Raw genomic sequence first — 115,343 nt, 5'->3', positions numbered from 1 at the left:
ATGAAGAGTTGGTAGACGATAGTATAACTTCAAGAAGAGCTAGGCAGTAGCCAAAGTCGAGCGGCGTAGCGTACATGAGTAACGGAGCAGCTTCGATCTTTGGTCGCGGGAACGCCAATTCTTGAAGTTCTACCTGAGTATACTGCTATGATTTCAAGAGATAAAGCAGCTTACTAGAATACTCCCGTTTGATATATTTGAAAAAACTACTACTAGTCTTGAATGGCTCACCCTAGTGGATGATTTTAGAACCAAAAGTGACATAAGAATTGTTATAAACCAATCCATATCATACATTTGTATAGATGTATACTGCTCGTAAATGAAGAGTTGAAGGAAGAGAAGAAAGAAGCTAGAATATGATAATGGGAAATATTTTAACATCTGAACAAAGAACGGTACTGAAGTCAGGTCATGGTAATGAACGAGATAGGAGAGTATGTGACCGAATTAAGGCAGTTTTGCTGTATGATAAAGGTTGGAGCTATGGAGAAATAGCAGAAGCATTGCTGTTAAGTGAAGAAGCTATAAGAAAGCATGTAAGAGATTATCAAAAATTTAATAAATTAGAGACAGCTACCGGTGTTAGTGCAAGTAAGCTAAGTGAGCTAGAAGAGAAAGAGTTAATAGAGCATTTAGAAATATGTAATTATGTTTATGCCAAAGATATCAGCAATTACATAGAAGAAAAATACGGTGTTACCTATACAATAGCAGGAGTAACAAAACTATTAATCAGATTAGGCTTTGTATATAAGAAGCCAAAGATCGTACCCGGCAAGCTTGATATAGATAAGCAAGAACTATTTAAGCTAGAATATAGTTTGTTAAAAGGTACTCTCAAGGCTAAAGAAGCTATATATTTTATGGATAGCGTTCATCCTCAGTATCAAACAAAAGCCCGTTATGGTTGGATCAGAAAGAATCAAAATAAAACTTTACCAACATTTAGTGGCTGGAAAAGGAAGCATTTAATAGGAGCAATTAATTTATCTGATTTGCAATTAGTTAGCACAGATAATCCTAAAGTAAACGGTGATTATATAATCAATTTTCTACAAAAATTAGAAGCAGAAAATCCTAATAAAGAGAAGATATATTTGATTTGTTATAATGCTGGGTATCATAAGTCAAAGAAAGTAAAGGAGTATCTAGTAAATAGCAAAATAGAATTAGTATTTTTACCTTCCTATAGCCCTAATCTTAATCCGATTGAACGATTATGGAAATTTATGCATAGAATTGTAACAAATAATAAATTTTACCATAATTTTGCTCAATTCTCAGAAGCTATAGATAGATTTTTTGCTAATATTGATAAATACAAAGGTAATTTGATTACTCTTATAACTGACCAATTTCAGACTATAACTTTTAATCATTTTGCCAACTCTTCAGGTTAATTGAGTATACCAGCTCTACCTTTGATTCGTCTATAAAAATCCTGCTAGTGCTGATTTACCTCTACCTAGGTTAAGAGCAGCCATCCTAAATGCCATACTGGCTTTATTTTTTACCTTCTTTGTTCTAGTATCAAATACTTTACCACCAGTAATTTTATTAGCAGGACTTAAACCAAGCCAAGATGTAAAATGTTTCTCTGTACTCCATTTGTCCATATCTAATCCCACTTCCGATACTATCGTTTGCACGCTTAATTCACTAAGACCTGGGATTTGGGTAAAATCTACTCCTGCGACATTATATAATGATTGTTGTAAATCGAACTTGGGGGAATTTTTGTTCTTGCGTTGCTTATTTGTTACATCACCATCACCACGTTTATCAAATTCTTTGTAGCATGATTCTATAGCTTCGTCACATTCTCTGATTTGTTTTAGGTAAAATTCATAAATCTCTAATTCTTGCTTTAATACTACAAGATGCTCTTTGCGATAATCTCCCTCGAGTGCTTTGATAATGGTTTTAACATCACTTTTTATACGATAGTCTCTAAATGCTGCTAATGTGTTTGCATCCCTCTCGCCCTCTATAATTGCTTTTATTATATTCATTCCTGTTACCCCTGTTATATCACTAATTACATGATGTAGCTGGATATTCATTTCATTAAGTGCTTTCTGCATACGATTTACATGGGTTGTAGCACTTTTTGTTAACCTGTCTCTTTGTCTAGTAAGAACTCTTAATTCACATATTTGATCTTTTGGACGGAATGAACCTCTTAACAACCCATAGCTATGAAGTTGTTGTAACCACTGACAGTCAGCTACATCCGTTTTACGTCCAGGTACATTTTTTACATGCCTAGCATTCACTAATATAACTTCGAAGCCACTAGTCTCTAAAATCTGAAATACCGGTAACCAATATACCCCCGTTGATTCCATAGCTATCGTCTTTACCCCACATTTTTTTAACCAAACGACCATTTCTCTTAAATCACTGGTAAAAGCAGCAAATTTTTGCACATTCTTTGCATCCCTATCAACTGGTACGCAAACGTAATGCTCTTTCGACCCAATATCGATACCTGCTGTATCAGGATTAATTACAGATAATTTTTGTTTATTATCTTTATTTGTCATATAAATCTCCTCCTATAGTTAGACCGAGCTAATTTTAAGTTGGAGTATTAAATGAAAAAATTAATCTCCTAAACGAGGTCTCTTATGTATTATAAACACATAATGCCATCAATGATATTACCAATAGCTCCAAAACCATGCTTGTCAACGGGCTATTTATACCGCACCATTGAGACTGCCGGTTATAGCTCTTTAACCAACTCGGCTAACTGCAACTTTAACACAGAATGATTCCAAACACTATACCTTGAGGTTAATAGCTCATTACCCACAGTTTGTTTATGTTTTTACATAATGCTATTGCATTTTGTTTGGTGCTTGCCTTGCCTAAAAATAGCTCAAAATATAATTAATTAGTTATCTCCGACAGACTCCTAGCAGTTACTTCATCAAATGCAACTTGCATGTTTGCAAGCTGTACTTTAGTATTTTTTATTTGTAATGTATGCATAACAATTGTATCTCTTACTTCAGCTATCGCTTCAAAAGTATTACAACTAGTATATGCTTAGAGTCAAGTTTAATATCTATTCACGACTCCGACCAAAATTTAACTATAGGATAATGTCATATAAGTTTTTTAAATTTAAGATTGTGGTTTTTGCGTCTTTAGGGTGAGTTTTTGAATATAAAATAGACTAATGATTAAATTTTGACCGGTGTCGTGAATGGATACCAAGTTTAAGGAAGCACACGTTTTGTCACGGTTAAAGAAGTTTATAATCACTCCCTTCTTACTTTTCAAATACTTTTTCTTACGTCGAACTAAGGTAATTTAATAATTAAAAAACTTGATTATTAAATAAAAATGATATATTTGATTTATAAAGTTAATTGCTAAATGAAATTGAAGATATAAATTAATGAATACTCAGGATATAGTTTGCATAGCTCTTTTTGCTGCAATTACAGCTGCGTTAGGTATCATACCTGGTATCGTAATTTCTGTTATTGGTGTTCCTATAAGTGTACAATCTCTAGGAGCTATGCTTTCTGGCAGTATTTTAGGAGCTAAAAGAGGTGCTTTATCTCAAATTCTTTTTCTAGTAATAGTATCACTTGGTCTTCCAGTTCTTGCTGGTGGGTATGGAGGCTTAGGATCAATCTTAGGCCCTAGTGGTGGATTTCTTTTAGGATGGCCGATTGCAGCGTTTGTTATTGGTTTTTTATTTAAAAAAAATTGGTCTAATTTAACTAATATTAGTGCTTTTATATATATAATAATTGGAGGCATACTAATTATGTATATTATAGGTATTTTATGGCTTAATATAATTACTAATATTCCTATAAATCAAGCTCTTATTGGAAGCATGATATTCATCCCAGGAGATGTTATTAAAGCAATTATTGCTACTACTATAACAATGGTAGTAAAACGTTCTTACCCTATAATACAAGATTAAGTTTTTATTTTATAATTTTAATATTAGTGAAAGTAAAGCTATAAAGTCTATATGATAAAAATTGAAAATGTTAGTTACAGTGTTAATAATTATGACATTTTATCAAATATAAGTTTAATATTAGGTGAAAGAAAGATTGGTATAGTCGGAGCAAATGGTAGTGGAAAAAGTACATTTGCAAGACTTCTTAATGGCATTAAACTACCTACTACTGGACTTGTAACAATTGATGGTTTAGATACACGTAAATTTGGTAAAGAAATAAGACGGAAAGTTGGATTTGTATTTCAGAATCCAGACAATCAAATTGTTTTTCCAATAGTTTAAGAAGACCTTGCTTTTGGTTTAAAGAATCTTGGTTACAATAAAGATAAGATTGAGCAAAGTATAAATTCAATCTTATCCTTATATAATATACATAATTTGCGTAAATCTCCATCTCATCTTCTTAGTGGCGGACAAAAGCAGTTATTAGCTATTGCCGGGGTATTAGTTATGAAACCTGATTACATAGTATTTGATGAGCCTACGACGCTTTTAGATTTAAGAAATAAAAAAAATATTTTCCAAGTAATAGAAGATTTAAAGCAAGTTGTTATTATGATTTCTCATGACCTTGAATTATTATCAAACTTTGATCGTGTAATTGTTTTTGATCAAGGGCGAATAGTTGGGGATGATCATCCTTCTATTACTATACCTTTATATAAAAATATGATGATATGAATTTAGATACTTATTATCAATATAACTCTCCTATCCATCGCTTATCCCCAAGGATTAAGCTATATTCTCTAGTCGTTTTTTCAAGCGGATTATTTTTAGTATCTAATTTATTTTTGCTTAGTATAAGCTTATTTTTTACATTTTTTTTATATTTTATAGCTAAAATACCACTACAAAAATTATTTATTCAATTACGCCAGATTATTATTATATTATTAATTATTCTACTTGTTCATATATTTACCAATAATTGGATAATAGGAGTACAAGTCATCATTCGATTCGCAACATTATTACTTTTCGCTTCATTGATAACACTTACAACACGTATATCTGAAATGATTGATAGCCTTAATGAAATTTTAATTTTATTATCTTATGTTGGGATTAATCATAAGAAAATAAGTCTATCCCTATCTCTTGCCATACGATTTATTCCTGTGATTGTTAGTATCTTTCAGGAAATAAGTGTAGCTCAGCGTACCCGTGGTTTAGAACGTAATTTTATTGCAACTATAATTCCTACAATTATAAAAATTCTAAAAACGGCAGAAAATATTGCTGAAGCTATTGAATCACGTTCTTGGTAATTAACTAATTATATTTATAGAATGAAGAAGAATATCATATATTTATATAATGATTTAGGAGTGTCTATCGAATCTATTAAGCACACTATGTATACACTAAAGCAAATTGTTTTACCCAACTATAAAATACATTTCATTAGTGCCTCAGAAATTATAGAAAACAAATGGTCAAATCAAGCTGCTCTATTAATAATACCCGGCGGGAGGGATATATATTATGCTAAACAACTTAATGGTAAAGGAAATAAAGCTATAAAAGATTATGTAGAAATTGGAGGTAATTATTTAGGTATTTGTGCCGGGGCGTATTACGGTTCAGGATTTGTAGAATTTGATAAAGATGGTTCTTTAGAAGTTTTAGGAGAAAGAGAATTAGCATTTTTTCCCAACAAAACTATCGGCCCTGTCCTTGCAAAATACAATTATGACGATAATAGTGGTGTACGTGCAGCATTAATTAAGTTAGCTATAGACGATAATTCTTTATCTAAAAAAATTATGATTTATTATAATGGAGGTTCTTATTTTGTAGATACTCAATTATATAAAAATATAAACACTCTTGCATACTATCAATTTCTAGACCAGTCAGTTTTACCAGCAGTTTTAAAAATCAAATATAATAAGGGAAATGTGATTTTATCTGCCGTACACTTTGAGTATTCTACAAAGTTATTAAATATGAATGATAAATTTCATGCTCAAATTGTATCTGAATTAGAACAAAGTGAATTTGATAAAATTAAATTCGCGGGTGTTATTTTTAAATATTTAGGGCTTAGTACACGACATAAGGTTCATTTGTAAATCGTGGTTTAGCAAAAGTCGTAAAACCTCAGATTTTGGACATTATTGCCATGAGCATAACAAAATTCTCAAAAGTAAAAAAATTATTATTAGCTCCAGTAATTTGTCTTTTTTGAATTATATGAATATTTTCTATACCAGTGATAGTATACTGCTTGTAAATGAAAAGTTGATAGACGATAGAATCAAAATCATGATAGTAGCAGGCATTACCAAATCGAGGTACTAGGCGTACACATATAGTCATATCTTTACCCACATCTTTTAAAAGTGGCATACTTATTAGGCTTTAAAAATACATTTTTGATATTTAAACCGGATATGTATAACCTATTTAAAAAGATGTGGGTAAAGATATGACATATTAGTACGTGAGCATGCGAATCCATGATATTTTCAAAAAACAATTCGTAGAAGCAAAAGAGTATAATAGCAGCAGAACGAAAACTTTTAAAACCAAGCATTGGTTTAGTTCATTTCTTGATAAACCGCTGATCTTGTTCGACTATATTATTCAGATATTTATTTTGCAAAATTTGAATCTGTTGGTCGTTTGGTACGTCTTTATTAATGCTGTTCAACGCTGAGATATTACTACCACTTTTATCAATTACTACTTTATCAGGACGACCATTATATTGAAATACTTTACGAAAAAATGCTTTGGCTGCTGCTTTATCTCGGTATTTACATAGTAAAAAGTCTATAGTAGCTCCTAATGAATCAACTGCTCTATAAAGGTATATCCATTCACCATTTACTTTAATGTATGTTTCATCCATCCGCCAGCTATTACTAATAGGTTTCTTGTATTTTCTAACTTGCATGTCTATTAATTTTACAAACTTGATTACCCACCTTTGTAGAGTAGCATGCTCTATTTTCTCACCCCTGATAATTGCTTCATGTACACAATAACATAATTATTTTTGGTGAAGAACAAAATTCTTTAAAATATTTTAGCAACTCTGAAGCACCAAACAAAATGCTAAGCATTATGTAATAACATAAACAAACTGTTGGTAGTGAACTATGGTAAAAATAAAACCTTCTTTAAACCAGTTTGTTAAAGCAATATGAAATGGCATAGATATATCTTTTATTTAACCTACTTTTCTACCATTTAAAACAGATGCGAACCAGTAATTGCGTATAAGTTTATTGTATATTTGCCACTAAACTTAATATCTACGTTATTTTTTATAAGAAAATACTTTGCAAATTAAAAAATATACCTTACTTTATATAAAGTAAAATAAAGAGGTTTCTTAATTTTACCATTCATATATCAACATCCTTAAGATCAGTTGATTTATAATTTGTATGATTATAAATCAACCTAATTAAAAATAGATAATTTTATGAAAAATCAAGCAGGGCTACTCCAAGAGAAAAGCATAACACAAAATACTATGATTACATATAGTCAATCAGAAACTGTATTAAATTCTAGAACCAAACTTATAAATTATCATTATGACTTAATTCCTTCTACTCAACTTTTAGCTCGCGAGCAAGTTAACAATCTTATTCCTGTTCCTGATCAGTGGTACTTATATACATCAAATGGACAATCTGGTGGAATAGGACAGCACGATAGAAAATGGGAATCACCATATGGTCTTAATGTATATGCTACTTATTGCTTTTTTTTAAAACAAGAAGTTAGCACGATAGTTTTATATATACCCCCAATCGTAGGATTATCAGTTACTCAAGTTTTAGAAAGTTATGATATCAAATGCAGTTTAAAGTGGACAAATGATATCCTAATAAATCAAAAAAAAGTAAGCGGAATTTTAAGCGAATGCACAAATGAAGATAGAGGAGGCTTTGTATCTGTATTAACTGGTATAGGGATTAATGTAAATTCTGAGTACAAACATTTATCTAATATATTACAACCTGCTACTTCTATGAAAATAGAAACAGGAAGAAATTATGACTTAAAAGAAGTTATTTACAAACTGTCCAATATTTTTGAAACAAATATTAATTCTTTAATTATCAACAACTTTAAGATATTTAAAGTACCTATCGAACAACACTTAGAAAAATTTGATAATTTACCTATAATTTTTGATACCACATCTGACTCACCCGATCGGTATATTGTAGGATTTATAAAAGGTATAGGAAATGAAGGAGAATTATTACTAACTATTAAAAATACGGAAAAAGAAAAAAGTTTTTTTAATGGTAGAATTTTACGGGGCAAAGAAATAGAACAAGCTCTTTCAAATACATCCGTATTAGAAAAATTAATAAGTAAAATACACTTTGACACTATAGATTCAACACAGGTCTATGCTAAAAATCATCTTAATTTAATACAAAATGATTGGAAGGTAGTAGTTGCAGATTATCAAAACGAAGGTATAGGTCTTTCTGGTGATGGGATTTCTCCAAGAAAGCAAAGTATTTTAGCTACTTTTTTATTACCCCATCCAAATAAACTCAATGATTTACAATTAGACCAAATTGCGGCTTTAAGTGTATTAAATACACTTAAAGAATGTGGTGTAACTCAAGAAATAAAAATTAAGTGGCAAAATGATGTACAAGTGCAAGGAAAAAAAGTATCAGGAATTTTAACCGAAATTTTAGATTATAATAACCATAAAATATGTCTTATCGGAATAGGAATTAATATTAATCAGGATGAAGAATCTTTAAAGGAGGTAAATCAACCTATTACTTCTTTAAAAATAGCAGTTAATTCTGAGTCTAACCTTTCTGTAGAAGAAATATTTTTACTCTTAGAAAAAAACTTATATTTAAATATTACTACTGCTAGTCAATATGGATATGAATATAGTAAGGCTGATATAGAAAGTAATTTAGCATTTTTAAATACTGTAGTTAAAGTATTTGATGAAGATACAAAAACTAACTTAATAGGTAAATTAATTGGATTAGGCGATGTAGGAAGTTTATTGATTGATTCTGATTCAATTCATGAAGTAATTAATGGTAAAATAAGTATTGATTACAACGATTCAATATATATGTAGTCTAGTAATATAATCTGTAAAGGATTATGTGAACTTCTGAGCTAAAAATGTTTACCGACAATATATAATTATCTACAAGTTCTATAGGAAGCAAACTCTTGATAGAAGGTTTGTTATCTAATAACTGATAGCTGATTAGGTAGGGTAACATATGACTATTAAAGTAGTTGAGATTTAGTCTCAATAATAATCTGTTTTATCTTATAAATTTTACAGGGCTAAACTATGTTAAATCACTTTGATAACAAGGATTTTAAATTGCAAAATCACCATGTTGAACACTTTAAACAACATGGTTTTGTTAAGTTAAGCAAATTTTTAAACGATAATGCTATATCATTTCTACAAGAAAGAGCAGAATCTGAAATGCAGGATAGCCATTTCAAAGATTTTGTCAGTAGAATGAGATACGAGAGAATGAGATACGAGCTAACACAGCAGCAAGATAAGATGTATCAATTAATATCTCAACCATTCTTCCAAGAAACTCTATTAACGATTACAGGAATGCAGGAATTGTTTTTTGCTTTTGATATGGCTATTGAGATTGAAAAAAATAAGAGTTCGGGTTTTCCTTGGCATGTAGGAATACAAACGTTTGCCATACAAAAATTAGAAAACTTTGGTTGCACTATATGGATACCACTTAACTCAATTTACGTAGAAAAACAAGCTGGAGGAATGGCTTATGTATCACAAAGTATTATTTGCGGAAAAGTTATTTATGAAAAGATTGAACCTGCAATCGTATCGACCCTTGAAAAGAAGGAAGAAAAGGGAGTAAAAACAAGCTTAGAAGATTATTATGCCCTTAGACATGGTTTTTTAAATTCTTCCGCTATATTGGACATTTTAGAAACTCATAAGATTGAAGAGGATTATGAAGTGGGAGATGTACTCTTGTTCAATAAAAATGTAATTCATAGAAGCTCTCGTCTTAAAGATGGGCCTTTGGCAAAAAGAGCCGCTTTTATTTTACGCTTTATGGGAGTTGATTCCCGTTTTAATAAACAGCAGGCCTTAAATATTGACTATCCTGCAAGAAAATATGGCGCTACTTTGTTCGCACAAACTCATAAACAAATGAACTTAGAGGACGGACAGCTTTTTATTGAAAGTAGCTATTTTGATAACATTGATAAGCGTATGATTAAGAAAATTCATAACCTTAATTAAACTAATAATAGCCTTAAAACATGTAATTTATCAGTTTATATAATAACAATTCCTCTAGCTGATACTGGACTGAAAAATCAAGACAAAAAAAATAATAATTTTGTTTCCCATTTTTGCATTTTTCAAGCTGCAATTTGTTCATAATTTTGCATAGAATTTAGATAGACATTCATGGGCTTTTTGTAACCAATACTTGAATGAAATCTTCTATAATTATAGTGATTGATGTAATCATCAATACCACGCTCTAGCTCTTTAACATCTTTAAAATCATTAATAAATATACAATTATATTTTAAAGTTCGGAAAAACCTCTCCATAATTATATTATCAATACTTCTTCCTTTACCATTCATCGAAACTTTAATGTTATGCTCTTGTAAAATTTCAATGTGTTCATGACTAGTATATTGACTGCCCTGATCACTATTAAATATCTGCGGTGCAGGATATTTGTTAAGTGCATCCCGCAATACTTCAGTTACCAAACTTACATCCATACTATTTGACAATTTATAACTCAACACAGCTCTACTATGCCAATCTATAATTGCCGCCATGTACATAAATCCCGAATTAGTTCGAACATAAGGGTGAGTAGACTGAAGCATTGCAGCTTCAGCCCCTCTCAGAACGGTGCGTGAACCTCTCAGCTCACACCGCTCCCACCATTTTAGCCTTTGGATATATTCCTAATTTCCAATGTATAAAAGCTTCAGGATTAAGATTTGCTAATCTATTTAGATATTCTCTTGCACGTCTTTTATGCCATGCAAGTTTCTTATATTTTCTTCTAACCCACCGCTCCAAATACCAATTCAGGTGCTTCCATATGTTGTGCATTGCCGATGGATAAAACTGCCCATAATAGTTATACCAACCTCTTAACTCAGCTTTAAACATTTCCGAAAGTTCAGATAAGGACTTGTCATTCTTAAGCTGAATGTGCCAACTCCTTATGGTTTGTATGATTGCTTTCTTAGAGTTATTACTTATCGCAGGTAAGAAATTTGGATGAACCATGCCTTGTTTGTTTACACATCTTCTTGGTCTAAAACTATATCCGAGAAAGTCAAAGCTGATTCGTTCATATTCATCACGACGATTATTGTCCTTACAATATATAATACCCGACTTATCAGGATGTATCGTAAGGCCACATTCCTGGAATCGTTGTCTAATAACTTGTAACACATATTCTGCCTGTTCTTGACTCTGACAATGGAGTAAACCATCATCAGCATAACGACAAAATGCTACACTTGGCATTTCTCTTCTTACCCATGCATCAAATACATAATGTAAAAATAAATTTGCTAATATTGGACTTATCACTCCTCCTTGAGGTGTTCCCTTATCGCGCATAATAATATTTCCATCTTTATCTTGCAATGGTGCTTTAAGCCACCTTTGTACGTAAAGTAGTACCCATTTGCACTTACAATGTTTCTCCAATGCTTTCATTAATAGTTTGTGATCGATATTATCAAACAAACCTTTGATATCAAATTCAACAACAAAGTCATATTTCCAGCATCTTGCTCTTGTAACTGCTATGGCATCATGTGCAGATTTCTTTGGGCGATAACCATATGAATCTTCGTCAAATATGGACTCAACTAATGGCTCAAGTACCATCTTCACTACAGTTTGTGCTATTCTATCCGAAATAGTTGGAATCCCAAGGATTCGTTCTCCACCTGATTTCTTTGGAATAGGCACAGCTTTTACTGCAGGAGGAAAATAGCTGCCTGAGGACATACGATTCCATATCTTATACAAATTATCTTTTAGGTTTCGCTCAAATTCTTCCATAGTTTGTTGTTCAACTCCTGCTGCACCTTTATTATTCTTAACACATTGGTATGCTTGCCATACATATTGCTTAGAAATTTCAAAAGGCTTTACTGTCTTCATAAGCTCCTCCTAAATAAATTTAGTTGACACTGTGATGAACAGCTAAAATGGTCAGACACCTTCACTCCATTGCCATTACAGCAACTTCATCATTACTACATGTCTGTCCGCCCCTGTGTATACGCATCAGTACTATCAGCCTCACGGTTTTATTTCCGCTTGTACCTTTCCTTTAACATCGTTGCACAGGTTCCCGTGTTCAGCTTGAAAGCCTTGACTTAAGCTCACGCCACCTCTATGCCGGATGCCACCTAGCCAGTAAACAGGTTCCCGCTAAATTTATCCCAAAGCAACATCACCTCCTTGGTTTTGACATCATCTGAAGCACTTTCGACACTTGAACGGTGGTTCACTGTTGTTCGTCTTCTTAAGTCTATACCTGACACCTCAAGGATGCCTTTTCTGCATCGCTCACGACAATGCCCTTAAACAATTGCCGCATGCAGTGGTTTGCAGCCTATTCCTGTAAATCGACTGCGAAGGACCTACCTTCATCTCTCAAGCCTCTTGGCACGGCACACTGATATCTCCGCTCCAAACCTCGTTAGCGTTAGGTACGTGTACAGTCCTAGTTGTACCTAGATTAGTCCAATATTTATCAAGCAAATAACTATAAATTTTATGCTGTTTATCTTTTCCAAATGTTAACTTTTTCCTCTTTGGATAAATAGCCTCTATGCCAATCATATTCATATATTTTAGAACCCGATCCTTACCAATAAACAAGCCATCTTCTAATAATTGTCTATGGATATAACGATAACCAAATTCAGGATTATCAGTATATATTTCATCTATTTTATTTAAAATATTTAAGTTATACCCACTAAATGGTTTTGCTTTATAGTACATTGAAGAACGATTAATCTTTAATAATTCATATTGCCTTGTCTTTGGTAACATTGCTAGCTTGAAATCGACAAGTTCTTTTCTATTTGATAAGTCCAAGCTTTGTAGCTTTCCCACAGCCCAATCTCTCTCTACTATTGTTTTTCCAAGCGTTTTCGCTAATTCATCATTTTGTTCTTTCAGCATATTAATTTGTTCCTGATATTTACTTACCAGTTTTGCTGGTTCAAAAGCCAATGCTGCATTTGATATAAATTGTTTCTTCCAATTACTAATTGTCTTGGAGTTTATCTCATATTTTGATGCTATCACTGATAATGGACTCTCTTCTTTCAGCACTTCTAATACTATCCTAGTTTTTTCTTCAGCACTAAAAACTCTTGCTTTTTCTTTTGTCATTTTTCCTCCTAATTTTTTCTTATTATTTTATCTTAATTAGGAAACTTTTTACTCTATTTTCTTGTCCATTTTCTTCAGTCCATTATACTATTTTACTTGCTCGCGTTTCAACAAAAGAACAAGAAGATGGCTACTCTATTGAAGCACAAAAATACCGATTGCAAGAATATTGTATGCGTAAAGGTTTAGCAATTCTAAAGATATTTGAATTCTCGGAATCGTCAACAGTAGGTAATCGTAAAAAGTTTCAGGAAGCTATAGACTTTGCTAAAAAACAAAAAGAAGTTATAGCAGTAGTAGCAGATAAGGTAGATCGGTTACAACGTAGTTATAAAGAAACACCTCTACTAAATGATCTAATTGAAAGAGCAAAAATCGAACTACATTTTTACACGGAAAATTGTATTATCCATAAGCATTCTACTTCGCAAGATAGGATGATATGGAATATGTTTGTAATGATGGCTCAAAATTACGTTGACAGCCTTAAAGATAACGTAAACCGCAGTATAGCCCAAAAACTACGTCAAGGAGAGTGGATAAGCACTGCTCCCATTGGTTACTTGCATGTAAAAAGTGGTAATAGTAACGATCGAGGTAAGGGGAAAATAATAGTTGATCATGAACGCTCACATTTAATAAAAAAAATATTTGAAACATATGCTACAGGTAGTCATACTCTTCCCGAAATACTAAAGAAAACCAAAGAATGGGGGCTGCGTAATTCTAGAGGTCATCAAGGTTATTTGTGTCATTCTAATCTTCATTCTATTATTACCAATCCATTTTATTATGGAGTAATGCGAGTCCTAAAAACTAAAAAAGAATACCCGCATATTTATCCACCAATCATTAGTAAGGAGTTATTTGATGCTTGTCAATCAGTACGCCTTGGTTGGAATAAAAAACCGTTTAAATATGGAGAAAAAGAGTATATATTTAGGGGGTTAATAAAATGTGCTACTACTGGTCGTGTGATCACTGCTGATACTAAGAAAAAGACTTATACTAATGGTAGTACAGCAGAGTGGATATATTTACTAGGATGGCATCCTGATAGCCCTAATAAAAGGATATACGTGAAAGAAGAAATAATACTACAAGAAGTTGAGCAAGTACTAGCAACACTCCATTTAGAGCCTGAATTGTTAGCTGAAGTAATTGGTTGTATTAAAAACTCAGCAAAAATAGAGCAAGGTTTTTATAAAATGCGTATAGGAGAGCTACATACTGAGCATACTAAGATTAAAACTCGTATGGATAGGTTAACTGATTTATTTTTAGATGGTGATATTAGCAAGGAAGATCATGAAAGAAAACGTCAGCAATTAATACAAAAACGTGAAGATATCGTGAGAGAAATAGAAAGCCATGATTATGCTGATGATAAATTTTCAGAATGCTTGGTTAACCTAGTAGAACTGGCTTCCGGAGCGTTAGAAACCTTTAAAGGTTCGAACATTGAGAAAAAACGCAAATTGTTAAATCTTGTATTTTCGAACCTAGAATTGAATAGCTGTAAGCTAGACTATACCTTGCGTCCACCGTTTGACGCATTCGTAAAATGTACTAAAATCGAAGAATGGCTCCCCGGGCCGGACTCGAACCAGCGACCGAACGGTTAACAGCCGTTTGCTCTACCACTGAGCTACCGAGGAACATTTGCCTTTATATAGACTAGGTTTCTTATAACAAATCTTTTGACTATGGTCTAGTATTTTCTTGTTTTATCTATAAAAAATCAATAGGCCTCTTACAGAATTCGTTTATGCTGAGGAATTTAAAGGGAACTTGAAACCTCGACCCGCAGTATATTATGCAAGAGGTCTATTTAAGAAACATTACTATGCTGGTGTACCTGAGCATTCATTATTAATCCAAAACCAATAAGCATTGATACCATCATTGTACCGCCGTAAGATATAAAAGGTAAAGGCACACCTACCACTGGCAATAATCCCATTACCATAGCTATATTTATAAATACATGACTAAATAGGATTGATGTTATGCCTATTACCATCAGTTTACTAAATATAGCTCTACAATTCACAGCAATCATTAATGAAATTATTATAATTGCAGAATAAAGGATTAACAGAAACAAACTACCAACAAAACCAAATTCTTCAGCAAAAGTAGCAAAGATAAAATCGGTCTGATGCTCTGGTAAAAAATCTAGATGGCTTTGGCTACCTTTAGCTAGCCCCTTGCCCCACAACCCACCAGAACCAATAGCGATTTTTGATTGAATAATGTTATATCCAGCTCCAAGAGGATCTTTTTCAGGATCAAAAAAAACCATGATTCGTTTTCTTTGGTAATCATGCATCACTTGCCATATAACTGGTATGCAAGTAAGGACTATAATACCAATTATCACAAAATTTCTTACTCTAAAACCAGCAGCAAAAAAAATAATACTAGCAATAATGACATTAATTACTCCAGTACCTAGATCCGGTTCTTTTATTATCAGTATAACTGGTACTATCACACCTATTATAGGCAATAATATCTTGTAAAATTTGGCAAAATCCTCAGTTTTTAGTTGATGAAAATACCTAGCTAACATTAACACTAATGCTAGTTTTGTTGGTTCAGAAGGCTGCACACGGATAACTCCTAAATCTATCCAACGCTTTGCTCCCATAGAAATAGATCCAAAAAGCTCAACACTAACTAATAAGATAATAATAGCAATGTAAAATATATATGAAAACTTAAATATATATTTTATATCAATGGTTGCAATAATAATCACAACTGGTAAAAACAGGAAAAAATGCATCATCTGCTTATACGCCCAAGGGTGAATATTACTATCTGAAGCGGAATATAGTACAACAAAACCAATGCTACAAATCACACTAATAAGAATAATTAAAGTAATCGGTAGTTTCTTTAGTTTTTCAAAATAATTTCTTTGAATTGACATTCTAGGTAGATATCCATAAAAATTAGTTGTAAAATGACATTATTGATTATGATTAAAAAACATGAAATTATTATTACATAACACACTTACTCACAAGAAAGAAGTTTTCGTACCGCTAGATAGTAATTTAATAAAAATGTATGTTTGCGGACCAACTGTCTACGATCATCCCCATATTGGTAACGCTAGGTCCGTAGTAGTATACGATATTTTATACCGCTCACTAAGCAAAATATTTGGTCAAAATCATATAAAATATGTGCGTAATATTACCGATGTTGATGATAAGATAATAAATAGAGCCAAAGAACTCAAAATAACGATTTCTGACTTAACAGTTAGAATCACCGAAGAATTTCATGCTAATATGCAATATCTAGGTTGCAGAACGCCAAATATCGAGCCAAAAGCCACCATGCATATTGATGACATGATTGTGATTATTCAAAAATTACTTGACCTAAATCACGCTTATATCGCAGATAATCACGTTTATTTCGATATTTCTACCGCCCCAAATTATACAAAATTATCAAATCGTAATCTTGATGAAATGCTAGAGGGAGTGCGTATTGAAAATAATCCATCAAAAAAGCAATCACATGATTTTGTATTATGGAAGCCAGCTGGTAAAGATGAAGAAATATTGGCAAATTTCAATAGTCCTTGGGGAAGAGGTAGACCAGGCTGGCATATAGAATGTTCAGCGATGAGCTATAAATATCTCGGAGAAAATTTTGACATTCATGGTGGAGGGGCAGACTTAATTTTTCCTCATCATACTAATGAGATAGCACAAAGTACATGTGCTTTCCCGAGCTCTCATTTTGCTAAATATTGGGTGCATAATGGATTTCTAACCTGTAATGGTGAGAAAATGAGTAAATCGCTCAATAATTTTATTACGGTAAAAGACTTAATAGACCAAAAAATCCCTGGTAGCGTAGTTAGATTACTGTTACTGAGTAGTCACTACCGTAAACCATTAGATTACAACAATAAAGCTCTAGAAGATGCTACAAAAACAATGAATTATTGGTATAGAGCGATAGAGAATTTGGACATTAACAAACTTAACGTGCAGAACATTCCAGAAGAATTTTTATCTCACTTATTCGATGATATGAATACACCTCTAGCCATTAAAGTAATAAACGATTATGCTAAACTGATCTTTGCAAGTAACAAAGAAGATGATAAGTACTTATATGCCTCTTACTTACTTTCATGCAGCAATTTTATAGGTCTAATGACCCAACCAGCGAGTAAGTGGTTTTACTGTGAAATAAATGATGAACCGATTCTCCAACATATTGAGCAACGTAGGCAAGCCAAATTACAAAAAAATTGGTTATTAGCCGACCAAATTCGTCAAAATTTATCAAAAGATGGCATAATTCTAGAAGACAAGCTAGATGGATCAACTAGTTGGAGAAAAGTTTAATTAAGAATATTACGTTCAACATAACCCTTGCAAATATGTTGATCAAATATATAATAAGCTTTGCTTATTAATATTAAAGCAAAATTCACACGTAAGAGCCTAGTTGTTAGTCCAATTTCTTTGGTATCAACTCTTGCGGAGGAGTACCTATAATATGTAGGTACATAACTAACATTTTAAGGAGATTTAATAATGTCTAAACTAAAAGCTGTTAATGTCAGAGATTTACTTGATGCTGGGGTGCATTTTGGTCATAAAACCTCACGTTGGAATCCAAAAATGGCATCTTACATTTATGGTGTAAGAGATGATATTCACGTAATTGACTTACAACAAACTGCTGCTCTAATGCAGGTAGCTTTGGGTGTAATTTATGAAACTGTCAAGAAAAACGGTAAAATATTATTTGTCAGTACTAAAGTTCAAGCCAGTGATATAGTAGCTGAGTATGCAGAGAAATGTGGGCAATATTACGTTAACCACAGATGGCTTGGTGGTATGTTAACTAATTGGGGGACAATTTCTGGCTCAATAAAAAAGCTGGATAATCTTGAGAAAGTTTTGGGGAATGAAGAGGAATATTCCGGTTATACTAAGAAAGAAATACTGGAAATGACCCGTAAAAAGGATAAATTACTTAAATCCTTAGGGGGTATTAGACATATTGGGACAAGACCCAATTTGCTTGTGGTAATTGATACTAATAAGGAGCATTTAGCAATCCAAGAAGCAGTAAAGTTAGGTATTCCAATAATTGCTATTGTTGACACTAATTCCAATCCAGATAATATAGACCACCCTGTTCCCGGTAATGATGATGCAATAAGATCTATAAGACTCTATTGCACCTTGTTTGCTGATGCCGTACTTGCCGGTATAGAAGAGGCTTTAGCTGCATCTGGCGTTGATTTAGGAAGCATAGCTACTCATGAAGAAAAAGGTACAAATATAAAAGGTGTTACTAAGTTAAAATCAACCAAGAAATTTTCTAAAACTTTAAATCTAAATAATCAAGAAGCACTAGAGTCAGAGTTTGAGACAGCTTTAGAGCTTGCAGAAGTTGCTGCAACAACAAAATAACTAGTACTTATGGGGGTATTAACTTAATTAAGTAGCCTCGATGTTATTCCTGTTAGGGTTGATGCTATCTCTGATTCCCCTTCGATGTCATTCCTACTTCAGTGCGGAATCTAAAGAAACAGACAGGAATGGTGCTTTAGACATTTTATATCCTAGGCTGGGATGACATTGAAGGTGTAGGGATGCTAGGTCGCAGGAACACCAATTCTTGAAGTTATACTTGAGTATATACTGCTCGTAAATGAAGAGTTGGTAGACGAAGGTCAACTTCAAGAAGAGCTAGGAGTGTTAAAGTCGAGCAGCGGAGCGTACATTAGTACGTGAGCAGCGGAGATCTTTAGACACGACAACGCCAATTCTTGAAGTTCACCGAGTATACTACTCCTCAATCCAATAAAAATAACTATAAACCTTAAATAAGGAGAGTAAAATGATAAATGCTGGACTTGTAAAACAATTAAGAGAGAAAACTGCTGCAGGAATGATGGACTGCAAGAAGGCCTTGCTTGAAGCAAAGGGAGATTTTGAAGCAGCTATTGATTGGTTAAGAAAAAAAGGATTATCAGCTGCAGCAAAAAAAGCAGATAGAATTGCTGCTGAAGGACTAACAGCAATAAGCATTAAAGATAATGTTGGGGCTATTATAGAAGTAAATTCGGAAACAGATTTTGTTGCAAGAAACGATAAGTTTCAGCAATTGGTTAGGAATATTGCTGAACTAGCTTTGAAACAAGATAATTTACCATCACTAAAATTAGCAAAAACATCAACAGGTAGATCAGTTGAAGAAGAAATATTAGACAATATTGCTACAATTGGTGAAAATTTAAATCTACGTCGTATGGATGTTTTACGGGTATCAGAAGGTGTAGTTGCATCTTATGTACATAATACTGTTGCTGATGGTCTAGGTAAGATTTCTGTCATTGTTGGTTTACAATCAACTACTAAAGATAAAGCTAAGCTTCTAGAATTAGGACAGAAAATTGCTACCCATATAGCGGCAAGTAATCCTTATAGTCTTGATGCATCAAGTTTGGATCAAACATTAATTGAACGTGAAAGAAATATATTTTTTGAACAATCAAAAGCTTCCGGTAAACCGGACAATATCATTGAAAAAATGGTTGAAGGTAGAATACGTAAGTTCCTAGCAGAAGTTGTTCTGCTTGAACAAAACTTTTTATTTGATGATAAATTAACAGTTTCTGAAGTTATGGATAACGCTGCAAAAGAATTAGGAACTTCGATTAAAATTACACAATTTATAAGATATGAACTAGGTGCAGGCATAAAGCAAGAAGATAAAAATTTTGCGGACGAAGTTGCAGCTGTCATGCAAAGTTAGGAAAAACTGATTATATTTGAGAAAATAATGATTTGGTCAGCAAAAGACTTAACTAGTGCGTTGAATATTGAAGTACATCCTGATATTCAGGGGAGGCAGATTCAGTTTAATTCCAATTCCGTTACAAACGGCGATCTGTTCATTGCTCTGCAAGGTAATAATGATGGACATAATTATGCCTTACATGCTCTGCAGCGAGGGGCAAATGCAGTAATTATTAGTAAGGAAATAAAAGGATTATCTGATAATAAAGTAATTATGGTTTCTGATACCTTAACTGCTCTACACCACATGGCTGAGTATAAACGTAAAAAATCTAAAGCAAGGTTTATTGGTGTTACCGGTAGTATTGGTAAAACGGGTACTAAGGAAGCAATCAAAACTATATTAAGTTATTTTGGACCTACTTTTGCTAGCAGAGGAAATTTTAACAATCACCTTGGCGTGCCTATAAATCTTGCTTCGATGCCTGATGATATAGAATATGCTGTTTTTGAAATGGGTATGAATCATTCAGGAGAAATAAGAGAGCTGACAAAAATGGTACGACCTAACATATCAGTAATCACCACAATAGCGGAAGCCCATCTTGAATTTTTTGAATCTATGCTTAGTTTGGTTGATACCAAATGTGAAATTTTTGAAGGAATGCCAAAAAATGGCATAGCTGTTGTAAATTCAGACCATCAATATTATGACAGAATTTTACAGAATCTTAAACAATTATCGATTAATAATATATATAGTTTTGGTAAATCTGAAGGCACAGATTCTAGATTAACATCATATGAGCATTTTGGACAAGAAGTACGTCTACATTATTCTATCTGTAACACTAAAATAGATACTAAAATTCCTTTTGTACCGGAACATTATGCTAGAAATTATACTGCCGCTCTTCAGGTGGCAAAAATACTGAACTTAGATATTAATGCTGCAGCAACACAATTAAACAAAATATCATTAACTGAAGGACGTGGTAAATTAGTCAACGCTAAATATAATGGTCAAAACTATCAAATCATCTGTGATTATTATAATGCTAATCCAGTATCAGTAAAAGCTGCTTTATTATATCTAAAACAGCTTAGTGGACAGAAAAAAGTTGCTATACTAGGTGATATGCTAGAATTGGGAGAAAATTCCATAAAATTCCATAAAGACTTAATACCAGCAATTATTGACTCCGGTACTAAGAGGGTTTTTTTAGTAGGTAATCTTACCAAACATATATACGATTCTTTGCCAAATGACATAGAAAAAATGCATTTTTATAATGTTGATTTGTTGATAGAAAACTTAAATAAATTACTTAAAGGCGATGAATTACTCTTACTAAAAGGATCTAACAGTATCCAACTTAGTAAAATTATACAATCTTTTGAATTGCTACAATGATATACAACCTTCTTGCCCCCTATATACATAAATTACATATAGCAAATTTATTCCACTATGTTACTTTTCGTATTGGACTTGCCATATTATTTAGTTTGACCCTTTCTTTTTTAATAGGACCTAGATTAATTAGATTTTTACAAAATTTACAAAAATATGGTCAACCAATTCGTGACGACGGACCAGAAACGCACAAAGCAAAAGTAGGAACACCAACTATGGGGGGGATAATGATTCTCTTCACCGTTTGTCTTTCCACTCTATTATTCTCTGACCTTACTAATAAATATATATGGATAGTGTTATTTGTCTTTGTTAGTTTTGGTGTACTTGGTTTTATGGATGATTATGCTAAAGTAACAAAAAACCACCATAAAGGCGTTAGCGGAAAGAAGAAATTATTATTTCAGTTCACTGTTTGTCTAATTGCCTGTTTACTATTAAGAGACTCCAATAGTCAGGGAAACAATCTGCTCACTATTCCATTTTTTAAAAATTTATTGATTGATTTAGGTTTGTTTTATATACCATTTAGCATGTTTGTGATAGTTGGTGCATCAAATGCGGTAAATCTAACAGATGGTCTTGATGGTCTTGCCATAGTGCCTATTGCTATTACTGCAGGTTCTTTTACCTTAATTATTTACTTGGTCGGTAATAGTTTCTATGCAAATTATCTACAAATTATGTATATACCAAATATTTCTGAATTAACTATCTTCTGTGCTTCAATTGTTGGTGCTAGCCTAGGATTCTTATGGTTTAATGCCCAGCCAGCAGAAATTTTTATGGGAGATACTGGAAGCCTAAGTCTAGGTGGCGTTCTTGGTGTTATTAGCGTTATAACCAAACATGAAATTGTACTAGCAATTATTGGCGGATTATTTGTTATTGAAACTTTATCAGTAATTATTCAAGTATATTATTTTAAAGCTACTAATGGTAAAAGAATTTTCAAAATGGCCCCGCTGCACCATCATTTTGAGAAACATGGCTGGCCGGAATCAAAAGTTGTGATACGTTTTTGGATTATAGCCATAATATTTGCTCTAATTGGTTTATCCTCGCTAAAACTGCGGTAAAAAAGCTATAGTCAATTCAGGAGGATGGATAACCTCAGTTTTGGATTAAAGTCTTTAATTTTAATGCAAAACTGGCTAGAATATCAGAAAGATGCATTCGTACCAGTCGCTTCAAGAATGCATTTTTCATTATAAGAAGCCAATTCGATATAAGAATTACTAATTCTTATATCGAATGAGGTTACAAGACCAAAAACGATGTCATCCCCCACGGAGAATATTGTCTAGGTTTTTTACTAATCAAGAATAGGAGTTATGGATAAGAATTTTAAACAAACCAGCTTTTTATTTGGTAGTAATGCTGTCTTTATAGAAGAATTATATCAGCTATACTTATCAGATCATACAGCAGTTGATAAAAGTTGGCAAAATTATTTCCAAAATATTGGAAATAATAATAGCCCTCAGAACACAAAAAGTATTGCTCATGTTATTACTTCACCTCAAGAAAAACCTCTACCGTATGTTACGGAATTTTCTGCTGCAACTAACAAGCTCAGAGCAAAAGCAATGATTGCCAGCTACCGTAATTATGGACATTATTTAGTCAAGCTAGATCCCTTAAATCTTGAGGTTCTTAAGACTAAAAATGACTTGAGACTTAATATAGAAGATTTTGGTTTTACCAAAGATCAGTTGAATAATATTATAGAAATTGATGATGAATTTTTTGGAATAAAAGCATGTTCACTTAAGGAATTAGTTGATTTACTTGATCAAACTTATACTAAAGATATTGCCGTAGAACTTGCTCATGTGACCAATGAAGATGAGAAAATTTGGTTTTTTGAGCAGATAGAAAATAACCAGAGTCTATTAGAATTAGAACAAGACAAGAAGAATATATTACAAGACTTAGTAGAAATTGAAGGATTTGAACAATATCTACATACCAAATTTCCTGGAGCAAAACGCTTCTCAGTGGAAGGTGGAGAGGCAAGTGTAGTGGCTATAGATAAAGCTATAGATATGTCTATTATCCATGGAATAGAAGATGTAGTAATAGGTATGGCTCATCGAGGAAGACTTAGCACACTGGCTAAGGTAATGACTAAACCTTATAAAGCTATTTTGTCCGGATTTATAACAGGTAGTATATTGCCAACCGATTTAGGTGTTTCAGGTGATGTGAAGTATCATATTGGCTATTCATCAGATCAGATAAGAGAGGGGCTTAAGGTACATCTTTCTATGGCAGATAATCCATCGCATTTAGAAGCGGTGAATCCGGTAGTAGCTGGTAAAGTACGAGCAAAACAGGATAGCATCCAAGATACTAATCGTAAAAAAGTAATGGGTATTTTGGTTCATGGTGATAGTGCTTTTTGTGGTCAGGGTGTAGTAGCTGAGAGTTTATTTATGTCGGATCTAAAGCCTTATAATGTTGGCGGGATTATTCACTTTGTCATTAATAATCAGCTTGGATTTACAGCGAATAGTTATGACACTAGACCAGGTAGATATTCTACTGAGTTTGCTAAGATAATTAATAGTCCAATTCTACATGTAAATGGTGATGATATTGAGTCAGTGATCAAGGCTACCAATATTGCAGTGAATTATCGGTATAAATTTGCTAGAGACATAGTCGTTGAGATCATTTGTTATCGTAAATATGGTCATAATGAAGGTGATGAACCTATGTATACTCAAGCTGTTATGTATAATGTAATAAAAAATAAGCAATCCCCGGCAACTATTTTTGCAAATAACCTAATAGCAGGCGGAATAATTGACAAAAATTATTTTCCTGCATTGAAAGAACAATTTAAACTAAAATTAGATCAAGAATATGAACAAGCCAAAAATTATCAACCGCAAGCTCAGTTTTTAGAAGGTTTATGGTCTAGTTATACTAGATCAAATGCTCAAATGCTCCCTACTGGTGTTAACAAAAATACCTTAAAAGAACTTGGTATAAAGCTTTGTCAGATACCAAAAGATTTTCCTTTAAATCCCAAACTTGCAAAATTATTTGAATTAAGAGAAAATACCTTAAAGCAAGATAGACCTATTGATTGGGCAACTGCAGAACAGTTAGCCTTTGCTAGTTTATTAAATTCAGGCACTAGAATACGTTTTACTGGTCAAGATTGTGGGCGTGGCACTTTCTCTCACCGTCATTCAGTGCTACATAGTCAGGTGGATGATAGAACTTATACACCATTAAATAATTTATCGCAAAACCAAGAAAATTTTGGGCAAGCAAATTTTGAAATTGCTGACAGTAATTTATCTGAATATGCAGTTTTAGGTTTTGAGTATGGTTATTCATTAGTTAATCCAAAAGATTTAGTAATTTGGGAAGCTCAATTTGGCGATTTTTCTAACGGAGCTCAAATAATTTTCGACCAATTCATTTCCAGTAGCGAAAGCAAATGGCTGAGGATGAGCGGTATAGTAGTACTACTACCACATGGACTTGAAGGACAAGGTCCAGAGCATAGCTCTGCAAGACTCGAGAGGTTCTTGCAGCTTGCTGCTGAAAATAATATGCAAGTTACATATCCTACGACGCCATCTTCATTTTTTCATTTATTACGTCGTCAAATATACAGTAATATTCGTAAACCACTAATAGTAATGTCACCAAAATCTTTATTAAGACATAAAATGGTTGTATCACCTCTCTCCCAGCTTGATGAGAATACGAGATTTATACCTGTACTAGACGAAATTAATTATGCTATAAATGCCAAGGAAGTGAAACGAATTATATTATGTAGTGGTAAAGTCTACTATGATTTATTAGAAAAAAGAGAAGAAAAGAATATTTTAGATATTGTGATTATTAGACTTGAACAGCTATATCCGTTTGAAACGGATTTTATCGTTAAAATATTAGGTAAATATCATAAAGCTAAAGAGTTTATTTGGTGTCAAGAAGAACCTAAAAATATGGGGGCATGGAATTTTGTTAAAGATCACTTAAATGATATCCTAAAAAATGCATCTATTAATAATCAATTTGTATATGTTGGTAGGAATGAGTCTGCTTCACCATCAGTTGGCTCACCGATCATACATAATGAGCAACAGAAAAAATTGCTTGAAGAAGCCTTGATAATTAAGGGATAGAGTTAAGTTAGAAACGTTAGCATAATTATTTAGTTATACAAATCTAATGCACCTAAAGCCAAGATTAAACCAACGTAATTATTATTTTTAAACCTAGTAAGACAATTTTGTGGGTCTGAGATTTCTAATGTTACTACCTGCCAAGTTAGCATTATATAAGCACAGAGAATAGCTATATAGTTAGGTCGATGGGTTGCTATAATGTTAGAAAGTATGAATAATAATATGAAGATGGTATAATAAACATATAAATGCAGTTTATAATTTTTCTTTTCTAACAATATAGGCATTGATTTGACATTAATCTTTTTATCGTCCTTTATATCCATAAAGCCATAAATAATGTCATAACCGATAGTCCAAAAACAGCAGGCAATATACATTATAATAGCTTCTAGTGATATTTTATCAATTACCGCACTATTACCAATTAAAACTCCATTAAATGTTAATCCTAGAAATATTTGTGGAAAGAAAGTAATTCTCTTCATTAGCGGATATAAAACGATCAAGATAAAGGAAAAGAACCCTAAGCAAATTGCTGTTTTATTTAATGACAATAAAATGGTCAGGGAAATAATTGATAATATAGTTAATAAAATCATCGCGTCACTTACATTCAATGATCCATTCGCCAAAGGTCTGTTTTTTGTTCGTAAAACATGTTTATCAAAATCTTTGTCAAAAATATCGTTAAGAACACTACCAGCTCCCCTAGTAACGATACTTCCGATAAAGAATAATAATAATAATTTTAGCAAACTATATATTGTAATATTGGTAAGAAGAACCCCAAAGCAGGCTGAGAAAAATACCAACAGATAGCCAGTAGGATTGTATAGTCTCATTAAACTAAGACTTAGGAAAAATTTATTTGGCATCACTATTAATTATAATATATCTTGGTTAAAAAAATAAGCAATATACTCAAATGATTTGAAGAATTGGATTTGAAAATGAATGGTGAGCAAGCGGAGCGTACTATAGTACGTGAGCATGCGAATCCATGATATTTTCAAAAAACAATTTTTCAAAGCAGAAGAGTATCCCACAAAAATAATGATAATTGCTATTAGTGGAACATAAAAATCTGCTATATTCACAAATATAACCGAATTTGGCATAACTCGTTATAGCTAACCCGATTAGTATACTGCTCGTAAATGAAGAGTTGGTAGACGAAGGTCAACTTCAAGAAGAGCTAGGAGTGTCAAAGTCGAGCAGCGGAGCGTACATTAGTACGTGAGCAGCGGAGATCTTTAGACACGACAACGCCAATTCTTGAAGTTCACCGAGTATATTATACCAAACTCGAAAACGTCTATTAGCGAGGAATCGCTTTAGTGGCAACGAAGCAATCCACAAAAAATAATCAAAAATGGATTGCTTCGTCGACCTTTGGTCTCCCCTCGTAATGACGGCGTAATACTAGTCAGAGTTAGCTATATATCGAATTCAGGTTAGTTAGCAACACCCCCTATATAATTAGGATATTATTATGATAGCATTTCTAAAAGATTATAGCTTTAGTGAAAGCGAAAGAAAATGGCAAAAATTTTGGCAAGAACAAAAAATTTATCTTTGGGATAAAAATGAAACAAGAGAAAATAGTTTTGTAGTAGATACTCCGCCACCAACAGTCTCAGGACAACTGCATATAGGACATGTTTATAGTTATACCCAGGCGGATTTTATCGTCCGTTTTAAACGGATGCTAGGTAAAAATATTTTTTATCCAATCGGTTTTGATGATAATGGTTTGCCTACCGAACGTTTAGTTGAAAAACAAAAGCAGCTAAAAGCAGCCAGTATGGCAAGAGAGCAATTTATTGAAATATGTAAAGAAGTCGTTATTTCTGAAGAAGAAAAGTTTCGTTCATTATTTAATCAAATGGCTTTATCGGTTGATTGGACCTTAGAGTATCAAACAATTAATCCGTTATCACAAAAAATATCACAAATGTCATTTTTAGACTTAGTCGATAAAGGAGAAATTTACCGCAATAATCAACCAATATTGTGGGATACAGTTGATCAAACGGCTTTGGCTCAGGCTGATATCGAAGATCAAGAAAAAACCTCAATGATGAATGACATAATTTTCCAGACCAATAAGGGTGAGAAGATTATTATTGCTACCACTAGACCAGAATTGTTAGCAGCGTGCGTTGCGGTATTTTATAACCCAAATGATGATAGATACAAACATTTGCAAGGACAATTTGCCATAACACCGCTATTTGATGTTAAAGTACCTATTTTAGCAGATGATTTAGTGCAAATAGATAAAGGAACTGGGCTTGTTATGTGCTGTACTTTTGGTGACGTAACCGACATAACTTGGTGGAGAACACATAATTTACCTATGAAGATTATTATAGATAAAAAAGGTATGATAGATTTCCCAGCCGAATTATCAAATTCATCTTCTTATAATCAGATAAATGGCTTAAAAATAAAAGATGCTAGAGGTAAAATTATTGAAATCTTAAAAGAGAAAAATTTATTAATTAAACAAGTAGAAATTACTCAAACAGTAAAATGTGCTGAACGTTCGGGAGCACCACTAGAAATATTTACAACACCTCAATGGTTTGTTCGTACGATAAAACATAAAGACATTTTAATGCAACGAGCAAATGAGATTAATTGGTATCCCCAAAATATGAAAATTAGGCTTGAGAACTGGATAAATAGCCTATCATGGGATTGGTGTATAAGTCGTCAGCGCTATTTTGGCGTGCCATTCCCTGTTTGGTATTCTAAAAGAATTGGTGAAGTAGGCAAAGCTATATTTCCAGATATAACCCAACTACCAGTAGACCCAACCCAAGATTTACCAATTGGCTATTCACGAGAAGAGGTAGAGCCAGATTATGACGTTATGGATACTTGGGCTACTAGTGCCATCTCGCCGCAATTAAGTAGTCACGGTATATCTGAAAAGTTTAATATAGATGCTGAGCGTCACCATAAATTATTTCCAGCTGATTTACGCCCGCAAGCTCATGAAATTATTAGGACATGGGCTTTTTACACAATACTTAAAGCCCAATTGCATGAAAATACCCTACCTTGGAAAAACATCATGATTAGTGGATGGTGTCTTGCATTCGATCGTAGCAAAATGTCAAAATCTAAAGGGAATATTATTGTACCACAAAAATTACTAGAGCAATACGGTGCTGATGTAACGCGTTATTGGACTTCTAAATCTAGACTTGGGGCAGACACTGTTTACTCTGAAGACGTAATGAAAAATGGTAAGAGGCTTGTTAATAAATTATGGAATGCTTGTAAATTTGCGGCTATTCATTTTGATAAATTAGATACACTAGATAAAAACGCCCAGATTTCTGATATAGAAAGCAAAATTTGTCATAAATTTGACCAATGGTTAATAGTAAAACTAGTTGAGCTAGTAAACAAAGTTGAATCAGATATGCAAAATTATGAATATACCGATGCTATGGATTCGATAGAAAAGTTTTTTTGGTCAGTATTTTGTGATAATTACCTTGAAATTACCAAAACCCGGGCTTATAACATGGATGGCTCAGATAATAAGGGGCAGTATAGTGCTGTGATAACCCTGTATCATTCTATAAGAATTTTGCTAAAATTATTAGCTCCTTTCCTGCCACATATAACGGAAGAAATTTGGCAAATTTTATATAGTAAACAATCTATACATACACGGGGTAATTGGTCTCAAATCAAAAATTTATCTTTTTCGGTAGATCAAACTCAGCCTGATAGACTTGTTAGAATACTAGACTTGGTTAGAAAAGCTAAAGCGGAAAAGAATTTATCAGTCAAAGCTGATATTAAGCTACTAGAAATTATAGGAGAAAAACTTTCTGATGAGTTAATAATAGATCTCAAAAACGTTACATCTTCTCATAAAATAGAATTTGTCGAGGATTTTTCATTAACAAATCAGGTTTTAAAGAATGGCGATGTTGTAATTAATGTAATATATACTCAAATGCTTTGAAAAATTAATAAATCAATGTCTAAGTTTTTAGAGTTTAACATAAATAAAATTAGTATAGTTAGCTTTTAGTGAGATTAAACAAAATGACTACCGTTATCTACCTAATAGGTAAACCAGGGACTGGCAAGTATACTATAGCAAAGGAAATAGCAAAAGCTGGCTACAGCATATGTGACAACCAGCATATCAATAATCCTATTTTCTCACTTCTAAATTATGATGGGTTGACTCCTATTCCAGAATTTGCTTGGGATACAATTAAACATATACGAGATGGTATTTTTAATTTTCTAAGCCAAGAAACTTATAATAACTATGTTCTTACTAATTGTCTCTATGAGATTGATGGTGATCATAAGATTTTTAATCAAGTACAACAGCTAGCATCGAACCGTAAGTCAACATTTATTCCTGTAAAATTATTGATTTCAGAAGAAGAAAATATTATGAGAATTCAACAACTAGATAGGCTGCTTCGTTACAAATCAATCGATATACAAGATGTTTATCCAAAATATCCTTTGATTCAAATTTCTCATCCTAATTTATTTGAGCTTGATGTTACACTCCTTCCTGCTAGTGAGGCTGCAAAGAAAATTTTGCAGCATGTTAGGTTATATACTCAAATGCTTTGAAAAATTAATAAATCAATTTACAAATTTGCTGTGTAATATTTTAGGGTTTCCTATGATACTATATAATTTACTCCTTGCCTTTATTTATTATGATAACCTAAATTAAATATCATAAAACTTTAAAAGGTTACGGAGGCACAGTTTATGACTACAAATCAAACAGGACAAAATAAAGTTCTTTGCCTTTCAGGTGGTGGGGTAAAAGGAATAGCTGAGTTAGTTATACTAGCGAGAATAGAAGAAATAACCCAGCAACCTATATCTAAATTATTTAATATTATTTCTGGCACTAGTGTTGGTGCGTTAATTGCAGCCTTATTGACAACTCCTAAAGAAGAAGGATCGACAGAACCTTATTCAGCTAGAGAAGTTTTGGAATTATTTGAAAACGCTGCTCCTAAAATCTTCCCTCAAAGCTGGTTTAACTTGGGAATAATAAAACACAAATATAGTCAAGAACCTTTGAAGGAAATGCTAGAAAAGCATTTAGGGGATAATAGATTAGATGATAGTCTATGCCGTCTTATTATACCAGTTGCTGATTTGAGTGAAGGAAAGAATAGGATGAAGATCTTTGACAGTCATGATAAACATAGTCCACATGTTAGAATAAAGGATGTGCTTCTTGCAACTGTAGCAGCCCCAACTTATTTTGAAGTTGTTATTAATGAAGAAGCTGTAAGAGATTATGATTATGCTGCAGGTAAGCCTTATGCTTTTGCCGATGGTGGTCTTGGTGCTAATCGTCCAGCTGCTACAGTGCTACAGGTGCTTAAAGAAGGGCTTAGTTATCATGAACAAGCAGACATTATGGAACACATTATGATTTGTTCTATCAATTTTGGGAAAGGTGAGCAAACAAAAGCCCGAATACCATCACCTAATTTTGATGGAGCATTAGGGTGGTTAATTAATGGCTTAATTGATACACTTATGGAAAATGACGAAGAAGCTGATGTAAATGAGGTTAGGTTAGATCTAACAAGTAAAGGACAAAATACAGAGATATGGGTTCCTATTCCAAAAGAATGTAGCAAATTAGACAATTCTAGCAAAAATAATATAGCAAAGTTAAAAATAGTTGCTGAGCAATATTTGGAAAATAATTCCAAGTTAGTACAAGATCTGTGTGATAGGTTAAAAGTTGATTGGAAAGATAATATTGAGGAATCTAAAGTCTCAAATATAATGGTAAGTAATGGAGCTAATGATGAAGATTATGAAAGTGATAGAAAATCAGACTATTCTGATATAGTGGTGGCTACTGCAGAACCTGAAGTCTTAAATGCAATGGTAAGTAGTGAATTAGAATCTAGCAATACTGTAGTGACTAATGAAAAAATAGATACTACTGTAATTAGTAAGAAATTTACAACAACACTTCAGTGGATTAAAGAGTTATATGCAAAGGATTCCAAATGTGCATTAGAATATTTAGAATATGTTAATAATGTATCTCCTGAAGAGTTAGATCTTACTACAATTGCATCACTACCTGAAGAAGTACAGAAAACCGTTAAATGGATTGTAGGGTTAGATACAGAGAGTCGTTCAGAGCTATTAGAAAATATTAAGTCATTAATAATTAGTACCTCTCATGATGATAAGTATAATATTTCTTGTGTTCAAGAAGTGACTAAACTTGAGGGACAGGATACACTATACGAGCATGCTAACGACTTAGTTGACTGTTATTAGAAAGTAAAAAATGCATTACTTTGCCAGTCGACCGACTTTTAAATTTCTCTGATTGCAGACTTTAAGCTTTTGTTGTATGTTACATAAAAAACCCTAAAGAACAATGGCAATATCTATTAAAGAACTTGAAGAAATTATACGTTATAGTTTTCCAAATGCCAAAATAAAAATTGTTGATTTAGCTGGAGATCAGGATCATTATTCCTTAGAAATACAAGATGATGCTTTTCTTGGAATTAGTCTAATTAATCAGCACAAGATGGTAAAAAAAGCTTTAGCAGAAATACTGAATAATAATAAATTACATGCTATCACCATAAAAACTACCAGTTCTCCATTAAATATAGTCAAATAATCATACACCTGCATTCCCAACATTGGGGTAGTTATTGTTCTATACTACTATCATAAGCAAAAGTTAGTGTTACAGTTGTACCTATACCTATTTTACTTTGTAGATCAAATTTACCTCTCATTAGTTCAACCAACTTTCGAGTGAGTGGTAAACCAAGACCAGTCCCTTGATATTTTCTGCCAACGGCACTATCAATTTGACCAAATGTTGAGAGTACTTTTGGAATATCTTTCTCATCAATTCCTATACCAGTATCTATAACTTGCACATAAACCAGTCCTTGAGATTCATTTTTTTCAGCATGAATTGTTATAGAACCTAATGCGTTGGTGAATTTTATAGAATTAGATAAAAGGTTAAAAAATACTTGTTTAAGCCTTTTGGGATCTGCTTTTATAATAATATGATCTTTTGGTAGTTTTTCAATTAATGCTACATTCGCTTGGTCAGCTCTTGGTTTCATTATCCTTATAGTAGAAGTAATTAATTTATTTAGGTCTAACTCTACAAAATCAACTAATAGCTTGTCAGCAGATGCTTTTGACAAGTCTAATATATCGGTTATTATACCTAGTAAATGCTTGCCTGCGTTATGAATATCTTTTACATAAACATCATGTTCCTTATTGTAAGGTGTAGACATCATAATTTCTGAAAAACCTATAATAGCATTTAGAGGGGTACGCAGCTCATGACTAACATTGGCAAAAAATTTAGTATGAGCAGAACTTTCATTTCTAACCTTAGTTACTGCTTCCTCTAATGCTTTATTAGCCTCAAATTGCCGGTCTATAATTTTTTGTGCATAATTTGTGTTGCTCATAACTATAACTAAAAATATTACCAAAATGATAATAAAAGTTAATAATACTTTTCTTTCAAGCTCTATAATACTTGCCCATAAACTAGTAATATTGGTATGTATCTCTAATACACCATCAACAGGATAGTTCAATGGATCACGGTTTATTATTGGGATATAACTTGTTATACAAGATGCTTTCTTTACCTCCCCTGATATATGTAACATGGCTCTAGGAATTAATAGATGAGTTGTTATCCCTTTAAAAGCTTTGTTAAAGGCTTGTTCTATACTCAATTCTTTTAAAAAATATCTATCAATTTTGGTAAGAATTTTTTGATACAGAGTATCTTCAGGAAAATTCAGGTGACTTGTTACTTGAATTGGCGAACTAGTTATAATTTTATTACCTTGTAGATCATATAAAGAAATATAGGCATTAAGATTAACAAAAATATCAACTGAAGTAGTTGCAAACCTAATAAAATCTGTATCTTGTAATAAATTTATATAACCAAATTCATGTATCTTATCTACAGCAGTTCTATTCCTATCCCAAACATTTTTTGTATAAACATCAGCTATTTTAATATTTGTTTCTCCGACTTGCTTTAAAATCATTTCTTCAATAATGAAGTAACGATAGTAAATCATATTTACAATAATGTTTATAAATAAGCCAATGGATGACAGTCTAACAATATATTTATTTTGAATCATTAGGTTTGCACATATATTACTTACACATATAGACACAGGACAATATTAAAGTCATAACTAATAGCTGATATTTCCTTTGTAACCTTATCATTCCTAATCACACGAATTCGCATAGGCGTCAACTTAAGAATCTAGCATGTCATTGCCAGGAGACCATAAGGTCGACGAAGCAATTGTAAGTTAAAAGTATGATATAATAGATGTTGAAGTCAATATAAATAATGATTTATACTGACTTATAAGGGGGTATTACAGCGATAGTCATTAATAATACTAAATGACTATCGCTGTGCAGGCGTGAGCGACCGTGAAGCAATTGGTCTTAAGATCGTATGGATCTTGGTACTCTAGCCCAAATCCCCGAGACGTTTGAATAGTTGATTGGGATGCCTTTGCACTCCCGCTTACAATCGTAAACATTAAAAGTCTTCGAGGTATTATGCCATTATATAATAATTTTATTGGTCTTGATATAGGAAAATTCAATTTTGTTGTTGCTATTCATGGAAAAAAAGAAACTAAAGAATATAATAACAACTCTAATGGAATAGCTGATTTTATCAAGGATTACAAAAAAGAGGTTAGTTCTGCATTGTGTGTTTTAGAAACCACAGGTGGATATGAAATGGAACTATTACTAACGCTTTGCAATCAGGGTTTTGCTGTACATAGAGCCAATACTCGCAAAGTTAAAAACTTTATTAGGTCTTTTGGGAATGCAGCTAAAACTGATAGTCTTGATGCTAAAGCTCTAGCACTTTATGGTTTTGAACGGTCAGAAAGATTAGAACTATTTAAAGTACAATCTAAGCAAGCTTTAAACTTGTATGAATTAGTCGGACGTAGGAACGACCTCAAACAAATGTTGATTGCAGAAAAAAATAGGTTTCAGTCCCCGAGAGCTGATTTAATCAAGTCTAGTTGTGTTAAAATAATCGAAGTACTAGAAGAACAAATTGCATCTATTACTAAAAAAATAGATGACTTAATAGCAAAAGATAAACTCTTGCAGGCTAAGAAAGAGACACTGCAAACTATTAGTGGTATAGGCACAGTAGTATCTAATGAGCTTATAGCTTTGTTACCTGAACTTGGTACATTGAACCGCAAACAAATAGCATCATTAGTAGGTGTTGCACCAATATCTAATGATAGCGGTAGATATAGCGGATATAGACATACAGGTCATGGTAGAAGTTTTGTTAGACCTATGTTGTTTGTAGCTGCTATGGCTGCTAGAAATTCTAACTCTGAACTGAAGGTATTTTATGAAAAATTGATCAATAGAGGAAAAAAGAAAATGGTGGCGATGGTAGCATTAATGCGGAAAATCATTGTGATTGCAAACGCTAAGTTACGTGATTTAACTAGCTCTGCAGAAGCAATAAAAATTTAAACCAAATTTATTTAAATTTTTATTGCGAACATAGTTGATCTATATGACAAGTTTCATGGATTGCCAGCCTCACGTACGTTCGCTCGCTAATAGACGGTTTAAGCCTTACAACAACGCTTCGCTAATAGACGATTTTTTAACTTTCAACAGTTATGCCCAATTACCCTACCCATTGTATACTATTCGTAAATGAAGAGTTGGTAGACGATAGTATAACTTCAAGAAGAGCTAGCAGTAGTAAAATCGAGCAGCGTAGCGTACATGAGTAACGGAGCAGCTTCGATCTTTGGTCGCGGGAACGCCAGTTCTTGAAGTTCTACCTGAGTATACCCTTTATTTTTTCAATTCATTGCTACTTTTATTAGTCAAGATTAATCCCATAATTAAATCATAAGCTCTAGCAAATTGATAATCTTTTTTATAAAGATCAGATAATTGTTCTAGAGTATTTTTTGGTTTGGTATTTTTTGTAGTATCATCTGTTTTCTTAATAAGTTCTTTATTCTTATCTGTAGTATCTACTTTTTTATCATCATTTTTATTATTATCGTTTTTTAGATAATTCTTTAGAGAAGATTCAGAAAATCTCTTATCTATTGATTTTGTTTCGGGATACTTAACTTCTGCCATCTCAACCACTATGTCAGGTTCAATACCCTCTGCTTGAATTGAACGACCACTAGGAGTGTAATATTTAGCTGTTGTAAGCTTTATAGCAGCTCTAGGACTAATTGTAGCAAAGCTTTGCACGGACCCTTTACCAAAAGATTTTGTTCCAAGTATTACTGCTTTTTTATGATCTTGCAATGCACCAGCTACGATTTCTGCAGCTGAAGCAGATCCAACATTAATAAGAGTAACAATCGGGACAGATGGTGCTTTTTCTGCAAATTTATTGCTAGTCAATACCGAGTTACTATTTTTGCTTCTGCCTTTGGTAGTAACGATTACCCCAGAATCAATAAAATATTCGCTAACCGCAACAGCCTGATCTAACAAACCACCACCATTATTACGTAGGTCTAAGATAATACCTTTTAGACCATTTTTACTTTCATTTTTTAAAGTTTTTATAGATTTTTTTAATTCTGCAATAGTATGTTCATTAAAACTCCCTATCCTTACGTAAGCGATATTATTTCTTTCTAAATGGGCTTTTACTGGTGTAATTGTAACTATTTCTCTAGTAAGTTCAAGTTCCTTTGGCTTGCTTTCACCTTCCGTGATTACCAATAATTTTACCTTTGCCCCTGGTTCTCCACGCATCTCTCTGACCGCTTTATTAAATCCCAAATTTGATACCAACTCATCATTAACCCCCACAATATAGTCTCCAGCTTTTATACCTGCCTTATAAGCTGGTAAATCATCAATAGGGGAAATGACTTTGATAGCACCATTGTCATACTGCACTTCAACACCAATACCTCCAAATTCTCCTTTAGTGTGGTCAAGAAAATATTCTAGATCCTCATCAGTAATGTAGTTAGAATGAGGATCTAGCGAAGTTAACATGCCTTCTATAGCTGCATCAGTCATTTTTTGTTTTTCAGGATCTTGGACATAGTCTCTATTAACACGTTCAAAGATATCTTGGAATTGTTTTAAATAAGCTGAATTTGGTAATTCTTTCTTCTTTACTTCTTCAGCAAATGTTATATTAGAAAAAATGATAGAACTTGATAATAATATTGTAATTAAACGTAAGAACATAGTACTCCTGTAATTTATAAGTAGTTGGTAGATGACACAATTTTAAATATCTAGATTGTTTATAATAGTATCCATTTTAATTAAAGCCTGATCATAAATAAACTGGAAACGTTTTTCTGGTTTCTTGCCCATAAGATTGTCTACCATCTTAGCAATATTATCAAAATCATCTATAGTAACTTTTAAAAGTGACCTATTTTTTGGATTCATTGTTGTTTCTTTTAACTGAGCTGGCATCATTTCCCCCAGTCCCTTAAATCTACCAATGTCTATTTTAGCTTTACTATTTTTTAATAATCTAGCAGTTAAATCAGTCTTTTGTTGATCATTTATTGCATAGTAAGTTTTATTAGACTGTGTTAGTCGATAAAGTGGTGGTTTTGCAATATATAAATGACCCGATGATACTAGCTTTGGCATACGAAGGTAAAAAAACGTCATTAACAGTGAGGCGATGTGAGCTCCGTCAACATCAGCATCTGTCATAATTATTATTTTTTCATAACGTAAATTTTCTTCTCGGTAATTTTTAAGGCTACCGCATGCTAGTGCCACTTCTAGATCTTGAATTTCTTGATTATTAGTAATCTTTTCTAGAGTCGCATTGGCAACATTTAGGATTTTGCCCCGAAGAGGCAAAATAGCTTGTGTTTCTCGATCTCTTGCCTGCTTAGCTGATCCTCCAGCTGAATCTCCCTCAACCAAAAATAGCTCCGTCCCATTAGGAGACGTTCTTGTACAATCGGCTAATTTACCTGGTAGTCGCAATTTTTGTGTAGCAGTTTTACGTAAGGTATTTTTTTCATTACGCTTATTTATTCGGAATTCAGCAATATTGACTATATGCTCAACTAATTGGTTTGCGGCTACTTTATTACTGCTCAACCAATGATCGAAATGGTCCTTAATAATGTTTTCTACTATTTTATTAACCCCTAGTGAAACCAATTTTTCTTTTGTTTGTCCTTGAAATATTGGATCTTGGATAAAGATAGAGAGAACAATAGAAGAAGTTTCAAGAATATCTTCAATAGTAAGTAGAGTTGTTTTTTTATTACCTATCATCTCGCCGTATATTTTTAAGCCGCGAAGTAATGCATTACGCAAACCTTGTTCATGAGTTCCACCAAGGGGGGTGGGAATAGTGTTACAATATGATTGTATGAAGGGTTGGTATTCATTTTTATTCCAAGCAATTGCCCATTCCACTTTTACGTGATCTTGGTCCCAGTCAATATTACCACAAAAAATCTCTCCACTAACTAAATCGTCATGATTTATTTTTGATATTAAATAATCCTTCAAACCATCTGGAAAATGGATCAGGGCTGTTGTCGGTACATCACTTTTAGTCTCAATCTCACATTGCCACTCTATCATTACTCCCCTGTACAAATAGGCTTTTGATTTAGCTAATTCGTATATTTTTTTAGGAGAAAAACACGATTTTTCACCAAAAATTTCTAGGTCAGGATGAAAGTGTATAGATGTTCCCTTTAATTTTTTTGCAACATCTTCGCTTTCTAAATCATTCAATTTATGCCCTTTAGAATAAGATTGCTTAAATAATTTACCCTGCTTGTACACTTTAACTTCTAAATAGTCAGATAAAGCATTAACAACAGAAATACCAACTCCGTGTAATCCACCTGCTGTTTGGTATACATTATTCGCAAATTTACCTCCCGAGTGGAGCTGAGTTAGAATCACCTCCAAAGCAGATTTTTCAGGAAATTTGGGGTGATTATCGACAGGAATTCCTCTACCATTATCAGAAATAGTTATACTGTTATTCACATGCATTCTTATGGTTATAATGTTAGCAAAACCAGCAACAGCTTCATCCATAGCATTATCCAGTACTTCCGAAACAAGATGATGCATAGCATTTTCGTCTGTTCCGCCAATATACATACCAGGACGCTTGCGTACAGGTTCAAGCCCTTCTAATACTTCAATATCTTTTGCAGTATATGAATTATTAATTTTAGGCTTTTTATCATTAAAACTAAATAGATCAGACATATTATGGCATTAACTTACAAGTTTTTGGGTAAAATTTGTGCAAAAGGTGAAAGCCACTACTATAGAGCCTTTTGCACTATTTTGAAAGATAGAGAAAAGCAAGCAAACATACAGCAACTGCCTGAAATATAACCCGTAGTGACATTAATTTTGAGCTAAATTTTTTATCAAATTTCCCACCAATAGCCATAGAGACAATCCCTATCACTAAGACTAATGTAGTCAAGCTTAAAGCAATTAACGTATATATCATTAAAATTCCTCGAAAGAGTTATTATAACCTATTCATAAATAATATAAAATCCGAAAATTAATTATCTTTCGTTCAAGAGATTTATTGCATCTATACAGGCAAATGTGGCAATTTTTGTTATCTCACTTGCTGACGCTCCCATTTGTACTATTTGTACCGGATATTCAAAACCATTAATTATTGGTCCTATAAAAACACCTCCAGCTAATTCTTGCAACAATTGTGTTGATATTGCAGCCGAATGTAGACCGGGCATAATTAATACATTAGCAGGACCTGATAGCCTACAAAACTTATATGAATTACGATTAGGGTTCAGAGCAACATTAGCTGACATTTCGCCATCATATTCAAAATCTAGACTCATACTATCTAAAATTCTAACAGCTTCCCGTACTCTATTTGCCTTTTCTCTCATTGGATTACCAAAAGTTGAGAAGGAAAGTAGTGCAACCTTTGGTGTCATTCCCATATTTTTTGCTATATTAGCAGTCTGCAAGGTTATTTCTACAAGATCTTGCTCATTTGGCAGTTCAGCCACACTATTATCAGCAATAATTATATTATGCTCCTTGGCAATCAGAATGGAATAACCTAAAATTCTGTTATTTTCTTTGGCTTCCATTACCTTCATAATATCCTCTAAGCTACTATAATAGCTCTTTGTTACACCAGTAACCATACAATCAGCATCGCCACAAGCTACCATGATAGCTGAGAATATATTTTTATCACTTTTAACTAGTCTAGCACAGTCACGGTATAAGTAACCTTTACGCTGTAACCGGCTATAAAGAGTATCTATATATTTATCAAGATTTTGGTTAATAGCAGCATTCATTATGGTAATACCATCTAAATCATAATTCATACCTATTCTATTTAAAACAGCAGATATTTTATCAGATCTACCAACTAGGATAGGATGAGCATACGAAGCATCCCGCATACTCATAGCAGCTATAATTACCTCTTCCTCCTCACCTTCAGCAAAAACTATTCTTTGAGGTGTTGATTGTTGAATTCTCTCAAATAATAGATTCATGTAATGAGAGGTAGGATTTAACCTACTTTCCAGCTCCTTTGCATAATTCTTAACATCAAATTCGGTAATTTTAGCAACCCCACTATCTATGGCAGCTTTAGCTACCGCTACCGGAACAGTGGTAATTAATCTTGGATCAAATGGTACAGGAATTATGTAATTTGGACCAAAAACCATTTTCTTACCAGGATATGCTTTATAAACTTCATTCGGAACAGCTTGTCTTGCTAATTCAGCTAAAGAAGTTGCTGCCGCTATTTTCATTTCCTGATTAATAGTAGTAGCTCTAACATCTAAAGCTCCACGGAAAATATATGGAAATCCCATAACATTATTAATCTGATTATTATAATCAGAGCGTCCAGTAGCAATAATTGCATCGCTTCTAACTAGCTGTATATCCTCCGGAGTAATCTCTGGGTCTGGATTAGCCATGGCAAAAATGATAGGATTTGCAGCCATGCTAGCTACCATTTCTTTAGATACTGTTCCTTTAACAGATAAACCAAGGAATACATCAGCTAACTTCATAGCATCACTCAGAGTTCTAAGATCGGTCTCGACTGCATATAATTCTTTCCATTTGTTCATGCCTTCTTGCCGACCTTGGTAAACTACCCCCATTTTATCACATAGTATAACATTTTTTTTGTCTACACTAAGAGCAATTAATAATTCAATGCAAGCAATTGCCGCTGCCCCTGCACCACTTACGACAATTTTTAGACTATCAAATGAACGATTGGTAAGATAAGCTGCATTAATTAAACCTGCAGCAACAATAATAGCTGTGCCATGCTGATCATCATGAAAAACAGGTATCTGCATACAGCTTTTTAATTTTTCTTCAATTATAAAACATTCTGGAGATTTAATATCTTCTAAATTAATGCCTCCAAAACTGTAATTAAGATATTTTACTGCATTAACAAACTCATCAGGGTCAGTCGTATCTATTTCAAGATCAATAGAATCAATATCCGCAAAGTTCTTGAATAAAACGGCTTTTCCTTCCATTACGGGTTTCGACGCAGCTGCCCCTATACTACCAAGACCAAGAACTGCCGTACCGTTAGTTATTACAGCAACTAAGTTGCCTCTAGCAGTATATTTATAAATATCATCTATATTTTTCGCAATTTCAAGACACGGAGCTGCTACCCCTGGCGAATAAGCCAAAGCCAAGTCATGTGCAGTATCCAAAGGCTTAGTTGTCACAATAGCAATTTTGCCTGGCTTACCTTTTTGATGATATTCTAAGGCTTTGAGATAATTTATTTTATTCATTTCACCCATGATGTTATTCCTTCTTAATTACTTCAAGTGTTTATTAACCTCAGTTTTGGATTAGAATTTTTAATTTTAATCCAAAACTGGTTAAAATATCAGAAAAATGCATTCTTGAAACGGTTCTACGAATGCATTTTAATCTATTATTGCTAATAATCTTATTTTTATTGGTATAAAAATAAGATTATTAGCAAATGAAATATTTAACAATCAGGCGTCAAACCGCTTTAAGCCTGGTTGTTTACATTCTCATTCCAATTTCGGATTAATGAAATTAATCCGAAATTGAGTTTATTAGTTATATCATCCACATAAGAACTGACAATGATACTATTGAGAAAAGTGTTGTGAACGTAATGATTGATGCCATAGATTCTGGATCACCACCAAGTTGGCGTGATAGAACGTAAGCAGTGCTAGCACACGGCAGACAGCTATACAGGACACCAACTGATTTAGCAGTACCAGTTATTGACATTAGTGACAACACAATTATTGTGACAACAGGAAAAGCCACTAACTTAACAAAACTAGTAAGCAATACATTTTGTAAAATAGCACCACGCATAAAAAATTTGAGACTTGCCCCAACATTTAGCATACCTATAGCTAAAGCAGAGTTGGACAGGCTAGATAAGGTTTTTTTTATACCAAGATGTAATTCTAAACCAGAATAATTAAAAAGAAATCCAATTATACTAGCTATAATCAAGGGATTTTGTACTATCAATTTAAGTATCAATATAAAGCTAGCTTTAGGCGACTTAGCTACTGAACTATCAGGGATATAACGTGCAAAAATCATTACTGATATGATATTAGTAAAAATGATCATATAGGATGAAATCACAGATACTATAGCAAGTCCCTCCTTACCCAAGAGAGGACTACTAACACCAAAAAATATATAACTATTAAAACGTATTGCACCTTGAAAAGTTGAAGTAAACTGAACCTTGTCAAAATTGGTTTTCTTCTGATAGATAATTAAAGCCAAAGAAATAATAGAGGTGGAGATGATTAATGCAAATACCAGTTTTATTATAGACGATGCATTTAAATCGGCTGCAGATATATTATTAAAAAGCATAATAGGGAAAAGAAAAAAATATGATAATTTCTCTAATCCTCGCCAAAATTCTTCAGAAGTCAACCATTTCCTTTTGATAATACTACCAAACAAGGGAATCAACAAAACAGGTAATGTACTAGAAAAGATTTCGTTCATCAGTTTACAATTATCCCAATTAGCAATTGGCTGTAAATATTATGTTATACCCCAATTCGGCATAAGAATTGACAAATTCTTATGCCGAATTCGCGTGTTACGATTAAAATTTTACCTCGCATAATATCAGAGTTTGATTGCAAATCAAGACGTATACTCAAATGACCCTTTGAGTATCAATCAAATTTCTTGATTATTTTGCTTAAATCTTATAGAACTCATAGGGAAGTCTAATGAAGTTCCTAAGATGAGGGAGCTATTTTTATTGTATGTACCTAAATTAATTATATATAAAATACTTAGTGGAATCAAATATTCTGATATACTCGATGAAAATCAAGAATTGCGTTGTCGTCTTCAGGGTTCGTAGGTAGCCACGTACTAAATGTACGCCTAGCACCTCGACCCTTCGACTCCTGCTACTATCATGATTTTGATCTTCGTCTATCAACTCTTCATTTACGAGTAGTATATATTCTAGTAAACTTAAATTATTTTTAGACCGTGATGAATCATAACATAGTTAACTTGGCAGCTGCCATTGTCTTGTCCCTTGGTATTATTTTTGGATGGCAATATTTTTACGATAAACCAAGATTACAAAAATTAGAACAGCAAAATAAAATATATAATAAGCAAGTTCAAGAGTTAAAGAAAAAGAATGTTCAAGTAGAAGCATCTAAAGAAGCTGAATCCTTTGTTGCTACCAAGAGAATTCAGATAAACTCAGAATTACTTTCCGGATCAATTTCTTTAAAAGGTCTTCGATTTGATGATTTAATCTTGTTGAAATATAAGCAAGATTTATCACCAGATAGTAAACCTGTGGTATTATTTGCTAATTCTCAGTCAGAAGAAGCTTATTTTGCTGAAATAGGTTGGTTTAATAAAGATAACAGTACTATTCTTCCTGATAGCGAAACTCTTTGGCAGGCTGATAATGATGAGTTAACTCCTGAAAAAGCTGTAGATTTATCATGGACTAACAAAGATGGGATTAAATTTTTGATTACGATAAGTATGGATAGTAATTACTTATTTACCATAGAGCAAACTACGGTAAATGATAGTAAGCAACCAATCTCAGTGCAATATTATGGACTAATTAACCGTAAATATAATGGCAAAGAGAAAGTGGCTAATATCCTGCATCAAGGACCAATTGGTGCTATTGATGGTAGGCTTAAAGAACATTCCTTTGATGACTTAAAAGATAAAAAGATTGAAAAATTTCCGCAAGGCGTTGTTGATTGGATTGGCATAACAGATAAATATTGGCTAGCTTCCTTAATTCCGGATAAAATTAGCAAGTATAGTTCTAATTTCAATTGTGTAATAAAAAACGGTATTGAAAAATATCAGGTTGACTTCATTTCACCAACTCAAACTATAGAAGTAGGAAACAAATTTACTATATCACAAAGATTATTTGCCGGAGCAAAGAAAGTTGATTTATTAGATAAATACGAAAAGCAATATAATATTATGCTATTTGACAGGGCAATTGACTTTGGTTGGTTTTATATAATCACTAAGCCAGTTTTTAATGCTATGAACTTTTTTTATCACTATGTTGGTAACTTCGGTATTAGTATCTTGATTGTAACTGTTATCATAAAACTGCTAATGTTTACTCTAGCTAATAAATCATATCGTTCGATGAAAAAGACAAAAAATCTTCAGCCTGAAGTCGAGAGAATTAGGGCTTTATATGCTGATGATAAAATGAGGCTTAACCAAGAAGTTATGGCATTGTACAAAAGAGAAAAGGTTAATCCCATAGCTGGTTGTCTCCCCCTTATTGTACAAATCCCAGTATTTTTCTCAATTTATAAAGTGTTAAATGTAACTATTGAGATGCGTCAATCACCATTTTTTGGTTGGATAAAAGATTTATCTGCTCCAGATCCCACAACAATTTTCAACTTGTTTGGATTACTGCCATTTACGTGTCCAAGCTTCCTGATGATTGGTGTATGGCCCATTTTTATGGCTCTGACTATGTTTCTACAGCAAAGGATGAGTCCAGAGCCAGCTGATCCAGTTCAAGCTCAAGTAATGAAATTTATGCCGCTGGTTTTCTTAGTAATGTTTAGTAGTTTTCCAGCAGGATTGCTGATTTACTGGTCTTGGAATAACATTTTATCGATAATTCAACAATATTACATCAATAAGTTAGACAATAATGTCGGTTGATAAGGTTACAAAACTTTTCCGTCAAGAAGTAAAATTCATCGCTGGTGTGGCAAAAATAAATCAGTTTCCTAGCATATTTTTGCCAGAAATTGCATTTGTCGGCAAATCAAATGTTGGCAAGTCAAGTTTGATTAATAGTATATGCAATAATTCAAGTCTTGCTAGGGTGTCTAATACCCCTGGTCGTACTAGGCAAATAAATTTTTTCTCCCTTGCCGATAAACTTATTTTAGTTGATCTTCCTGGATATGGCTTTGCAGAAGTACCAATATACATAAGGCAGCAGTGGGAAACCTTAATAGCCTGTTATCTCAGAACGAGTTTAAACCTCAAATTGGTAAATTTATTGATTGATGCTAGAAGAGGAATAAAGCAAAATGACATAGAGATTGCTAAATTATTACTTTCTTGTAATAAAAATTTTCAAATTGTTTTTACAAAGTCGGATAAGGTAACACATAGAGAAAACCTAACGACGTTAACACAGAATTTTCTTGCAACTTTAGGCTACTCCTGTAATGTAATTTATACAAGTAGCAGGAGTAAAGAAGGTGCAAAAGAATTGCAGTTTAATTTGGCAAAATGCATTAAATTATAAAGAAAAGGAGGGAAAAGGTTTTGCCCGTGTCAAAGATACTAGCCTAATTAAAGACATAATAAGACGTAGTAGTGAAGTTAGAGACCAAGTCATGGTATTTAAGCTACCGTCATTAATTATTGATGATGACAAATTGTTAACGAATTTTGCAGAGGTAATACAGTTACTTGACAGTTGTGGCATTAAAATCTTTATAGTTCATGATCATACTAATTTGGTAAATGATACGCTAAAATTGTTTGGCTGTGATGAAAAATTTATCAATAATATTAAGGTAGCCGATTATAAAAGCTCGCAGATTATGGAAATGGTTCTGTCTGGCTATATTAATAAGCGTATAGTTTCAAAGCTCTGTAGTTTAGGTTGTTATGCTATTGGTATTTCCTGCAAAGATGCTAATCTTATTCAAGCTAAAAAATCAAAATTATCACATAGGAGAGACAGTAATCAAGCTGTAATAGATATTGGGTTTGTCAGTGAACCAGTTATAATAAACCCTGAGATTTTAATAAATTTTGAAGATAGCAACATTATTCCTGTTATAACACCAGTAGCTAGTGATGAGAAAGGCAATACTCATCTGCTGGATGTAAATCTGACGACCTCGATAATTGCTTCCTCATTAGATGCAGATCATTTAGTATTATTATGTGATGGGATAGAATTTGCCGGAGAGAAGTACATACGAGTAAGGGATATTAATGTATTGAAAGAGATGTTGAATAATACTGTTGATCCTGAAAAAGTTAGCTTGCTTGAAGCAGCTTTAAGTGCTACTCAAAACAGTAGCAATTATGTACATTTTCTCAATTCGGCTTTCCCTGATTCGATATTGTTAAGTATGTTTATAAGTAAAGAATATGAGTGAACCCCAATTTGGGATAAGAATTAGTTAATTCTTATCCCAAATTGGGGTAGTGAGTTATAGATTTAATTTTTGGTAAAAAAGCAAAAGAGAGGTAATTTATGTCAGGCAGTTTAGTATCAGACCCGTTATTTGTCGGTTTAACAAGACCTGCAATGATATTTGGTGTGAGTATAAAATTTGCAGCACTTAATATGATTATATCTATGTCATTATTTATTCAAAGTAATAGTGTTATGAATTTGCTTGTTGCTTTTGTGATTCATATGATAGGGTATGTAATATGTTTTAAAGAACCAAGATTTATAGAATTGCTTTTAAATAAATCTTCTAAATGTAGTCAGTGTCCTAATAAATCATTCTATGGAGCGAATTCATACGGTATCTAGGTTTTATGAGCAAAGTATAAAATGACAAAATGATAAAATTATCTGTAACAAAAACAGCCAAAGAGTCGAGATCTAGGAAAGAAAAACCTACTTCTCATTTTATTCCTTATAAATGCCATTGGGATAGTAATACTATTTTAACTAAAAATAATGAATTATTACAAGTAGTAAAAGTAGGTGGTTTCTCCTTTGAAACAGCCGATGATGAAGATTTAGATATTAAAAAAAATATCAGGAATTCGTTACTTAAAAATATGTCATCAGGCAATATTGTGATGTATTTCCACACGATCAGGAGACGCAAACCAGTGATTTTTGATGGGCTTGAATATACCTCTGACCCTACCATAAAAGTACCTAATGATTTCACAACTTATTTATCAAATGAATGGCGTAAGAAACATGCAGGTTCTAGGTCGTTTTTTAATGAATTATATGTTAGTATTCTTTATAGACTAGATAAAGCTGGGGTTGCTATAATCGAATATTTCATTAAAAAGCTGATGCAAAAGTCTGATAAATCAGCTTGGGAAAATGACATGCGAGATATGCAGGATAGTTTGCGAGAAATGTCCTCAAGAGTAGTTAATACATTCCATAGTTATTCGGCGAGGTTACTTGGCGTACGCAAGTCAAATAGTGGCTATTGTTGTGATATTATGGAATTCTTGGGTACTTTGGTGAATTGTGGATCTTCAATGCAAATGGCCGTTCCAAGAAATTCAATAGACCAATATCTCCCCACTCATAGATTGTTTTTTGGTTCTAGATCTATAGAAGCACGTGGTCCAAAGGGTAGAAGATACGCCGGTATATTAAGTATTTTAGAGTATGGACCATCTACGTCAGCTGGAATTTTTGACGGATTTTTACAAATGCCTTTTGAGTTTGTAATGACCCAAAGTTTTGTTTTTGCTAATAGGACAGTGGCGATTAGCAAAATGCAATTACAACAAAATAGAATGATTCAAGCAGGGGATAAAGCTGTATCACAAATTGCTGAAATCTCTCGAGCACTTGATATGGCTACCAGTGGTGATATTGGTTTTGGAGAGCATCATTTTTCGCTTCTATGCTCTGATAGTAATTTAGAATCCCTTGAGGATACCCTATCTATGGCTTCTGTTGAACTCTCCAATTCTGGAATTCAACCTGTTAGAGAAAGAATTAATATGGAACCAAGTTATTGGGGGCAACTTCCTGGAAATATGGATTATATAGTAAGGGGTTCGACTATAAATACTTTAAACATGGCTAGTTTTGCATCTATGCACAATTATCCATTAGGTAAGGTTTTTAATAATCACTGGGGAGAATATGTAACTGTACTCGATACTACCTCGGGAACACCTTTTTATTTCAGTTTTCATGTTAGAGATGTTGGGCATACTCTGATCATTGGTCCAACTGGTGCTGGTAAAACAGTATTAATGAATTTTTTATGTGCACAAGCACAAAAATTTAAACCTAGAATGTTTTTCTTTGATAAAGACCACGGTGCTGAAATATTTATTAGATCACTTAATGGGATTTATACCACAATTGATCCAGGAGGAGAATGTAACTTTAATCCTTTGCAACTTGATGATACTGGGGAGAATAGAACATTTATATTAGAATGGCTTAAAGTATTGGTGACTTCTAATGGAGAGTCGTTATCATCAGAAGATAATAAGATTTTATCACAAGCAGTAAGTGGTAATTTTAAGTTAGAGAAAAAAGATAGAAGATTAAAAAATGTTGTAGCATTTTTAGGCATAGATGGTCCTAATAGCTTAGCAGGCAGGATTGCTATGTGGGTTGGTAAAGGCTCTCATGCTAGAATATTTGATAATGAGGCAGATAATATTAATTTGCAGCAAGCTCGAGTATTTGGCTTTGATATGACCGAACTGTTAAAAGATCCAGTTAGTCTTGCTCCTGTACTACTATATATTTTCCATAGGATTAGTATTTCTTTAGATGGTCAAAGAACTATGATAGTTCTTGATGAGGCGTGGGCTTTGATTGATAATCCAGTATTTGCTCCCAAAATTAAGGACTGGCTAAAGGTTTTGCGTAAGTTAAATACTTTTGTAATTTTTGCTACCCAAAGTGTTGAAGATGCAGCTAAAAGCAGGATTAGTGATACCTTGATCCAACAAACTGCAACACAAATATTCTTACCAAACCTTAAGGCAACTGATATTTATCGTAGTGCTTTTATGCTTAGTCAACGTGAATATATTTTGATAAAAACTACAGATCCAACATCGCGTTATTTCTTAATAAAACAAGGGGTAGATGCAGTTGTTGCAAAAATAAGTTTAGATGGTATGACTGATATTATCAATGTTCTTTCTAGTCGGGTTGAAACAGTGTTATTGTTAGATCGGATTAGAGAGAAATATGGTAATGATCCTGAGAAATGGTTACCGGTATTTTATGAGGAAGTAAAATCACTTTAGTTAATTTATGCATTATAATTTTATAAAAAATTTACTTAGTGGGACAAAAATATTTGCTAAAATAGTAGTGCTATGCAGTCTACTAAATTTTACTATTATCCATAATAGTTATGCGGAAGAACCAAAACAAAAAGATACTTTAGATACTATAATTGATATTCTCTCAGGTTTGACCTGTGAAACTCAAGGTATCGGTGATTTATTACGTACAGAATTTTCTCACACTTGTATACCAGCATCATTTTTTACCTTTGCTGTTGCTAATATAATTTCGCCAGGATTATATGCAAATACCATGCTACGTCTTAAAATAAATGACCATGAATTATTTGATGGAGATTACCCCGGAGGACAATGTGCAAGAAATAATAAAATTGATCCAAATGACCCTAAATTAACCTTTGCATTTTGTAATAATGTTAAGCTAGCAGCTGTTAGAGTACAGGCAATAGCCATTTCTGCTCTTGTTATTGCTAAAGCCGTATTAACCGGTTCTGATCCGTGGGAAGAGATTATGGAAGCATGGAAGAGCAATAAAGCATCATTTCATACTATTTATAAGGACACAAAAGATGGTTATTCTAGTGTAATGTTGGACGTACCTATACCAGTTATTTTTAAAGTAGTAAAAATAAAAGATACCATGTGTGTGGCTGCTCCTACTATATTAGCAGATTGGGTACCAGTTGGCTGTAAGTATATTAGAGAACCTTACCCTGAATCGATTTATGCGACTTTTATGAATCTTGATGGTGGAACTAAGAAAGGTCCTAATACCGCTACTGACCCAATGGCAATAGTTGATTGTGGTTTATCATCTTCTAGTTGTTACCAAAGAGCTTATAATAATTCTAAGGCAGCCATCGTTATCTCTTCACCGTTAATAGAATGTATTAAAGAAATGACAGCAAGATTACTGGTTAGTAAAGATGTTTGTACATTTGATGATATTAATAAAGTAATTAATTCAAGCAAAAGAGAAAGTAGCATATTATTTCAATTTCAACGTAATATGCACCGCACTGTTACTGCTTTATTGACTATATATGTAATTTTCTTTGGTTTTAAAATTATACTTTCTGGTGATGTTCCTCCTAAAAATGAAATAATTAATTTTGTATTAAAGATGTTGTTTGTAACCTATTTTTCTGTAGGTATAAACATTACTCCTGGTAGTAATTCTGACTATAATCGACTAGATGGTATGGTACAATGGGCTTTTCCTTTATTATTAGGAGGAATAGATACACTTGCTGGTTGGGTTATGAATGCTTCTCCATCAGAGTTGTGTAAATTTGATGCTAAAGATTACGATAAAAATCTTTCTTATATGGCATTATGGGATTCATTAGACTGTCATGTAAGCCATTATTTAGGATTAGATATCCTATCAACCTTACTGGTAGAAAATCAATATAAAAATCATGATTTCAAGAGTTTTGACTTTTTTAGTTTCTCAGCCCCACCTTATGTATATTTACTGATTCCTGCTATTATTTCAGGTAACATGACTCTAGTATCCTTGGCAATGTCCTATCCTTTATTAGTGATTTCTGTTGGAGCTTTTATGGTGAATGCTACAGTGATGTGCATGATATCTATAGTAATATTAGGTGTTTTAGCTCCTCTTTTTGTGCCAATGTTTTTATTTGAATATACTCGTGGTTACTTTGAATCATGGGTAAAGTTATTAATATCATTTTTGCTACAACCTATGGTAGTGGTAACCTTTCTGATTATGATGTTTTCAGTTTATGATTTCGGTTTTTATGGTCACTGTAAATATACAAGTAAAACTATACAAAATAGTATAGAAAGTGGGGGAGATGGAAAAAGGCATGTAAAAATATTTTTTGTTAATAATAATTGGAATGAATATGCGAAAGATGAAAGTAAAGGTATAGATGATGCCAAAAGCTGTAAAAATAGCCTAGGTTATATGCTTAATAATCCACTAGCAACAGTTTTTGATTTTGCCAAAGATAACCTAAATGAAATAGTGAAAGAAAAACCAGGTAGTGGTAGTACAAGCGATCATTTATCTAAATACCAATTTTTGCAGGGCATTATTATGGGACCCGGTATGTTCTTTGTATCACCCAAATTAGTTTTTGAGAAAATTAAGGATATTGCTCTAGCTTTAATTACTGCCTGCTTTACTTTGTATTTAATGTATCACTTTAGTAGCCAATTAGCAGATTTTGCGGCTGATATGACTGAAGGTGTACCTCTTAGTGGTGTTGCCATACATCCACAAGCAATATACAAAGCTGGTATGGCTGCTCTTGGAGCTGCTGGTAAAATGCAGGCGGCTGATAAAGCAGCTAGAGGTGCTGGAGGTGCTACTAAGGATATGGGTGGTGGAGGTGGATCAGCTGAAGATACTAAAGCTACTGGTGGTGAATCAGCAGAAGATAGCTTAGACACCAGTGGTTCATCTAGAGATACTGTATCAACAACAGGAGGTGGTGGTGGTAAGTCTCTAGGTGGTGGTGGACTTCCTATCTCTCCAACCCGTCATATAGCAGAATCTATTGCAGCTGGTGTATCTGAATCGAGTTCTTCAAATGCAGGAGGTTCTTCAAGGGAATCAAGGGCTAATTTGCAGACTATTGACGAACCTATTCTACCTCCAACTAATAAAATAGTAGAAACAGAGGATTTTGTTAATAGATCACCACAGATAGCTACAACAAATACACAAGAATTAGGAAGGACAGTAGAGAAATCAAGTCCTGCTAAGGAATTACCAAAAGAGCAAAAGACCCATGAGTTACTCTCTAAAACTTTGGGAGGACTTGAGGATTCTACGGTGCAAGCTGGAAAGGCTGGTGACATTAAACAAGAAATAAAAAATCGTGAGGAAAAAGTTAGGAAGGAAAGCTATCTTAAAACTAGACCAGCTAAGAAAACTACAACTGCTAGAACTAATGTAAAAAAAGATGGCTCTGATGAAAATTCATAAAGTCACCAACTGTACAAGTTTAAGTAGGTATAATAGTCCTAGATGTTATGTGGGCAGGAATCTATACTATTTAACAGCCTTTCAGGCTATTTATTGGATTCTTGCCTACACGGGAATGACGATGTCAGGGGTGATATCATACTTGTTAGGGGTGATGTCGTCCCTGCGTAAGCAGGTATCTAATAACAGCTTTAGTTATTTTACTTTTTTAGATTCCTGCCTTCGCAGGGATGACATTAAGGGAAACAGAAATGATACCTTAGGGCTGTTATACCTACTTAAAACTTGTACATTTGGTAAAGTCATAAAAGTTTTTATACAATGTTGTTTGGTACTTTTCTCAAGCAAAGTTTTTGCTGGTTTTGGAGATCCGTGTCCATCAGTTTCATTTGCAGTAGATGATTATTTAAGACAAAACACAGCTTACGGGCATCTTCTATATAGTATTGATATGACCGGTACTCCTAATGGGTGTGATGCAACTGACCCACAATTTAAATTCTGTTTAAAAAATAAAGATGGTAGTCCTATAGAGTGTAAAGTTATTACTCTTAATTTAAATGATTCTAAGCGTCTTAGTGAGTTAAGCACTGATAATAATCCCGATTTAGGTGGAAATACTTTATTAAAAGATATTATTTTAACAGTAAAAATTGTCGATAAAAGATTGTGCCTAGTTATGGCTACCTCAAAAGGACAACTTCCACTAGCTTGTAAAAATACTACCACACCAGCTCCGATAGCACCACCAAACGAACAATGCCGGAATATAGGTAAAACTTGTTATATGGGTACTACAAGGAGTCAGTCATTACTTAATTTTTCTGGCTTAGCTGTAGATTGTGTAAAGGAAACTCTAGATAAAGTTTTTTTTCGTTATAGTAGCTGTGATCCAAAAAATGATCAGATTAGTTTGACTGCCCTTAATCCTTTCTCAACCTTCCAAGAATCTTTGAAAATATCTATTAGGGCGGCGTTAATATTATATGTTATGTTTTTTGCTGTTAATATGATTTTAAGCAAAGAATATGGTAATTTAGATAAAATAGCATCTTTTGTTATGAAGCTAATAATTGTCACTTATTTTGCTACAGGTCTTGGACCAGTATATTTTAAAGGTGGGAAGGAAACTACCGAAAATGGTATGCTTCAGTATGGGTTACCATTACTCACGGAGCTTACTCCACAATTTGCTCAAATAGTTTTTAATGCTGGTGGCTCTCGAGGATTATGTGAGTACGATACTAGTAAGTATAAAGATGGGTATAAGTTTTATGCACTTTGGGATGCTGTTGATTGCAGGATAGGTTATTATTTGGGTATGGGACTATATTATAACACAGAGTCCGTTTTAAACGACATTCCTAGTAGAAGTGTGCCGAACAAAAATAAAAATAATCCTGTAAACTTTAAAAAACCTGGAAATGAAGCTCCGGATGCATTGAGGAAAGTGGGAGGATTCAGATTTCTTACTGTAATGTTTGGTCTATTATTATCTGGACAAATAATAATAGTAGCATCTGGAATAATATTTTCTGTAATATTTGTTTCAATAATTTTATATTTTATAACACACTACTTAGTATGTCTAGTTACCATATATGTCATGACCTATATTTCTCCTATATTTATTCCTATGGTTTTATTTACTAGAACCAAAGCATATTTTGATGCATGGCTAAAAATTTGTATATCTTGTGCAGTGCAACCCGCAGTGGTGGCTGGTTTTATTGCCTTGTTACTTACTATGTATGATTCGGCAATATACAAGAATTGTGAGTTTATGAGGCATGACTATACGTATAGCAGTGATGTTCAGTTTAGTACTTTTGAGCTTAGATTACCAAATGCTAATACTGATGATTGTAAAAATAGTGCCGGATATAAATTATTGCGATATTATTCAGGGGAAGGTTGGGAGAAGCATCTTTTAAGTGTTTTTCCAATTAAATCAATTGTTGTAGATGTCGTATCACTGTTAGTAGACTTACTTTATGTATTAATTTTTTCAATTATTTTTTATTATTTTTCAAAATCAATTGGGCAATTTGCTGCCGAGCTTACTGGTGGTCCTATCATGGATTCTGTAACAGCTAGTCCTACTAAGATAGTTGATATGGTTAAGAAGGGGGCAGAATTTATTGCCGATGCTGCACAAAGCTCCGGTGGAAAACCACCGCAGAAAAATCCTTTAGAAAAACCAAGAAAAGGAGGAGAAGAAGCAAAAGATTCAGGTGGTGGTGATAGTGGTGGCAAAGCTGAAGGTATGGGTTCTGGAGGAGGTGGTGGTATGAGTGGTGGTGGCGGTGGTTAACTTGGATATTATTGTATGAAAGGAAATTTATCAAAACTCATAATGGTATTAGGCATAGCGGCTTTAGTGGTTAGCGTTGTTATGGTATTACTTGGGATGATAGGGTCAGTAAAAATTACCAACGGTTGTCTCCTTAGATATGATCAAGACGCAAAAGGAGGTAGTACTGATCGTATTACTAATACAATCATGCTTAATGCAACAGCAAACTATACTGTAATTACTAAAACAAAACCAGATGGGTCGCTTGAAACTGAGTATGATCCTAACCGTTACGGAGAATGGTTAAATACTAACCTAGCTGTTACAAATGAACAGGAGATTAAGTTTAAAATAGACGGTAATATAAGCCTTTGCAGGGCTTATGTACCAAAGAATAATATTCAACAGCTTTCAGATTTGGATGACAATGGTAACAAAGTTGCCATTCCTAGGGTTGAAGAAACTAATGTAGAACCGCTATCCTTAATTTTTGATGCTAAAACTGATGAATGGCGAAATATAGCTGAATTGTTTATTAACGATAAGGTTGTCATATCAATTTTGTCGGATCAAAAGAAATTGCCAGGTATGGTTAGTGTAAAAAATATCTTTAAGTTTGTTAAGCAAGATGGTGAATCTAAAAATTTTATAGAAACGGCAGATTGCTCAGAAGGGAAGAGAACATACAATCCATTATGTGGTAGATACTCGATATATTCCGGACAGTATGTTAGTGGTTGTAAGTGGCCGGCAAATTGTAACAATCCGAATGATTGTGTTAATATTAATCCACATGATATATGTTGGGATATAGTACAGAATAGGCATGTAGGTGACTGGCGTTGTAATTCTGATCCAGCTCATTGGTTTAGTTACTGGAAAACAATATGTGATCAGGGACCTTTTTGGGCTAATGTGATGGGGGTAGCACCAGAGCCTTATAAAGAGGATGGTTTTTTTACGTCTCCTTGGAGTGACGATACTAATAAGCTATTTACTAATTTCTACCCTGAATGTTCTAACAATTCTAGTGCTTCATCTCGTAGATGTCCTGATGTTGATCATAGCATTAAAGATAAAGCTTACATAGAAGGAGAATACCAAAATAAAAGATATTTTTGGTACTCTGCTGATGGTCCAACAGGTCTGTTATATAGAATGGATAACAGTGAGACTCCAACTAATGCAAAATCTTTAGGGACAGGCTATGAATTTGCTAAAATAATTGCTGGAAACAAAGATTATGATCCAATAAATAATAGTAGAGCTGCTAATATTAAATATCAAATCATTTATAATGATATTATAGCCGGTACAGCAAGAACCTATTTACAATATCGTTTATGGTCAAAATATGACGACTATAGTAAAAATACAGGTGGTTATGTATTAAATATTAAACAGACCAAATGTCGGAGAAGTAATGGTAATAGTTTTGATGATGTTACGTATAATCGCGGTGGAGTACAGTATTTAATAATGCCATATAGTGAAAATCCTAACAAAACTGGTACAATTTATAGCGCTAGTAATATTAAAGTGGATGATGCAGACGGCAATGCAAAAATTACTGCCAATGCCAATGGATATCTATGGATGAGAATTTACAATAAACAAGAGGATTATAAAGAAAGTTATGGTAGATACCAAGTACAATTCTTTACCTCAGAAAAAGTTGGTAGTTTTACTTTAAATATTTTAACCCCTTTATTTGAGTTATTAAAAGGCAAAATCAAGAATGCAGCTGTGATGATTTTTAAGAACATGACTTGCTATGGTGGGGGAGTTACTACTTGTACTAACTTTTTTAACTATATAAAAACCGTATTAATTCTTTACGTTATGTCATACGGAGCAATGTTTTTATTAGGTATGGTCAAAATCAACCAACAGGATTTGGTAATTAGGATAGTAAAAATCGCTATAGTTAGTGGGTTAATGAATGAAAGTACTTTTGAATTTTTCAATAATTATATATTTGATTTTGTAACTAATTTTTCAGATGGAATTATCTCCAATATGAGTGGCTATAGCATGTTTTCATCGACGAATAAGATAACAAATCCTTTCATGTTCCTAGATGCATTAATGAGTAAAATATTGTTCAGTAAAACTTTTGCTGGTCAAGTGCTTTCTTTAATCTCTATGGGTCTTAGTGGATTGATTTATTTTGTTATAGTATTTATTGCTACAATGATAGTAATCATCACCGCTCTTCGAGCCGTGGCAGTTTATATTATGGCATTTATGGCAATCGCTATATTAATTGGTGTAGCTCCATTGTTTCTTACGTTTATGCTATTTGATTTCACTAGATATTTATTTGATAATTGGGTGAGGTTTACTTTTAGATATATGATAGAGCCAGTAATTTTAATGGCAGGAATTATTATACTTACTCAGTTATTTACAATTTATTTGGATTTTGCAACTGGTTATAGTGTGTGTTGGAAATGTGCTTTACCTATAAAAGTTCCATTTCCTGCTATCCCAGGTCTTCCTGCGATTTTCTCTAATTTAGAGATTTTTTGTATCAATTGGTTTGTACCTTGGGGAATGGATTCTCGTTCTGGCATGATGGGTTTGAATATGCAACATTATATTGCATTAATTATGATTGCTTATGGAATGTATGGTTATGTTGAATTTTCTGGAAAAATGGTGGCAAAGTTGACTAGTACCGCTGGACCTTCTGCAACATCTATGGGGCATGCAATGTCATCGGCAATGGAACAAGGAGCTTTAAAAAAGGTTGGTTTAGATAAGGCATCTAGAGATACAATTAAGAAAGAAGCTGCCGGTAGATTAAAAGATAGGAATAAAGCAATTGATAAAGGGAATAAAGCTAGGTCAAAAGGTGATACCAAGGATAGTGATGGTAATAATAAGGATCAGAATCCAAGAAGTGGTGTTGAGAGTGGTAGTGGTAATGAAAGTGATTCTAATGTGAATCCAAAGTAATAACTGAAAATGAAGTGAATAGGATGAGAAATTTCAGGTATCTAATGTTGTTGATAGATTTTCTATTTAAAGGGCAACTGTTTATTGCCTTAGTAGTTCTATTAGCCTGTAATCCTGTCAAAGCTGATGATAGTGAGAAAGATGCTAAATTTGATTGGATGAGTTCGAGTTTAAGTGGACTTGCAGCTCTATTTTCAGCATGTCTAGAAGTACCAAAATTCAATAGTTTTCAAGAAGGTAGCATTTCTTTAGACCTTACAAAACCAAATGAATGGAATTCTACTGGTAACTATGTCAAAAAAGATAAAGCCATTAAGTTTGACTGGAGTACTAGTGGAGCTGTAAGTAGTCCAAGAAAATACCGAGTGATGTACCGTATAGATCCAAGGTTCAATAGACCACAAATATTTATTAAAACTTTTAATCATTTAACTAAAAAGTATGAAGCTACTAATTTTCCTAAATTTAAGGCAACTGATCCAACTAAAGATTATATAAGTCTAGCATTTAGCAAAATGCAGAATTATGTAGACTATTTTAATTTTGTTGAAAATCGTCAGAAAATTCGGGTAGAAAAAGGTGATGTAATAAATATAACTCTTGCAGGAGCAGGAGATTTTTTTAGTGTAGCTACTGACGAAGATTTTTTAAAGTCAGAGCTTGACAATAATATGTTAGGAATTCCGTCACTTTATACAAATAGCAACCTTGATAATAAAATACTATATTCAACTGCAGAAAAATTGTGTTATTCTATTGACCCCTCAAGGGATAAAGTGTGTCAGGGTACTGGAGCAAGTACCAAATATAAGGCTTTAGATAAGTTAGTATTAGTTGGTAAACCGTTAACCCAAGGTTCTATACAACAGATTATTACAATTTGTCCTGATTTTGCTAATGATAAAGATAACTCTCCAGTGTGCTTCTATGATCAAGGGAGAGGGATGAGGATACTAGTAAATAACCAGATTATAAAGAGAGAAGCGGAAAGTTTTGTATATTCTAAATTTCTAAAAAAGAATTTCTTATATTATAAATCTGATATTGCTGGAGATTTAGATTTTTTAACTGATTGGCCAATCCAAGGCATGTTTACCTCCCTAGATAAACCTTTAATGAGTGATTGGATTGGAGCTTTTTCAGATATTAATGCACTTAGTTCTTATATTAGTAGCCCAGCTGTAGACTTAAGTAGTAGTTTTTTACATTTTGGACGCTACATTATGATGGTGGAAATAGGTAATGGTGATAAGAGTATTAGTGATGCACAACAAAAAGACATAGAAGTTGAATATGTAATAATGAAAGATGGTGGGACACCACTTGCATCGCTAGTGGGTACACAAATCAACCAAGATTTTGCAACTGATGCTGACAAAGATGGCTATTTATGGGTTAGAGTAAAGAATCCTAATAAAGAGGTAATGGGGTTAATTAAGGTAAATTATGCTAATTATACGGGGAGTACTTGGTTTTCAGATATTGTATATAACGGGGCAGTTAAACCTATTACCGATGAGTTTCATAAATTTACTATGAATTTTTATACTAAACTAACTAAAAATGTAACATTACACCGAATCATAAAAGCTGCATTGATTCTTTACGTAATAATATATGCTTTAACCTTTTTAGCGGGTGCTATTCAAATAACTGCCAAAGACTTATTAACAAGAATTATAAAAATAACTTTGATAGTAATACTAATAGGAGATGATAGTTGGAACTTTTTCAATAATTACTTATTTAATGCCTTTATTAAGGGTACTGACTATCTAATGACCAATGTAGTAGGGCTTACTAGTTCTACAGTTAACATTTTTGGTTTTATTGATCCAATATTTGATAAATATACCAATGGCAGATTTTGGGGGCTTTTATTTATACAATTACTCCAAATCCATAATGGTCTTACTTTTGTTGCTATCATAACTATTTATTCTCTGACGCTTTATTTTAGAGCTATTTTGGAAGTTATCATAGGTTACGTTATAGCATATATTAGTCTTGCGGTTATGATATCTTTAGCACCATTATTCATAATTTTGGTACTATTTGAGAAGACAAAAAGCATTTTCGATAACTGGTTATCTACTTTATTTAGCTACATGATGCAACCAACCATATTATTAATATTTTTTCTATTAATAGATCAGGTGATGTCTGAACAACTTTTAAAAATTGTGGTAAGAGCATGTTGGGATAGTACGTTCATCCCAATAGAGATAGGATTAGATTTAACGCATATGAACATGCCGATTAATTTTTCGTTTAAATTACCATTTTTACCTGGGATACCTTTCTTTGCACCGGATGTTACGGAAATTAATAATGCACAGGATTTATTAAATTCTACCGGGACATTCTTGGTAATATTTACCAGTAGCTTGTTATTCTATGCTTATTGCCTAATGTGTTATGGACTTGTCGATTATGTGACTATAGTAGTTGCTCAATTAACCAACGTAACACCTGCAAGACAAGAGGGTGATTTCCAAAAACCTAATAATCCTACAAAATCTATTATGCATGATATGGAAACTGTAGCAAAACCAGTCAAGGATCTAGCTTTTGCTCCAGCTAGGATATTTAAGGATAAGGTGATAGATCAAAATTATAGGGCAAGGAAAGGAGAAGATCCTGAAAGCAACAAAGAATATACTGGCAAAATATTTGCCTCAAGAAATGATTTAGACACTGGTGGTGAAGCAGATGGTGGATCTAATAAAAAGGAATAATTACTATTTAAGCCTAGGTTTTTATAAATGAAGAATATTTTTGCTATTTTATTAATTTCTATGTTGTGCCTTTCAGGATGTACTGGCGATAGGTGCATTGATGCAGATGATTTTGGCTTTATAAAATTTGTAATTTCTTCAAGATATAAAAAAGAAGAGTTAAGCGGACAACAACAAGATAATCAAACAGCTCCTTGGATCAATACTGGATATAATGTAAATGGTCAACCACTTACTATATTGGTAAAAACTTGGGATTATTCTAAAGGAGATAAAAACAACTCTACAGAATTATCAGCTTGGAGTGCGTGGTATGGTCAAGAAAAGAATACCAATACTTTATCTGAATTTTGTAAGAGACTACAAATATGCCAATTTATAGATGGCAGGATGTGTACTAGTAGTAAGGATGCCAAAATTAGTAATGCACCGTGTTTATTTAAAAATGGTGTAGGGCTATACATGTTAATTGCTGAGCGTGATAAAAATCCTAATCTCTCTTTGGATACACAGCGTACACCCTATGGCATTACCGCCCACCTTGGTGAACCTCTTGTTGGTTATGAACTTTATGATCTTAATAAAAGAGGGGAATTAGTAAAAGCTGGAGGAATAAGTTATCAATATGAAGGTGAGGATAAAGTTAAATACGTTCAATGCCCATTATATTTTAAGATTTTAGATAAATTTTATGATGATAATAATGGTCAGTATCGTGTAGTTATTAAATCTGGGGTCACTGACACTAGACCTGACCCTATTGAATTTTTAACGAATTTAATAAAAGCTGAGTTATTTGGTGATGGTAAGAATCATGGGCTAGTTAGGTCAATTTACGAGGGTATTATTAAAACACCAGGGTATCGTGTATCTGTTTCGGCTCTATTAACTTTGTATATTATGTTTACAGGGTTTTCTTTCCTGATTGGCAATGTTAATCTCACACATACTGAATTAATAATTAGAATAGTAAAAGTTAGTATAGTATCTACGTTACTTAGTTCAACTAGTAGCTGGCAATTTTTTCATGATTACTTATTCGTGTTTTTTATGGAAGGGGTAGAGGAAATATTACGAATAATTAAAGAAACAGCGGCTACCGGACCTGGGTCTTGGAGTATTATAGGTTTAATGATAGCCCCGCAAACTATGGCAAAATTATTTTCATTACTATTTGTCGATCCGTTAGGATTTATATATATAATTTTATTCTTGATAGCCCTTTATTTTATCTTCATGATGGTATTTAAGGCTACTATTATATATCTTACGGCACTGATAACCGTTGGGATGATTATCATAATGGCTCCAATATTCATTTGCTTTATGTTATTTGGTATCACGCGTTCATTGTTTGAAAACTGGTTAAGACAGCTGATTTCCTATGCACTACAACCAATTATATTATTTACTGGTATCGCTTTTATTTCAATGATTATCAGAACAGAAATATATTCTTCACTTGGTTTTGGGGTATGTAAGTATGACTTCCCAAATTTAGGTCCGATAAATGACATATTTGGTAGTATGAATGAAGATCTAGACACTAGTCTTGGAGACTCAATATTTTATTGGTGGTTTCCATCTCCAATGAAAGCTGGCAAATTTTCTAAAACAAAGGCTAATATATCAGTGCCTGTTGATCATCGCATCGATGATGGCTCACCTGATGGCAAACTATGTTTAGCTTATCAATGTATCGAAGAAAGATATATTGAATTACCATTTTTAGATTTAGTCCAAGATGTAAGAAGAATTGATAATTTTTTCAGTGGTCACTTTGTTCAGCTGGATGGATTATTGTTAATTTTTGTATGTGTTTATTTACTAAGTAAATTTAATGATATAGCTGTTTCAAGTGCTAAATTCTTATCTAGCACCTCAGGTAATCTAACAAATTTACAAGCAATTGGACAAGCTGCTTTTGCCCCTATTCAACAGCAAATAGAGAGACCTGCAAATTATGCTTTCGGTGCTGTCAAGCAAAGGGTAGATCAAGTAACTGAGAAGGCAAGTATGTTTTTTGCCGATCAGTATGAAGATTGGATGATGGGGGGTGTAGCCCAAGAGGCACTTGATCCAAAATCAGTAAATTCGAGTGTTTTAAGTGAAGTAAAAAGAACTTATGGTATAGATTATAAAGACGTTAATGTTAAAGCTGGAAGTGATTATCAAAGGGCTATTAGCGAGGTTATGGAAACTATTAAACCTGATGGACAAGTTAAAGAATTTACTGGCAGTAGTTATGCAGAACTTAAGGATCATTTAGCAGCTCTTAAATTTGGAGAAGGTAAAAAATATGATTCTCTTAGCGAAGAGCAAAAGAAAGAACTTAATGAGTTAATGAAAACTAAAGATGGTAAGACTTTACGAGAATTAGCCAATGATGCAAAGTTTACCAAAGATTTCCAGCAAGCTTATATGAACTCGCATCAAGAAATGTCAAAAAGAGGAGTAGGGTTATTTGGTAAGAATATAGCACCTCTCAAAAGTTGGCAAGAGATGAATAGGCGTGTTGATGAAAAGAGAGAGCTACGTGATAAGAAGCGTAAAAATATAGGAGAGAGAATATATGCTGGTTATGAAGGATTAAAACGAGAAGCACTTACTGCTATTGTTGGTAAAGATTTACGGGATGCTTTTGAGGGTAACTTAACTGGAGCAGAGTGGGAAGATTTTAATTATAATGATCCAAGACTTAGAACCCATAGTGAATCACTTAAGGATCAGCAAATATCTTTGGAACATCAAGAACTTCTAACTAAAATCAATAAAGAAACCATTGCTGTTCAGGAAGATATTTCATCTCCTGAATATCTAGCCAAGCTTGAATTACAGGGTAGAACAGCAGATATTGCATATTATGCAGAACTATCTAACAAAAAACTTGCCTTTGAGATATATGATGCTTTAGCTAAAGGTGAAGGTGATAAGGGGGAGAATCCCGTGTTGATGGGCGAGCGATTCATGCGAGAAAAAGCAACGGATACTCAAACTCGTAATATGATTGACAGTGCTTATAGAATTGAGCAAACACTAATAGATAACGATAAATATGCACGCAGACAAGAACATTATGAAATTATGCGTGAGAAAGCTGAAGCTAATGGGGATAATCAATCTTTAGAGTATAGTAAAGCAGTACTAAAGAAAATAGAAGAAAGAAAAGAACTTATTAAGAAAGAATTTAGATCTCACATTGATGGAATTAATCAATATCGCTTAAATGCTAAAATGCCTAAATATGAAAAAAATGATTAACTTTTTCAAAGCAAAATGAGTGCAAAATAATAGTCTCTTACCCCTTGCCAATCACTACTATGTCACCCCGCAGGGGTTAAATATATAAACACCTCCTCTTTCAGGAGATTTTTTTAGATCCCCACCGTAGCTCCATCGTTTTGACGTTAGCACTACAATTGTAGCATTAAGTATAGCATATATTTTTTAGGTACTAATAGATTTTTGAAAATTTTTTATAAGAAATTCAATTTTTATATAGAACTTAAGATTATTTATTAGTTGAAAATTTATTAAAATATCTATTTATTAAATTTATAATAGTTGTATTTTAGTAAATTTAAACTATTAATTGTTATTTGGGTGAAAACAACAACCATATTTATACTCCTGTTTATAATTTCTGTAACAAACAAGATTTATGCATCAGCTTGGTTAATTGACTCAGGCAAGTACAAATATACGGTTACTGCTAGCAATATTGATAAAAATTCTAAAAATATTAAACAAGTAAGAGCCAATCTTTTTCTACAAATTCAGTGTAAATTGGCATATTTAAAAGATCGTATTAAGTTGGTTAATAATTCATCGGCTCTTTATAATAAGTTATTTAGGCAAATTCAATTTTTAGAGCGTAGATCTAGAGAAATATCCTCATACCAAGACGAATTAATGCGAATTTTTGCTATCGAATATGGAATTAATAAAAACCAAAATTTAGGAATTCAATTACTTTATAAAGAAAATAAATTCCAGGGAAGTAATGACATGAACTACCTGTCTAATAATAAAGAAATTGGTATATTTTATAAAATTAAGCTCTTTCAGAACACTAATAGGATAGTCTCAGTTCAGCCAAGAATATATATGACCAAAGATGGTTGCCAGCAGCAATTTTCCTATGAATTATTATTGCTATCAGCATTTTCTAAAAAAATTCGTACAATTTCAGTATTTGCTGAAAGTGTTTTTAGTTTTGGGCAAGACCTAAATAACCCATATACAAGAAGAAGTTATTATAGTTTTTCAATATCTGAAGGCATTGAATTTCAAAATGGCATTATGTTAGTAGACTTTACCAAATATTATACTAGGAGAAATTACGGTTCTATTTATAATAGAACTTTATATAAGCAATTTTCAATTGCAAAAAAGATTAAATTTGGTAATCTAAAGAAGAATAGCCTAACAACACAAATAGGGTATTTTTGTGATAAAAGCCTAATTAATAAGCATTATAAAATATCAGGAGTAATATTTTCAATATGGATGGATGTATAAAAAATATTAATAGAGCATTTTTAGATATTCTACTAAAAGAACAACTACTTACGGATTTACAAATATCTCACGTTAAGTTCAAATTAATTGATAGTACTGGAGAGAATGATTTTTTTAACGTGATAATTGCAGAAGGAATTATTAATAATGAGATGGTTATAGATATTTTGTATAAAAATAAATTATTGCCTTTATTGAATGTACAAGAAACACAGGTTAAGATTTGCGATTATGCAAAAATTGATCAATATGTAGAAAATGGTTATTTCATTTATGAAAACGATACAAGCAATAAAGTGCTTGCTATAAATGACCTAGCTTATTTAAGGAAGTTATCAACAATACATTATAATGTACAGATTAATTTGGTCAGAAAGAATGACTTCTATCAGCTACTTGAGCAGAATTTTAGCCATTTGAATATAATCAAATCCAAATATTTTCTTGAATTTATCTCAGTATACATGGTAGCAAAAAATATCAATTACACTAAGTCAATTATCATATTTTTTGTAATATATTTTGGAATATTATTTAATTTTAAACATCTTTTTCATCTGATTAACATTATTTGCTATTTTTCACAAAATATTTTAAAAATTATGCTATTTAACCAAGCTGTAATTGTACAAAATACAGTGTTTAAAAGTAGTGATATCTCCATTTTAAAAAATGATCCTCTACCTATTTACACTATTTTACTTCCATTATATAAAGAATCAAGCAAGCTAAAGTCAATTATTAGTTATATCTCTAATATTAATTATCCTAAACATAAATTAGATGTCAAAATTATTATTGAAGCAGATGATTATTTGATGATCAAGGAAAGTATCCTATATGAATTACCTTCTTATATACATTTGCTTAAAGTACCTTTTAGTTTACCTAGGACTAAACCTAAAGCCCTTAATTATGCCATGCAATATTGCAGAGGAAAGTATGTAGTAATATATGATGCAGAAGATAGACCTGATGCTGATCAACTCCTTAAAGCAGTAATAGCCTTTGATGAATTACCAAAAGAATATGTTTGTTTGCAGGCTAAACTTAACTTCTATAATGAGAATGAAAATTTACTCACTAAACTTTTTAGCATAGAATATTGTTTATGGTTTAAATATCTTCTGAAAGGTTTAAGCTTGATGGACTTACCAGTAACTCTTGGAGGAACTAGCAATCATTTTAAGGTTGACGCCTTACAAAAAATAGGTTTTTGGGATGCTTATAATGTTACTGAGGATGCTGATTTAGGAATTAGATTATATTCTTTTGGTTATAAAGTTCATATGATAGATTCTTATACTTTAGAGGAATCACCTATAAATCTTATAAGTTGGATAAATCAAAGATCTCGCTGGATAAAAGGATTTATCCAAACATTTTTGGTATTTCTTGCCCAAAAAGACAAATATAAAAGGTTTAAATTTTATCAAATAACTACTATTTTCATTTTTATTGGTTTTTCTTCTTATGGTTTTTGTTGTTTACCATTTCTAATACTAACTATTAAAATTAATACATTCACCATAATTAATTATTTATGGATAATTAACAGTTTTTTTGCTTTTTCATACCTTTACGGAAGTGCTTTTTTTATTTTACTGACTAAAAAAGGTAAAATAACTAATTTTCGAGTATTAGATATTGCTGCCTTGTTTGTGTGGCCTCTGTATTTTCTACTACATACGATAGCAAGTTATAAGGCGATTTGGGAGATTATTTTCATACCCTTCAAATGGGATAAAACTCAGCATGGGATTAGTACTCTAGACCTTGAATAAATCAGGGTATACTCGGTCAACTTCAAGAATTAAGGTCGTAGTGTCTAAATATCCATAGTATCTTACATTTTTCTATAATCGTCATAGCAAGGCTCTTTAGATGCCGTGGCGATCCAGGTAAACAGCGCAGCTGTTTTTTTAGAGTAACGCTTCGCGTATTCTAGATTGCCACGTCGCCGCTTTTTCGCGACTCCTCGCTAATAAACGATCAGCAGCCATTTTAATAGTGATTATATAAAAAATGTAGGGTACTATGGCAGAATAGTATGGTTTGGTAAATTACCGGTAAACATTAAAACGCTCGATATCAACACCACCCAAAATAAAGTAAAAGGTAAAAATACTTTCCAACCTAACCGCATCAATTGATCGTAACGATATCTAGGTAATGTTGCTCTTATCCACAAGAAACAAAATAATAAAAACCCAACTTTTACTACAAACCAAATAAAACCCGGCACAAAATTTAGGAACTCAATGCCAAAAGGTGGCAAATATCCACCTAAGAAAAATGTTGTGGTCATACCACTTGCTAAAATCATATTAGCATATTCGCCAAGAAAAAATAAGGCAAAACCCATAGAAGAATATTCAACATTATAACCAGCAACTAGCTCAGACTCAGCCTCTGATAAATCAAAAGGCAATCTATTAGTTTCTACAAGTACTGATATGAAAAATATTACTGCCATAGGCAACAACATCAAATCAACCCACCAAGGCAATAATTGTTGCCTTTCTATGATTTCTGAAAGATTAAGAGTACCTGTTGTTAAAAGTACAGTAACAATCACCAACCCTATAGATACTTCGTATGAAATCATCTGAGCCGAAGAGCGAATAGCTCCAAGGAAAGCATATTTCGAATTACTTGCCCAACCAGCTATGATTATACCATAAACCCCTAATGATGAGATTGCCATAATATATAAAACACCCACATTGATATCAGCTAATACCAGTTTTTTATCAAAAGGTATCACTGCCCAACCAATTAAACTAAGCACAAAAGTAACCATGGGAGCTAAGGTGAATAATATTTTATCAGCTTGATTTGGTATAATTGTTTCTTTAAATAATAGTTTAACTGCATCAGCAATTGGTTGCAACAAGCCAAAAGGCCCAACCACGTTTGGCCCCTTTCTTAGTTGCATTAGACCTATTACTCTTCGCTCAGCATAGGTAAGATAGGCTACACACAGCAGAAGAGGAATGGTGATAGATAGGACTTTCAATGCCACAATGATTAATGGCAGCAGATATTGTTGGAATAACGATATCATGCAACTTTTTCCCTTTCTTGCTTTGATTCCAAGCATTTTGCCATAGTAATAGATGCCCTACTAATTGAATCTGTCATATAATAATTTATCGGTTTAGTCATTATATCATCATTAAGTAATTTATCTGTAGAGGTAAATTTTATAAACTCACCACCCATTATCTCAGAAATATTGGCAAATATACTCTTCTGCTTTAAAGAATTGGCTTCGCAAAACTGCGTGGTATTCGCGTACTCACGTACTTCATGTACGCTCCGCTCGCTCCCCCCTTGTTTTACGTTCCAATTCTCCAAATCATTTGAGTATACCGGAAATTCGGCTGCCAACTTATTTCTTATTTCCATTAAATTGCTCATGCCAAGATTTAGCCCTAAATTATTGGCAAGATTATTTATAATAAACCAATCTTCTTTTGCCTGTCCTACTGGACTAGTTGCTGCCCTGGCATATTGTGGTCTTCCTTCAAAATTTACGTAAATAGCATCCTTTTCTGTATAGCTACTAGCAGGAAAAATTACATCTGCTGCATTTGCTCCATTATCACCGTGATGCCCTTGATACACTACAAAAGACGATCTGATTTTGCTCATATCAATTTCATCGCTACCTAGTAAATATACAAACTTAATTTCACCCTTTTCTGCCTTCTGTAAAATTTCAGAAACACCATTACCGCCATTTTTAGGGCTAAAGCCTATGTCTAAACTACCGACCATTGACGCATGATTATGTAATATATTAAAACCATTCCAATCATCTCTAACTATCTTATATTTATCCACCATCTGATGAATGAGTGCTAAAATAGCATAACCATCATCTCGAGAATATACCCCATCGCCAATAATTATAACCGGATTTTTTGCAGCTGCCAACTCCTTAGAAAATTGATGTTCCCCTGATATTATTGCCTTAATTACCCCAGGACTCGCCCCTAATTCATTGATAGCATAAGTTTGGTCACTAATATTACCAATTCGGGCTACTGTTAGCTTCCCTTCTCTTTGCAACACGCCAATACGTGCATTAAGGACTGGTGCTATCTGTCTAATATTTGTACCAATTAACAAAGCTAGATCAGCTTTTTTAAGTCCAGAGATCGTTGTGTTAAATAGATAGTTTCCCCTACTAGATATGTCTATTTTATAATTAAACTGGTTGCTATCAAAATTATTACATCCTAGCTTCTGTAACAATGTTTTTAACAAAAACATTGATTCGGTGCATGCTAGCGTTCCAGCTATTGCCGCTATTTGATTACCGGCAAGAGGCTTTAATTTTTGTGCTACTAGTGCAATAGCATCACTCCAAGAAGCTTCAACTAATTTACCATTTTGTCTTATATACGGAGAATCTAACCTTTGATATTTCAAACCATCATAAGCAAATCTTGCTTTATCTGATATCCATTCATCATTAATATCATCATTAACCCTTGGTAATATCCTCATTACTTCATCCCCCCTACTATCAACCCGTATATTACAACCTTGGGCATCCAATACATCTATTGACTCAGTTTTCTTTAGTTCCCAACTACGAGCTTTAAAAGAGTAAGGCTTTGAATTTAATGCACCAACTGGACAAACATCTATAATATTAGCTGATAACTCTGATGTAAGACTACGTTCAAGATACGAGGTTACCTCCATATGCTCTCCCCTGTAAAGAGTTCCTATCTCCTCAACTCCAGCAATATCAGTGGCAAACCTTATACATCTAGTACATTGTATGCATCTAGTCATATGAGTCTTAATCAGAGGCCCCATATATTTATCTTTGACTGTCCTTTTATTTTCCGAAAATCTAGAACGTGCTCCACCATATTTAAAGGCTTGATCTTGTAGATCGCATTCGCCTCCTTGATCACAAATAGGACAATCTAGGGGGTGATTAATCAATAGAAATTCCATCACTCCTTCACGAGCCTTTTTAACACCTATGGTATTAGTGTGGATAACCATACCTGAAGTGGCAGGCATAGCACAAGAAGCAATGGGCTTGGGAGATTTTTCCATCTCCACCAAGCACATACGGCAGTTACCGGCAATCTTCAAACGTTCATGAAAACAAAAATGTGGGATTTCTATACCAAGCTTGCTGCAGGCACGAAATACGGTTGTGCCTTCCTCTACTTCAACTTCAGTACCATCTATAGTAAGTTTTATCATGATATATTGTAGTTTTATATTACGTCGAAATTATACCACATTATATGTTACTCACTAATCTAAATTTTCCAATTTTGCAAAATTAACTAACAAAAAGAAAGCGGAGACCTGTATATCATAACTTTTTAGGCTATTTTTAGATCTCCGCACTAAGATGAAAAGACTACTTAAGTAGTTCCTTGACATGCATCAGTACCGGCAGCACTACCAGCTACCATGCTTATAATTTCGGGAGCCTTAAACAATATTATAACACCAGTCACAATAACCAATGCAACTTCCCATTTTAATTGACCTCTAAGAGTTTGAATCCCTAGAACAACTATACCAATAATTGCTATACCACGAGCTGTATTACCACGAAATGTTTTGATCATCTTACACAATACATCACCTACTGGATCATCAGCAGTAGTAGCAAAAGCATCCGATGCTGTAGTAATTAGAGCAATGCTACAAAGAATAAACAGCAAACGCCACACAAAACTACTATCAAACTGTTCAGAATAGGACCTACAAATATTCATATTTTACCTCGTTAACGAATTGTTTTAGACATGTGCAGTGATTCTATACTGTACATTTTTACAGTTCAAGGATTAATATAGGGTGATCGTAATCTAATTAGATAATTGCTGGATAAGCAAGGTTTACGTGGTGTTTTAGTCACAATTTTTGCAAGTTTAATTAATACTCCCGATGTTATCCCTGCACTTTCGGATGTCATCAACTATGATTTTAAACCGATGTCTTACATTAAATTGAGGTTACACTATATAGTTCTCTTTTGTGGGTAACTTCTAGAGTCTTTTTCTAACTTCTCAAAATGCAATAGCCCGTAGGCAAAAGCTATAATTGCAGGAATCATAATAATCAATATCCCCCAATTGCCAAAATAGTCAATAATATAAATGAAACCAAAAGAAGTAATAACGTACATCAAAGCACGAGATACAGAAAATATCACGCTAACACAGGTAAAACGTTTAAATACAGGAAAGCTTTTATAAAAAATTGGAGCAGCAGAGGTATGACAGTACTTAAATAAAATAATGACTATCTGAATGAAAAATAGCTCAAACGGAAAATTAAGATTATTTAGCCAATATGGACAAAATAAAATAACAATAGAATATATAATAAGTATAATTTTTGCGGTTAATAATTGATATACTCTGTAACTTACATAAGATAATATTGATAAGATTAAGAACTCTAATATAGAGACAATAAAATTATGATGAATAACCTCAGTTGAGGTATAACCAAAATCAGTCTTGAGAATAGTACCACAATGCAGATAGATAAAATAAAAACATACCGGTGTAGAACACTCTAATAAAAGGAACGCTATTATTGTTTTTTTATTAATTTTTTCATTAACGACTGGATCATTATATAATGCTTTTATATCAATATTAGCTTTCTCATATTTATTTTTTAGTATAAGTTTTGCATTAGCAAATTCAGGTGTTTCCCGCAATGTTGTTTTAGCAGCAAAACCAATCAATGCCACTATTGCACCTATCCAAAATGCTAGACGCCAGTTAAAACCATAGGAAGTAACAAGTGAGGCAATTCCTAAAGCACCCATACTTCCTAAGGCAGCAGATAGCCCTACCAATGTCACACTTACATACTGGATTGGTGGGTTAATTGTTTCGGTTAAATAAAGTCCTGCCCCTACTATCTCCCCCATAGATGTCATGCCTTGAACAATACGGCAAATTGTTATTATCCAAGTAGCAGCTACTCCTATTTGAGCATAGGTAGGAAGATTAGCCATGACAAAACATGATACAGCCATCATAAAAGTTGTAATTATAACAGTAGATTTGCGTCCTATATTATCACCCAACCAACCAAATATTAAGGCACCAACCGGCCGAAAAACAAAGGTAGTACAAAAGGCAAAAGACATCATTAAAGAAGTGAAGTGAGAATCAGCAGGTTCAAAAAACAACTCATTAAGAAACGCTGCCATATGAACATATAACATCAAGTCAAAATATTCTAAAAATGTACCAATTGAAAGTAAGCCCACTGCTTCTTTCTGTTCTCTAGTTAAACTTCTCTGTTCATGCGGATACTTTATCATTTATTTTTCTCCTTTAATGTTAAAATGAGCTTATATATTCTGCTACTTTAAAGAATTGGAGTTTATAGTTATTATGCAAATTCAGGATAAGAATTAACTAATTCTTATCCTGAATTGGGTTTATTATATAAATTTTTTAGATACTGGATTTTCCATGAGTCTCTTAGCTATCTCACTATCTGATATGGAATCGTTTTTTGTAGATCGCATATAGATAGTTACTAATTCTACCATTTTATCACAAAACTCAGATTGTAGCATTTGAGAAGCTTCTAGCTTTTGTCTATTCATTAAATCTATAGTCTCAAGTTTTTTGCTTTCTAGAAACTTATCAATTTCTTCGTTTTGCTGCTTAATTATATTATTGGCAGTTTCTTTGCCATCTTTGATCATTTTTTCTCTTAAAACTTCAATCTGTTGTATTTGGGCTGTAGCATCTTCAAATAACAACGTCATATCTTCGTTAAGTTTTTGGGCTTCTAAAACTTGGTCTTTGATGACCATAATTTTGTCATCTAACGATTTTAAAATTATATTTTTTATTGGTCTATAGACTAAATACACAAAAATTAGGAAACAGACGGCTAGCCAAAATTTTTCGTCAAACAATTGCATTATTTTATCTTTTTGTAAGATTCTTTTAATAACTCTAAATCAACTTCTTGATTAGTAATTTTTTGAATTAACAATTTTGCTAAATCGATGCATGAGTCATTTTCATTAATCCAAAATAATTTATTAGTTGTTTCTATATCATGACGATTATTGGCAATTTGTGCTTTCAACTCATTATGGAGTTGAATTTTTTTTGATAGAAGAGATGCTTCCATTGCATCCCTAGCTTCTTTCTTAATATTTTCCACTATATTTGATATCTCTGCTAGTGTATTTGCATATTGCTTATGCAAGTCATCAGCTTTTTCCCCAAGACTTTCTGCACTAGCAATATTGCTATCTATATAAGCTTGCCTATTCTCAAGAATCTTTTCAGTTAGCGGTGCAATGAACTTATGAACTAGAAGGTATAAGATACTAAAAACAACTACCAGCCAAAAGATTTGCGAACAATAAAAGGTAACATCAAATTGAGGCATAGTTACTTAGGAAAATATCAACAAAATTGCAATTACGAACGAGAATAAGCCCATAGCTTCCGTAAGTCCAGCTCCAATGAATGCCATTCTTTGTAATTGATCAGTAGCTGAAGGATTACGGGCAATTGAAGATAGCAATGCACTGAATATACTACCTACACCAATGGCCGCACCTGACATACCAATAGCCATTAATCCTACACCAATAAATTTTAGAGACGTTCCGTCCATATGTAAACTCCTAAATATAAAAAATTCTAGGTTCTTGCATATTACTGCATTTTTATCTATAAGACCATAAAAATGAAGTCATACGCAGAACCTAATGTGAATTTACAGCATCATTCAAGTATACACAAGAAAGAATTGTAAATATATAAGCTTGAAGTATTGCTATAAAAATTTCAAATCCAATAAGGATCACAATTAGTGGAATTGGCAAAAATTTAAAGAAAATCATTAATGAAACTATAAATCCTGCCATCACCTTTAGTAATATATGTCCTGCTACCATATTAGCAGCTAACCTTAAAGATAAACTTATAGGTCTTGCTAGATAGGCAAATAATTCTATCAAAATCATAAGTGGAGCTAACCAATATGGTGTACCTTTAGGCAAAAATATTGATAAAAAATGTATACCGTGATTAATAAAACCGATAATTGTAACCATAAAAAATATCATAATTGCTAAGGCAAATGTTACTATAATATGGCTAGTAACAGTGAACCCGTAAGGAAGCATGCCGAGCAAGTTACATAACAAAATAAACATAAACAAAGTAAAAATGAACGGTATAAACTTACGTCCCTTTTCTCCAACATTTTGATTGAGCATCACTGTAATTATATCATAAATTATTTCAGCACTAAGCTGTAATCTAGATGGTATAATTTTTTCGCCTTTTAAGGCTAAATAAAAATAGGAAAGACCTACAACTCCAGCAAGCAACATAAACAAACTAGAGTTAGTAAAACTAATATCGAAACCAAATAAATTAATTTCTACTAGTTTCTTTATTGCAAATTGATCTAAGGGACTATGGGACATTATTTCTTATTTAGTTTTTGCCAAATTATTTTAAAACCTGCAAGCATACCTATCAACAAAAATATTATAATACAAAATGGTTTAGAATTAAACAATTTATCTAATGTAAAACCAACAATAAACCCCAGCATCACACTAGAAAACAAATCTAACGCTATAGCCAACGCATCAATTTCTTTTTTTGGATTAAGTTTAGGGTAAAAATGATTATTTGTTTTAAGTTTCTTAATCCTTTTTTGTATCTTATCTAACTCTTTCTCTTTTTGTTCCAACATATACATTAATACAAAGAAGTCTATTTAAACCTCAATTTCGGATTAATGAAATTAACCCGAAATTGGAATGATTTTCATTTACTAATAATCTTATTCTTATACCAATAAAAATAAGATTATTAGCGATAATAGATTAAAATGCATTCGTAGAATCGCTTCAAGAATGCATTTTTCTGATATTCTAGCCAGTTTTGGATTAAAATTTTTAATCCAAAACTGAGGTTTTAAATAACCTTGGCACTATATAGCTATGTAACATTAGACCTTTGTTCGTAAGATTAATATGACCTTTATCACCTAATCCCTCATCCCACCTAAGTAAACCTAGCTTTTTATAGTATGTTGCCTTTTCCATATCTAAAATCTCAAATAATTGTTTACCAATTCTTTTCTGTATACTATCAATAGTTAAACCCTTTTCAAGACGTAGTCCCATCATCAACATTTCTGCAATTATTTCTTGCATAGAAAGTTTATTAATCTGCTGAATACCACATCCTAAACTGTCAACAGCTTGTAACCATTTTTCTGGTTTATGCCACATCATAATACTATATAGATTAGATGTAAAATTACTATCACACATGTTAACCCTGCTGTGGCTACCCGGACCTACACCTAAATAGTTGTCATATTGCCAATATGTTAAGTTATGTTTACATTCATGACCTAATATAGCATAATTTGATATTTCATATCTAAGATATCCTTGGGACTTTAAATAGCAGTTAGTCCACTCATAATGGTCAGCTGCTTGATCTGAGTTTGGTATAGTCAGATTTCCCTCGTTAAACAATTTATAAAATAACGTACCCTTTTCGATTACTAGTTGATACAGTGAGATATGACCTGAGGCAAGTTTCATGGCATTGGTAAGTTCATCTTGCCAACTTTCTAGAGTTTGGTTACTTCTTGCATAAATTAAGTCAAAAGATATTCTAGGGAAAAGATGGCGAGCTGTCTCAATAGCTTTGATTGCTTGCCCTACATCATGTTGTCGTCCTAAACTCTTTAAGTCATCTTCCACTAGAGACTGGACGCCAATTGACACACGGTTTATTCCAGCTGATCTAAAGTCCCTAAATTTTTCAGTCTCAAATGAAGTGGGATTTGCTTCTAAAGTAATTTCTGTCTGCTCATCTATTGTTGCTAGATTTGCTATTTTTTTAATTATTCCTTCAACAACAAATGGCTTCATTAAAGATGGAGTTCCACCTCCAAAGAAAATAGATTTTATATATTTATGACCTATAATATCCTTGAAATGATCAAGCTCTAGTTCATAACATTTCAACCATGTATCATGATCTACTTTATCTACAACATGAGAATTAAAATCACAATACGGACATTTTGACAAACAAAATGGCCAGTGTATATATATCGATAAAGGATTTTTCATGTTTATGCTTAGTTGAAAATTACTTCAGCTCATCTTTTACTATCACTACTTCCAAACCCTTTATTTAGATATATTACCATACGTAAACAATAGTAGCATGTTAGCATCGATATGTTCCTTGAGAGGTGGATAGGTGATCAGATCATAAGATCTGTACATCTACTTTAACCGGTAAGTTACTGTCATTACTTCACCATTCTTAATCAAATTAGCGGCAATAGCTATCTTAAGTAAGGTATCTAGGGTAATGGTTGATAGTATCACCCCCTTATATTCTAGGTAGTCTTTAAATAACCTGAATTCGATATGTGATTTTAATTATTATCATCATTGGATTCAAAACAAAATAGCAGAAATTGGTAAATTATCTGAGACCATTTCCATGTTCTTTGTCACCTAATTCAATTTGATGTACCATATTTCATAACTATTTTATTAAACGATCGACATATTCGATATTATGGTAGATATTCATCAAATATATCTTGTAACCAGTTTCCTAATAGATTAACTTCAGAAATATAAGGCTGAGGTGGAACAAAGCTAGAATTATCACGAGTTTGAAATTGTAAATTTTCAATAGGTCGTTTTGGTGATATGCCTTCTTCTCTTTGGCATTCAACCGCGTCTTTCCATTTTTCTGCTACTAATGCCGCAAACTCTGAATGTATTGTTGCAACATCTTGTTTACATTTAAAGCCTACACCTTCGACTTTTATGCTGTATCCCTTATCGCTCAATTTATAGTCTTTTAATACTTTATTGACCTCTCGTTGTGTTGCAATAGTTTGTCGCTCAATATATGGATTATTAATTTCAAATAGAATGACAAACTCTTTTTTATCACCATACTGACCATTAATAATATCCTCAACTAACTTTCTTGCAGCGTCACGGTCTGTACTAGTAGTGTTAGGTCTTTGGTATTGTTCTGTTAATGTATCGATTATAGTAATGGCTTTATTATTTAATAGATAAGTAGTAAGTAAATCTTGGCACATTAAAGTCTCTGTTAATTTTCGACTTTCTCCTTCTGCATAATTAGGATACACTCTACCAGGAAAATATCCTGGGGGACATTCCTCTTTTGTCTTATATTGGATAAATGGAGATGATTCGTTCAATCTGATACCATGTCGTGCAGCTAAGCCTTTTATATATTCCTTACCTTCTGTCACACGAGCTAAGTCCTCTCCTATAGGCAGAGAAATATCCAATGTATCTAAGTCAGTTTTTGTTTTATAAGCTTCAAGCAATTTATCACGTACTATAGGCGTAATTCCATCAATATTAGCCCATAATTCTCGTACTCCTGTTAATATTGCTGTTTCTCCGTTCACTTTAATATTATAATTAAGGTAATCTATTATCCGAGCCATTACACCTATACGAGATGCCCCGGCAATCCAAGCACTGTCATATTCCTGATGTTCTGGAGTTTCGCGATCAATTAGACGTAGTACTTTAGCACCAGCTAAATATTCTTTCTCATACTTTTTCATCCAGCCTTGGGAAGATAGCTCATTACGTTCCTGACCAGGTTTGCGACCGAAAGCATTCTGAGAAATATAGAAAAGGAAATCCATGATATCTTGTTCATCTAATTCTGTTCCTTTTCCAAGGTTTTTACGTAATATTTTAGCATTAAATTTGCTAGGATCACTTTGATCAGCTTTAGATTTCTTTATTGCAGGATATATCTGTTTAAAAGTTATTATAGGATCCTTTACTCCTAGACGATTAATATCCTGCCATAGCTTTTTCGGATGAAAATATCCTGCGATTTGAAGTTGCTTTAATAAGGCTTCTTGATGTTCTGTTGCACTTATATATTGACCTACTTTTTTATAATCTGTAAAACCCAATTTAGTTGCAGCTAATTCGAAATGAGATGGTTTTGTAGACTTTGTATATCCATCATAAGTAAAATAAGTAGTAGGAAACAAAACCCCGACAACAGCAGGTATTAGCCTGTAAAAAGTATGTTTTGCCATATTTACCCTTTTGGTTAGAATTTATATTAATTTCTTAAGTTAAAGTATCTCACTTGTCAAACGTATTTTTAGGGCAGTTTAAAAAACCCAACTTTAACCTATGTCTATAATTGTTAAAATTTTCTCTAGTTTCAGTATTAAAATCATGTTTTTAGCAAAATATTAATTTAACAATCAGATGCAGAGCCATCTCAAATCTGATTGTTTCGATAATTTCACCGAATTTGGGATAAGAATTGACAAATTCTTATCCTGAATTCGCGTAAGTTCTATTAAATAAACGGATTAGTGATTAATAATTTATTTTGACTAATAACAGCTGATGTACCTAATGGCAGTGGTACATTTCGTGCTATATGTCCTATATCTTTTATAAAGAAGGCGGGTACTTGTGAATTTTCTACTGCAATTTGAATTGCCGTTTGTGTAAGATCTCTACCATCTTGTTCCTCTCCGTTTGTAAATTCACCGAAAAGAATTGCTTGGCTTTTTTCTAGAATTCCCACTTGTTTTAATTGTTCTAATCTTGCAAATATTCTATAACCTCTTTCTCCTACATCTTCAAAAATTAATATTTTATTGGTAGAATTAAGTTGCCAGTTTGTACCAAGAGAATATTGCACCATAGATAAATTACCACCAAGGATTTGTCCTAAAATTGAATCTCTATTCGTTAAATTTTTTGCTATTGCATTTATAGGATAAAGATCATAAGTAAAATTTTTAGTATTACCTAAAAGAGCATTGATTATATCAATGTGGTCTTGAGCATTTACGCCTCGCACTATTCTGTCTAAAACTGTAGCGTGTAAAGATGACCACCCTATTATTTGGTTAAAATATAAGTGTAACGCAGTAATATCGCTAAAGCCTACTAATATTTTATATTTATTGAACATATGAGGTTTCAAAAAAGGAATTAATTCCATAGAACCATATCCTCCTCTATAAGCCCATATAACATTTGAATCTAGATTTTGTAGAGCTGAAATAAAGCTTTGTAGTCTTACTTCTAATGTTGAGGCACTAAATACACTTGAATCATCAATAATGTTATCTGCAATACTTATTTGTATATTATAATAATCCTTAAATAATGCTTGGATCTGATCAAAATATTGGTACATACCAAGCGTTTTTGAAGAAGGAGCTACAACATCTATGATTAATTTTTTCATTGACATCTCTTAAGGAATTTAAAATAAAAATGTTGATACTAATATGGTGCCGCTAGCAGGAATTGAACCTGCGGCCTCATCATTACCAATGATGTGCTCTACCTCTGAGCTATAGCGGCCTAGTTTTAAGAGAAGTCTCAGACTATATGAGTATGATCTTTTTGACATATATTGCTTTATTGGTCAAGCAATAATTTTAAAATAATTACTTAGTCAGTTAGCATTTGAGTGTATAGTGTATAATTAGATTCTTTTTCATCTAGTAGAAAAAACTCCATTACCATGCGTTTTCAATAATAATTGGTATACTGTAAGGTTTAATAATTATTAGATCAAATCTGACTTGGTAATTTTGGTATTTTGGGTTAGAGCTTAAAAATATACTGGCAGATCTTTTTATTCTTGCTTGTTGATGAGTTGATAATATCCGATCATCAACGTCAGAACGTCTTGCTTTTACTTCTATAAAAACAAGTTGTTTTCCACGTAGGGCAATAATATCAATCTCACCAACATAATATCTTTTACGATGGTGAAGAATTTGATAAAATTTAATTTTATAAATAACAATAGCCACATACTCAGCTATTAAACCGAATGTAATCCTTTTCATAATAATGTTTGCAAGAACTTGAAGAATTTTGAGTACATTCACCGCATAATAGCATATATATCAAGTAGCACTAATGACTTTTACATATAAAATATAAAAAAATCACAGTATTCTTAATGCTTTAAAGAATTAGTTGTTGATTCTTATTATGCCCCCCCATTACATAAAGTTGATAATAAACTACCACATGAATTAGCATTTTGTGGTAGCGAGGGAGGGATTTGAACCCCCGACACGCGGATTATGATTCCGCTGCTCTAACCAACTGAGCTACCCCGCCGTGATGGAAAGAGCTTCAGAAAAATCACATGCTAGACAACTCCAAACAGATTATGTAAAATTTTAACGTTTAGAGAATTGAGTACTTTTTCTAGCTTTATGCTTACCATATTTTTTCCGTTCTACAACCCTTGAGTCTCTTGTTAAGAAACCGGATTTGCGTAAAATACTATGAAATTCTGGTGCAATTTTGTCAAGCGCTCTAGAAACACCGTGTAGTACAGCACCCAGTTGCCCTGATATTCCACCACCTCTAACAGTACATATTATATCATATTGCCCAGCAGTATTAGTTACAACAAATGGTCGCAAGAGAGATTTGGTATGAGCTTCACGAGTGAAATATTGCTCCATATTTTTTTTGTTGACAATTACCTTACCACTACCACTTTTTAACCAAACTCTAGCAATTGCACTTTTTCTTCTACCTGTACCATAAACTTTATTATCACTACTTCCTACAGGCGTTTTAGGCTTAACTAACTTACTCTGAACATCGCTTTTGGTTTTTTCGCTTTGAACCTTTAATATTGTCATAATTCACTATTTTTTATTCTTTGTATTTTTGCTTGCAAAATCATAAAACTCAGGTTGCTGAGCTTTATGTGGGTGTTCATTCTCTGCATAGACATATAGATTACCCATCTGCTTTGATCCCAAAACATTTCGCGTAATCATTCTTTTTACAGCAAGCTTAACGACACGTTCGGGATATTTACTAGACAGAATTTTTCCAGCTGTTGTATCCTTTATCCCACCTGGGAAACCAGTATGGCGATAATAAAACTTACCATCTTTAAGGTCTGATTTTTTACCTGTCAAGCAAATATGCTTGGAATTAATTATTATTACATAATCTCCACAATCTAAATGAGGAGTGAAGGAAGGCTTATGTTTGCCGCGTAAGATTTTAGCTACTTCACTAGCAAGTCTACCTAATACAAGGTCTTTAGCATCTATGACCCACCACTTTTTCTGAATTTGTGATGGTTTTGCAGAATAAGTTTTCACGTTATATATCTTTATTAATTAGAATTAATGTTATCATTGTCCTAGCCTAAGCTATACTAAATAGCATTATAACCACTATTTTGTCAAGATAAATGTAAATATATATTTTACATAGTTTCTTGACTAATCGACAAACATAATTTTTTTATCAGTAGCAAAATACATACTACCACAGCAGGTTTTTCCATGATATTCAATATTTTTAGTAATTTTAGCAATCTGTGGAGTGGTGCTTAAATTACCATTAACATCTGATTGGAAACTATATAATTCACCTTTAGTGGAAATAATATTTAAATTCCACTCTTCTGCCTCAGCTACCTTACCAATTATAGGAGTTAGGAATGATGAGGCTTTAACCTTTTTAATATCTTTCCCATCATTTAGATCTGCTACAAACTTGACTTTACCAAAATCAGTACTTATAGCAGCTATTTGTCCAGCATTATTTGTTATAAATAAACTATTACCCGCTAACAACATAGATTGCACATCATAAGCTTTGGTTTGCCAAAGAATATTACCCGTCATGATATCTAGCTTTACTATCTTACCAGCACTATTAGCTATATATATGTGAGAGTTATTGACAATAGGTTTGCATAATATAGATGCTGCCTCAAAATTTGGCAAGCCTATTTCTTGATGACTAGATAAATCGTTAGTCCATAGAACTTGACCGCTAGCTGCTTCTAGAGCAAGAATTTGTCCTGAATTATAGTTTACTATTACATGATTATTTTGTACTATTGGGCTAACATGGTAACTTGATGACAAAGTTTCTACTACACCTTCATGTTGCCAAACAAAATTTAAGTTATCAATATTAATCGCTAATATTTGATTAGTTACTGTTTGAACTACAATAGTATAATTATTAATTAATACCGGTTTTACTCTAGTAATATCAGGCAACTCTTTTCTGATTATTTCATGACCTGACCTACTATCTAATACTACCAAGAATCTTGAACCATAGGTAACATATAGTTTATCATTGTGGCATAAGATCCCTCCACCAATATAATAATCACTCTTGTTAGTGCTGATATTATATGACCACATAATAGATTTATCTTTCATAGAAAAAGCGGAAATATTACCTTTAGTATCAATGGTATAGGCAACAGCTTTATTAAAAACTGGCTCTGATATTATTTTATATTTTGCAACAGTATATTCCTTATTTTGCAGCTGTTCAGGGCTAAATATATTTATTTTTACAGCAGAATCTATTTGAATTGTTTCATTACTTTCTACAGATAATCTAGGAGTTAATTCTACAATATTTTTAATCTTTTTAGCTCCAAGACCACAAGAAGTTAGAAGAAAAGGTAGTAAGAAAATAATTAATCGTTGTTTTATCATAATTTAAGCCTTTGTTATTGTAAGCTCAATTCGATATAAGAATTAACAATTCTTATATCGAATTGGCTTGTTATGTGCAGAACCGCTTCAAGCCTGATTGTTTCTATATATTCCGGAAGTTTGATATAACTTGTTACATCGAACTTCCGATTATTGTAAGTTTGAAAGTAAAGCTTTAGCCTGCTCTTTAACTACTTGAGTTGTACTTTCTAGTGATATTACCTTTTTCAAAGTATTTTCTGCTAAATCTTTTGAGTTGTTGTTAATATACCAAATTGCTTTGATAATATTTGCAGTACCAAAGAATGGTTTATTCTCATCATCAAAATAATTTAAATATTCCTCGATTTCATTAATGTTTGCATTAGATAAATTTGTTTCGTCTATCATTAAACTTAACCAAACTAGACGTGCATATGCACTTGTTAATTCGGCATAATTCTTGTTATCAATAATTTTCTTTAATAAAGTTCTAGCCTCTATAAAATCTCCTTGTTGTATTTTTATACTGACTTGTTCGATAGCAGCAAGCTCTCCTACTTTATTATTACTTGTTTCAATTAAATTATCCAACGACTTTATGGTTAGGTCTTTGTTGTCATTGATAAGCGACATAGACTTAACTAAAATATCACCTGTCTTTTGATTATTCTTTATTTTCTTACCGTCAAGCCAATTGTTTATTAGCATAAATAATACGACTATTAGTGCGAGGATTATAGTTATAGGAAGAAGTTTTTTAAAGTAATAAAGTTTCTTTTCTTCATTTTTATCATTTAAGACTTCTTCTAAAATGTCAGTCATTATTATTTACCTTTTTGTTCATAAGAACCTAACGCTTACAAGCAAATTTGGTTCTTGCATCCTTAGCTCTTTTTATTGATGTAGCTGATCTACTCGGAAATTCTGTTTCAAGTTTATCAAGAATAGAGCATGCTTCTTGTATTTTCTTCAATTCCCCAAGAGATAATGCTAATTTTAACAATGAGTCAGAAGCTTTAGAACCTTTTGGTGATTGTTTGTAACCTTTTAGATAATTTATAGCCGCTTTATCAAACATATTACGTCTAAAAAAAGATTCTCCGTACCAAAAATACGCATTACTTACCAAAGGACTATTAGAGTAATTTTTTAAAAAATTTACAAATTTTTCTTCTGCATCGGTTAATTTATTATCTTTTAAAGAGGCAAGTGCTAAGTCATAAAGTTGCTTATCTTTTGCTATCCCCGAAATGGGTTTTGCAATATCATGCGACACAACTTCCTTTTGTACTTCTTTAGTAGCTGGTATTTCAAAGACATCTCCAACTATAGAATCATCTGCTAAATTTTTTGCTGTACTGGTATCCTCAGAACTTATTACCTCTTGTTTTGTAGAGCCTAAAATTCTCTCTAATTTGGCAATAGTATGTTCAATTATTTCGACTCTGCCAAGTAAGTGCTGATTCTCTTTCTCCAAAATATCTAATCTTTCTGTGCAATCATTAGATGAATTAAATTTCAAATCTTTTCTAGTAATTTGATTTCCAGCAAATACTTGCGTAGAAATCAAAATAATCAATAAATGTATAGCAATTGCTTTCATGAATTAATATTTAATTTAATATATTGTAAAACCATCTGAGTATACTAGAAAAATTATAGTAATCCACTTAAACAACTTTTGGCATCTGTTGCAATATAAAGTTTTTCACTTTCTCAAATGCTGTGTTCTCAATCTGCCTAATTCTTTCCTTAGAGATTTTATATTCAATACTAAGAGTATCAAGAGTTTTTGGAGAATCTTTTAATTTACGCTCAGTGAGAATATGTAATTCACGATCATTTAATATCTTCATCGCTTGTGTTAGCAAATTATGTTTGTTAACAGAATCCTCTTGGCTAATTAATCTTAGCTCTTGACTTGGACGGGTTTCCGGTAAAAATTCAATTAGCTCGCTATCACTGTTATCATTTCCACTATTTACCAAATTATTCAATGATAAATCTGGACTAGATAACCTAGAATTCATTTCACTAACTTCATTCTTAGTCACTCCAAGTTCTTGAGCAATTTGAACAAAATCTTGATCTGTAACAGCTCTTGAATATAGGTTAGCAATTTTATGCTTAATTTTACCAAGACTAAAGAATAACTTTTTTTGTGCTGCTGTAGTACCCATTTTAACCAAAGACCAAGATCTTAAAACATATTCATGGATTGAAGCTTTAATCCACCACAAAGCATAAGTAGACAAGCGAAAACCTAAATCAGGATTATATTTCTTTACTGCTTGCATAAGACCTAAATTCCCTTCTGACACAAGCTCATTTAGAGGTAGTCCATAATTTCTATATCTAACGGCAATTTTTGCTACCAATTTCAAGTGACTAGTTACTAGCTTATGAGCAGCTTCTAGATCATTCTGCTCAAGATAGGCTTTGGCAAGTAGAAACTCTTCTTCTTGTGAAAGTGACGGAATTTTATTGATCTTTTGCAAATATTGATAAAACCCTGATTCTGCAGAAATTACTGGCACACTGATTTTGTTAGTCATATAATACCTTTAAAATAGATTCCTTTACTTAGGGGATATACTAGAATGGGTACATAATATCATAAGTTTAAAATATTTTAAATAGACTTCTTGTAAAAAATTGAAATTTGACTTTTTTACAAAAAGAGAGCAACATAGTGTTACAAAAATCTAATAGAAATTTTGCCTTAGCCCTAGTTAGTTTAGTACTTAGCATGGTTTTTTTAAGCTTTGCATCAATACCAATTTACAATTTATTTTGTAAAGTCACTGGATATGGTGGTACTACCACAAAACAAGAACTCAATATATATTCTCCTAAAAAAGGAACTAGAGTGATAACTATAGAATTTGATTCTAATGTTGACAGTAAATTACCTTGGCGATTTATTCCTAAACAAAGAAGGGCTACAGTTATCCCAGGACAAAATACACTAATTTTTTATGAGTCTGAAAATCTAAGTAACGATGATATAATAGGAACTTCCATTTATAATGTTACACCTAATAAAGCTGGTAAATACTTTGTTAAAATACATTGTTTTTGTTTTGAAGAACAGTTATTAAAAGCAGGAGAAAAAATGTTGATGCCAGTGACATTTTTTATAGACTCTGATTTTGAGGAAGATAAAGAAATGAATGATGTGGATACAATAACCTTATCTTATAGTTTTTATAAGGTAAGAACCATTGAAAAAGATTCAATGAAATTCAAATAATAATTTAAGAAGTAGAAATTTAGTATATATTTATATAGCTAACCCGATTAGCATTACTTCGTCATTGTGAGGAGTAGCATTGCTACGACGAAGCAATCTAGATCCAATCGTCTTCTTGGATTGCTTCGTCGCCACCAAAGTGGCTTCTCGCAATGACAACAATTTACTATGGCTAAATACTAATCGGGTTAGCTATAGATGATTTTAATAAAAAAAGTTAATTATTTTATGACCCTAACAATTCATTCCCAAGAAAACTTTAAGAAAATGCATATTGCAGGTAAACTTGCTGCAGAAACCTTAGATTTCATTACTAATTATGTAAAACCAGGAGTGAGTACGATCTATTTAAATGATCTTTGCCACGATTTTATTGTGTCCAATAATGCAATCCCTGCACCTTTGAACTATAACGGCTTCCCAAAGTCAATTTGTACTTCTGTTAATCATGTAGTATGCCATGGTATTCCAAATGATAAACTCCTTAAAAATGGCGATATAATAAATATTGACGTTACTGTAATTGTCGATGGATGGTATGGTGATACTAGTAGAATGTATTATGTTGGTGATGTAGGAATTAAAGCAAAACGCTTAGTACAGGTTACTTATGATGCTATGATGATAGGAATTGAACTAGTAAAACCAGGAGTACATTTAGGAGATATCGGAAATGCTATACAAACTTATGTTGAAAAACATAATTATTCCGTTGTTAGAAATTATACTGGTCACGGGATAGGGCGTATATTTCATACAGAACCAACTATTCTACATTATGGCAAAGCTGGCACTGGCTTGGTCTTGGAGGAAGGTATGTTTTTTACTATTGAACCAATGGTAAATGCTGGACATCACTCCACTCATCTAAGTAAATTAGACGGTTGGACAGTTACAACAAGTGATAAATCATTATCAGCACAATTTGAACATAGTTTAGGCGTAACCAAAGATGGTTTTGACATTTTTACTTTATCACCAAAACATTTGACATATCCGCCTTATAAAACAGACTTATTGTAAAACTAAATATGAAAGATGATATACCCCATTATATTGGGCATAGACAACGCTTAAGACAACGTATTATTGTTTCTGCAGAAAATCTTGCAGATTATGAATTACTTGAAATGATATTATTTTCTGTAATACCTAGAAAAGATGTAAAACCATTAGCAAAGGAATTATTAACACAATTTGGTAGTCTCGCTAATTTAATAAATACAGATAAAGAAAAATTGCTTAATATTAAAGGAACTAATGATAATTTATATGTAAATTTTGTCATTATGCGTGAACTAACTAACAGAATGCTAAAACAAAAAGTAATAAATCAAAATGTAATTAGTTCTTGGAACGTTCTAATAGACTATCTAAAAGCAACGATGGGTAGCATGAAAACAGAACAATTTCGTATCTTATTTTTAAATAAAAAGAATGTCCTAATTGCTGATGAAATTTTAAGTCAAGGCACTATAGATCAGGCAACAATATATCCAAGAGAAATAATTAAAAGAGCTTTATTTAATGAAGCTGGTGCAATTATATTGGTACATAATCATCCAAGTGGTGTTAGTAAGCCTTCAAATACTGATATTGAACTAACACACAAAATAGTAGAAACTTGTGCTAATATGAACATATCGGTTCATGACCACGTAATTATTACAGCCAATGAATATTTCAGTTTTAAATCTAATATGCTGTTATGAGTAACTTTATTAATTATAGTTTTTTGTTTTTATTATCTTTTATAGCAACAAGCTTTCTTACTTGGCTATTGATTTCTAGTCTTCCATCTTTTGGAGTGGTGGATATACCAAATCCACGTAGAGTACATAGTAGAATCACACCAAGAGGAGGTGGACTTGCGATAGTTATAGTGGTAATAATTGCTCTTATCGCCTATGAATATTTTTCAACAAAAACTCTGATAAACTCAATTAAAATTGTACCTTTACTGCTGATCATTTCCAGCATTTCATTTTTAGATGATCTTATTTCCATTCCGATATTTGTAAGACTAATTTTTCACATAATTTGTTCTACAATAGCCATTTTCCTATTTTTATTTCCAGTAGTATTATTTCATCACGAATTACCTTTATATATTGATTTTATGCTATCTATAATAGGATTGATTGTCTTTTTAAATATTTATAATTTTCTTGATGGAATAGATGGTATTAGTGGTGCTGAATCTATTCATTTATCGATCACTATATTGATACTTTGTTATCTAAAATCTGATATAATAATAAATATAAATTTTATAATTGTGCTTAACATCATTATATTAGCATGTTCCATAGGTTTTTTGATATTTAACTGGCATCCTGCTAAAATCTTTCTAGGGGACGTAGGTAGTATAAGCTTAGGATTTTTATTAGGTTTATGTTTGCTACTTATTTCAGCATCTAGTGTTCATTTGTTTGTTGCCTCATCTATTGCTAGCTTATATTACCTAGCAGATGGAGGATTAACCATACTAATTAGACTAGTTAATAAGGAGAAAATTTGGCAACCTCACTTAAAGCATTTTTTTCAAAAAGCAGTCAGAAATGGTAAAAGTCATAAGGAAGTAGTGAGTAGAATTATAATATGCAATATATTACTTATGGTATTATCAATCATTTCTCTGTACTTTCCTTTATTATCAATTATCTTTGCTATATTAGTAGTAATGGTTACAATAATTAATTTTGCCCATGAAACCGCTTAGCCATGACATCAACATAATTATTAGACGAATCTTTGGTAAACAGCACCCATTGCTTGCAGAAATTATGATTAATTGGAGCAAGATTGTTGGACCAAAATTTAGTAGCAAAACTAGCCCCTTAAAAATATCTAGCCCTAAAGAGAAAGGGCAGAGAATAAATATTTTACATGTACAAGTGGAAAATTCGAGCATCGCCTTAGAAATATCATTTCACCAACAGATAATTATTGAGCGTATTTCCGTTTATCTAGGTTTTAAGGCCATACATAGTTTAAGAACTACAATATATGCTACAAGAAATAACTAGAATAGACTTCTATTTTCATCAAGTATTATCCTGAAATCTTGGAAATATAGCTTTTGGCTGGCTAATGTTACTACCTGGAATTAAAATAAACTCCTTTGTTAAATGTTTAAACATTCTCTGACTTTTTGGTACACCAAGCTGATCAAGCATTTTATTAGCCGAATCAGGAATAAATGGCTGTAACATTACAGCAATATATCTTAGTGTCTCAAGTAGCGTATATAACACCTCATTCATCCTTATAGGATCAGTTTTTTTTAACTGCCAAGGGGCTTCTCGATCTATATAAATATTGGCTTCTTCGGTTAAAGTAATAATATTTTCTAACACAGAATTAATAGCAAAAGTCTTAGTGAACAATGAATTTTCTGATATAATTTGGTGGGATAGCTTCATTAAAAATGACTCATAAATGCTATCGATAGATTCCTTGCCAATTGACGGAATTTTTGTCTCGTTGTTATTATAAACAAAGGCTAGAGTTCTTTGCAATAAATTACCAATTTTATTAGATAACTCACTATTCACTCTATTGATTAAGCTACTACGAGAATAATTACCATCTGAGCCAAATATTACCTCTCTCATCAAATAATACCTAACTGGATCTAAACCAAACTCTTTTATTAATTGCAATGGATCAATTACATTCCCTATAGATTTAGAGATTTTTTGTCCTTCATTAGTCCACCACCCATGTGCCATAACACATTTTGGTAGCGGCAAGCCAGCTGCCATCAAAAATGCTGGCCAGTATACGGCATGAAAGCGTAATATATCTTTACCGACTATATGAACATCAGCCGGCCAAAATTTGTTATACTTGCTTGTATCATTTGGATATCCTAAAGCCGAAATATAGTTGGTTAGTGCATCAAGCCATACATATATTACGTACTTTTCATCATTTGGTACTTTAATTCCCCACTTAAAACTAGAACGTGATATAGATAAATCATGCAATCCGGATTTGACAAAACTAATAACTTCATTACGTCTAGTACTTGGTCTGATAAAATCAGGGTTGGCATCGTAAAAATCTAATAATTTATCTTGCCATTTTGATAGGGCAAAAAAGTAACTTGGTTCTTCAAGCCATTCAACAGGAGCTTTAGTCGGAGCTAGTCCATCTTCTGTTAATTCTGATTCATCATAAAAAGCCTCATCACGCGTCGAGTACCAGCCTTTATAGCTATCAAGGTAAATATTGCCACTATCCAGCAATTTTTGCCATAGACTACTTACTGCTTGTTTATGCCTAGCTTCTGTAGTTCTAATAAAATCATCATTAGAAATGTTCATTGAGTGCATTAATGTACGAAAAGTTTCAGATACTGTATCGGTAAATATTTGTGGTTCAACATTTTTGACAATAGCAGATTTTTCTACCTTTTGACCATGTTCATCAGTACCGGTCAGAAACATTACCTCTTTACCTGATAAACGCATAAATCTTGCTATTACGTCAGACACAACGCTTGTATAAGCATGCCCTATGTGAGGTATATCATTAACATAATAAATAGGGGTGGTAATATAATATGTATTTTTCATAATGAATTTATAATGGATAAACCTATATTTGTTATAGTTATTCTTGCTAAATATGTATACTATAAAAATAGTTAATTTGAGCCGCTTGTTGCCGATGAAAGCAAGCCAGTGTCATTTCGAAATCAAGCAGTCACAAGTATACATTAGAATAAGAATGTAAATCTTTTGACCTAAGGGTGAATAAGATGGAGTTTAGAAAAATATATTTTGTAACGTGCTACATCTCTTGTAAGAAGAGGAATATTTAATACAGACGCATGTGCTCCGATAAAGAAATCTAGTAATACGGAGTTTTTCTTGCCACTATTTGCTTTTTTATATTGTATAAAAACTTTTCCTGCTAAAAATAGGGCTTCTTTAGGGATAGGAAGAACTTTAAAATTATCGCCGATTATTTCTTCAAGTTCTTCAATTCTTTCAAATCCTACTGAAACTTCTGTATATATATAATCATTAATTGCTAATTCATGAAATTGCGATAATTTTAACAATTGGTTAGAAGACCAATTGTACCAACTAGCATCACAGGTGATAATATCCAATAATATATTACTGTCAACTAAGATCATGATCTAGTTAATTTCATTATGGTATCAGTAGACATTTTTACTGTGCTTTTTCTAGACATATGCAATATTAATTTATTACCTCTATTATTTTGATTTTGATATTTTTTTAATAGAACGCCATCTTCTCTTTCTATAAAAGTGATTTCTGTATCTGGCAAGAAGCCAAATTTACTTCTAATATCTATAGGTATAGTTATTTGCCCTTTACTAGATACTTTCATAATTATTACCTGTGCTTTCGTTGTGCTATAAAATGTAAGTGTCAGCTCATCGCAGCTACCTTAACGCTAATTGTATCGGCTAGTGTTATTAAGAAATTTTCTATCAGAAATATAAGCGGCACTTTATCGCTTGTTCCCTAACACTGAGCCGTATTTAAGCAAAGCAGTAGCTGAAACAGTTATAGTTACCTCACTTGTACTTGGTTCTGCAACTGGTATATTAACCGCACTATCATTAGCATTTACAGGTGATCCCATCATCAATCTAGGCACTGGCATTCTCCTTGCTTCAGGATCAACATTTATTATAGTAAATCCATCGTATTCTTTACCAAGAGCTTTAGCTACACGTGTAGCTCGTTGCTTTAGTTTTGCAATAGCAGCTTCTATCATAGAATCTCGGATGACTTCTCTTTTTTCATTAGAAAGAGTATAATTTAAACTTTGTATTAATAGCCCTTCATTCTGTAATTTTCCAATTAATGTCAATAAAGCCTCAGATGATTTGCTTTTCAGTGATAATACCTGAGTACCACGCCACATTTTTTTCTTTACTTCATCTTTTTTATTATCAATATTTTGGTCTTGGTTATATTGGTAAACATAATATTGTTCTGTTGATACAGTAATATCTTCAACTTCTTTAGCCATTTTTACTGCTTTAGACATCATTAGGTTAATCTCATCCTGTATATATTTTAGATCAACTCCCTCTTTTTCTATTCGCATACTAGATATAAGTAAATCTTCTTTTACATCCATTTGTTCAGTAACAGATATATTAAGATACGAACCATTCTGATTTGTTGGGAAATCTTTAGACTGCATAGCAATTACCGGTAAAGTAAATGATATTAACGCTATAGTAATAGTAAGAAGACTTTTATACATAATACTACCACTATAATAGTTTTGTTTTTTGAGGTTATCCAAAACGCTCCATCTTATTTCAAAAAAAAGCACTCCCCCACTAGAACCCAAAAAACATCCAGTTTATCCACGGGGATTTATGCTTAGACTCTATAAGTCTAGTATACGTTATAAGTAAAGAACTTACAAGTAAGAATCTTACTATTCTTATTAAAAAATACATATCTACAGCCATGAATGTGTATTTGCTAGTATGCTTCAATAGTGTCTTGGGTTGGTGAATAATTATTGTCACCCTCTAACTTCATCTCTTGTGAACAATTAGTAAAATTACCTATAATTGCTTCAGAATTAGGGTTATTGTGAATTATATTACCATCTCTAGAAATTATTTCTATCCATTGACTAATCTCTTGATCTGTCAGATTATTAGCTACAAAATATTCTATCTCCTTAGAGAGATCAAAATGGGGTCAAAGCATAAATCCCAGCAGATAAACTAGAAACCTATGAATTTGCAAATTCACATCTAATATTTTTTATTAATTGTACTATTTTTTTAAAAGTTCAGGAATATATTGTTAAATATTTCATTTGCTAATAATCTTGTTGTTATATCAATAGAAATAAGATTATTAGCGATAATAGATTAAAATGCATTCGTGTCAGCCGCTTCAAGAATGCATTTTTCTGAATATTCTAGCCAGTTTAGGATTAAAACAACTTTTAAAGTAGGGGGAATTATATGAAACATTATACATTATTAGAGCAAGAGTTAGAGCAAATTTTTCAAATTAATAACGTGATTAACATACTTTATTGGGATATCGCAGTAAATATTCCGCATGGATCAATTGATAGTAGAACAAGTGAAATAGCCCTACTATCTTCCATAGCCCGCTCTAGGTTACAATCAAAAAAATTAGCTGAACTAATAGAATCTGTCTCTGAAAACGTGAACACTCTTGATGTTTGGCAGTTAGCTAATTTAAGAGAAACAAAAAGACGAATTACAGAATCTACATGTATAGATGATGATTTATGGAAAATGTATGTTACTGCTAGTGCAAAATGTGAGTTAATTTGGCGAGATGCTAGAAAAAATAATGATTATCTATCACTTAAACCTTACCTACAAACAGTATTAGATTGCGTACAAAAAATGGCTAAATCTAAAGCCCATGCACTAAACTGTTCTGTATATGATGCTTTACTTGACACATATGATCCTGAACGTACACTTGATGAAGTTAAAGTAGTGTTTAATAATCTAAAAAAAACTATACCAGAATTAATTAGTCAAATAGTAGAAAAACAAAGTAAAGAAAATGTTCTACCTATCACTAATAGTATTAGTGAAGCACAACAAAAATTAATTGCTAAAAGGCTTATGGAAATAATGGGTTTTAACCTCACTAAAGGTAGGTTAGATGAATCAACCCATCCATTTTGTAGGGGTACTCCTGATGATGTTAGGTTAACTAATAGATATAATGAGCATAATTTTATTTCAGGGATTATGGGGATTATGCATGAAACTGGTCATGGTTTATATGAACAGGGCTTGCCCAGCAAATATAAAAACCAACCAGTAGGTAAGGCTAAAGGTATGGCTGTCCATGAAAGTCAATCTTTATTTATGGAAATGCAAGTAGGTAGATCAGGAGAATTTTGTCAATATCTATCAAAGCTACTTAAGGATGAATTTGGATTCAAAGGACTAGAATATTCTGCAGAAAATCTTTACAAATTAATGACAAGAGTCAAACTAGGTTTTATTAGAGTAGAAGCAGATGAAGTGACTTATCCAATGCATGTAATAGTTAGGTTTGAACTAGAAAGATTGCTAATTAGCGGAGATCTATCTTTGAATGATCTACCACATTATTGGAACAATAAGATGCAGGAATATTTAGGCATTACTCCACAGAACGATAAAGACGGATGCTTACAAGATATACATTGGCCAATGGGCAGTTTTGGTTATTTTCCATCCTATACTAATGGAGCAATTATTGCTTCAATGGTCATGAAAAAAGCACAGGAAGTTAATCACAATATAAAAAAGGAAATAACAAGAGGAGAATTCAATGGTGTAAACCAATTCTTAGATAATAATATTAGAAGCTATGGCTCATTAAAAAATACCAGTGAATTAATTAAAGACGCTACGGGTGAAGATAGCATTCAATCGGAAATATTTTTAAAATATCTCCAACAAAAATATTTATAACTTATTTAACCTCAAGTATCTGTAACAAGTTAATATTAGGCTCAGTATTATCGCCACCCCTGCGAAAGCAGGGGTCTAAAAAAATAGCCAAGAAGACTATTCAACATTTTTAGACCCCGAATCCGTCATTCACACCGAAGGCTCTCAATGTAGTACTAAGCTAAAGCTTTTACTTGAATAATCATGAGAGTAATATCAAGAAAAACTCTTAGGATCAATATCTATTTTCAAATGACAAAAAGCAGGGATTTTGATTAAACTTAACCATGTTTGTAAAAATTTTTGTAAATTAAATTTCCTATCCACTATGATTAGAATACGGTAACGAAACTTTCCTGCTAATTTAAACATCAATGCACTAGATGGTCCGAGTATTCTAGCTGAACTTTTTGGTGCAATTGCAACTAGAGTTTTGGATATTTCAAGCACTTTATGCTCATTTTTTCCAGACAAAATTATTGATGCCATTTTGGTGAAAGGAGGCATATTCTCTGCTTGCCTTGTTTTAAGTTCATATTGTAAAAACTGATCTCCTCCATTTTTTATATAACTAAATATAGCATTATCTGGATAATAAGTTTGCATTAATACTAGACCTTTTTTATCTTCTCTTCCTGCCCTACCTCCTACTTGGTGAAGTAGTTGATAATTGCGTTCACTTGACCGCAAGTCTCCACTACTAATAGCCCCAAGATCAGCATCAACAACACCTACTAAAGTAAGGTTAGGAAAGTGATAACCTTTAGTAATCATCTGAGTACCAATTAGAATATCAACCTCAGAATGCTCCATTTTATATAGTAATTCGCGGATCTTTTCAGGTTTTTGGGCATAATCTTTGCTAATTACCGCAATTTTACTATCGGGAAAAAGATGCCTAGTTTCTTCTTCAATTCTTTCAATCCCAGGACCACAAACAGTTAAAGAGTCTTCTTCCCGACAATCCGGACAAAAAATATGAATCCTACTTTGATAACCACAATGGTGACATTCAAGTTTTTTGCTAGATTTATGTACCACTAACCAAGCAGAGCAAGAATTACAAGTAAAACGATAACCGCAAAGTTTACATAACATCAAAGGGGCATAACCCCTACGATTCAAAAATAATAACACCTGCTCTTTGCTTGCTAGCTTTTTACCTATTAATGCTATTAATTCCTTAGATAAGTAAGAATTTTTTGATAATTTCTCCTTTTTCATATCAATTATTTGAATTTCTGGCAAAGTTGCCTCCTGGTAACGATTTGACAATTCAATTAATTGATATTTATTGGTACTTACGTTATAAATTGTTTCAATAGACGGAGTAGCCGAGCATAATACTACTTTTATTTTGGATAAGCTTCCCCGCAATACCGCTACATCGCGAGCATTATATAATATACCATCATCTTGCTTATAAGAACTATCATGCTCTTCATCAATAATAATTAATCCAAGATTACTATACGGTAGAAATAGACTACTTCTAGCACCAATTATAACTTTAATTTCATTGTTGAGCAAACCTCTTAAAATCATCTTTTTCTGAGCTTTAGTAATCGCAGAATTCCATATTACTGGCTGAAAGCCAAAGCGTACTGTAAAACGATTTATAATTTGCTGACTTAAAGCAATTTCTGGTAACATGATCAATATTTGGTTACCTTGCTTCAAATAATCAGCCAATAGATGAAAGTAAATTTCTGTTTTACCTGATCCGGTTACTCCCTTAATAATTGATGGTTTATCCGATTGACTTAATAGAGAAAGTGCTTCTTGTTGCTCTACTGAAAGAGTTGGTAAAATAAAATCTTTGTTTAATTCTTGATGCTTTATTTTTATAGGTTGCTGGGCAATATCGATCGGCAAAGTCAACTTAGCAACTGAACCAAGTGAAGTCATATAATAATTAGCAGCCCATTTAATTAAATCTAATATTTCCTGATTAAACCTAAATTCAAGTGGCACTTTTTGTTTAATAGATTTGATTTTACTAGTTCCCTCTGAAACTTCAGTATCTAATTGCCAAACTATACCCGTTAATTCTTTATTCCTAAATGGGACAACTACTAAATCTCCTATAGCTAATTTTAATCCATTTGGAATTAAATAATCCAACGGGAAAAGCTTAGCTAATGGCAATAATATTTTTGCAACTTGCATTGAAATTCATTTTCAGGTCATTTGAGTATACCATATACTATACACTAATTAGCAGAAGCACTAATAAAAAAATATAATAAATTCCTAGTAATATTCTAGTTTTTAGTTTAACTTGTATAGCGATTTAAAATATTATGGTTTTTATGGAAGATATTAACTATTGGGACAACTCAAAGTATGAATATTGTCAGTATGCTACTAGGCTATTGAACAAACTCTGTAAGATAAATGAGGAAGTAAACAGACCAATAAATATTGACGAAGTTAAAAAAGCTATTTATTACGCCAAAAAATATCACGGCAGTCAAATGAGACAGTCTGGCGAACCCTATTACTCGCATCCAATTGAAGTAGCGTATATGGTAGCGGGAATATGCAGCATCAGAAATTCCACGCTATTTCAGAACTGATATGATTGTTACCAGTATACTGCATGATACTATCGAGGATACAAAACTGACCGAAAAGATGATTGAATATATTTTTGGAAGTGTAATAGCTAGTCAAGTAGAAGCTTTAACTAGGGTTAAACCTCACGGCAAGATTAGCTCCAAAGAGATTTTAAATTTATTATATCAACAAAAAAAATATGATGTAGCATTTATTAAAATTTTTGATCGAATTCACAATTTACAAACTATAGGAATTAAGTCACCTGAAAAAGCTAGGAAGATTATTGAGGAAACTATAGAAGAATTTATACGTCTAGCTATATACTTAGAAGCAATTGGTTTAGAAAAAAAACTAATAGAGCTATGTTATCAATATTTACCTACTATATCATCTAAGCAATATTTGCTACAGAGTCTACATAAGTTTTCTTTTCAGAAAGATTTCCAGCATCTTTCTCGAGTTTAATAAAATATGATAATCCATATGTACAACCTACAATTGTTGGGATTGTAATAAAATACAATCCCCAATGACTAAAATAATCTGTTAAATACACAAGGCTAACAGAAGTAATAAGATATACTAAAGCTCGGGATGCAGCGTATATCGCACTAGTATAAGTAAAACGTTTAAAGATTGGAAGAAAATGCTTAAAGAATATTGCATTAGCTGGTGATGCTTCGCATGCAGTAAATAATAGTAAAGACTGAATTATCAATATATCAAAGCCAGTTGTTGCATTATTCAATAAATATGGAATCATTAGGAAATATATGGAAACTAAAATTAATCTTATCTTTAATATCACTAGTGGATGATATTTATTGGTGAAATACAGCACAAAAATCATGTTTCCTAGTAATATAGCAGATACAATAAAGTTATTGTAAATAATTTGTTCGGCTGTATAGTGAAATGAATATTTTAAAATATTAGCACAATGTATATAAGTAAAATAAAAAATTACTGGCCATATACAATCTACTAACAGTAAACTTATTGTTGTTTTCCAATTAGTTTTTTCTTGAATATTGAGAGTATCTTGCATTACATGTTCAACGTCAATGTTAGATCCTATACTTTTTAACTGTTGAAAAGTTTTGTTTAATCGACGTTTAGCGTCGGCAAATTCAGGCGTTTCTCGCAACGTTGTCCTAGCAATCATACCAACTAATGCCACACCTGCACCAAACCAAAAAGCCAGTCGCCAATTAAGAGCATAAGAAATAACTAGAGAGGCTACACCTAGAGCAGCAAACCCTCCAAAGGCAGCACAAAAAACTATTATAGCTACAGACACATATCGTTTTGGTGGTTGTAGATATTCTGTTAGATATAATTGAGCTCCTGTGATTTCCCCCATAGAAGTCATACCTTGTACAATACGACATATTGTCACCAGCCAAGCTGCAGTAATCCCTATTTGAGCAAAAGTTGGCAAATTAGCCATGACAAAACAAGATATTGCCATTAAAAAAGTTGTAATGACTACAGATGCTTTCCTTCCTACATTATCGCCTATCCAACCAAATATTAATGCACCAAATGGTCTAAGCAAGTAAGTAGAACAAAAAGCAGCGGCTGAAAGAAGAGTAGCCGTATGTGGGTCAGTTTTTGGAAAAAACAACTCATTAAGCAATACCGCCATATGCACATAAAGCATTAAGTCAAAATATTCAAGAAATGTCCCTATTGAGAGTAATCCAACAACCTCTTTTTGTTCTCTAGTCAAACGAGTATGTTTTTGCATAACCTTATTATCTGCTTGAATAATTTTGCTCATATAGTTGTTTAAACCTCACTGTTATGTTATCTATAGTTAGCTATAATAATTACTTGCTTCAATAATTATTATATGCGTCACAATTAGAAATCAGTAATACAAATAATAAAGCAGAAAAATAATTAATCAAATGGTTTAACAATAACCATAACAACAGCCACTATCATCAATAGTGCTGGTACTTCATTAATGATACGATAAAATCTTTCAGAATGATTATTTTTGCCTTCAACAAAATTCTTCCTCCATCTAGCTAATAAACCATGAAAAATAGTGATACCTAGAACTGCTGTCATTTTTACGTAAAACCATGTTCCTAAAGCTACTAATCCATATATATAACTGTTAATTATACCTAAGGTATAAGTGCTGATCATAGCCGGATTCATAATGATTCTGAGTAACCTACTTTCCATTAACTGAAACATCTTGTCAGTTTCACTACCTACTACAACTTTAGTGTGGTAGACATATAATCTTGGTAGGTATAGTAAACCTATCATCCAAGAAATTGCTGATACAAGATGGAATGCTTTAAACCATAAATAATAACTAGCCATTAATTTTATCCCTTTACTTAGTTTTTTAAATTACAAGGACACATAGTAAAATTATAAGGACATATTCTTTTATTAATTGAACTACATATCAAATTTTTTGTATCGAAACTATAATTAACTAAATTTGATACCATTTTAGTTATACTGTTGATGAACAATTTATTTGTTCCAAGAGCAGGAGTCCTAATATATTCTATCTTGTACTTACCAGCAATCTTTCTATATTCAATGTCTAATTCTACCAGTGTTTCAACATGTTCTGATACAAATGCTATTGGGACTATTATAAGAGATTTATCTTCTTTTCCTGCTATCTCAATTTCATCCTCCGTATTAGGTTTAAGCCATTCCACTGGACCAACACGACTTTGATAAGTTATTTTATAATCTAAATTATCTATGCTAAGCTTAGATACCAAACTTTCTACGGTCTTTTCAATCTGCCACTGATATGGATCTCCTGCTTTTATTATTTTTACAGGCAGACCATGAGCTGAAAATAATATACGAAAGTTTTTTTTGTTTTTCAATTTTTTAAATGATTGCTTTATTAATGATAAATGAGCTTCAATAAATTCGTCATCGATAGGGTAGCAACAAATAGTTTTAATATGTCGGGAATATTCACTTTTATTTTTATAAAGAGAAGACATAAAATCTTTAATCGAAGATCCAGTAGTGGTGCTAGAAAAATGTGGGTATAATGGTAACAATATTATTTCTGAAGGGTTATACTCATTTATTTTTCTTACCGCTTCTTCGGAATCAGGATAAGAATAACGCATTGCTATAAAAATCTTAAAATCCTCATTCAGAGTTTGTTTTAACTTCTCTGTAATAGCATCTTTTTGAGATTCTGTTTCTTGTAAAATAGGCGAATTATTACCTACTAGAGAATATATTTTCTGAGATTTTTTATTTCTAGTAATTGATATTATCTTAGCAAGAATAAACCTTAGGGGATTTGGCAAGTTAATAATTGCCTTATCATAAAATAAGTTAAATAGAAATCGTTTGACTGAGTTTAAGCTATTTGGTCCACCAAGGTTAAAAAGTACGATGGCTATTTTTTTTTGAGATATTTTAGTATTTAAATTCTCTAACATAATTAACTAAAAACTCAACATTTTCAACTGGTGTATTTGGCAAAACACCATGTCCAAGATTAAATATAAAATTTCTTTCTTTAAAATTTGCAATTATTTTACTTACCTTTTCTGCGATAATTTCTTTATTAGTAAGCAATATAAATGGGTCTAAATTACCTTGTACAACAATTTTCTCACTCCATAATTTCATGGCACTAGCTGGTACAAACTGATCTGCTCCAATAGCATCCACTCCGGTATTAACAATATATTTTTCATATAAAAGCCCAGAACCTCTTGGAAAACCTATAATTGGTAAATGTGGAAACTGTTTTTTTAAAGCTAATACTATTTTTTTTGTTGGTTGCACTACAAACTGATCATATTCTGCTTCTTCTAATATCCCTGCCCATGAATCGAATAATTGTACTAAGTCTGCCCCAGCTTTTACTTGTTCCTTTAAATGAATAATAGTTTTTTCAGTAATAAAGTCTAGAAGTTCTTGTGCTAAGTTATTATTTTCATAAATAAATTTTTTACTTGTTTCAAAACTTTGTTTGCCTCTTCCTTCAAGCATATAAGTCATTACCGTCCATGGACTACCGGCAAAACCTATCAATGCAGTATCAACTGGTAATTTTGCTTTAGTTTTATTGATTATTTCATAAATTACATTTAGTTTTCCATTAGAATTTCCTTCAAGATATTTAAAATCTTCTTTTGATTGAAATTTACGTAATATTGGTCCTATATTTTCTTCAAATTTTACATCCCATCCAAGTGCATCAGGTAAAACCAAAATGTCAGAAAAAATTATAGCAGCATCAAATCCATACCTTCTTATTGGTTGTAAAGTCACCTCTACAGCCTTATCAACATTATAACATAAATCTAAGAAACCACTAACAGTTTTTCTTATTTTTTGATATTCAGACAAATATCTACCAGCTTGACGCATTAACCAAATAGGTACAAGATCATTTTTTTTCTTAAAAGTTTGTAAAAGCTGATTCATGAAATAACCCATAATAATATATATTTATATATAATATTTTTTTAGTTGATATAGATATTGTTAATATGTAGATTAATTATATATACACATAGTTATACACATTTTTTTATTGCTAAATTACCAGTGAAGTTTATTGATTATAATTATTACTCACATTATTCATAGGATTATTTTTTTAGTGGATAATTCATAGTGTTTTATGTGTGTAGAATGAGAAAACGTGAAAGATATTAGATATCTAGCATTTTACACACAAAATTATCCACAAAATTATTCTTTAAATTATAGAGGTTATTAACCTCTATATACGGGATATATATGGGTAGTTATTGGTTACTTTTAATATAGAGATTAAAATATGAATAAAAATTATCCACAAAGACTAATAAACTATGAATAAGCTGATTATTCACTTAGTTTCAGACTCTTCAGTGCAAACAGTTAAACATGCAGCTAATACTGCTTTGTCACAATTTAGCAAAATTGAGTCAAAATTATATCATTGGCCAATGTTAAGAAATGCAGAATCATTAAATGAGGTTTTGAAAAAAATCAAGATGAAACCAAGCATTGTATTATACACTATTTTAGATCACGAACTAAGAAGAAATTTAACTAAATTTTGTTATGATTTAAAAATTCCTTGTATCTCTGTTGTAGGTAGAATTGTAAAAGAAATTTCAGTTTTTTTAGGTGTAGAAACAGAAGAAAGTTTAGTTTATGATTATAAATTTGATGAAGGTTATTTTGATAAGATTCATGCTATTGATTATACTCTTAGACATGATGATGGTCAGATGACTAGTGAATTAGATGAAGCTGATATTATTCTGATTGGTCCTTCTAGGACATCAAAAACTCCAACTTCCGTATATCTAGCATATAATGGATTTAAAACAGCAAATGTACCTTATATTCATGGTTATCCGTTTTTAGACTTGTTAGGCAGCATTACGAAACAGCTTGTAATTGGTTTGATTATTAACCCAACTCGGCTAATTGAAATAAGAGAAACTAGAATGCATTTGTTACAGATGAGTGATAATACTAATTATACAGATTTTAAAACAGTCCAAGAAGAATGTATGCAAGTAAAACAAATTTGCGAGCAACAAGGGTGGCCAATAATTGATGTTTCAAGAAGATCTGTAGAAGAAACTGCTGCTGTAGCTATGAAACTTTATTATGATCGTAAGAAATATGTTCTTAACAATTTAAATACTAACATTTTTAAGTAAACTTAAAGCAGTCATTTACAATAAGAATATTACTTAGTATGATTATAATTGTTAAAACACAGGGATGTTATCGCCACGTAGGTAGAGGAATCTAGAAAAATAGCAGGCTGTTGAGTATTATGCCTCATAGTTAAAAAAAACAGCTTCGTTGTTTACCTAGATCGTCACGGCATCTAAAGAGCCTTGCTATGACGATTATAGAAAAATGTAGGGTCCTATGATTATGCTTACGCGGGGATGACATCGAAGGTGTTTTTTATTCGGTATTTAATAATTCAAAAAATAAGAGATTATGGCAAGTAATATAACAGATGATTCTTTTAATAAGGAAGTTTTAGAGTCCACCACACCTGTATTAGTTGATTTTTGGGCTGAATGGTGCGGACCATGTAAAATGTTAACACCTATTATTGAAGAATTAAGTAAGGAATTAGTGGGCAAAATAAAAATCGTTAAAATGGACATAGATCAAAATCCCAATATACCTTCAAGTTTAGGTATTCGTAGTATACCTACAATGATTTTGTTTAAAGATGGGAAACAATTAGCTACTAAGACTGGAGTATTCCCCAAAAATGTTATTGAAGAATGGATTAACTCTTCAGTAAAAATATAAATCATATTTTTAACATATGACGTCTAAACTAGTATTTATAGAGATATCTGATGGTTGTGTAGAAGGAATCAATAACCAACAAAGGGTAGAAAGTTTAAGACACTTTTTTATTAAAGGAGGTAAACTTTTTCCTTCGTCAATTCCTATCTTAAATAATATAAATCTTTCCTGTCAAAGAGGCGAAAAAATTGCCTTTATTGGTAGCAATGGTTCAGGTAAGAGTTCTTTGCTTAAAGTAATTGCTGGAATTTATCCATTAAAGTTTGGAAAAATTAAAGTTCATGGTAACTTTGCCGCCATTATTGAGATGGGAGTAGGTTTTGAATTAGAGCAAACTGGCAGAGAAAATATCAAAATGCTTATGATTTATAATAATATGTTAGGTAAGTACAGTAAAGAACTGGAACAAGAAATTATAGATTTTTCTGAGCTAGGGAATAAAATAGATTTACCGGTAAAAAATTATAGCTCTGGTATGTTATCAAGATTGGCTTTTTCTGTATCGGCTTTTCAAGATTCAGATATTCTTTTACTAGATGAAGTTTTTGCTGCTGGTGATAGTCATTTTATTGAGAAGTCGACCAATTTTATGAAAAACAAGTTACAAAATATACCTATTCTAATATTAGTAAGTCATCAAGAAAATATTATTAAGGAGAATTGCAATAGATGTGTGTTATTAAAAGAAGGTAGTATTATCGCAGATGATAATCCAAATGAAATACTAAAAATTTACAATAGTGGAAATTATTAATGATAAAGTATTTTTTTTCCAAGAAATATTGGTTGTCAGTGGTGTTATTAACCCAAGCTTCTATATCTCGTCAAAATAAAGATTCTTTTTTAGGTTCGTTATGGGGTTTAGTACAACCTTTCGTACAAATAATGATCATCTCATATTTTTTTGGATTTTTACTTAAGTTACCAAGAGAAGCAATGATTATGAACCTGGTCGGTGGTTTACCGTTATGGACATTTATTGTTAGTAGCTTAAATATATCATCAAATTCATTAATTAATCGTAGTGGTATTATAAAAAAGGTAATAATTTCTAGGACTATCTTTCCTATATCGGATAGTTTAACACAAGTTTATACCCTAATTTATTCGTTTATAGCTATGTATATAGCTTTTATTATTTTATATCCCGAAAGATTCAGTATATATATACTTTTCGTGCCAGTTCTTGTATTACCTTTGGTTATTTCTGTAATTAGTAGTTCTATCGTATTTGCATTTTTGACTCCTTATATACGTGATGTTCCACAGGTATTAAATTTGATTTTGAATGTTGCATATTGGACTATACCAATAGTATACCCATATTCTATGGTACCAGAATCAAAGAAAATATTTTTTGAAATTAACCCCCTTTTTCTTGTAATAAGACCAGTTCAATTCTTAGTAATAGAAGGAGTACTGCCAGATGTATTTATGATTATAAAATCCTTTATTATAGCCGGTATTGTTTCATTTTTCAGTTATCTTGGCTACAGATTTTTTTCTAAAAATGTCATATATTATATATAGCTAATCTAAAGAAGGTTTTAGCTATATGACACTTGCTTTTGGTTTAGATTTTATAGATCTGAATAGATTAGAAGGCTTAAAAAAATTAGATGAAATTTTTCTAAGTTTTCTGCGTAGCCATAGTTATTCTCTTTATGAAATTATTTTATCATTAAGGGCTAATCCTGATCAAGTTGATCAAAAATATTACTCGGATTTTTTATTAGAAATTTCGCCTGTTTTTGATGATTTTCTAGCTAAGTTATTTGGTATTGAACAAGAAATAGCCAATCTGAGATTTAGTCATAAAGAATTTGATGTAATTTATGAATGTAAGAGAAAGTTCATCCAGCGTGTTGCGGTAAGAAAATATCCTCCTGAAAAACTAAAAGAGATTGATTTTGATAGTGTATCAATTTTTTTAGAAAAACTTTTAGGAGAGGAGTTTACCCAAGACAAGTTTGCTCGTCAAGTAATAAAATGGCAATTAGATGATGAAAAATATGCTTTTGAGTTAGATATAGCAGCAAAATATGCTGCCTTTATGGTTTATAATATATCTCTTGCAGGAGTAGAGTTTCAAAGGAGATTTAATGAATCTGAAAGTATATTATTTTCTTTACCAAATAAAACAGATAAAGATAATTTAATAGATCTTAATAAGGTAGCTAAATATAAAAAACATGTAAGAGTAGGGTTTGATTGTTTAAATCCTATATCTAATCTAGATACAGTCTTAAATGCTACTCACTATTGTATCTACTGTCATAAACAGGGAAAAGACTCGTGTTCTAAAGGGTTATACTCGAATGATTCTGCGAATATACTACCGACTACGCCGTCAAAGTCGGGCTGTCCGCTGAAGCAGAAAATCTCTGAGATGAATTATGTAAAGTCCAAGGGATTTAATTTAGCTGCTCTTGCTATTATTGTCATTGATAATCCAATGGTGGCTGCTACCGGTCATAGGATTTGTAATGATTGTTCTAATGCTTGCATTTATCAAAAGCAAGAACCTGTAGATATTCCTCTTGTTGAATCTAATATTTTGGAAACTACTTTGCTTCTACCTTACGGGGTGGAAATATATTTATTACTTACCAATTGGAATCCACTTAACATTTTTTCTCTGATGCCAAAGCCTTCAACTAATTACAAAGTTTTAGTAGTGGGTCAAGGACCAGCTGGGTTTAGTTTAAGCCATTATTTATTACGAGACGGACATACTGTAGTAGCTATAGATGGCTTAAAAATCACCCCATTACCTTTTGATATTAACAAGCCTATTAAATACTGGTCTGATTATAAAAAAAACTTATCAGAAAAAATACCTGAAGGTTTTGGAGGAGTAGCCGAGTATGGTATTACTGCAAGGTGGGATAAAAATAATTTAACTATATTACGTCTGATACTGGAGAGAAACAGTTATTTTAAGCTTTTTGGTGGTGTAAGTTTAGATAGTAATATAACTATGGAGCAGGTATTTCATTTAGGATTTGACCATGTTGCTTTGTGTGTTGGAGCTGGTAAGCCCAAAATTGCTCAAATGAAAAATTTTCTTGCAAAAGGTGTGAAAACAGCCTCCGACTTTCTAATGACATTACAATCAGGAGGAGCTTTTTTAGAACAATCTAACACTAATTTGCTTATTAGGATGCCTATTATTATCATTGGCGGAGGACTGACCTCTATTGATGCAGCAACTGAAAGTTTAAATTATTATAAGTTACAAGTAGAAAAATTTCTAAAAAAGTATGAATTGTCAGTTGAGGAGAATGGGAAAAATCATACAGAACAAAATTGGACAGATGAGGACAAATTAATAGCCAAAGAATTTATCTCGCATGCAAAATTATTTAGGCAAGTACAAGATACAGAAGCTGTAAAAAAAATCCTCGATGAACTAGGTGGAGTAACAATTTGTTATAGAGGAAAATTAAAGGATTCTCCTGCCTACAAGTTAAATCCTGAGGAAGTTATGTATGCTATGGCTGCAGGTGTAAATTTTGCTGAAGATATGATACCTTTAGGCATTGATGTTGATCAGTATACTTACGCTGAATCAATAGAATTTGATAATTTAGGTATAAGGAAAAAATTTAAGGTAAGGACTGTACTTATGGCAATAGGTACGCATAAAGATAATAGTTATTTGGAAAATCATTCGAGTATAACAGACTTCCTGCATAAGTCAAAAATAGTTGAGGAATTTTTAGGAGAAACGAAGCCGAGTACCGCAGCGTACACAGGCGTACGTGAGGAGTACAGACGAGTTTCGGCAACAAAATTACCAACTAGATTGACTTATGCAGGAAGTCTAACATATTTTGGTGATTGTAATCCTCAATACTCTGGAAGTGTGGTTAAAGCCTTAGCAAGTAGTAAAGAGGGGTACAAGTTTATTGGAAAAAAACTTATCAAAAATAAACCAAGTTTTTTTGGTAATAATCTAGATTTCTTCGTTAAACTAGATTATTTACTAGCTAGCCGTATCAAACGGATTAATACTCTATCTTATAAGATAGTAGAGCTGGTAATACATTCTCCTATCGCTGCTCAAAATTTTCAACCGGGGCAATTTTTCCGTTTACAAAATTATTCTAGTGATATTTCAAAAATTATCGAACCATTGGCTGTCACTGGAGCTTATGTTGATTCAGAAAAAGGGTTAATTCATTTGATAGTTTGGCAAAATGGTAAATCAAGTAAATTATGTAGATATTTATCGCAAAATGAATTAGTAGTACTAATGGGACCTAGTGGTAAGCCAACTGAGATATTAAAGGATAGTAATGTAGTGCTTGTTGGTGGAGGAGTTGGAAATGCAGTTTTATGCTCAATAGCTAAGGCTCTTAAAAATAATAATTGTAAAATTATATATTTTGCTGGTTATAAAAATTTACAAGATAGGTTCTATCAAGACAGAATAGAAGAAGCAGCCGATATAGTAGTTTGGTGTTGTGAAGAAGGTATTTTATCAAAAAATAGGGCGGAAGATATTAGTGTTAAGGGCGATTTGGTATATGCTATAATGGGGCATTGTTACCTTTGGAAAAATTTGAGCATAGATAGGATAATAGCTGCGGGTAGTACAGAAATGATGGAAGCTATAAAAGATATAAAAGATGATTTTTTTGGTAAAAAAACTCAACTAATAGTAAGCATTAACTCTCCTATGCAGTGTATGATGAAAGGTATTTGCGGACAATGTATTCAGGGAGTCACAGACGAAAGGAAATATATTTTTACTTGTGCTTGCCAAGATCAAGATGCAAAAATAGTTGACTTCACAGGGTGTAAAAGTCGTTTAGAACAAAATTCTCTCCAAGAGAAAAATTAAAATGACAAAAATATATAGATATATAGACTTACCAATTGCTCTAATATACTCAAATGATTTGAATATATTATTGGTATCAGATGGGGACTTTTTAACAGGTTTATATTTTGTAGGGCAAAAACATATGCCAATTTTAGATAGTAGTTATCATGAACAGCAAAATTGCAGTATATTCGATCAAACTTACCAAGAGCTAACAGAATACATAAATGGTACTAGAAAAGAATTTACCGTACCTTACCGTTTCATGGGGACTAATTTTCAGGAGAAAGTATGGTCTACCATCTCTGCCATCCCATATGCTAGAGTGATGAGTTACAAGGATATTGCAAATTTAATATTTGCTCCTAAATCTGTACGTGTAGTAGCAAACACTGTGGCACGCAACACTTTGTCAATTATAGTACCGTGTCATAGGGTTATAGGTACTGATGGTAGACTAACTGGTTACGCTGGAGGACTTGAACTCAAGAAAAAACTTTTAGAATTAGAAGAAAGCTATAAGGATATGATTATACTTTGACCTTTATCGATAAAAATGATAAAATAGACCTAGAAAGGTGTTAATAACCAGCTTGAACAAATATACAAAATAATTATTTTAGATAAGTGATAATAATATGAAAATTTCAGCAAATGCTATTAGGGCTGGTAACATTATAGTGTATAATAATGATTTATGGGTTGTGAGCAAAACACCTGAACATACCAAACCTGGTAAAGGTGGGGCTTATGTGCAAGTAGAGATGAAAAATTTAAAAACTGGTACAAAACTTAATGAGCGTTTTAATTCATCCGATTATGTTGAAAAAGCACAGCTTGAGAATAAGGATTTACAATTCCTATATTTTGAAGGTGATGACCTCGTGTTAATGGATAATGAGACATTTGAGCAAATTTTAATTAATAAGGCAATTCTTAGCGAAAGATTGCCATTTCTTGAGGATAATATGGTACTCAAGGTACAGTTTTATGAAGAAAAAGCTTTAAATGCTGAATTACCGCAAACCGTTATTGCTGAAATTATGCAAACTGATCCTGTAATTAAAGGCTCTACGGTAACATCTTCTTATAAACCAGCGATTTTAACCAATGGAGTAAAGGTAATGGTACCGCCTTATTTAGTTACTGGGGAGAAAATAGTTATAAAAATTGAAGATATAAGCTTTGTTGAGAGAGCAAAGTAATATATACTTAGGTAGAACTTTAAGAGTTAAGGTCATTGTCTCTGAAGATTAAAGCTGCCTAGTTACTCATGTACGCACAGCTAGCTCGACTTTGCTATTGCCTCTTGAAGTTATACTATCGTCTATCATCAACTTTTGAAGTCATATATAGCTTATGCAGCCTATAACTAACTTACTTATTACTGCATCATGTAAAGCTGTTAAGTTTTTGAAGAGAGATTTTTTAGAGCTGGAAATGCTTCAAAGATCTAATAAGGGAAACTATGATTTCTGCAATAAATCTTATATTAAAACACAAGATTTATTACGTAATGAGTTGCAAAAATATACAAGTTCTTTATTTTTTCCAGAGGATAAGTTTGAATTAGATAACACTTCTGAGATGGTTTTATTAATAAATCCGCTTGATAGTTTGAGTAATTTAGAAAAAAGTATACCATTTTTTGCTGTATCTATAACGTGTTTAAAAAAGATTAATAAAATTTTAACCACGGTTTGTACTGTGATAAATTTTCCAGCTCTTGATGAGATTTATTATGTTGAGAAGGGAAAAGGGGTATGGGTAGGAAATAATACCACTAATAATAGTGGTAGATTAAGGGTTTCTGCTTGTTCTAGTTTTGATAATTTTCTAATTTCTACTGACGATTTTAACATAAACCCAGTTTTTTTGAAAAATGCTAGGGTTTTTGGTTCTCATTGTTATGGAATTCTATTACTTGCAGCTGGTAAGATTGATGCTGTTTATTTTTCATCATTAAATTACACTTTAAAAGCTAGTTTTGATTTAATTGTCCGAGAATCAGGTGGAGCAATAATAAATAATGACAAAACGTTTGTTGCTACTAATTATGAACTTTCCGAGAAATTTAAACATCTATTATTTGAAAAAACGTCATTGAGTAGTTAATTTTTGTTGCCAAAAATTTTTACTTTTATTTTTTTGTTGTATCATATACAATTTTGTTAGGGATAAGTTTTTTAGCATAGTACCCTACATTTTTTATATAATCACTATTAAAATGGTTGCTGATCGTCTATTAGCGAGGAGTCGCGAAAAAGCGGCAACGTGGCAATCTAGGATACGCGAAGCGTTACTCTAAAAAAACAGCTCCGCTGTTTACTTTGGATCGCCACGGCATCTAAAGAGCCTTGCTATGATGATTATAGAAAAATGTAGGGTACTATGGTTTTTTAGGATTAAATCTTGAAATCCCTAATATTATTCTAATAATTTAATGTTATGTTATGAAAAAGTTTAGTGTTAATTGTGATTTTGGTGGACAAATGGCACCGTTTACTATATATGTAGGGCAACCTGAGCCGGGGCATCATCCCTTGCATTTTCAGGATGACTGGTTATCAAAGCAACGTGGTGGGAAAATACCAGCTGAGGTCATGGATGCGATAACTAAACTGCAAGAACTGGCTAATAAGAATAATGTTCTGCTGGAAGAATTGTGTGTGTATGCTCTTGGTTCTGCACAAGAAGAGGATGATAAATCTGAAAAAAGTGAAGAATCGGAAAGTGATAATGACGACCAAGATAGTAATAATGATGTTAACGGTGAGACTGCTAGTTAACCTGAGTTCGATGTATATTGCTATGATTTCAAAAGTTGGGTAGACGATAGTATAACTTCAAGAAGAGCTAGGCAGCAGCAAAGTCGAGCTGCTAGGTGTACATGAGTAACGGAGCAGCCATAGTACATTTTTATGTCACTACTGTTAAGAGTCCTTACGAGCGTCATTGCGAGGGGTCGCGAAAAAGCAGCGACGCGGTAATCCAGGATATGCAAAGCGTATTAGAAGAAACAGCTTCGCTGTTTATTTGGATCGCCACGGCATCCAAAGATGCCTCGCGATGATGATTATAGAGAAATGTAGAGTACTATGGCTTACATCAAACTGAGGTTAGCTATTTATCATAATTGGCACACAATAATAATTTTGATCAGGTGGTTGTGTCTATATCAGAAGATATTACATTAATAAAATTCAGTAATGTATCTAAACAATTTGGCAAAAAGTTACCCCTTAATAATATTAATTTTACCGTTAAAAAAGGTGAGGTTACGACTTTAATTGGTCCAAATGGTGCTGGGAAAACAACAATAGCTAGATTAATCTTGGGATTAGACAGTGCCTCATCTGGTAATATAACAATTCACCCCCATCTAAAAATTGGCTATGTACCGCAGAGGCTAGATTTTGCTTCAGACTTACCAATTACAGCTGAAAATTTTTTATATTTATTAGCCTCAAATGCTACTCGCAATGATTGGCAAGAATGGAATAATTTTATTAATTTTGATAATTATAAACATCATGATATTTCAGAACTTTCTGGTGGTCAATTTCAGAAGCTAATTCTAACTGCTACCTTACTCAACAATCCTGATCTAATTATTTTAGATGAACCAACTCAATCATTAGATGTTACTAGTCAGCAAGAATTTTATCGGATTATTAATCAAATAAAAAAACGTCTAAATATTACAATTTTTATGATATCACATGACTTATTTACTGTGATGAAAAACTCTGACCAAGTTATATGTTTGAATGGACATATATGTTGTAGTGGTAAGCCTAACGATTTAGCACAGAACCAAGACTTCCTAAACACCTTGTCATCAATTGGTTTTTATGTCCATCATCATGACCATAAACATTAGATATTTTTGGCAAACTCACTTGGGCATTGCCTGCAATGAAGGATTGGTAGAAATATACCTCATGACATATTATACCCACCATTAATTGACAACGTTTCCCCAGTAATAAAACCAGCTTGCTCATCTGCTAGATACTCTACGGCTCTAGCAATTTCTTCTGGTCTACCCAACCTTTTCATTGGCACAGCTGCTATTATTTGCTCTAGTACATTAGCTGGTATCTTTTCAACCATTGATGTTTTAATATACCCAGGAGCTATACAATTTACCGTTATATTTTTAGAAGCTGATTCCCTAGCTAACGCCTTAGTAAATCCTATAATTCCAGCTTTAGCAGCAGAATAATTAGTTTGCCCTATTTGTCCTGCCTGAGCATTAATTGAACTAATATTAATAATTCGTCCGTAATTTTGATTTCGCATTTGGTTAATTACTGCACGGCACATATTAAAGCATGAGCTAAGATTAACGTTAATCACTTCTTGCCACTCTTCTTCAGTCATTTTATGCATCATCGCATCCCTAGTAATACCAGCATTATTCACTAGGACACTTACTGGACGACCAAATTCATTTTCAAGTTCCTTTATTGACCTAAAACATTCAGCATAATTTGCTGTATTCCATTGCTTAGTTTTAATAGAATAATTTTCACTAAAATCTTTAGCAGCTTGGTAATCACTATAAAAATTTGCTACAATGGTAAAGCCTCTATCCCTTAATGCTATAGTAATAGCCTTGCCTATCCCCCTTGTTCCCCCTGTAACTACTGCTAACTTTGACATAATATCTATAACTCGTCTACAGCTTCAACAGATTCTACCTCGGGGATAAAATGTTTAAGCATTGATTCAATACCATTTTTTAAAGTAATAGCCGAACTAGGACAACCTTGGCAAGCTCCACGAAGTTCTAATTTTACCACTCCATTTTCAAATCCTCGATATATTATATCACCTCCATCCATGGCAACCGAAGGACGTACACGTGTTTCAATAATTTCTACAATCTGTTGTTCGATTTCAGACATCTCGTCAGAATTATTTATGGCAGATTGACCATTTTCCCCATCAAAAGCAGTAAAACCAGCAGTAAAATGATCCATAATAATCATCAAAATTTCAGGTTTTAAAACTAGCCAATCACTTTCTTCTTCTTTAGTAACGGTAATAAAATCACTACCAAAAAATACAGATTTTACGTTATTTATACTAAATAATTGAACTACTAACCTGCTTTTACCTTTTGCCTCATCAAGATTACTAAAATGAACCGGTCCATTAGGGCTAACAGGTATGTTAGGGAAAAATTTTATCGCATTAGGATTAGGAGTAATTTCAGTTTGAATAAACATATACTTTTTCCTCGATAAAAAGAATGATCTTGATAAAAATGAATGGTACCCGCGGCCAGACTTGAACTGGCAAGGGTTTGCACCCCACGGATTTTAAGTCCGTTATGTCTACCATTCCATCACGCGGGCAAGGTCAGGTTATTTTAGACTCTATGAAGATTGCACAGACTAATAAAAAAAACGTTAAAAAGCAAGTATTTTTACTATAAAACCTCATTTCTTCTTGATTTTCATCGAGTATATAGCTAAACCGGAAAGGTTTCAGCCAAAAAACCGTCATTGCGAGGAGGCGATGAAATCGCCGACGTAGCAATCTAGAATACGCGAAACGTTACTCTAAAAAAACAGCTTTGCTGTTTACCTAGATCGCCACGGCATCTAAAGAGCCTTGCTATGACGATTATAGAAAAATGTAGGGTACTATGCCTTTCGTTACAGAATATATCATATATTTATTCTTGACTAAGCTTTTCCAAACAAATTTTTTCAGTAATTTTTTGCAATTGTTCTACCCTGCCAATTAAATACAGCAACCGCTCCTTAGTAATCCTGTAGTGTTTGTCATATCTTGCTTTAACATAAGCATCTCGGAGTAAGTCAAAACATGCTTTTTGCTCTTCACTTTCATAGGGAAATATTTTGCAAAGATCATGATAGAAAATCCGTGCAATTTGGTTTAGTTCTAATAGATCATGCAATTTAGGTTTATAACCATCAAATACTAACAAAATAGCATTATAAAAACTCTCGGTAGCTTGATGAAGTAAAAAGGCTGATTCAGAGTAATTGTCATCTTCAAAAAAAGCTTTTATTCCAATGAATAGTCCTTTTCCTCTACCAAACCAACATTCATATTCTTCTTGAGCTATTGGTTTGCGTTCCGACCATGGCAAGTCCTTAGCTTCCGATAGCACAAATTCCCCAGTATCATATAGCAAAATTCCTTCATTTCTAATATCACGAAAAAAATACTTACCTTTCGCGAGTTGGTTATTTACAAAGTGAATAGGCTCAAGTATCAGTGTCACTGATGGTTCTTTCATAGATACTAATGGATCTTTGGTAATATCTATAGGGAATTTTCTATCTAATCTTTTATATATGTTATATTTTAAGTTAATAGCTTTATATCCAGCATATTTTCCTTTTTTTAAGATCAGTAACAGATCTATATCGCTCTGATAAACATAGGTAATATGATTCTCTGTGTACACGTCTTGTACCCAATCCCCTCTAGCATATGAGCCAAATAAAACTATCATTGCTATTTTTGATTTGCCAGCAGCTAAGATTTCTTGGACAATAATGTCTAATCTTTTTTTAATAACTAATGAACGTTCAGGTAATGTGGTTTGCATAAGATTACTTTTATTAATCCATCAGATTACTATAACATAAAATAATGCTACCACTAAGAAGGCAATCGTTATAATGCAAAATATTTTAAGTAATATAATTAACCCTGTGCGGAGCTTAATACAACTAATATAATCTTCAATTACCACACGCATACCAAGCATTGAATGATAGAAAGCGGTAATAAGCAGTATTCCTAAAGGGACAATATTGTAAGGTCTTTGTAAAGTACTAACAAAATGAGTAAAACCCTCTCTAGTAGCATATTTAATAAAAAATATTAGCCAAATAGAACAAATTGCTAAAATAATAGCTGTTATTCTTTGATGCAACCAGTGACTCGAACCACTTTTTGCTGAACCAACCCCTTTAGCTTTTGCCAACTCTGTCCTTAAATTATTATTCATATAGAGGCCTTAAGTTAAATTATTATTTCACCTTACGTATAACACCCATGGCAATTTAAAAGTCATAGGGAAAACAACCTAGCGTCATTGCGAGGAGTGCGTAAGCACGACGAAGCAATCCATTTCTAATTACTTTATGGATTGCTTCAACCACTACGTGGTTTCGCAATGACGTCTTGTACTTTTCTGCAATTTTTAAATGCTATACGTAAGGTGAATCACTAATAGACACTTAGAAATTTATAAACAATAGATATCTTTCGAAACTCGCTTGTGCTGAGGAATTTGAAGGAGTCATGGAACGCAAAACCGCAGCGTACTTAGGCGTACGTGAGGATTTGAGTACCGGAACGACGTACAAATTACCAGCAGAAGTAGAGTTTCGAAAGATATCTAATATTAACAACCTGTTCTGGTTAGCTATA

At 32.5% G+C, this 115,343-nt stretch carries 92 protein-coding genes, 4 tRNA genes and 4 pseudogenes (2 of these 100 running past the window's edge); 49 read left to right on the top strand and 51 right to left on the bottom strand.

Going from position 1 to position 115,343, the window contains the following annotated elements:
- Positions 1 to 50, top strand: partial view of a hypothetical protein gene (locus tag AAGD26_RS06295; RefSeq protein WP_341751539.1) — the end only. It extends 922 nt beyond the left edge of the window; the window shows 50 of its 972 coding nt (coding positions 923–972); its start codon lies off the left edge, out of view; it ends in the stop codon at positions 48 to 50.
- A 315-nt stretch (positions 51 to 365) separates the two neighbouring features.
- Positions 366 to 1,403, top strand: coding sequence for an IS630 family transposase (locus AAGD26_RS06290; protein WP_341751303.1), 1,038 nt, complete (start codon positions 366 to 368; stop codon positions 1,401 to 1,403).
- Between the two features lie 8 nt (positions 1,404 to 1,411).
- On the opposite strand, the pseudogene AAGD26_RS06285 reads toward AAGD26_RS06290, so the two are convergent.
- Positions 1,412 to 2,549, bottom strand: a pseudogene (locus tag AAGD26_RS06285) (IS110 family transposase); the annotation flags it as partial.
- 863 nt (positions 2,550 to 3,412) lie between these two features.
- Here AAGD26_RS06285 and AAGD26_RS06280 point away from each other — a divergent pair.
- The 4 genes and pseudogenes from AAGD26_RS06280 (at position 3,413) to AAGD26_RS06265 (ending at position 6,078) form a co-directional block, all read left to right on the top strand.
- A complete protein-coding gene (locus AAGD26_RS06280) occupies positions 3,413 to 3,955 on the top strand; it encodes a biotin transporter BioY (RefSeq protein WP_341751538.1) in 543 nt (180 codons plus the stop codon).
- A 51-nt stretch (positions 3,956 to 4,006) separates the two neighbouring features.
- Positions 4,007 to 4,681: pseudogene (locus AAGD26_RS06275) on the top strand (energy-coupling factor ABC transporter ATP-binding protein).
- Positions 4,678 to 5,271: an energy-coupling factor transporter transmembrane component T family protein gene (locus tag AAGD26_RS06270; RefSeq protein WP_341751537.1), complete on the top strand. Its 594-nt coding sequence runs from the start codon at positions 4,678 to 4,680 to the stop codon at positions 5,269 to 5,271. The pseudogene AAGD26_RS06275 and the gene AAGD26_RS06270 overlap by 4 nt, the downstream one beginning before the upstream one ends.
- Positions 5,272 to 5,292: 21 nt before the next feature.
- Positions 5,293 to 6,078 carry a BPL-N domain-containing protein gene (locus AAGD26_RS06265; RefSeq protein ID WP_341751536.1) on the top strand — a complete coding sequence of 262 codons (786 nt, stop codon included), beginning with the start codon at positions 5,293 to 5,295 and terminating at the stop codon, positions 6,076 to 6,078.
- 28 nt (positions 6,079 to 6,106) lie between these two features.
- Here the strand turns inward: AAGD26_RS06265 and AAGD26_RS06260 are convergent, their stop codons facing one another.
- Together AAGD26_RS06260 and AAGD26_RS06255 are read right to left on the bottom strand one after the other, a co-directional pair.
- Complete coding sequence (locus tag AAGD26_RS06260; RefSeq protein ID WP_341751535.1) at positions 6,107 to 6,355, bottom strand: hypothetical protein; 249 nt, start codon at positions 6,353 to 6,355, stop codon at positions 6,107 to 6,109.
- 199 nt (positions 6,356 to 6,554) lie between these two features.
- Positions 6,555 to 7,074 (bottom strand): annotated as a pseudogene (locus AAGD26_RS06255) (IS6 family transposase); the annotation flags it as partial.
- A 365-nt stretch (positions 7,075 to 7,439) separates the two neighbouring features.
- On the opposite strand from AAGD26_RS06255, the gene AAGD26_RS06250 reads away from it, so the two are divergent.
- Both AAGD26_RS06250 and AAGD26_RS06245 read left to right on the top strand, forming a co-directional pair.
- Positions 7,440 to 9,092 carry a biotin--[acetyl-CoA-carboxylase] ligase gene (locus AAGD26_RS06250; RefSeq protein WP_341751534.1) on the top strand — a complete coding sequence of 551 codons (1,653 nt, stop codon included), beginning with the start codon at positions 7,440 to 7,442 and terminating at the stop codon, positions 9,090 to 9,092.
- 225 nt (positions 9,093 to 9,317) lie between these two features.
- A complete protein-coding gene (locus AAGD26_RS06245) occupies positions 9,318 to 10,268 on the top strand; it encodes a hypothetical protein (protein ID WP_341751533.1) in 951 nt (316 codons plus the stop codon).
- Positions 10,269 to 10,390: 122 nt separating this feature from the next.
- Here AAGD26_RS06245 and AAGD26_RS06240 read toward each other — a convergent pair.
- From AAGD26_RS06240 to AAGD26_RS06230, 3 genes and pseudogenes are all read right to left on the bottom strand, one after another.
- A pseudogene (locus AAGD26_RS06240) lies at positions 10,391 to 10,858 on the bottom strand (IS3 family transposase); the annotation flags it as partial.
- Positions 10,859 to 10,922: 64 nt separating this feature from the next.
- Positions 10,923 to 12,185, bottom strand: a complete 1,263-nt coding sequence (ltrA, locus tag AAGD26_RS06235) for a group II intron reverse transcriptase/maturase (protein WP_341751141.1) — start codon at positions 12,183 to 12,185, stop codon at positions 10,923 to 10,925.
- Positions 12,186 to 12,683: 498 nt separating this feature from the next.
- Positions 12,684 to 13,433 carry an IS3 family transposase gene (locus AAGD26_RS06230; RefSeq protein WP_341751142.1) on the bottom strand — a complete coding sequence of 250 codons (750 nt, stop codon included), beginning with the start codon at positions 13,431 to 13,433 and terminating at the stop codon, positions 12,684 to 12,686.
- Here AAGD26_RS06230 and AAGD26_RS06225 point away from each other — a divergent pair.
- Positions 13,415 to 15,058: a recombinase family protein gene (locus AAGD26_RS06225; protein WP_341752334.1), complete on the top strand. Its 1,644-nt coding sequence runs from the start codon at positions 13,415 to 13,417 to the stop codon at positions 15,056 to 15,058. The genes AAGD26_RS06230 and AAGD26_RS06225 overlap by 19 nt on opposite strands.
- Here AAGD26_RS06225 and AAGD26_RS06220 read toward each other — a convergent pair.
- Together AAGD26_RS06220 and rodA are read right to left on the bottom strand one after the other, a co-directional pair.
- A tRNA-Asn gene (locus AAGD26_RS06220) sits at positions 15,017 to 15,091 on the bottom strand. The genes AAGD26_RS06225 and AAGD26_RS06220 overlap by 42 nt on opposite strands.
- Positions 15,092 to 15,264: 173 nt before the next feature.
- Positions 15,265 to 16,365, bottom strand: a complete 1,101-nt coding sequence (gene rodA / locus AAGD26_RS06215) for a rod shape-determining protein RodA (RefSeq protein WP_341752333.1) — start codon at positions 16,363 to 16,365, stop codon at positions 15,265 to 15,267.
- 67 nt (positions 16,366 to 16,432) lie between these two features.
- Here rodA and cysS point away from each other — a divergent pair, with 67 nt between their 5' ends.
- From cysS to AAGD26_RS06185, 6 genes are all read left to right on the top strand, one after another.
- Positions 16,433 to 17,815, top strand: a complete 1,383-nt coding sequence (gene cysS / locus AAGD26_RS06210; RefSeq protein ID WP_341751532.1) for a cysteine--tRNA ligase — start codon at positions 16,433 to 16,435, stop codon at positions 17,813 to 17,815.
- Between the two features lie 192 nt (positions 17,816 to 18,007).
- A complete protein-coding gene (gene rpsB, locus AAGD26_RS06205; RefSeq protein ID WP_341751531.1) occupies positions 18,008 to 18,895 on the top strand; it encodes a 30S ribosomal protein S2 in 888 nt (295 codons plus the stop codon).
- Between the two features lie 430 nt (positions 18,896 to 19,325).
- Positions 19,326 to 20,243 (top strand): translation elongation factor Ts, encoded by a 918-nt coding sequence (gene tsf, locus AAGD26_RS06200; RefSeq protein ID WP_341751530.1) that lies wholly within the window; start codon positions 19,326 to 19,328, stop codon positions 20,241 to 20,243.
- Positions 20,244 to 20,270: 27 nt separating this feature from the next.
- Complete coding sequence (locus tag AAGD26_RS06195) at positions 20,271 to 21,641, top strand: UDP-N-acetylmuramoyl-tripeptide--D-alanyl-D-alanine ligase (RefSeq protein ID WP_341751529.1); 1,371 nt, start codon at positions 20,271 to 20,273, stop codon at positions 21,639 to 21,641.
- Complete coding sequence (gene mraY, locus AAGD26_RS06190) at positions 21,638 to 22,723, top strand: phospho-N-acetylmuramoyl-pentapeptide-transferase (RefSeq protein ID WP_341751528.1); 1,086 nt, start codon at positions 21,638 to 21,640, stop codon at positions 22,721 to 22,723. The genes AAGD26_RS06195 and mraY overlap by 4 nt, the downstream gene beginning before the upstream one ends.
- A 255-nt stretch (positions 22,724 to 22,978) precedes the next feature.
- Positions 22,979 to 25,801, top strand: a complete 2,823-nt coding sequence (locus tag AAGD26_RS06185; protein ID WP_341751527.1) for a 2-oxoglutarate dehydrogenase E1 component — start codon at positions 22,979 to 22,981, stop codon at positions 25,799 to 25,801.
- A 29-nt stretch (positions 25,802 to 25,830) separates the two neighbouring features.
- Here AAGD26_RS06185 and ubiA read toward each other — a convergent pair whose 3' ends face one another.
- Entirely contained in the window at positions 25,831 to 26,688 is an 858-nt protein-coding gene (gene ubiA / locus AAGD26_RS06180; RefSeq protein ID WP_341752332.1) for a 4-hydroxybenzoate octaprenyltransferase, read from the bottom strand.
- Between the two features lie 611 nt (positions 26,689 to 27,299).
- Between ubiA and AAGD26_RS06175 the strand changes: the two genes are divergently transcribed.
- The 4 genes from AAGD26_RS06175 to AAGD26_RS06160 all read left to right on the top strand — a co-directional run bounded on the left by AAGD26_RS06175 (position 27,300) and on the right by AAGD26_RS06160 (position 32,486).
- The gene (locus AAGD26_RS06175) at positions 27,300 to 29,798 is read left to right on the top strand and encodes a valine--tRNA ligase (protein ID WP_341751526.1); all 2,499 of its coding nucleotides are present in this window, start codon (positions 27,300 to 27,302) and stop codon (positions 29,796 to 29,798) included.
- A gap of 83 nt (positions 29,799 to 29,881) precedes the next feature.
- Positions 29,882 to 30,433, top strand: a complete 552-nt coding sequence (locus AAGD26_RS06170; protein WP_341751525.1) for a hypothetical protein — start codon at positions 29,882 to 29,884, stop codon at positions 30,431 to 30,433.
- A 144-nt stretch (positions 30,434 to 30,577) separates the two neighbouring features.
- Entirely contained in the window at positions 30,578 to 32,131 is a 1,554-nt protein-coding gene (locus AAGD26_RS06165; RefSeq protein ID WP_341751524.1) for a patatin-like phospholipase family protein, read from the top strand.
- Positions 32,132 to 32,234: 103 nt separating this feature from the next.
- Positions 32,235 to 32,486 (top strand): BolA/IbaG family iron-sulfur metabolism protein, encoded by a 252-nt coding sequence (locus AAGD26_RS06160; RefSeq protein WP_341751523.1) that lies wholly within the window; start codon positions 32,235 to 32,237, stop codon positions 32,484 to 32,486.
- Between the two features lie 31 nt (positions 32,487 to 32,517).
- Here the strand turns inward: AAGD26_RS06160 and AAGD26_RS06155 are convergent, their stop codons facing one another.
- Complete coding sequence (locus AAGD26_RS06155) at positions 32,518 to 34,008, bottom strand: sensor histidine kinase (protein WP_341751522.1); 1,491 nt, start codon at positions 34,006 to 34,008, stop codon at positions 32,518 to 32,520.
- 439 nt (positions 34,009 to 34,447) lie between these two features.
- On the opposite strand from AAGD26_RS06155, the gene AAGD26_RS06150 reads away from it, so the two are divergent.
- Positions 34,448 to 35,404: an IS110 family transposase gene (locus AAGD26_RS06150; protein WP_341751380.1), complete on the top strand. Its 957-nt coding sequence runs from the start codon at positions 34,448 to 34,450 to the stop codon at positions 35,402 to 35,404.
- A 333-nt stretch (positions 35,405 to 35,737) separates the two neighbouring features.
- Here the strand turns inward: AAGD26_RS06150 and AAGD26_RS06145 are convergent, their stop codons facing one another.
- The 5 genes from AAGD26_RS06145 to AAGD26_RS06125 all read right to left on the bottom strand — a co-directional run bounded on the left by AAGD26_RS06145 (position 35,738) and on the right by AAGD26_RS06125 (position 42,958).
- Positions 35,738 to 37,117, bottom strand: a complete 1,380-nt coding sequence (locus AAGD26_RS06145) for a S41 family peptidase (protein WP_341751521.1) — start codon at positions 37,115 to 37,117, stop codon at positions 35,738 to 35,740.
- A 42-nt stretch (positions 37,118 to 37,159) separates the two neighbouring features.
- The gene (gene parE, locus AAGD26_RS06140; protein WP_341751520.1) at positions 37,160 to 39,142 is read right to left on the bottom strand and encodes a DNA topoisomerase IV subunit B; all 1,983 of its coding nucleotides are present in this window, start codon (positions 39,140 to 39,142) and stop codon (positions 37,160 to 37,162) included.
- 76 nt (positions 39,143 to 39,218) lie between these two features.
- Positions 39,219 to 39,395: a twin transmembrane helix small protein gene (locus AAGD26_RS06135; protein ID WP_341747906.1), complete on the bottom strand. Its 177-nt coding sequence runs from the start codon at positions 39,393 to 39,395 to the stop codon at positions 39,219 to 39,221.
- Between the two features lie 61 nt (positions 39,396 to 39,456).
- The gene (locus AAGD26_RS06130) at positions 39,457 to 41,736 is read right to left on the bottom strand and encodes an NADP-dependent malic enzyme (RefSeq protein ID WP_341751519.1); all 2,280 of its coding nucleotides are present in this window, start codon (positions 41,734 to 41,736) and stop codon (positions 39,457 to 39,459) included.
- Positions 41,737 to 42,028: 292 nt separating this feature from the next.
- Positions 42,029 to 42,958 (bottom strand): AEC family transporter, encoded by a 930-nt coding sequence (locus tag AAGD26_RS06125; protein ID WP_341751518.1) that lies wholly within the window; start codon positions 42,956 to 42,958, stop codon positions 42,029 to 42,031.
- A gap of 507 nt (positions 42,959 to 43,465) precedes the next feature.
- On the opposite strand from AAGD26_RS06125, the gene yidC reads away from it, so the two are divergent.
- The 12 genes from yidC to AAGD26_RS06065 all read left to right on the top strand — a co-directional run bounded on the left by yidC (position 43,466) and on the right by AAGD26_RS06065 (position 66,718).
- Complete coding sequence (yidC, locus tag AAGD26_RS06120; protein WP_341751517.1) at positions 43,466 to 45,154, top strand: membrane protein insertase YidC; 1,689 nt, start codon at positions 43,466 to 43,468, stop codon at positions 45,152 to 45,154.
- Positions 45,144 to 45,752, top strand: coding sequence for a ribosome biogenesis GTP-binding protein YihA/YsxC (gene yihA / locus AAGD26_RS06115; RefSeq protein WP_341751516.1), 609 nt, complete (start codon positions 45,144 to 45,146; stop codon positions 45,750 to 45,752). Before yidC ends, yihA begins: the two co-directional genes overlap by 11 nt.
- The gene (locus tag AAGD26_RS06110) at positions 45,706 to 46,620 is read left to right on the top strand and encodes an acetylglutamate kinase (protein WP_341751515.1); all 915 of its coding nucleotides are present in this window, start codon (positions 45,706 to 45,708) and stop codon (positions 46,618 to 46,620) included. Before yihA ends, AAGD26_RS06110 begins: the two co-directional genes overlap by 47 nt.
- A gap of 98 nt (positions 46,621 to 46,718) precedes the next feature.
- Positions 46,719 to 47,006 (top strand): VirB3 family type IV secretion system protein, encoded by a 288-nt coding sequence (locus AAGD26_RS06105; RefSeq protein ID WP_341747912.1) that lies wholly within the window; start codon positions 46,719 to 46,721, stop codon positions 47,004 to 47,006.
- A gap of 32 nt (positions 47,007 to 47,038) precedes the next feature.
- Positions 47,039 to 49,453: a VirB4 family type IV secretion/conjugal transfer ATPase gene (locus tag AAGD26_RS06100; RefSeq protein ID WP_341752331.1), complete on the top strand. Its 2,415-nt coding sequence runs from the start codon at positions 47,039 to 47,041 to the stop codon at positions 49,451 to 49,453.
- A 7-nt stretch (positions 49,454 to 49,460) separates the two neighbouring features.
- Entirely contained in the window at positions 49,461 to 52,418 is a 2,958-nt protein-coding gene (locus AAGD26_RS06095; RefSeq protein ID WP_341751514.1) for a type IV secretion system protein, read from the top strand.
- 154 nt (positions 52,419 to 52,572) lie between these two features.
- Positions 52,573 to 54,732: a type IV secretion system protein gene (locus AAGD26_RS06090; protein ID WP_341751513.1), complete on the top strand. Its 2,160-nt coding sequence runs from the start codon at positions 52,573 to 52,575 to the stop codon at positions 54,730 to 54,732.
- A 15-nt stretch (positions 54,733 to 54,747) separates the two neighbouring features.
- Entirely contained in the window at positions 54,748 to 57,675 is a 2,928-nt protein-coding gene (locus tag AAGD26_RS06085; protein WP_341751512.1) for a type IV secretion system protein, read from the top strand.
- A gap of 23 nt (positions 57,676 to 57,698) precedes the next feature.
- The gene (locus AAGD26_RS06080) at positions 57,699 to 60,413 is read left to right on the top strand and encodes a type IV secretion system protein (RefSeq protein WP_341751511.1); all 2,715 of its coding nucleotides are present in this window, start codon (positions 57,699 to 57,701) and stop codon (positions 60,411 to 60,413) included.
- 27 nt (positions 60,414 to 60,440) lie between these two features.
- Positions 60,441 to 63,674: a type IV secretion system protein gene (locus AAGD26_RS06075; protein ID WP_341751510.1), complete on the top strand. Its 3,234-nt coding sequence runs from the start codon at positions 60,441 to 60,443 to the stop codon at positions 63,672 to 63,674.
- 342 nt (positions 63,675 to 64,016) lie between these two features.
- Positions 64,017 to 64,934, top strand: a complete 918-nt coding sequence (locus AAGD26_RS06070; RefSeq protein ID WP_341751509.1) for a hypothetical protein — start codon at positions 64,017 to 64,019, stop codon at positions 64,932 to 64,934.
- Positions 64,919 to 66,718, top strand: a complete 1,800-nt coding sequence (locus tag AAGD26_RS06065) for a glycosyltransferase family 2 protein (protein WP_341751508.1) — start codon at positions 64,919 to 64,921, stop codon at positions 66,716 to 66,718. Before AAGD26_RS06070 ends, AAGD26_RS06065 begins: the two co-directional genes overlap by 16 nt.
- Before the next feature lie 251 nt (positions 66,719 to 66,969).
- On the opposite strand, the gene nuoH is transcribed toward AAGD26_RS06065, so the two are convergent.
- The 21 genes from nuoH to rpoH all read right to left on the bottom strand — a co-directional run bounded on the left by nuoH (position 66,970) and on the right by rpoH (position 85,072).
- A complete protein-coding gene (gene nuoH / locus AAGD26_RS06060) occupies positions 66,970 to 68,001 on the bottom strand; it encodes an NADH-quinone oxidoreductase subunit NuoH (protein ID WP_341751507.1) in 1,032 nt (343 codons plus the stop codon).
- The gene (gene nuoG, locus AAGD26_RS06055; protein ID WP_341751506.1) at positions 67,998 to 70,172 is read right to left on the bottom strand and encodes an NADH-quinone oxidoreductase subunit NuoG; all 2,175 of its coding nucleotides are present in this window, start codon (positions 70,170 to 70,172) and stop codon (positions 67,998 to 68,000) included. The genes nuoH and nuoG overlap by 4 nt, the downstream gene beginning before the upstream one ends.
- Positions 70,173 to 70,339: 167 nt before the next feature.
- Complete coding sequence (locus AAGD26_RS06050; RefSeq protein WP_341751505.1) at positions 70,340 to 70,699, bottom strand: TrbC/VirB2 family protein; 360 nt, start codon at positions 70,697 to 70,699, stop codon at positions 70,340 to 70,342.
- 245 nt (positions 70,700 to 70,944) lie between these two features.
- A complete protein-coding gene (locus tag AAGD26_RS06045) occupies positions 70,945 to 72,270 on the bottom strand; it encodes an MFS transporter (RefSeq protein ID WP_341751504.1) in 1,326 nt (441 codons plus the stop codon).
- 123 nt (positions 72,271 to 72,393) lie between these two features.
- Positions 72,394 to 72,885, bottom strand: coding sequence for an ATP F0F1 synthase subunit B (locus AAGD26_RS06040; protein ID WP_341751503.1), 492 nt, complete (start codon positions 72,883 to 72,885; stop codon positions 72,394 to 72,396).
- Positions 72,885 to 73,364 (bottom strand): ATP F0F1 synthase subunit B', encoded by a 480-nt coding sequence (locus AAGD26_RS06035; protein ID WP_341748044.1) that lies wholly within the window; start codon positions 73,362 to 73,364, stop codon positions 72,885 to 72,887. The genes AAGD26_RS06040 and AAGD26_RS06035 overlap by 1 nt, the downstream gene beginning before the upstream one ends.
- A 6-nt stretch (positions 73,365 to 73,370) precedes the next feature.
- Entirely contained in the window at positions 73,371 to 73,595 is a 225-nt protein-coding gene (locus AAGD26_RS06030) for a F0F1 ATP synthase subunit C (RefSeq protein WP_341748043.1), read from the bottom strand.
- A 91-nt stretch (positions 73,596 to 73,686) separates the two neighbouring features.
- Positions 73,687 to 74,415 carry a F0F1 ATP synthase subunit A gene (locus tag AAGD26_RS06025; protein WP_341751502.1) on the bottom strand — a complete coding sequence of 243 codons (729 nt, stop codon included), beginning with the start codon at positions 74,413 to 74,415 and terminating at the stop codon, positions 73,687 to 73,689.
- Positions 74,415 to 74,690, bottom strand: coding sequence for an AtpZ/AtpI family protein (locus tag AAGD26_RS06020; RefSeq protein WP_341751501.1), 276 nt, complete (start codon positions 74,688 to 74,690; stop codon positions 74,415 to 74,417). Before AAGD26_RS06020 ends, AAGD26_RS06025 begins: the two co-directional genes overlap by 1 nt.
- A 205-nt stretch (positions 74,691 to 74,895) precedes the next feature.
- Positions 74,896 to 76,092 carry a radical SAM family heme chaperone HemW gene (gene hemW / locus AAGD26_RS06015; RefSeq protein WP_341751500.1) on the bottom strand — a complete coding sequence of 399 codons (1,197 nt, stop codon included), beginning with the start codon at positions 76,090 to 76,092 and terminating at the stop codon, positions 74,896 to 74,898.
- A 458-nt stretch (positions 76,093 to 76,550) separates the two neighbouring features.
- Positions 76,551 to 78,086, bottom strand: coding sequence for a hypothetical protein (locus AAGD26_RS06010; protein WP_341751499.1), 1,536 nt, complete (start codon positions 78,084 to 78,086; stop codon positions 76,551 to 76,553).
- Between the two features lie 272 nt (positions 78,087 to 78,358).
- On the bottom strand, positions 78,359 to 79,264 hold the full coding sequence (locus AAGD26_RS06005; RefSeq protein WP_341751498.1) for an LD-carboxypeptidase: 906 nt from the start codon (positions 79,262 to 79,264) through the stop codon (positions 78,359 to 78,361).
- A 44-nt stretch (positions 79,265 to 79,308) separates the two neighbouring features.
- Positions 79,309 to 79,383 (bottom strand) — tRNA-Thr (locus AAGD26_RS06000).
- 158 nt (positions 79,384 to 79,541) lie between these two features.
- Positions 79,542 to 79,877, bottom strand: coding sequence for a YraN family protein (locus tag AAGD26_RS05995; protein WP_341751497.1), 336 nt, complete (start codon positions 79,875 to 79,877; stop codon positions 79,542 to 79,544).
- 203 nt (positions 79,878 to 80,080) lie between these two features.
- A tRNA-Met gene (locus AAGD26_RS05990) sits at positions 80,081 to 80,157 on the bottom strand.
- A 62-nt stretch (positions 80,158 to 80,219) separates the two neighbouring features.
- The gene (gene rpsI, locus AAGD26_RS05985) at positions 80,220 to 80,693 is read right to left on the bottom strand and encodes a 30S ribosomal protein S9 (RefSeq protein WP_341751496.1); all 474 of its coding nucleotides are present in this window, start codon (positions 80,691 to 80,693) and stop codon (positions 80,220 to 80,222) included.
- A gap of 6 nt (positions 80,694 to 80,699) precedes the next feature.
- A complete protein-coding gene (rplM, locus tag AAGD26_RS05980; RefSeq protein WP_341748112.1) occupies positions 80,700 to 81,167 on the bottom strand; it encodes a 50S ribosomal protein L13 in 468 nt (155 codons plus the stop codon).
- Positions 81,168 to 81,290: 123 nt separating this feature from the next.
- Positions 81,291 to 82,532, bottom strand: coding sequence for a PQQ-binding-like beta-propeller repeat protein (locus tag AAGD26_RS05975; RefSeq protein ID WP_341752330.1), 1,242 nt, complete (start codon positions 82,530 to 82,532; stop codon positions 81,291 to 81,293).
- Between the two features lie 153 nt (positions 82,533 to 82,685).
- Positions 82,686 to 83,339, bottom strand: a complete 654-nt coding sequence (locus AAGD26_RS05970) for a DUF2659 family protein (RefSeq protein WP_341748111.1) — start codon at positions 83,337 to 83,339, stop codon at positions 82,686 to 82,688.
- Positions 83,340 to 83,367: 28 nt separating this feature from the next.
- On the bottom strand, positions 83,368 to 84,120 hold the full coding sequence (ybgF, locus tag AAGD26_RS05965) for a tol-pal system protein YbgF (protein WP_341751495.1): 753 nt from the start codon (positions 84,118 to 84,120) through the stop codon (positions 83,368 to 83,370).
- Positions 84,121 to 84,187: 67 nt separating this feature from the next.
- The gene (gene rpoH / locus AAGD26_RS05960; protein WP_341751494.1) at positions 84,188 to 85,072 is read right to left on the bottom strand and encodes an RNA polymerase sigma factor RpoH; all 885 of its coding nucleotides are present in this window, start codon (positions 85,070 to 85,072) and stop codon (positions 84,188 to 84,190) included.
- A gap of 137 nt (positions 85,073 to 85,209) precedes the next feature.
- Here rpoH and AAGD26_RS05955 point away from each other — a divergent pair, with 137 nt between their 5' ends.
- The 5 genes from AAGD26_RS05955 to AAGD26_RS05935 all read left to right on the top strand — a co-directional run bounded on the left by AAGD26_RS05955 (position 85,210) and on the right by AAGD26_RS05935 (position 88,799).
- Complete coding sequence (locus AAGD26_RS05955; protein WP_341751493.1) at positions 85,210 to 85,770, top strand: cytochrome c oxidase assembly protein; 561 nt, start codon at positions 85,210 to 85,212, stop codon at positions 85,768 to 85,770.
- A 228-nt stretch (positions 85,771 to 85,998) separates the two neighbouring features.
- Complete coding sequence (gene map / locus AAGD26_RS05950) at positions 85,999 to 86,793, top strand: type I methionyl aminopeptidase (RefSeq protein WP_341751492.1); 795 nt, start codon at positions 85,999 to 86,001, stop codon at positions 86,791 to 86,793.
- An 8-nt stretch (positions 86,794 to 86,801) separates the two neighbouring features.
- Entirely contained in the window at positions 86,802 to 87,482 is a 681-nt protein-coding gene (gene radC / locus AAGD26_RS05945) for a RadC family protein (RefSeq protein WP_341751491.1), read from the top strand.
- Positions 87,479 to 88,492 carry a UDP-phosphate alpha-N-acetylglucosaminyltransferase gene (locus AAGD26_RS05940; RefSeq protein ID WP_341751490.1) on the top strand — a complete coding sequence of 338 codons (1,014 nt, stop codon included), beginning with the start codon at positions 87,479 to 87,481 and terminating at the stop codon, positions 88,490 to 88,492. Before radC ends, AAGD26_RS05940 begins: the two co-directional genes overlap by 4 nt.
- Positions 88,479 to 88,799 (top strand): DUF721 domain-containing protein, encoded by a 321-nt coding sequence (locus AAGD26_RS05935; protein WP_341752329.1) that lies wholly within the window; start codon positions 88,479 to 88,481, stop codon positions 88,797 to 88,799. Before AAGD26_RS05940 ends, AAGD26_RS05935 begins: the two co-directional genes overlap by 14 nt.
- Positions 88,800 to 88,817: 18 nt before the next feature.
- Here AAGD26_RS05935 and metG read toward each other — a convergent pair whose 3' ends face one another.
- The 4 genes from metG to AAGD26_RS05915 all read right to left on the bottom strand — a co-directional run bounded on the left by metG (position 88,818) and on the right by AAGD26_RS05915 (position 92,034).
- Positions 88,818 to 90,353, bottom strand: coding sequence for a methionine--tRNA ligase (gene metG / locus AAGD26_RS05930; protein ID WP_341751489.1), 1,536 nt, complete (start codon positions 90,351 to 90,353; stop codon positions 88,818 to 88,820).
- A gap of 170 nt (positions 90,354 to 90,523) precedes the next feature.
- Positions 90,524 to 90,922, bottom strand: coding sequence for a type II toxin-antitoxin system VapC family toxin (locus AAGD26_RS05925; protein ID WP_341751488.1), 399 nt, complete (start codon positions 90,920 to 90,922; stop codon positions 90,524 to 90,526).
- Positions 90,919 to 91,143 (bottom strand): AbrB/MazE/SpoVT family DNA-binding domain-containing protein, encoded by a 225-nt coding sequence (locus tag AAGD26_RS05920; protein WP_341751487.1) that lies wholly within the window; start codon positions 91,141 to 91,143, stop codon positions 90,919 to 90,921. Before AAGD26_RS05920 ends, AAGD26_RS05925 begins: the two co-directional genes overlap by 4 nt.
- Positions 91,144 to 91,266: 123 nt before the next feature.
- A complete protein-coding gene (locus AAGD26_RS05915; RefSeq protein ID WP_341751486.1) occupies positions 91,267 to 92,034 on the bottom strand; it encodes an SIMPL domain-containing protein in 768 nt (255 codons plus the stop codon).
- Between the two features lie 724 nt (positions 92,035 to 92,758).
- Between AAGD26_RS05915 and AAGD26_RS05910 the strand changes: the two genes are divergently transcribed.
- Complete coding sequence (locus tag AAGD26_RS05910) at positions 92,759 to 94,246, top strand: carboxypeptidase M32 (RefSeq protein ID WP_341751485.1); 1,488 nt, start codon at positions 92,759 to 92,761, stop codon at positions 94,244 to 94,246.
- Positions 94,247 to 94,441: 195 nt separating this feature from the next.
- Here the strand turns inward: AAGD26_RS05910 and AAGD26_RS05905 are convergent, their stop codons facing one another.
- Entirely contained in the window at positions 94,442 to 96,394 is a 1,953-nt protein-coding gene (locus AAGD26_RS05905) for a primosomal protein N' (RefSeq protein ID WP_341751484.1), read from the bottom strand.
- Positions 96,395 to 96,805: 411 nt separating this feature from the next.
- Between AAGD26_RS05905 and AAGD26_RS05900 the strand changes: the two genes are divergently transcribed.
- Entirely contained in the window at positions 96,806 to 97,252 is a 447-nt protein-coding gene (locus tag AAGD26_RS05900) for an HD domain-containing protein (protein ID WP_341751483.1), read from the top strand.
- On the opposite strand, the gene AAGD26_RS05895 is transcribed toward AAGD26_RS05900, so the two are convergent.
- The 4 genes from AAGD26_RS05895 to hemE all read right to left on the bottom strand — a co-directional run bounded on the left by AAGD26_RS05895 (position 97,179) and on the right by hemE (position 101,233).
- A complete protein-coding gene (locus AAGD26_RS05895; protein ID WP_341751482.1) occupies positions 97,179 to 98,570 on the bottom strand; it encodes an MFS transporter in 1,392 nt (463 codons plus the stop codon). The genes AAGD26_RS05900 and AAGD26_RS05895 overlap by 74 nt on opposite strands.
- Positions 98,571 to 98,692: 122 nt before the next feature.
- On the bottom strand, positions 98,693 to 99,130 hold the full coding sequence (hemJ, locus tag AAGD26_RS05890) for a protoporphyrinogen oxidase HemJ (protein WP_341751481.1): 438 nt from the start codon (positions 99,128 to 99,130) through the stop codon (positions 98,693 to 98,695).
- 17 nt (positions 99,131 to 99,147) lie between these two features.
- On the bottom strand, positions 99,148 to 100,236 hold the full coding sequence (gene hemH / locus AAGD26_RS05885; RefSeq protein ID WP_341751480.1) for a ferrochelatase: 1,089 nt from the start codon (positions 100,234 to 100,236) through the stop codon (positions 99,148 to 99,150).
- On the bottom strand, positions 100,214 to 101,233 hold the full coding sequence (gene hemE, locus AAGD26_RS05880) for a uroporphyrinogen decarboxylase (protein ID WP_341751479.1): 1,020 nt from the start codon (positions 101,231 to 101,233) through the stop codon (positions 100,214 to 100,216). The genes hemH and hemE overlap by 23 nt, the downstream gene beginning before the upstream one ends.
- Before the next feature lie 392 nt (positions 101,234 to 101,625).
- Between hemE and AAGD26_RS05875 the strand changes: the two genes are divergently transcribed.
- The 10 genes from AAGD26_RS05875 (at position 101,626) to AAGD26_RS05830 (ending at position 111,801) form a co-directional block, all read left to right on the top strand.
- On the top strand, positions 101,626 to 102,471 hold the full coding sequence (locus AAGD26_RS05875) for a pyruvate, water dikinase regulatory protein (protein ID WP_341751478.1): 846 nt from the start codon (positions 101,626 to 101,628) through the stop codon (positions 102,469 to 102,471).
- 292 nt (positions 102,472 to 102,763) lie between these two features.
- Positions 102,764 to 103,087 carry a thioredoxin gene (gene trxA / locus AAGD26_RS05870; RefSeq protein ID WP_341751477.1) on the top strand — a complete coding sequence of 108 codons (324 nt, stop codon included), beginning with the start codon at positions 102,764 to 102,766 and terminating at the stop codon, positions 103,085 to 103,087.
- Positions 103,088 to 103,103: 16 nt separating this feature from the next.
- Positions 103,104 to 103,841 carry an ABC transporter ATP-binding protein gene (locus tag AAGD26_RS05865; protein WP_341751476.1) on the top strand — a complete coding sequence of 246 codons (738 nt, stop codon included), beginning with the start codon at positions 103,104 to 103,106 and terminating at the stop codon, positions 103,839 to 103,841.
- Entirely contained in the window at positions 103,841 to 104,617 is a 777-nt protein-coding gene (locus AAGD26_RS05860; protein WP_341751475.1) for an ABC transporter permease, read from the top strand. The genes AAGD26_RS05865 and AAGD26_RS05860 overlap by 1 nt, the downstream gene beginning before the upstream one ends.
- Positions 104,618 to 104,642: 25 nt before the next feature.
- Positions 104,643 to 107,936: an FAD-dependent oxidoreductase gene (locus AAGD26_RS05855; RefSeq protein WP_341751474.1), complete on the top strand. Its 3,294-nt coding sequence runs from the start codon at positions 104,643 to 104,645 to the stop codon at positions 107,934 to 107,936.
- 1 nt (position 107,937) lies between these two features.
- Positions 107,938 to 108,459 carry a methylated-DNA--[protein]-cysteine S-methyltransferase gene (locus AAGD26_RS05850; protein WP_341751473.1) on the top strand — a complete coding sequence of 174 codons (522 nt, stop codon included), beginning with the start codon at positions 107,938 to 107,940 and terminating at the stop codon, positions 108,457 to 108,459.
- A gap of 97 nt (positions 108,460 to 108,556) precedes the next feature.
- Positions 108,557 to 109,123, top strand: a complete 567-nt coding sequence (gene efp / locus AAGD26_RS05845) for an elongation factor P (RefSeq protein ID WP_341751472.1) — start codon at positions 108,557 to 108,559, stop codon at positions 109,121 to 109,123.
- 154 nt (positions 109,124 to 109,277) lie between these two features.
- The gene (locus AAGD26_RS05840; protein WP_341751471.1) at positions 109,278 to 110,033 is read left to right on the top strand and encodes an inositol monophosphatase family protein; all 756 of its coding nucleotides are present in this window, start codon (positions 109,278 to 109,280) and stop codon (positions 110,031 to 110,033) included.
- A 338-nt stretch (positions 110,034 to 110,371) separates the two neighbouring features.
- Positions 110,372 to 110,707: a DUF2610 domain-containing protein gene (locus AAGD26_RS05835; RefSeq protein WP_341751470.1), complete on the top strand. Its 336-nt coding sequence runs from the start codon at positions 110,372 to 110,374 to the stop codon at positions 110,705 to 110,707.
- Positions 110,708 to 111,093: 386 nt separating this feature from the next.
- A complete protein-coding gene (locus AAGD26_RS05830; protein ID WP_341752328.1) occupies positions 111,094 to 111,801 on the top strand; it encodes a metal ABC transporter ATP-binding protein in 708 nt (235 codons plus the stop codon).
- Between the two features lie 59 nt (positions 111,802 to 111,860).
- On the opposite strand, the gene AAGD26_RS05825 is transcribed toward AAGD26_RS05830, so the two are convergent.
- The 6 genes from AAGD26_RS05825 to sdhC form a co-directional block, all read right to left on the bottom strand.
- A complete protein-coding gene (locus AAGD26_RS05825; RefSeq protein WP_341751469.1) occupies positions 111,861 to 112,586 on the bottom strand; it encodes an SDR family oxidoreductase in 726 nt (241 codons plus the stop codon).
- Between the two features lie 5 nt (positions 112,587 to 112,591).
- The gene (locus tag AAGD26_RS05820; protein ID WP_341751468.1) at positions 112,592 to 113,155 is read right to left on the bottom strand and encodes a NifU family protein; all 564 of its coding nucleotides are present in this window, start codon (positions 113,153 to 113,155) and stop codon (positions 112,592 to 112,594) included.
- Between the two features lie 43 nt (positions 113,156 to 113,198).
- A tRNA-Leu gene (locus AAGD26_RS05815) sits at positions 113,199 to 113,284 on the bottom strand.
- A 323-nt stretch (positions 113,285 to 113,607) separates the two neighbouring features.
- Complete coding sequence (locus AAGD26_RS05810) at positions 113,608 to 114,513, bottom strand: HEPN domain-containing protein (protein WP_341751467.1); 906 nt, start codon at positions 114,511 to 114,513, stop codon at positions 113,608 to 113,610.
- Between the two features lie 21 nt (positions 114,514 to 114,534).
- On the bottom strand, positions 114,535 to 114,918 hold the full coding sequence (sdhD, locus tag AAGD26_RS05805) for a succinate dehydrogenase, hydrophobic membrane anchor protein (protein WP_341751466.1): 384 nt from the start codon (positions 114,916 to 114,918) through the stop codon (positions 114,535 to 114,537).
- A gap of 420 nt (positions 114,919 to 115,338) precedes the next feature.
- Positions 115,339 to 115,343, bottom strand: partial view of a succinate dehydrogenase, cytochrome b556 subunit gene (gene sdhC, locus AAGD26_RS05795; protein WP_341748050.1) — the end only. The gene runs 382 nt beyond the window's last position; the window shows 5 of its 387 coding nt (coding positions 383–387); the start codon falls outside the window, past its right edge; its stop codon occupies positions 115,339 to 115,341.

Source organism: Candidatus Tisiphia endosymbiont of Piscicola geometra (genome assembly GCF_964026415.1).
Classification (GTDB): domain Bacteria; phylum Pseudomonadota; class Alphaproteobacteria; order Rickettsiales; family Rickettsiaceae; genus Tisiphia.
Note: the sequence above shows the minus strand (reverse complement) of the source record. Positions and strands in the feature narration are given on the sequence as shown.

Excerpts from the sequence above, each read along its gene's own strand:
- AAGD26_RS06290 (WP_341751303.1), top strand. The coding sequence starts at position 366 with ATGGGAAATATTTTAACATCTGAACAAAGAACGGTACTGAAGTCAGGT.
- AAGD26_RS06280 (WP_341751538.1), top strand. The coding sequence starts at position 3,413 with ATGAATACTCAGGATATAGTTTGCATAGCTCTTTTTGCTGCAATTACA.
- AAGD26_RS06270 (WP_341751537.1), top strand. The coding sequence starts at position 4,678 with ATGAATTTAGATACTTATTATCAATATAACTCTCCTATCCATCGCTTA.
- AAGD26_RS06265 (WP_341751536.1), top strand. The coding sequence starts at position 5,293 with ATGAAGAAGAATATCATATATTTATATAATGATTTAGGAGTGTCTATC.
- AAGD26_RS06260 (WP_341751535.1), bottom strand. The coding sequence starts at position 6,355 with ATGCCACTTTTAAAAGATGTGGGTAAAGATATGACTATATGTGTACGC.
- AAGD26_RS06250 (WP_341751534.1), top strand. The coding sequence starts at position 7,440 with ATGAAAAATCAAGCAGGGCTACTCCAAGAGAAAAGCATAACACAAAAT.
- AAGD26_RS06245 (WP_341751533.1), top strand. The coding sequence starts at position 9,318 with ATGTTAAATCACTTTGATAACAAGGATTTTAAATTGCAAAATCACCAT.
- ltrA (WP_341751141.1), bottom strand. The coding sequence starts at position 12,185 with ATGAAGACAGTAAAGCCTTTTGAAATTTCTAAGCAATATGTATGGCAA.
- AAGD26_RS06230 (WP_341751142.1), bottom strand. The coding sequence starts at position 13,433 with ATGACAAAAGAAAAAGCAAGAGTTTTTAGTGCTGAAGAAAAAACTAGG.
- cysS (WP_341751532.1), top strand. The coding sequence starts at position 16,433 with ATGAAATTATTATTACATAACACACTTACTCACAAGAAAGAAGTTTTC.
- rpsB (WP_341751531.1), top strand. The coding sequence starts at position 18,008 with ATGTCTAAACTAAAAGCTGTTAATGTCAGAGATTTACTTGATGCTGGG.
- tsf (WP_341751530.1), top strand. The coding sequence starts at position 19,326 with ATGATAAATGCTGGACTTGTAAAACAATTAAGAGAGAAAACTGCTGCA.
- AAGD26_RS06195 (WP_341751529.1), top strand. The coding sequence starts at position 20,271 with ATGATTTGGTCAGCAAAAGACTTAACTAGTGCGTTGAATATTGAAGTA.
- mraY (WP_341751528.1), top strand. The coding sequence starts at position 21,638 with ATGATATACAACCTTCTTGCCCCCTATATACATAAATTACATATAGCA.
- AAGD26_RS06185 (WP_341751527.1), top strand. The coding sequence starts at position 22,979 with ATGGATAAGAATTTTAAACAAACCAGCTTTTTATTTGGTAGTAATGCT.
- AAGD26_RS06175 (WP_341751526.1), top strand. The coding sequence starts at position 27,300 with ATGATAGCATTTCTAAAAGATTATAGCTTTAGTGAAAGCGAAAGAAAA.
- AAGD26_RS06170 (WP_341751525.1), top strand. The coding sequence starts at position 29,882 with ATGACTACCGTTATCTACCTAATAGGTAAACCAGGGACTGGCAAGTAT.
- AAGD26_RS06165 (WP_341751524.1), top strand. The coding sequence starts at position 30,578 with ATGACTACAAATCAAACAGGACAAAATAAAGTTCTTTGCCTTTCAGGT.
- AAGD26_RS06160 (WP_341751523.1), top strand. The coding sequence starts at position 32,235 with ATGGCAATATCTATTAAAGAACTTGAAGAAATTATACGTTATAGTTTT.
- AAGD26_RS06155 (WP_341751522.1), bottom strand. The coding sequence starts at position 34,008 with ATGATTCAAAATAAATATATTGTTAGACTGTCATCCATTGGCTTATTT.
- AAGD26_RS06150 (WP_341751380.1), top strand. The coding sequence starts at position 34,448 with ATGCCATTATATAATAATTTTATTGGTCTTGATATAGGAAAATTCAAT.
- AAGD26_RS06145 (WP_341751521.1), bottom strand. The coding sequence starts at position 37,117 with ATGTTCTTACGTTTAATTACAATATTATTATCAAGTTCTATCATTTTT.
- parE (WP_341751520.1), bottom strand. The coding sequence starts at position 39,142 with ATGTCTGATCTATTTAGTTTTAATGATAAAAAGCCTAAAATTAATAAT.
- AAGD26_RS06135 (WP_341747906.1), bottom strand. The coding sequence starts at position 39,395 with ATGATATATACGTTAATTGCTTTAAGCTTGACTACATTAGTCTTAGTG.
- AAGD26_RS06130 (WP_341751519.1), bottom strand. The coding sequence starts at position 41,736 with ATGGGTGAAATGAATAAAATAAATTATCTCAAAGCCTTAGAATATCAT.
- AAGD26_RS06125 (WP_341751518.1), bottom strand. The coding sequence starts at position 42,958 with ATGAACGAAATCTTTTCTAGTACATTACCTGTTTTGTTGATTCCCTTG.
- yidC (WP_341751517.1), top strand. The coding sequence starts at position 43,466 with ATGAATCATAACATAGTTAACTTGGCAGCTGCCATTGTCTTGTCCCTT.
- yihA (WP_341751516.1), top strand. The coding sequence starts at position 45,144 with ATGTCGGTTGATAAGGTTACAAAACTTTTCCGTCAAGAAGTAAAATTC.
- AAGD26_RS06105 (WP_341747912.1), top strand. The coding sequence starts at position 46,719 with ATGTCAGGCAGTTTAGTATCAGACCCGTTATTTGTCGGTTTAACAAGA.
- AAGD26_RS06095 (WP_341751514.1), top strand. The coding sequence starts at position 49,461 with ATGCATTATAATTTTATAAAAAATTTACTTAGTGGGACAAAAATATTT.
- AAGD26_RS06090 (WP_341751513.1), top strand. The coding sequence starts at position 52,573 with ATGTCGTCCCTGCGTAAGCAGGTATCTAATAACAGCTTTAGTTATTTT.
- AAGD26_RS06085 (WP_341751512.1), top strand. The coding sequence starts at position 54,748 with ATGAAAGGAAATTTATCAAAACTCATAATGGTATTAGGCATAGCGGCT.
- AAGD26_RS06080 (WP_341751511.1), top strand. The coding sequence starts at position 57,699 with ATGAGAAATTTCAGGTATCTAATGTTGTTGATAGATTTTCTATTTAAA.
- AAGD26_RS06075 (WP_341751510.1), top strand. The coding sequence starts at position 60,441 with ATGAAGAATATTTTTGCTATTTTATTAATTTCTATGTTGTGCCTTTCA.
- AAGD26_RS06065 (WP_341751508.1), top strand. The coding sequence starts at position 64,919 with ATGGATGGATGTATAAAAAATATTAATAGAGCATTTTTAGATATTCTA.
- nuoH (WP_341751507.1), bottom strand. The coding sequence starts at position 68,001 with ATGATATCGTTATTCCAACAATATCTGCTGCCATTAATCATTGTGGCA.
- nuoG (WP_341751506.1), bottom strand. The coding sequence starts at position 70,172 with ATGATAAAACTTACTATAGATGGTACTGAAGTTGAAGTAGAGGAAGGC.
- AAGD26_RS06050 (WP_341751505.1), bottom strand. The coding sequence starts at position 70,699 with ATGAATATTTGTAGGTCCTATTCTGAACAGTTTGATAGTAGTTTTGTG.
- AAGD26_RS06045 (WP_341751504.1), bottom strand. The coding sequence starts at position 72,270 with ATGATAAAGTATCCGCATGAACAGAGAAGTTTAACTAGAGAACAGAAA.
- AAGD26_RS06040 (WP_341751503.1), bottom strand. The coding sequence starts at position 72,885 with ATGCAATTGTTTGACGAAAAATTTTGGCTAGCCGTCTGTTTCCTAATT.
- AAGD26_RS06035 (WP_341748044.1), bottom strand. The coding sequence starts at position 73,364 with ATGCCTCAATTTGATGTTACCTTTTATTGTTCGCAAATCTTTTGGCTG.
- AAGD26_RS06030 (WP_341748043.1), bottom strand. The coding sequence starts at position 73,595 with ATGGACGGAACGTCTCTAAAATTTATTGGTGTAGGATTAATGGCTATT.
- AAGD26_RS06025 (WP_341751502.1), bottom strand. The coding sequence starts at position 74,415 with ATGTCCCATAGTCCCTTAGATCAATTTGCAATAAAGAAACTAGTAGAA.
- AAGD26_RS06020 (WP_341751501.1), bottom strand. The coding sequence starts at position 74,690 with ATGTTGGAACAAAAAGAGAAAGAGTTAGATAAGATACAAAAAAGGATT.
- hemW (WP_341751500.1), bottom strand. The coding sequence starts at position 76,092 with ATGAAAAATCCTTTATCGATATATATACACTGGCCATTTTGTTTGTCA.
- AAGD26_RS06010 (WP_341751499.1), bottom strand. The coding sequence starts at position 78,086 with ATGGCAAAACATACTTTTTACAGGCTAATACCTGCTGTTGTCGGGGTT.
- AAGD26_RS06005 (WP_341751498.1), bottom strand. The coding sequence starts at position 79,264 with ATGAAAAAATTAATCATAGATGTTGTAGCTCCTTCTTCAAAAACGCTT.
- AAGD26_RS05995 (WP_341751497.1), bottom strand. The coding sequence starts at position 79,877 with ATGAAAAGGATTACATTCGGTTTAATAGCTGAGTATGTGGCTATTGTT.
- rpsI (WP_341751496.1), bottom strand. The coding sequence starts at position 80,693 with ATGACAATATTAAAGGTTCAAAGCGAAAAAACCAAAAGCGATGTTCAG.
- AAGD26_RS05970 (WP_341748111.1), bottom strand. The coding sequence starts at position 83,339 with ATGACTGACATTTTAGAAGAAGTCTTAAATGATAAAAATGAAGAAAAG.
- ybgF (WP_341751495.1), bottom strand. The coding sequence starts at position 84,120 with ATGAAAGCAATTGCTATACATTTATTGATTATTTTGATTTCTACGCAA.
- rpoH (WP_341751494.1), bottom strand. The coding sequence starts at position 85,072 with ATGACTAACAAAATCAGTGTGCCAGTAATTTCTGCAGAATCAGGGTTT.
- map (WP_341751492.1), top strand. The coding sequence starts at position 85,999 with ATGACCCTAACAATTCATTCCCAAGAAAACTTTAAGAAAATGCATATT.
- radC (WP_341751491.1), top strand. The coding sequence starts at position 86,802 with ATGAAAGATGATATACCCCATTATATTGGGCATAGACAACGCTTAAGA.
- AAGD26_RS05940 (WP_341751490.1), top strand. The coding sequence starts at position 87,479 with ATGAGTAACTTTATTAATTATAGTTTTTTGTTTTTATTATCTTTTATA.
- AAGD26_RS05935 (WP_341752329.1), top strand. The coding sequence starts at position 88,479 with ATGAAACCGCTTAGCCATGACATCAACATAATTATTAGACGAATCTTT.
- metG (WP_341751489.1), bottom strand. The coding sequence starts at position 90,353 with ATGAAAAATACATATTATATTACCACCCCTATTTATTATGTTAATGAT.
- AAGD26_RS05925 (WP_341751488.1), bottom strand. The coding sequence starts at position 90,922 with ATGATCTTAGTTGACAGTAATATATTATTGGATATTATCACCTGTGAT.
- AAGD26_RS05920 (WP_341751487.1), bottom strand. The coding sequence starts at position 91,143 with ATGAAAGTATCTAGTAAAGGGCAAATAACTATACCTATAGATATTAGA.
- AAGD26_RS05915 (WP_341751486.1), bottom strand. The coding sequence starts at position 92,034 with ATGTATAAAAGTCTTCTTACTATTACTATAGCGTTAATATCATTTACT.
- AAGD26_RS05910 (WP_341751485.1), top strand. The coding sequence starts at position 92,759 with ATGAAACATTATACATTATTAGAGCAAGAGTTAGAGCAAATTTTTCAA.
- AAGD26_RS05905 (WP_341751484.1), bottom strand. The coding sequence starts at position 96,394 with ATGCAAGTTGCAAAAATATTATTGCCATTAGCTAAGCTTTTCCCGTTG.
- AAGD26_RS05900 (WP_341751483.1), top strand. The coding sequence starts at position 96,806 with ATGATTGTTACCAGTATACTGCATGATACTATCGAGGATACAAAACTG.
- AAGD26_RS05895 (WP_341751482.1), bottom strand. The coding sequence starts at position 98,570 with ATGAGCAAAATTATTCAAGCAGATAATAAGGTTATGCAAAAACATACT.
- hemJ (WP_341751481.1), bottom strand. The coding sequence starts at position 99,130 with ATGGCTAGTTATTATTTATGGTTTAAAGCATTCCATCTTGTATCAGCA.
- hemH (WP_341751480.1), bottom strand. The coding sequence starts at position 100,236 with ATGTTAGAGAATTTAAATACTAAAATATCTCAAAAAAAAATAGCCATC.
- hemE (WP_341751479.1), bottom strand. The coding sequence starts at position 101,233 with ATGAATCAGCTTTTACAAACTTTTAAGAAAAAAAATGATCTTGTACCT.
- AAGD26_RS05875 (WP_341751478.1), top strand. The coding sequence starts at position 101,626 with ATGAATAAGCTGATTATTCACTTAGTTTCAGACTCTTCAGTGCAAACA.
- trxA (WP_341751477.1), top strand. The coding sequence starts at position 102,764 with ATGGCAAGTAATATAACAGATGATTCTTTTAATAAGGAAGTTTTAGAG.
- AAGD26_RS05865 (WP_341751476.1), top strand. The coding sequence starts at position 103,104 with ATGACGTCTAAACTAGTATTTATAGAGATATCTGATGGTTGTGTAGAA.
- AAGD26_RS05860 (WP_341751475.1), top strand. The coding sequence starts at position 103,841 with ATGATAAAGTATTTTTTTTCCAAGAAATATTGGTTGTCAGTGGTGTTA.
- AAGD26_RS05855 (WP_341751474.1), top strand. The coding sequence starts at position 104,643 with ATGACACTTGCTTTTGGTTTAGATTTTATAGATCTGAATAGATTAGAA.
- AAGD26_RS05850 (WP_341751473.1), top strand. The coding sequence starts at position 107,938 with ATGACAAAAATATATAGATATATAGACTTACCAATTGCTCTAATATAC.
- efp (WP_341751472.1), top strand. The coding sequence starts at position 108,557 with ATGAAAATTTCAGCAAATGCTATTAGGGCTGGTAACATTATAGTGTAT.
- AAGD26_RS05840 (WP_341751471.1), top strand. The coding sequence starts at position 109,278 with ATGCAGCCTATAACTAACTTACTTATTACTGCATCATGTAAAGCTGTT.
- AAGD26_RS05835 (WP_341751470.1), top strand. The coding sequence starts at position 110,372 with ATGAAAAAGTTTAGTGTTAATTGTGATTTTGGTGGACAAATGGCACCG.
- AAGD26_RS05825 (WP_341751469.1), bottom strand. The coding sequence starts at position 112,586 with ATGTCAAAGTTAGCAGTAGTTACAGGGGGAACAAGGGGGATAGGCAAG.
- AAGD26_RS05820 (WP_341751468.1), bottom strand. The coding sequence starts at position 113,155 with ATGTTTATTCAAACTGAAATTACTCCTAATCCTAATGCGATAAAATTT.
- AAGD26_RS05810 (WP_341751467.1), bottom strand. The coding sequence starts at position 114,513 with ATGCAAACCACATTACCTGAACGTTCATTAGTTATTAAAAAAAGATTA.
- sdhD (WP_341751466.1), bottom strand. The coding sequence starts at position 114,918 with ATGAATAATAATTTAAGGACAGAGTTGGCAAAAGCTAAAGGGGTTGGT.